A 113,490-nucleotide genomic window follows, 5' to 3' on the forward strand; every position below is an offset into this window, starting at 1 on the left:
TAGGAATGATAGCATGAGTAAATCCATGTTTCATGGCCTCTTTTAGGCGTTCTTGACCGTTCGGTACGGGGCGAATCTCTCCCGACAAGCCCACCTCACCGAATACTGCCAATGATGACGGCAAAGGCTTTTCTCTAATACTAGAGGCACAAGCTAATAGCACTGCCAAATCCGAACCCGTCTCTATCACTTTAACCCCGCCAACCACGTTGACATAAACGTCTTGTCCGCTAGTGTGAATACCACCATGACGGTGCATAACCGCGAGCAGCATTGATAGACGCTGAAAATCAAGCCCCAAAGCCATACGTCTTGGCTGTCCTTGAGAGTCATCAACCAGTGCTTGCACCTCAACCAATAGTGGACGTGTGCCCTCACGGCTAACCATAACCACTGAGCCAGCAACTGGCTTATCATAGCGGCTCAAAAATATGGCCGATGGATTGGCGACTTCTTTGAGACCCATGTCAGTCATACCAAAGATACCCAGCTCATTAACGGCGCCAAAGCGGTTTTTGACGGCACGAATCATACGAAATCGTGAGTCAGACTGTCCTTCAAAGTATAAAACTGTGTCCACCATGTGCTCAAGTACTCTTGGACCTGCCAATGTACCTTCTTTGGTCACATGTCCAACTAAAAACAAAGCCGTCCCAGTCTGTTTGGCATAGCGAGTCAAAATAGCTGCCGACTCTCGAATTTGGCTGACACCGCCAGGAGCTGAATTAATCGCATCCGTATAAATGGTCTGAATCGAATCAATAATTGCAATAGCAGGCTGCTCTTGAGTTAGTGCGGCGCAAATGGTCTCTACATTGGTTTCAGCCAGAACTCGCAAACGATCAGCAGGTAAATCTAAACGTTTGGCTCGCATCGCCACCTGTGCCAATGACTCTTCACCAGTTACATAGAGCGCACTACCCGCTAACGAATCTGCACGTGCCATATTGGTCGCCGTTTGCAGCAAAATAGTAGATTTCCCAATACCAGGATCACCACCTATCAGTACCACCGAACCGGCAACCAACCCACCACCTAATACTCGGTCAAACTCGCTAATACCTGTTGGCAGACGTGTGTCTAACCCTACACTAACGGCATTAAGAGGCATGACAGCACTATGCGTTCCTGAATAATTTCCTGTTGGAGCACCACCATTTGCGCCACGCGGCGTTGCTCTATTGGCTGCGGGTTTAGAGGTATTTTTATTATGATGCGGCATACTAACATTTGGGGCTTCTATTAAACTGTTCCATTCGCCGCAATCAGAGCACTGTCCCGACCATTTACCAAAATGTGCACCGCAGTGCTGACAGACATAGCTACTTTTATTTTTTGCCATCGTGTATGCGCCCTGTTTAGGTTGCGAAATAAAGAGAGATTAAGATAGTTTTATTTATATAGGATAAGTCATCATAAATTATGATAAACCAATAACCGCTTCGATAAAAAAGAATGAAGGTTGGTAATGCAGACGTGAAAGTGCAGAGTTAGATGAATTAATTATAATAGTTAAATTGGGTTAGTAAATAAAAACTCAAGATGTATCGAATACTATAAAAATATTTTTAACCGCTCATCTATAGTTCTTATTTATGAGTTATAGATGAGCGGCTACGCACAGGATTACCTATACTTGAAAGTCTTTACCTAAATAGACTGATTTTACTAGCTCATTATCTAATACTTCACACGATGTGCCTTCAGCGATAATGGCACCTTCTGAAACAATATAAGCTTTATCACAAATGGCTAAGGTATCACGAACGTTATGATCGGTGATTAGTACGCCAATACCGCGATTTTTTAACGCCAAAATAACGTCTTTGATATCACCAACAGAGATAGGATCAACCCCAGCAAAAGGCTCATCTAATAAGATAAACTTAGGGTCAGCTGCTAAAGCGCGTGCAATCTCACAACGGCGACGCTCACCGCCTGAGACACTCATCCCTAGGGATTTACGTACATGCTCCAAATGGAACTCACCGATTAATTTTTCAAGCTCTTGTCGCTGTTCGGCGGCTGATAACTCTTTACGAGTTTGCAAAATAGCCAAGATATTATCTTCGATTGATAACTTACGAAAGATAGAAGCCTCTTGTGGCAGGTAACCAATACCAGCACGAGCACGCTCATGCATGGCATACTTAGACAAGTCCATTTTGCTTAAGGTAACGCGGCCTTTATCCATATTGACTAAACCGACTACCATATAAAAGCTGGTTGTCTTACCTGCACCGTTAGGTCCTAGCAAGCCAACGACTTGTCCTTGCTCGACAGAGAATGAGACATCTTTAACTACCCAGCGCTTGCCGTAACGCTTACCTAAATTTTGCATCGTCAGACGCTCGACTACAGGCGTAGTCGTACTGTTTTTTACAGACGTATTCTGACTGTCAAGACTGCTATTAAAACTGCTACTATCACTCATACGATACTCATACTAATGCAAAATTTAGACGCTTATAAAAACTGACAAAATCATTCTAGCGTATACCGCTTTGGTTGGTATTATTATTGGGTGGAAGTACCAGTTCAACACGCTGGCTATTACCAGCTGTGGCCTCAACATCTCCAGCTTTTAGGCTATAACGAATCACATTACCCGCAAAGCTAGCTCCATTTTGAACCAGTCTTGCATTACCCGTTAAGGTAATAATACCGCTCACTGCATTGTAATCAATCTTGTTTGCTTGGCCTTTTGCCAGTCCTTTTTCTTGAGTAATGACTTGTTGCATCGTCGCTGGACGTCCAGTTGCCACTGCCGAATTAATGCTGCGCTGCTGCGATAAATTTACGGTGATATCATCAGCAGTAAGCTTTAGTGTACCCTGAGTAATAATGACATTACCAGAGTAACTGGTGACACCAGTACGCTCGCTATAAGTCGCTTTATCTGCCAATAACTTGATGGATTGATTGGCATCTGATGGCAACGCATGACTATATAGCGGTAATGCTAATATCATGGTTATCGGTAAAATACGTAAAAATTGTGGCACTTGATTGCAACGAATGGCAGGCAAAAATTTAGGTTTCATAAGCAGTTACTCTTTTATAATTAGGAGGTAATGAGTAGTAGAAAAGCAAAAGCCGTTAGGTAACTAAACTAAATTAATAAAGTTGAATATCGAGTAGTAATAAGTGAGTCACTTGTTAGACAATTTATTGCGAGTACCTTTACCCTCTATTTTAAACTATCTGAGGCTATCATACGTACTATACAAGATATTAAAATAATGCTTTATCTTGACGCTCAGCTGGCGTAAAGGTCACAGCCACTTGCCCAAATTCATATTCACCAGTCTCAAGATTGGCTTTCATACTGGAAGCCTCAAAACGATTCATACCCTGCTCAACCTTGACTGACTCATCGCTATAGACTTGGCGTGATTTAGTATTACCTTTGAGCGTCTGACCTGTGACTTTAATCGGTTCAATATCTGATGCCACACCAGCTTTGTCTTCACTAACCAAGGTAAAGCCACCAGATAAACGCAGCTCTCCTGTTTGTTGATTAATAGTAGCACTGCCCGCTTGAATCTTATAACGCTGCTCATCAGATGGCTCCCAATTCATGGTAATACCTGACATCTCATCTTGATTGGTCACTGGATTATGTGTCAGTGAGTCAGCATTGAGCTCGTACTCCGTCTCGCCTTGTTCATTGGTTTGTACCGCTTTGATATCAGTCGCCTCATAATCAACTTCAGAAGCTTCTATATTTACTGGTGGCGTAATCTTACCTTGTTGCTGAAAAAACCAACCAGCGATACCAGCAATGATTAACGCTAAGATAATTAAAACACGAGTATTCACGACAAGTTATCCTGCGCCTGTACTTTATCAAGCGTATAGTGCGCGATAAAGTCTTGATAGTGTCCATGACCTTTTAAAATAAGATCACATACTTCACGTACTGCTCCTGTACCACCTGCGCGCGTAGTCACCATATCACTGCGGTTAATCACTTCGGCATGTGCATTAGGCACTGTCGCAGCAAAGCCAACCGTTTGCATAGCTTTAATATCAGGTAAATCATCACCCATATAAGCGCAATCGGCAGCGGTAATGTTTAATGCTGGATCTAATGTCGAAAGCAGCTCTGTTAAGGCGATAAGCTTATCGTCACGGCCTTGTACCACATAGTCAACACCCGTCTCAGCGGCGCGCTTATTGACCATAGGGCTACTACGACCAGTAATAATAGCGGTTAAAATACCATAACGTGCTAAAGACTTAATCCCAACGCCATCTTGCACTGAGAATGCTTTGGTCTCAATGCCATTAGCATCATAGATTATCTGACCATTAGATAAGATACCGTCAACATCCATTACAAGCATTTTAACTTGTCCGGCTTTTTTGATTAAGTCTTGCATAATTTATCTCTTATGAAGTATTTTATTCAATTGTAAAATCTATTCAGTTTAAGTTATTACTTTACACCTGCTTGTAGCAAGTCATGTACGGTAATAATAGCCTCTAAACGCTCTTGCTCATCTATCACCAATAACTGGCTAATCGCATTTTCGTTCATTACGCTTAACGCATCTGATGCGCGCATTGTTTTGCTCACTTGACGTGGATTAGTACTCATCACATCATGTATTGGGATAGCAAGATCGATACCTTTTTCTAAACCACGGCGCAAATCCCCATCTGTAAATACACCAACGACTTTTTTCTCATCATCAACTACCACTGTCATACCCAAACGACCAGCAGACATGATGAATAGCGCATCTTGCAATGGGGCTTTTTGATTGATGAGAGGCAGGTTTTCTACATTACTGTGCATCAAGTCCTCTACTCGCGTTAAGAGCTGACGACCAAGTGCGCCTGCTGGATGCGATAACGCAAAATCCTCTGAGGTAAAGTTGCGTGCATGCACTAAAGCGACAGCTAAGGCATCTCCCAACGCTAAAGTGGCGGTAGTACTAGAGGTAGGTGCTAGATTAAGCGGACAAGCTTCTTGTGATTTACCAAGCGTTAATACAATGTCAGCTGCGCGCGGTAGCATACCGCGTTTATCTCGGCTAATACTTATCAGCGGAATACCCAGCCTTTTGACGACTGGCAATAACGTCTTAATCTCGTCAGATTCACCAGAGTTAGAGATGGCCAGTAGCACATCGCCTTTTACAAGCATTCCTAAATCGCCATGACCTGCTTCGCCAGGATGCATAAAAAATGCTGGCGTTCCAGTCGAGGCGAAAGTCGCTGCTATTTTGCGCCCAATCAGTCCTGACTTACCCATACCAGTCACGACTACTCGACCCTTACAAGCCAAAATAATATCACAAGCTTGCGCAAACCTATCGTCTATTTGCTCCGTTAACAATGCCAGTGCTGCCATCTCAGTATTGATGGCATCAATAGCAGTGGTTATAAATTGGGCATGGGTAAGGTTTTTTGCGCAGTTGCTCATGGTTTGACTCGATACTTATAATGGATACCGTATTTTACTATATTGGGAGTAATATTAATAATACAGCCTAGAAAATTTTAATGGTGCGCCAGATTAATAACAGAATAGCGATAGTGGCAGTAATATCGCTATGGTTTGTATAATACTCATCTGGTTTATACAAAAAAGACCCACTCAATAGCAGGTCTTTTTTATTAATAAAGGCGATTACTAACGATATGATGCGCCTTCATATGTATCTTCGATTAATTGTTGTTATTGTTATCAATATCATCATTTGGCTTATCTTCAGGGTCAGTGCTTTCTGCTGGGTTTTCAAATCCACGATCTTGACCAAAACCACCACGCTCAAACCCGCGATCCTGACCTTGACCTAAACCGCCACGTTCAAACCCACGATCTTGACCTTGGCTGAAGCCACCACGATTAAAACCGCTACGATTAGAAGCAAAACCGCGTTCTTCAAAACCGCTAGCTGCACCTGCAGTGCTACCACGCTCAAACCCACTACTAGTACTACCACCTTGATATCCAGCGGCACCTTGAGTCTGCATGCTACTACCTGTAGTCGCCGTTGTACTCGTGCCTCGTGGATTACGCGCTGGCACTACAGTTGAGATAGCATGCTTATAAACCATTTGACTGACAGTATTCTTAAGTAAAACAACATATTGGTCAAATGATTCAATTTGGCCTTGCAATTTAATGCCGTTGACCAAAAAAATAGACACCGGAATGCGGTCTTTACGTAGTGAGTTTAAGAACGGATCTTGTAATGTTTGTCCTTTTGACATAAAAACTCTCCTAAATATTATATAATTATATTATAAGTGCTTGTTTAATTATAATGGTTAGAGGAAGATACAATAATAAGTTTTACTAATAAAACGTATCTAAATAAGCACTAATTTTTCTTGAGTAATTCTACTTTATCTTGAATGCCACATTATTGTAAATAATTAAGTAACCAGTTGTTTCTATGGTAGTTTTTATTAGAAAAAAACACTTTAATGTAACAACCAATTAGCAATAGTCAACATAACCTGCCTATAAATGGTAGGTTACCAAATTATAACAGCTATCTAGACTACACTTTGAAACTTATTGTGATTTATTTTTATTGTCGATATCAACTTATAAAGCATGTTGTTTACTACTAATAGCATATGTACTTAATGTCATGTACCGTTTTTCAGATAGTATCAACGATTAGTATTAATTAATAATCAACGTAGATATTCACCAGCTTGCGCCATGGTCGTAAATGATGGTATGACGATTTTGTTATTTTTATCATCACCTGTTGAATCAGTATTAATAATCGGTAATTGAGTTAACTTACGAAGCCAAGTGTATTGACGCTTTGCCAGTTGCCTTGTAGCATATAATGCCTTATTTTGCATTTGATAACAAGCAAGCGCCTCAGCCTGACTATTAAGCATTGATGACTGTGCTTGCGACTGAAACGCGATATTCTGTTTCATGTTTTGATTGGCTAATTCTTCGGGTTCACCAAAGGCATCATTGAACTGAGCTTTATCCAAATGCGGTTGCTCAAATATTGGATGATTAGTATGTACTAGGTATTCTAATACTTGACGATAGCCAACGCAGCGCATAGAAGGCAGATTTGGTGTCAGTGGATACTGCTCAAGCAAGCTAACTACTTCAGTTACTAGCCCCTCATTCCACATGATATCTAAACGCTGTGCGATGCGCTCATGTAACCATGGGCGATCAGGCATCACTGCTAATGCATGCCACTGCTGATTGGGATTGTGCGCCAATGCTTGCTTAGGCTTATGCTGCCACTCACTGATAGGAATGTCTGTTTGCAGATATACCTCAATAGCGCGAGTAATACGTTGAGTATCAGTGGCATTAAGACGCTGATAACTTATCGGATCAACCTCACCCAGATAGTCATATAGCTCACTAATGCCCTCTTCCTGTCGCCACTGCTCCACGCGTACGCGAACACTATCATCGCTATCAGGTACTGGAGATAGCCCATCCAGTAGCGCCATGTAATACATCATGGTGCCGCCGACTAGTAAGGGTATCTTGCCGTTCTCGTGACAGCTATCAATCAAACGGGCGACATCGCTGACGAACTCAGCGACACTATAGCTCTGCATAGGATCAATAATATCAACTAAATGATGTGGATAGCGCGCCAGCTCAGCAGTCGTTGGTTTGGCTGTACCGATATTCATATCACGATATATTAGAGCCGAATCTACTGAGATTAGCTCATAACGACCTGTATCGTACAACTCATAAGCCAGTGCAGTCTTACCGCTCGCGGTTGGTGCCATCAAGCAAACCACGCTATTATCCGCTAAATTGGGACTCAAGCTACGGGATGAGCTATCAAACGAATATCGCATAGGGATGCCTTTACTGGTTGTAGTTTGAATAGATAGAACAGAGGATAGCTATATAAAAGCTAGTATTTATTGTTCAGGCTCAGATTAACTGAATGTAGTTTGTTCGGAGGCAGATAATAGCATCAACGAAACTAATTGATTGCGATCTATGACTTTTATTGCATTGTTAGTTAGCAACTCTTCAACATCTACTATAAAAATCGTCAAATCTTGCGCAGTCATTTGCGCGCTTACAATAGCAAGTTGCTGATTGACACATGCTGCGCTATTTAGCATTTCATCTTTTTTAAATATATTACTGCTAAGTACATGTGACTCAAATAATAGACGAAGCTTTGAGTGCCAATCTGCTGCACTAATAAGTGAAAGCTGTCCTTGGTTGTAAAACAATAACCAAGGCAGCGATTTATCATCGATGTCTTTAGGGTTAGAAGATTCACTTACTAAACCATTTAAGCTATTAATAACATCCAAGCAAACTGGTAAATGCCCTGTCTTTATAAATGAGCTATTCAAAATATTAAGGCTATCAGCGGAAGTTGCACTTGAAGGTTTAACATTCTTATCAGACGATTCGTCAACATAAGATTTTGCTGAACAGAATTCCGCTACGTTTTTAGAGAACTGTTTGCTTGCTGACAGTTGATACGGATATTTAGGAGTATGTACTTGATTGTTTTGCGCTAAGTTACTAGTAGCAAATGTCTTAGGCAATGACGCATTAAAAGATGTGCTTGGAGAGGTATTTCTGTCTAGCGTCTGTTTATCGTAATCGGTAGTTGCTACCGTCTCCGTTGTACTAACCGTTTTAAGTTTCAAACGAACTGCATGGCTTAAATGTGCCATGATATTATTTAACGGGCTGATTTTGATCCGCTGTTTGGATGGATGCACATTGATATTGAGCCACTCGGTTGGTAGATCAAAATAAAGGGCGTAACCGATGCTACTAAGTCCAGCACTGTGAGCAAGTTGGCGCAACTGATTGCTAACGAGCGGCTCTTTTACCAAACGACCATTCACATATAGCAGCTTTGGCAAGGCGTCCTGTGAATCAGTGCTAGGCCATAACCAACCACTGATACTTACCTGATTACCTGAGTAATGATTATCAGCATACCCTATAGGCTGCTGCATTAGACTCGATAAATCAATTGCTACTTCTAGCGCGTTATCCGTCAATGGCCTACCCGTCGCTTGTTCAAGACGCGATAACGGCAGACGACTAGCGTTATTGTTTTTTCCGTTAACATTTATCGATAACGAACTTGAAGACAATGCACTTGACAGCGACAGCCGTTTTTTATTGTCGTGAAAGAGACTAAGCGCCACATCAGCGCGTGCCAAAGCTACTTCACGCACAATCGTTTCAATATGGTTAAACTCGGTCGAAATAGATTTCAAATTACCGCGGCGTGCTGGCACGTTAAAGTATAAGTCCTTTACCGTGATTGTCGTACCGCGATTGTGCACAACAGGTATCAGTTTCGGCAGATCATCTAAGATACCAGTGACCTGCAACTGACGTCCGATACCACTGTCATCATGACTACTGGTTAGCGTCAATCGTGAAACTGCCGCCGTTGCTGCCAATGCCTCCCCGCGAAAACCCAAAGTAGTAATACCATGTAAATTTGCGACATCAGCAACTTTACTGGTCGCGTGACGAGTAATCGCCATGACCATATCATCAGGATGAATACCAACACCATTGTCCACCACTTCAATCATACCCATGCCGCCTTGAGTAATATGCACTTCAATATTACTGGCACCAGCATCGATAGCATTTTCAAGCAACTCTTTAACCACAGCTGATGGACGCGTCACAACCTCACCTGCTGCTAATTGATTGATTAGTAGCGGTGATAGTTTTTTGATTCGTGTATTAGAGTGATTATCTAGCATTAGTGAGGGTCATATATTTTGGATTGCAGGCATTTTTTGAGCTAAATTTTCAAAACTGATAAGTCTAAGCCTTGCGCTTCCCCTATCTTTGATAATCGTATCTCCACCTGACGTGACTCATCAACGCTTTGAGTCATATCAATGAACAGTGTCGGCGGTGGTAGATAATTATCAGCACGGCTTGGCCATTCGATAATAACCAGCGCATCTTTATCATCAAGGTACTCATCAAAACCAATAAGAGACAACTCTTCAGGGTCTTGTATACGATATAAATCAGTATGATAAACCAGCTTAGTTACGCCATTGCCTTGCTCAATACTATAAGGCTCGACCAAAGTATAAGTCGGGCTTTTTACCGCACCTTTATGCCCAAGTGCTTGCAACCAATAGCGTGTCAGCGTGGTTTTACCTGCGCCCAAATCACCTGCCAGCCAAACGCTACCTGACACTAACAAGGCGGCAAGCTGCTCGGCTAAGCTTTCGGTATCTGCTTCTGAATATAGAGTTAATATTCGCAACTGTTTATCAGTAAAAGGCGTATCATTATGATTAGACATCAGACTGTACCTGCTTGTTGTTCGTGAACCTGCATCGTTACAGAAGGATTTACAAAATTCTCACCGCGTATCAGCTTGGCATATAATTCAGGATCATGCCACTCACTACAGACTTGCTCGCTAAATTCAAAATCCTCTAATACCAGCTTGCCCATTTGCTCATTAGCCACATCATCAGCAAAACACTGGGCATAACCAGTTGCGGTTTCGTGTGCAATTACCGAGTAGACGCTGACATCAGACTCACCATTTTGCATTTGGGTTTGTTTTAGGATTTCTTGTGCCCAAAAGAAGATAACTCGTGAGAACTGCTCTGCTGAAGGTGACACTGGCAAACTAATCCAGCGTGCACTGAACTTCTTACAGGCAGCGATATACTCAGGATCGTCTTTATTCCAAAAACAAATCGCATGATCAAAGCTATCGATGATGTCTTTGATCGAAGACTTTAATAAGCCAAAATCATAGACCATTTGCCCATGATCTAGACGAGTGGCCTCTAAGATAAGTTCAATCTGATAACTATGACCATGGATAGAGTGTTTGCAGCGTTCAGAGCTACAGTTACGAACAATATGAGCATTTTCAAATTTAAATAGTTTACGAATACGCATAATAATTTTGACCAAAACAGTAAGCACTATTGTGCTAGATATTAATAAGTAAGAGTTTGCCAAACCTAATCATTGGCTTAACGCTTATTATAGCAAATCGGCATGTATCCGTAAGTAAGCACTTATTAATACTATTATTGTTTTACACATCATTCGAGCGCGACTCTAGCCAAAAACTCAATTTGAATACGCTTAATTTCAATATAAAAGCAAAGTTGAATATAACCGAGCTCAAAAGGATGAATTGAGTGGAGCGTAGGGAAATTGTGCTATCGCTATCTATTGCGGAGGCTTAGGGCTATACTTAATTCAGAACGCAGCGTCTGCGGCAATTGTATCAATACCGCCCGATAGTCAGCCCCATTTGACTTAATCAGAAGGCAGTATAAGTTATCTTAAAAAGGAAAGAACCATGAGTAAAGGTCAAGATAGTAAGAAGAATGTAAAAAAGAAACCGCTGTTAACAGCAAAAGAGAAAAAAGCCGCCAAAAAATCTAAAAAAGAAGATAATGGTAGTATCTTAGGCAAACATTAATATTAAGTACATCAATATGCTAATTGAACCTATATTAATCTGAACTATAATATTAAAGCTGTGCCACTTGAATCTCACGGTTTGATTGGCATTTTTTATGCTAGGCGCTGCTTTTGTATTAGGTGCTGCGTGGCGCAAACATAATAATCGCCATTCCCAGCAGCGCGACCGCAGAACCTAATATATCCCATGTGGTTGGTCGAATGCCGTTGATAGTCCATAGCCAAATAATTGCCATTGCAACATACACCCCACCGTAAGCCGCATAAACTCGACCTACAGCGGTTGGATGTAAGGTCAGCAACCATACAAAGGCTGCCAGACTAAGCACACCGGGGATAAGTAGCCAAATTGACTTACCTTCTCGCAGCCATAGATAAGGCAGATAGCAACCCACAATTTCAGCCAATGCTGTCAGCACAAACAGCCCAACGGTTTTCAATTCAGTCAAAACCACTACTCCTAAACGGTGATAAATCCGGTCAAATACTGCACGGCATTGCCAGAAATAAACACTCTATCGCCCGTAACGACACAATCCAGAATCCCGCCTTTTATATTCTCATTTTTAGTCACATTTATAATACTTTTACGAGCATCATTAATCCACAATAAACAGCTTAGCGCCTATCTTCGTTGACGAGCAATGCGCGATTGTATCGTCCGCTACTTGATAAGTCATACCCGGTGTCAAGGTAAAAGTACGACCGTCCTTTAATTCCGTGTTTAATTCTCCTTCAACACAGAACAAAATGTGCCCTTTATAGCACCAGTGATCCGCAAGGTAGCCTGCAGAATACTCAACCATATGCACATTGATATTGTTAAATTCGCAAGTCTTCCAATACCCTGTGCCAGTCTCACCTTTGATTTCTACTGCTTCTACTTCCGTCCAGTCAGTAATCCCAAAAGGTATATTTTTCATTTCCATAACATTATCTCCCTGATTTAATCGTTAATTAATAATAAAACATTTTACCTACTATACCTCAAATCCAACGCCGCACCTTCTTTAGATACGTTTGATAACGCTTGCCAAATTTTTGTTCCATCATCCGCTCTTCTGGCTGAATCTGAAAACGAGTCATATAAAGCATAAAAACTGGCACTAACACAAACGCAAGAAAGTGAGACAAATATAATGCCCAGCATAATAAGATAAGTACCAATCCCACATACATAGGATTGCGAGTGTATTGATAAATACCGCGTGTCACTAGATTCGTAGATTTTTCGGGAGTATGTGGATTAACGGTAGTTTGTGCTTTTTTAAATTCAGCCACTCCCATAATACCACTGCCCAATCCTATAACACCCAAACAAATCGCTAGTGCAGTTGAGCCATTAAAAGAGAACTGCAAGCTTGGCATGATTTTAGCTACGCCATACATGGCAGCTGCGGTAATGGTGACCTGGGCTACAGGTGGTACTTTTAGCTCTAGAGCGTTCATTATTAGACCTTATGCATGATTAAATGATATATCTGAACAGTTGACTGTCTATTAGATGAGCTGACTGTTTTTAATTCTTATGCTTTCGTTCTTTTGGCGATTTCGGTGTGTGTGGACGGTTAACTGAGATTGTTATTTATCAAGACAACGCCATTTATGAAGAGCTATAATATATAAAAACATATATAAAGCAATAATATCTCAATTATGAGATTAGGTCTTAAAGTTGCATTTAAATTTTAATTGGGAAGTTAACGTAATGATGCGTATTGGATTGTTTTTATTGACCAACTTAGCGGTGATTGTGGTATTTAGCATCGTGTTTGGTATCTTATCCAGATTTTTTGGGATTGGTGGTGTACACACTGCAGGTGGATTAAATTACACCAGCCTTGCCATTATGTGCGGTATATATGGCATGGTTGGTTCGATGGTATCACTATTTATCTCAAAATGGATGGCGAAAAGATCGACAGGGACGGTTGTTATTGAGTCGCCAAGCAATGCTACTGAACAATGGCTGGTGGATACCGTCGCTAAACAAGCTCGAGCGGTAAATATTGGGATGCCAGAAGTAGGTATTTTTAATAATTCCCAGCCAAACGCCTTTGCAACGGGCTGGAATAAAAACAAAGCTTTAGTCGCTGTTTCATCTGGTCTATTGCAGAACATGAATCAAGATGAAGTAGAAGCGGTGCTCGCGCATGAGATTGGTCACGTGGCAAACGGTGATATGGTAACCCTTGCGCTCATTCAAGGCGTGATAAATGCCTTTGTGATGTTCTTCGCGCGTATTATTGGTAGCTTCGTTGACCGCACTGTCTTTAAAAACACCAGCGATAGACCCGGTATTGGTTACTTTGTCACTAGTATCGTAATGGATATTCTACTTGGATTCTTGGCGTCTGCCATCGTCATGTGGTTCTCACGTCTGCGTGAATTCCGTGCTGATGAGATGGGTGCAAAGCTTGCCAGCAAAGACAAAATGATTAGTGCGCTTGATGCCTTGCGCCCTTCTGCACAACGTCCAGATCAAATGCCAGAGAGTATGAAAGCGTTTGCTATCTCATCAGGACAATCTACGGGCTTTAGTATCGCTAACCTTTTCCGCTCACACCCAACGCTTGATGATCGTATTGCGGCATTGAGGAAGTATAATCCTAGTAAGTAGTAAAAACCTTGATGGATTGATTAGAGCGTAGGATGCGCCCAGCGCACAGATAAAAATTGCTCAAACCACGATAGATAGTAGCAAGAACGCGATGTCACCGCTAGCCCTGACTGTAGCGGCTATCCTGTCATAACTGCTAGGTTGCAAAGGCTCGGTGGGTCAGGGTGTCGCGGTAGCAGCAACCTGTCCCGCCAGTAGCCGCTGCCCTAGCAGAAATGGCAGATAATAGCGGATGGCAGGATTGGCTTCCCTACTTCTCCGTAAAGTCACACTACAATCAAACATAAAAAAAGCTTATCTATAAAAGATAAGCTTTTTTATTAAATCAAAATCTCTAACTAGATATCAAACTCTAACGCTCTATCACCTTTACTGTCTTGAATACGAGTTGGTAAGCCAATCTTGTTTAACAGATTAATGTATGGCTTGGCATCAAGTTCTTCGACGTTGACCATCTTGCCAGCATCCCATTCACCAGTAGCGACTAGCATAGCAGCAGCAACAGGTGGCACGCCTGCGGTATAAGAGATACCTTGACTGCCCATGGCCTCATAAGCTTCTTTGTGATCTGAGACGTTATAGATAAACACCTCAGTATCGACGCCGTCAACTTTGCCCTTAACCTTATCGCCGATACAAGTTTTACCCGTATAATTGGGTGCTAGTGAGCTTGGATCTGGTAGCACAGCTTTAACGACTTTTAGCGGAATAACTTCTTGTCCTTCAGCAGTCATCACTGGCTGCTCCGACAATAGACCTAGATTTTGTAGCACGGTGAAAACATTAATATAGTGCTCACCAAAACCCATCCAAAAACGAATATTCGGCACATCTAAATTGGCTGATAAAGAGTGAATCTCATCATGACCACTTAAATAGCTATTTTGCACGCCAACGACTGGCAGATCATCGGTGCGCTTCACTTCGAACATCTTGTTAGATTGCCATTTGCTATCTTGCCAAGAATAAACCGTACCTGTGAATTCACGGAAATTAATCTCAGGATCAAAGTTGGTCGCAAAGTATTTGCCGTGGCTACCTGCGTTGATATCGATGATATCGATGTCAGTGACCGAACCTGCGTCCATCATGTCATAGCCAAGACGCGCGTAGGCGTTAACCATGCCAGGATCAAATCCTGCACCTAAAATAGCAGTGATGTTATTGTCTTCACAACGCTGACGACGTTTCCATTCATAGTTTTCATACCATGGTGGCGTCTCACAAATCTTGCGTGGATCTTCGTGAATAGCAGTATCAATGTAAGCGACACCTGTCTCGATACAGGCTTCAAGCACGCTCATATTAAGAAAAGGCGACCCGACATTAATGACGATCTGGATGCCCGTATCATGTATCAGCTTTACAAGCACTTGACCATCCATCGCATCGATTTGATGGGTATGTAAAACGGCAGCTTGCTTAAAGCTACCTTTATCTTTCACACTCTGAGCAATCGCATCACATTTATCCTGAGTACGCGAGGCAATGTGAATGTCGCCGAGTACGTCATTATGCATTGCACATTTATGAGCAACTACTTGAGCGACGCCGCCTGCTCCGATGATGAGTACATCTTTTTTGTTGGACTTAGCTTGTTGATTTGTGTTCAATGAACAATCCTCCTTTGTGTCCCTGTCGATACCATTGATATTGGCTATGCAAAACAGAAACGAGTGAATGATATGCGTGAATTAAAAAGGAAGACCGAGGAAAACCCACGCACCCGTTAGACAAATATTGCTGCCTTTGCCAGCGGCAATTATAACAATTTTTATTCGCTTTTCGGCAAAAATTACAACATAACTTAAAAACTTCAGGATGCATAATGATTCTTGAACCATTGTTTAAAGGTTATGCCAATCATTAGCTCAATGAAGTTAGGACAAACTCGCTTTATAGTCCTGATAGTCAAATTCACGCTGTACGTCAATACTGCCATCCAAACGACGAATAACAATCGCTGGCATGTTGACCCCATTAAACCAGTTTTTCTTCACCATGGTATAACCTGCGGCATTACCAAATGCAATCTTATCACCTACTTTTAAATGGTTAGGTAATGCATACTCGCCAAAGATATCGCCTGCTAAGCAAGAACGACCATAGATAATCGTATTGTCAGGCGCGTCATATTTTTGATCAGTGCTAGCGGGCACAACATCAACCGACTCATCATTAATAGAGGCAATAGACGCTGACTCCTGATAGATCAGCAAATCAAGCATGTGTGCTTCGATAGAAGCATCGACGACGGCTAAGTTTTTTTCATTATGCATGGTATCTAATACCGTCGTAACCAATGACCCTGCGCCATGGATACTTGCCTCGCCAGGTTCTAGATAGACTTGTACGTCATACTTTTCGCTAAAGCCTTTTAACCTTTCAGCGAGTTTTTCTAGTGGATAATCAGGGGCGATAAAATGAATGCCACCGCCCAAGCTGACCCATTCGAGCTGTGCTAAAACGTCACCAAACCTATCTTCGATATCAGCCAAGCTAGCACTAAAGGCTTCAAAGCTGTCGTTCTCACAGTTGTTATGAATCATCACCCCAGTTATATCACTGAGTACCGCTGCAATCTTATCTTTATCATGCTCACCAAGACGACTAAAAGGCCGTGCGGGATCTGCAATGATAAATGATGAATTGCTGGTCTTTGGATTCAAGCGCAGCCCTACTGGAATATTTTGTGCACGGGCTTGGTCTTTAAAAGCATTCAATTGCGAGATAGAGTTAAAGATAATCTTATCCGCATAGCTAAGCACTTCAGATATCTCATCGCTACTATAGGCCACGCTATAGGCATGAGTCTCTTTTTTATCTTCGCTATTGCCATTGCTATTATTGCCGAAGGTTTCATAGCCTAAACGCACTTCATTTAGTGAAGACGAGGTTGTGCCATGTAAATAAGGCTGCATGACGTCAAAGACACCCCATGTGGCAAAGCATTTGAGTGCCAGTAATGCCTTAGCACCAGACAGCTCGCACAGACGTGCAATAATCTGCATATTAGCGACTATTGCAGCTTCATCAAGCAAATAATAAGGTGTTGGTACGGCAACTGGTTTTAAAGTTTTTATCGAGTTCATAAGAGATAACCTAATGGCTTTTGATAGGGTTATGACAGATATAAATATTTGCGCTATAGTAGACTAAATTCATCATAATTAGAATATCTTATGTCGCTTTCGACCGATTATTCCACTTCTACCAGCCAAGCTAACTTATCTCAACTCGATCCAAAGAATATCGATATGACCCATCTTAATCCTGATGCGCGTGCAGTGTTAGATTTTTGGTTCGACAAAGATAATGAGCAATACTGGTTTGACCAAAACGATGGTTTTGATAAGCAAATAAATGATAAGTTTGGCAAAATTTGGCAAGCCGCAAAACAAGGTGAATGCGTGATTTGGCGAACCGCAGAAACATCAACAGATAGTAACAGCTCAACCACGGCTTTGGCGGGACGCTTAGCAGAAATTATTGTTTTAGATCAGTTTTCACGCAATCTATGTCGCGGACAGGCTTGTGCTTTTGCGCAGGATGGCATGGCACTGGTATTGGCTCAAGAAGCTATTGGGCAGCCACATTTTAATAGTTTGCCGATGGAATGGCGCAAATTTATTATCATGCCATTTATGCACTCTGAGTCAGCGATGATCCATGAGCGCTATTTACCACTGTTTGAGCAATTAGATCATGCGAACACCTTGGACTTTGAACATCGCCACAAAGACATCATTGGTCAGTTTGGCCGTTATCCGCATCGTAATGAGGTTTTAGATAGAGAGTCGACTGCTGAAGAAAAAACATTTCTAAAGCAGCCGGACTCGTCGTTTTGATTAACTGTGTGCACGTTAGCGCAAGACTTATACGCTAACGTGCACACTGGTTTAATAGTTAACTTCACCTGTTGTAAAGGTAAACTGCTTAGTTTCTAGCGTCTTATTATCTACTAGAACATCAAAGCTGACTTGGTATTTACTATTGCCATAAAGACCACAGTTTTTACCTACTCTACGACCAGTTTCACAGCTTTGCAAACTATCAGTAATCGGCAGAATAAAAGCTTCGTTTTGCGGTAATTCGTAGGCGGTTCTCTTATGAGGGTCATTGCTATAATCTAGCAGGTCTACAGGCACGTCTATATTACGCTGGATATCACGAAACTTAATATTACTAATTTTAATGTTTTTAGCCGATGGCATGTTGATATAGATAGGCTGGCCGATAGGATCAGTACCTAGGTCACGTCCTGTCCCTGCCACTGGGCTTGGAAACTCATTGTAAAGCGCAGTATTTGTATCTGCTACATCAGTACAAGGATAAGTAAACAGTCCCTCAACCGAACGATTTTCTGTATTTCGATCAGCTGATGATGCGTTGACAAAAACATAGCCCTGACTTTTATCAGTAGCCTTACCATAAGGCTTGTAAGCTATCATACCTGAGCCTGTTTGACTAAGGTTAGGAGTTACTAATAGACGCATATGATAAGGTGCAGCTAGTAGAGACTTAGTCATTGAATGCGCAGCATACTCTGGTGACGCGACTCTACCAGCTGAGCTGTAATACGTTATTCTCGATATGTTTTCTACAACACCATGAGCCAAGTTTGAATATCCAGCTTTAAGTAGACGATCTTTGAAGCTAATACCTGTAAAGAATGGATTGTTCTTTCCTGTCCATGTCTTTATATCTTCGATCTCTCTTTCATCGTGCGCATTAAACATCGTTGGGCTACTATTTGCGAAAACATGCTGGATGTACTGCGCGTGCTGGGTTGCTATTTTGGTTAGCTCGTTATTCTGTGCTAACCCACCAAGCGCACAGGCTTGTCTTTGTGAGTTTAATAGCTTTGAGCCAACCTGCGCAGCCCCATCATAGCTCTTACTCTCCACATCTTTCATATCGACTTCAACTTTTAATACTGGTGATGTAGCCTCAGGCGCTGATGTTTCAGGAGAAGTAGTCGGTTTTAACGGTTCAGGAGAAGTGTTAGGCTCTGATGGCTTAGAAGTATCAATAGGGCTTGACGGACTAATCGCTTCAGGTGAGTTCGAGTTGCTTGAATTAGTACTAGTACTATTATCGGAACTCTCACTGCCACCACCGCCACAAGCAGTTAAAAGCAGAGCTGAAGAAAGAGCAATGACGAGACTTTTTTCTGAGGTAATAAAATTCATCGTTTATCCTATAAAAGCATGAAGTGAGCATATTGAGTGACCATAGTCAAAATGAGCAATAAGCATGCCAATTCATAGTAAATAGAACCGTCTATGACAATAAAAAAACCGTCTGTAGGAGACGGTTTGATATAACGTGAATTTTAGGAGTTGATTTGAAAGGTAATTTGGAGAGGAGTTTGAATAATAAATTTAGGATTAATGTGAAAGCTGTAAGATTATTTGCTTAGGCTATTTAGTCTTCAATCACCTTGTAGAATAAGTAGTTCTTCTAGATTTAATTCGTCATTTATTCTCAAGTACTCGCCTTACTGGCGCAAAACTACGACGATGTTCAGGCAATACGCCATACATCTCAATGGCTTCCATATGAACACGAGTGGGATAACCTTTGTGCTTAGCGATACTATACTGTGGATGCAACGAATCTAAATGATACATAGTCTGGTCGCGGCTGACTTTTGCTAAGATACTAGCAGCTGCAATACTAGTGTGACGTGCATCACCCTTTACCCAAGCTTGGCAATCAATGCTTGACTCAGATATACCAAAAGATGAGAGTTTCAGATAATCTAACTCTGGACAGCGATTTCCATCGAACAATACCTGAGCCTGCAGATTGTATGACGTGCTACTTGTATAATTTGCAATTTGCTCTGCTACCGCAACTAATAGCGCCTCTGTACATAAGCGCATACCAAGCATCGTTGCTTGCAGAATATTTATCTGATCAATGACCGCTGCTGGAATCTCTGCAACCACATAACCTAAAGCGTTTTGTTGCACCAATGGATAAAGCTTATCGCGTTTTTTTTCGCTTAATTGCTTGGAGTCCGTCAGTATAAATAACGGCGTATTCACTAATGTCTGCATCTCAATCAAACCTGACCACGCGCTTGGTAGTATTGCGGCAGCCACGTTCACACTGCCTAGCAAGGGGCCGCGCCCTGCTTCATCAACCCCAATCTGTAGCGTTAATTTTTCTACTTCATTGTCTATACACGCAAGTATCTGACGTAAATCGTCAGTAAGCCGTAATTGACCAGTTAAGCGAATCGGAGCAGCTAAACTAATAAAATGTCCTTTAACATCTATGAGCTCAATATCGCTTTTAATATGAATAATACGACTATCTAAACAGGTTTCAATATCCATAATTATCAGACTTTTTATTTATTTTTTAACAATGTTTTAATTAATAATATTTCAATCAATAATGCTTCGATCAATAACAATTAAACCAATCAATTAATAATTTAACGATTACCTTGAGCAAACCACTGTGCAATCACACTATTAGCGGGCTCATGATTGCTTTGCTGCTGTAATGTCTGTTTGGTCTCGAGCAAGGCCTGTAACTGTTCAGCATAGGCACGAGGCTGCAATAATTTTGTGACCGTTCGGCAGATATTTTCCCCACTCGCCTGCTCTTGTATAAGCTCAGTTACGATAGTTCTTCCTGCTAATATATTAGGTAATGCGACATAGGGTACTTTTACCAGACGCTTGGCAATCTGATAAGTAAGCTGATTTAATTGATAAATAACGACCATCGGGCGTTCAAGGAGCATGGCTTCAAGCGTTGCCGTACCCGATGCCAGCATAATAATATCAGAGGCTGCCATGGCCTGTTGGCTAAAGGCTGGTTGGCTTTCGTCATAGACTACAACAATAGCAGCACGCAATTGCTCTGAGCGTTGATCAATCACATCTTGTACGATGTATTGATGGTTTTGATCAACAGTTGGGATGATAAAGCACAGTTTAGGATCTACTAATAATAGCTTCTGAATACCGTCTAGCATGAGTGGCAAGATAGCGGTTATCTCACCACGCCTTGATCCCGGCATTACACAAATCAACTGACTAACATCATCGAAACGCTCAATAAAAAACTGTTGCAAGCCGTCATTATGCCAGACCAGCTCACTACGTAGCTGATTGGTCGGGGTATCTACCAAGTCTTGATTTAGGGTTCGTAGTAGCGGGTGGCCGACACATATCGCAGGATGGTTATGACGCTCATATACTGGCAGCTCAAATGGAAATAAGCATAGTACTAAATCGGTCGCTGCCTTGATGCCGTGAATACGCGATTCACGCCAAGCCCAAATTGACGGGCTAACATACTGCACACAAAACACCCCTTTTGGTTTGAGCTTCTTTGCAACCCGTAGATTAAAATCAGGCGCATCAATACCGACAAACCAGTCTATATGAGCAACCTGAAAAGCTGCTAATAGCTCACGTCGTGCTTTGAGCAAATCAGGCAACTGCGATAACACTTCCACCAAACCCATCACTGCTAGGCGTGCTAATGGGAAAATACTGTGTAACCCTTGCGCCTGCATTTTTGACCCGCCAACCCCTACCCAAATGATATCATCACGCAGGTTATTCATTTGCTGCATAAAATCTGCACCCAAACTATCACCAGATACTTCACCTGCAACAATACCAATCACCAGCGGTTTGTTTGGCAACTGGTGATTATCATTCGTCATACCAAATGAATCGGCAGATTCTTCAGTAGTTTGAAAGGGCGTGGCAGAATCAGTCATGACAGGTCTCAACATTAACAATGCAATAATGAACAATTAAAAAATACAGCAAAGCGTATGCCATAAGAATCAGATGGGGAAGCGCCTAAAATCAGACGTCTAAAACAATTAGTACAAACAAAATAATCAGGGCTTGTCTATGTAGTAAAGTATGAAACTATGTGCCTTAACCTATGATTTTGATTTTTTATTAAACATATTAAGTACATTAATGCGTAAAACTGTAGACCATAAATGAGCTACATATAGTAAAAATGCACCCTGCGCATCCCGATAATGGGCAAGTATAACAAAATTTTGGTTTTAACATTCCAGTTATCAGTCAATTAACTGAACGACTGCCCTTGTCAACATGCAATTTTGACCGCATAATGAATATCCCTATAAATTAGCTAGACGAAGTGTAATCATGACAACACCAGCTACCCATAATGCAGATATTGATGACGTGAACATTGAAAAATTCATTCCTTTGATCACTCCCGCTGAGCTAAAAGCTGAGCTGCCCCTTTCGAACGAAGCTTATAAAACCGTTCTAAAAGGTCGCCATACTATTCAAGATATTTTGGATGGTAAAGATAAGCGCCTGTTTATAGTCATCGGTCCTTGCTCTATCCATGATATCAAGGCGGCGCACGAATATGCTGACCGCTTAGCCGTATTGGCAAAAGAAGTCGAAGACACTATCTTTGTCGTTATGCGTGTCTATTTTGAAAAGCCACGTACTACTGTTGGTTGGAAGGGCATGATTAACGACCCTGATATGAATGACAGCTTCGATATCGAAAAAGGTCTACGTACCGCTCGTAAGCTACTGCTTGATTTAAATGAGAAGGGTTTGCCTTGTGCGACTGAAGCTTTAGATCCAAATACCCCGCAGTACATGCAGGACTTGATCAGCTGGTCAGCGATTGGCGCACGTACCACTGAGAGCCAAACACACCGTGAGATGAGTTCAGGCTTATCGTGCCCAGTAGGCTTCAAAAATGGTACTGACGGTGGCATGACTGTCGCAGTCAACGCTATGCAAGCAGTAAAAGCTGGTCATAGCTTCTTAGGTCTATCAGAAGATGGCAAAGTATCTATCATCAAGTCTAAAGGCAACCCTTACGCACACGTCGTACTGCGCGGTGGTAATGGCAAACCTAACTATGACGAAACCGCTGTCGCCCAAGTTGAAAACGAGCTGGCTAAAGGAAAAACCAGTAGTAAGATTATGATTGACTCAAGTCATGCAAACTCAGGTAAAGATCCTTACTTACAACCGATGGTCATCCAAAACGTCGCTGAGCAGATTCAAAACGGTAATAAATCAATTATCGGCATGATGATTGAAAGCCATTTAAAAGGTGGCAGCCAAAAGCTTACTGAAGATTTGAGCCAGCTCGAGTATGGTAAATCTATCACCGATGGTTGTCTCGATTGGGATAGTACCGTGACTGCTATACATAATCTACGTGATACGGTGAAAGACATTTTACCTAATCGCTAATAGCTAATAGCTAACTACCTAAATATTAATTGAGAAAAAGCCCATCTATGCGTAGGTGGGCTTTTTATTGCCTAATCAAATTAAAACAATAAGCTTTTAGTTTATTATGGGATGAATGATCTTTATATGAAAAGGTAAAACCATGAATACCATTAAACTCTCGGATAAACTAAGCATGTTTTCAAGCTACTGGGATCCACATGTCGTTGCTGATTATAATCAAAACGAAGTGATGGTAGTAAAATTTCAAGGAGAGTACCCCTTTCATAAACATGAAGAAACGGACGACTTTTTCTATGTGTTAGAGGGCGAGATGTTTATGGATATAGAAGGTGAACATTCTCGTCTTGTCAAAGCTGGGGAATTGTTTATCGTACCCAAAGGTGTGAGCCATCGACCACGCGCAGAGCATGAAGTGAAGGTTTTACTAATCGAACCAAAAGGCGAGCCAAATTCTGGTGATTCAGATAGAGAACCTGCGCCCAAGCCGAGAATTTAGATCTTCAAATAGCCTAACTCATAACGTCAAAAGGCTAAACTGATATTTTAGTTTAGCCTTTTATTTTACTTGTTAAAGCAAATTATTAATCCGCTGCCGCGCCTAGCACACTATCTAAGCTCTCAAGTACATGCTTAGAAGATGCTTTTTCCTGCAAACTGATAAGCTGCTCATGCGCCATTTGACGACGTGGTTCAACCAATGTGTACCAGCGTGCCAGCACTTGCAGTAAGCGCGAGGCCAAGACAGGATTGGCATCATCCAACCTTTGAATCACATCGGTATAGATGTCCAATCCTTCTGTCGTCCAAAGTATAGTCGGCTGCGAGGTAAAAGCGCTGATTACTGAGCGTACACGATTGGGCGTGTTCCAATCGAAATCTGCATGATTCAGCAGATCTTTAATTTTATTAGTACTCACATTGTCAGCAGCGGCTTGCACACTAAACCATAAGTCAATTACTAAGTCATCGGCTTGAAAGCGATTATAAAAATCTGCCAAATACTCATCAGCATTTGCGACCTGATGGTTGACCATCGCCTTTAATGCACCAAAGCGTTCGGTCATACAGCTAGCATTATCGTACTGCTGCTGTGCCAATTCAGCCGTGCCTGCAACTTTGGCAGTCAATGCCATATCCAATACTACGTTACGCAAGGCACGCTTCCCGCGAGCCTCAGAGCTATCCTCATAAGCCTGTAACGGCAGTTGTTCATAGAGCGTTGTCCACTGCCCCGATAGTGACTCTGCCACTTGACGATACAAGCCTTCACGCTGCTCTTTAATCAATATCGGATCGTAGTTTTTGTGAATGGCAGAGGCCAACTCTTGCGCTGATGGAATATCAAGCAAGCGTGCAGCCAACATAGCATCGTCAGTAGCCAAGGTTGGTAAGGTCTGTGCCAATGCTTGCAGATATACCTCAGGACTGCTTTTAGAGCCCTGACCTTGCAGTAAAATACGATTTACTAGCATCTGCGTCACTTGCCAGCGGTTAAAACCATTGGTCTCATGTTTGAGTAAAAATGCCAAGTCTTCATCTTGATAGTCATAGTTGAGCTGTACTGGCGCACTGAAATCACGGAGTAATGAAACCACAGGCTCACTGTCAATATTATTAAAGCTAAAGGTTTGCTCAGCCTGATCTAACAACAACATACGCTCGCCGACTATATCACCAGACGCTTTATCGAATAGCGCTGTTGCTACTGGAATTGGTAAAGGCTTAGGCGCTTCAAATCCGCTTACGTGGCGCGTTTGCTGACTTAAAGTAATGGTCAACGTTTGCGTCTCGCTATCATAGTCTTGATGACCAGATAGTATTGGCGTACCTGGTTGACGGTACCAATCGATGAAGTCCTCGATTTTATCGTCAGTAATGCTTAGTGCTGATAAAAAGTCCTCAACTGTGACTGCTTGACCATCGTAACGACGAAAATATTCGTCAGTGCCTTTACGGAAATTATCCGGCCCCAATGTATTGGCCAGCATGCGCACGATTTCAGCGCCTTTTTCATAAATAGTGGTGGTATAAAAATTATTGATCTCAACGAAGCTTTCAGGACGTACTGGATGCGCAAGTGGTCCTGCATCTTCCGCAAACTGATGCGCACGTAATGTCGCTACATCATCGATACGCTGCACCGCACTCGACTGCTGATCCGCTGAAAAGGATTGATCACGATAAACCGTCAACCCTTCTTTTAGGCACAATTGGAACCAGTCACGGCAGGTAATACGGTTACCCGTCCAGTTATGGAAGTATTCATGAGCGATGACTGCTTTGACATTAAAGCTACGCGCATCGGTCGTGGTCTCAGGACTAGACAATACGCAGGCGGTATTAAAGATGTTTAGGCCTTTATTTTCCATTGCGCCCATATTAAATTGACTGACCGCGACTATCATGTAGCGATCCAAATCATACGCACGGCCGTAATTAACTTCATCCCACTCCATCGCGTCTTTCAATGCTTGCATACCGACATGGCATTTATCAATATCCGTAGATTTAGCATACACTTCAAGCGTGACTTCGCGACCTTCACTGGTTGTATAATGATCGGTAAGCACATCTAAATCAGCAGCAACACAGGCAAACAGATAACTTGGCTTATTGGTCGGATCATGCCAAATAGCATAATGACGGTCTGGCACATCTGCAACTTCACCTTGCTCCACCAAATTACCATTGGCGAGCAGTGTCGGATAACGCTTATCTGCTTCAACGCGCGTGGTAAATATCGCCAGTACATCGGGACGGTCTGGATAAAAAGTAATCTTGCGAAAGCCTTCTGGCTCACACTGGGTGACAAACATGGTATCGCTACCAGTGCCTGCCATATACAAACCTTCTAGCGCAGTGTTGGTCTGCGGATGAATGCGAACCTGCAACTCTAACGTTAAATTATCAGGAGCATCAGCAATCGTGAGTTTGCCATCTGCTTGGCTATACTGCTCAGAGCTGAGAGGCTCACCATCAATTTTAATAGTAACTAGCTCAACATCTTCACCGTATAGCACCAAATCACCTACCGCTTGGCGGTTCATGACTAGCTTGCTATCAACCGTTGCATAATCATCGAAAATCTTGATATCTAAATCTACGGTATCCACATCAAAACTTGGCAGCTGATAATCGGTCAGATGAATTTTTCTAGGTGCATGTGGTGGCACGTCAGGCATATCAGGGTTAATGATTTGAGCATCAGTTTCAGAGATAGACATAGAAATTCCTATTATTTAAGATGAATATGCTTGAGCCAATAATTATCATTATAATGAGCAAATGAGCATAGTTGTGAGGTAAAACAGAGCTATATATTTTTCTACAGTATTTTTGCATATAAGCGATAGGCTATATGATACTCAATTCTATTGCTACATTGGCTCAATTTGCTAAATTTCAAGGGCGAGCAAGTTTTGTGCTCAGCCACCAAACTTCTTATTTATCCTCTATAATAAAATACGACTCATTTATTAATCAGCTGGCAATACTCTATGACTGACCCATCAGTAAGCGCAACGAATAGTACGATTACCCTAAATATATTGGATGATTATATAGAGGCACTACTACCCACCCTTGACGATTCAATATCGCTATCTAATGTTGAGAATAATGCAGCGATTTCAGATAATAAAAATACCGTCAATAAAACCTCGAATAATATAAAATCGAATCAGCTCCCTCAGCTGTTATGGATAGTTGAAAATCAAAAAATGCTTGCCGAGTTAAGATCGCAGTTGGGTCTCAAAAACGAAGGGGCTAATGATGAAAAAACTGTCAACACTCCTGCTAGTATAAATGCCGCTACGAAAAAAATAGCAGACTTCTCCACATTATCAGAGCTTACGACGCAATCCATACCGCAGCGCTACCAACTTGCATGCTTTTGGCTGCCTAACTTATCATCAGACATGCTGCAACCCTACATTCCATTGCTAATGCGCTACCGTGACCTCTATGCTGCACACTTAGTTATTGCTCTTGATAGTACTTTAGATCTGCGAGCTTATGGCTTTACACCTCTTGATCTTTTAGGTAAAACTCCATTGCCTCAATCATCATCAAACTTGTCAGCATCATTAACGTTATGGCAATTTAATTTGTATGATTATAAAAAGCTACCAAATTGGCTAAATGCTGATTATTGGGCCAACCCTGAAAACTGGAACAAACATCGCTGGTAATAGCTTTATGACTTATCAGACCACTGATTCTCACTAAAAGTTGCCAAATGTATATTGTAATAGCTGACAAATTTTGACATGATTTACAGTAATGTTATTTACATAACGTAACATTGATTCTACTATGGGCAGTAATTGCCTAGGTTTTACTATAAGCAGTTCAAAAAAAACAAATTTTATTAAAAATTTAGGAGCTCATCATGTCAATTAACTCTACGTTGTCTAACCCTATATCCAATAGCCGTTTTGCTAAAATCGCTGCGCTTGCCCTATTATCAGGTGCTGTCGCAATCACAACTGGTTGTGCTACTAAGCGCGCTACTTCTGAAGTCGTCGTTGCTCCTCTAGGTATCCCAGGTGGTCAAGTCGGTTACACTGGTGCTGTGGTTGTAGACAATTCAAATGCTATTCTTACTGGTGCTGAAAATCTTCAAGCCGTTGTATATTTCGCCTTTGACAGTAGTGAAATTACTTCACAATCTGCTAGCATCTTGAACCAACATGCTAACCTATTAAGCTCAAATCCAGCAGCTGGTGTCGTGATTGCAGGTCACACTGATGAACGCGGTAGCCGTGAATACAACGTTGCTCTAGGCGAGCGCCGTGCACAGGCAGCACGTGATTATCTTGCTGCTCAAGGTGTTTCTGTAAATAACATCCGAGTCATCAGTTATGGCGAAGAGCGTCCTGCTGCGGCTGGTACTACTGAAGAAGCTTATGCACAGAACCGTCGTGCCGAGCTTTCTTACTAAGAGCTATTGTATATAGTTGAGAGATTTTATTTAGCATCAAAAAAAGCCCAGCAATATTAATATTGCTGGGCTTTTTAGTTCAGCCAAGATGATGTTGGATTAAAATAGTGGTTACCTTCTCAAGGTTTATATATAGTTGCTATTTATTAATTAACTTTTTATATTTCTTTATAATCGTTTTTAACTTTTGATATAAACAAATTATGCCAATCCCACATCTTTTTAACATCGAATATACTCAACTTGATCCTATGACATGGTGCGCAGTTGCCGATGTGGGCGCACCTTTACATCTAAGATTATGGAATAAGCCACCTCTATCATTAGTGTCTAATACTTTACGCGCCTATCCTATTAATTTTTCTGATTTTAACTGGCAATACTATACTGCTCAAATATATTTATCAGCACGCAAAAACGCTCTGAATCAACGTCAACAACAACGTCTAGGCGTTCGGTTATTGCTACAAGAGTTACTGACCAAGTTAGAAATAGAGGATACGTTAGACGAAACTCAATACCCTTATCGACTCATTAATAGCAAATACTACGTGTGCTTTAGTCATTCAAGTGATAGTTATGCAAATAATAAGGTTGCTGTAATTATCAGTCGTCAGCGCACTGTGGGTATTGATATAGAAACCAATAAAGTTGATTGGCATGTGGCACAGCGTTTTTATCACTCTAACGAGATTGCTCTGCTACAAACATTGCCCACTACTCAACGTGAAACCACTGCTAAGTTACTTTGGCAGATAAAAGAGAGCTTTATTAAGATTCACCATTATAAGTTGGCGCAAGGATTAGGAATGAACTATGAACATCTCATTCCGAATATTGTTGTCAACTTTGAACAAAATGACTCGCTCCTGACTATTATTGAAGATACTGAGTCAGGCTATCAGATTACATTGTTACTTTCTCACCAGACAGTAGTTATTTTTTAGCATAATTTTGTCAACTTATCTCTTTACGACTATTTAGTACTTTGGAGCAGACATAAAAAAACGACCCTTTTTAGGGTCGTTTTTTATGCTTTTACTCTTCTTCTAATGACAGTACTTAAACTGTGATTAGATTAGAAGCGGTAAGTTGCACCAACTTTAACAATTGGCATCCACTCTAACCAATCTTTATCTTCTAGCTCACGTTCTGCGTCTTGAGCAACAGTTTGAGCAGTTTCGTTTGGTGATATAACATTATCACCACTTGCGTTTTGTATGAAAACTGGGTCGCCACTTACGTTACTTGCAGTGACAGTTGCATCAGTTTTACCCATGTATGCTGCACCAATTTCACCGAACACACCCCAGTTGTTACCGATGTTTGGACGGAAACCGATAGTACCATAAGGCGCTAACTTGTTACGATGTTCCATAGTACCTTGTAGAGTACCTACAGAATCTGCATCATATTTCGTGTCATTGATTTCAAAATAACCGCCTTCAGAATTAGCAGTTACGTCAAAATCGTTGTCAGGTACAATGATACCAGCACCAACAGTGAACCAGTTAGACATAGGACGTAATTGCACACCTAGGTACGGGTTGCTAAAATCAGCATCGACTTCGTAGTTAACATCGTTTGCATCAAAGTCACCGCCAAAAAGGTCAGCTACATCACCACCAGCCCAACCGGCTTGTAATTCAGTTTTCTCATTTAGTGACCAACCGATGTTAGCACCATAACCTAAAGTACCAACTTCAGCACTAACAGATGCTGGGTTAATAGCTGTGTTAAATAAAGTCTTAGTACCACCGAAAATAGCACCAGTAGTGTTACGAATAACACCTGCATCATTATTATAAGCAGCAGGAGCTACTTCAGCTTCATATGCAACGGCTACAGGCTCAGCTTCATACGCAACAGCTACAGGCTCAGCTTCGTATACTACTGCATCATTGTTATCAACAACGATTACAGGCTCAGCTGCTAAAGCAGCAGTTGATGCTAAAACAGCAGCAGAGATTGCAGTTAATTTAATAAGTTTCATGGTTGTTCTCCTAAAGTATGAAATAACTAGCCCAAAAAAACGATTATTTCTGTTCTATTTTAAACAATCGTTTTGTTGAGCAGATTAAAACAATTTTGGCTTCAAAAGTCACCCCTACAAAGGAGCTTTTTATTTGCCATTATGTAAAGATTGCATAGAAATTGTAATAATTACTACACGAACCTGTAAAAAATCGCCCTGCCGTTACACGATACTCTCAAAGTAACTAATCAGTATAAATATATATACCTTAAATAGTAAAAGCTTGCGCAACAGTACTGCAAAGTATGTAACTATGATGTCGTATCCTCTAAAATAACTCAATAAGGGTTATATAGTTTATTACTACTGTTTGTTGTGATTTGTCAGATGATGTATCAATAGTTGCTCTCAAAAAAAGTTTATGATACTGCTCACCTTTCAGTCTTATTTTATTTTATAATCTATATATAGTGTTTATCTGGCTATAGTCTCTTTAACTTTAGTCTCTTTAATTTGTCGATGTGACTAATACTATAACGCCCGACGTTACTTATCATTCATCATTACTGAGCTATCTATATGCCGAAAGTTTCTTCGATTACCCGTGTATTAGAGATTATCGAAACGATATCCTATGCGCCTAAACCTATCTCTCCGCTTGAGCTTTCACAAGAGCTTGATATCCCAAAACCAACCATTCATCGTTTGATTCAAAATTTAGTCGATGAAGGGTTTGTAGCGATTGATATTGGTGGTGGTATTATCCCTGGTAAGCGCGTACGCAATCTAAGTGTGGCTTTATGGCAACAGCGGCAGTTCTTTAATGAACGCCAAGTTATTTTGCAAAAGCTAGTAGATGATATTCAAGAAACTTGCGGTATTGGTATTCCTTATCATATGGATATGATCTATACCAATCGCGTCACAACATCATTGCCACTACAGATATACTTACCTGTTGGGGCTAAATCTCCTATGTGGTGTACGGCAACTGGCAAACTGTATCTAAGTCAGCTCTCACCCGCAAGTCGCCGTAAGATGCTAAGTAACTTGCCTTTAAATAAATTTACTAAAAACACCATTGTAGACATTGATGCCCTAAATGCTGAACTTGATCATATTGCTAAGACAGGGGTTGGCGTAGATAATGAAGAATTCATCTCTGAAATGGTCGCGGTATCGGTGCCAATATTGGACAAGAAATCGCGCTATCTAGCATCTTTGTATTTGCATGCACCTACCATACGCGTATCTTTAGATGATCTACTGACACATGTACCAAGATTGCAAGCAGCAGCGCAAGACATTCAAGCGTTGGTGTATGAGCTACAAAACTAGAGTCTGTATCATTAAGAAAAAATATGACCGAACACAAAAAAGGTCTGCGTTATTTTTATAGCGCAGACCTTTTTTATACTTTATTTTTGCTAGTGCTATGACAACTAGCAAAAGTACTCTATTTAAAACTGATTAAGAACCTTAAGTGTTAAGAACTTTGAGCATCATGAATTTTAAGCACTTGGAGCCTTAAGACAATACCGAACTATCATGACGCGCCATAATACTAGAAAAGTCTTTATCGCCATTTTCTACTGTATGTGCTTCATAAAGCTCTGTCGCTTTGGCTCCCATTGGAGTTTCAACATCCGTATCTTTAGCGGTTTGCATCGCAAGATTTAAATCTTTTTGCATCAGCTTACTCATAAAGCCGCCTTTATAGCCATTACTAGATGGGACGTTCTCCATCACTTGCGGATAAGGGTTATAGACTTCTAATGTCCAATTACGACCTGAGCTTTGTAGCATAATATCTGATAGCACTTTAGGGTCGAGACCATTTTTGACACCCAAGTTAATCGCCTCTGCCGTTCCCGCCATTAGAATACCTAACAGCATGTTATTACAGATTTTCGCGACTTGTCCGGCACCATGGTCGCCTGCATGAAAGATGTTTTTGCCCATAACGGCTAGTATTGGCTCGGCTTTAGCGAACGCATCAGCGCTGCCACCGACGATAAAGGTTAAACTACCAGCGATAGCACCGCCCGTACCGCCAGAGACTGGCGCATCTAAGAAGTCTATACCAAGCTTACTTGCAGCCTCTGCCACCGTCCTAGCATCAGCTGCCGCGATGGTACTGCTATCAATGACCAATGTACCTTTGGGTAATTCTGCTAGTAAGCCATCAGCCTCATTTTCACCTAGATAGACAGAATGAACGTGCTTGCCCGCAGGCAACATGCTAATAATGACTTGTGCATTGCTCGCAGCATCTTTAGGGCTATTAGCTACACTAGCACCTGCTTGCTGCAAGCGCTGGGTCGCCTCCTCAGACAAGTCATAGACAGAGAGCGTATAACCTGCCTTTAATAAGTTCTCTGCCATCGGTGCGCCCATATTGCCAAGCCCAATGAAGGCTATATTTGGCTTAGCAGTATTATTATCGGTCGTAGCTGTATTGCTTAAACCTGAATCCTTTGTTCCCATCTCATCGCTCCTTGATGATTGCTTATGCAGACAGTGCTACATATGGTATTGCATTATTTAATTTAGATTGTTTATAGTGCTTTATATATAGTTAAAGATACTTAGCGCACAAGCTGGCTGCCTAACGCTTCATCACCCAACCAATCGCCTAAGGGATGCTCGCCTTTAGCATAAGGGTTTACAAAGTGCTGATGTATATATTCCTGCCCTTCGGTGCTGAGACACTCTGCTAATGAACGTGACCATTGTGGGTTGCGATCTTTGTCAATCAGTAGCGCACGTACGCCTTCTTTAAAGTCAGGATTGGCCGCACAATGCACCGCTACGTTGGCCTCTAAATACAGAACCTGCTCTAGCGATAAGTCCGTGACTTTATGATAAAGCGCGTAGGTCAGAGCGACAGTAACTGGGCAACCTTGACGATAAGTGTCTACTACCCGCTGCGTCCAGCTATCTTTAGCAAATTCTGTATCTAGCTTTGCCAGCGCTTCGTCACTTTGTAAAAGTGCATCAATATCTCCCAGTCCGCCGCTGTTCATCAACTGTTGGATAGGTTTCCAATATGTCGCTAACTTGCTAGCAGGCAATTCGGCTACTGGTTGTGCTGCCAGTGCGCGGCTAACGATACTATGGGCGCTATTGTTGTGACATTTATCGGTGCTACTTGCTGCCACTTGCCAATCGCTCTGTTTTAAACTTTGTATGATGGCCTCGTAATCACTACTGGCAACGGCATACTCTGCAAGATTAGATAATAAAGCGTCATTGCCGTTACACATCGCACCTGTTAGCCCTAAAAATAAACCTGTTTTAGCTGGCATGCGCTGCAAGAACCAACTGCCAGAGGCATCAGGGAACAGTCCAATAGTCACTTCTGGCATGGCAAAGCGGGTGCGCTCAGTGACCAAACGATGACTACAGCCAACCATCAAACCCATGCCGCCACCCATAATAATGCCATCGCCCCAGAGGATTAACGGCTTTGGATAAAAATGCATCTGCCGATAAAGACGATACTCATGACCGAAAAACTCTGTCGCATAAGGGTTCGGTAGCGGCGCACTGGTAGACATACTGTCATACAGCTTACGAATATCGCCGCCGGCACAAAACGCCTTATCACCTGCCCCTTTTAACACCAATGCCACTATCTGATCGTCATTTTGCCACTGCTCTAGCTGCTGAGCTAATAACTGACACATCTCAACACTGAGTGCATTGAGAGATTTGGGCGTATTTAACGTCATTATTCCGATAAGATGGCCACACTCTGTCGGCTCGGTATCGAACAATACTGGCGCTTCTTGTGTGATATTTTCTACGGAATTTTGATTATTAGTATCGTCCGTCGCTGTCGTAGCTGCTGTCATAAAAGTAACCTAAAAATTAAAAGGAAAAATATTAGCGCTAAGTCTGATTTAATTTGGCCTATTTATTTTGCCAATTGGGTTTACGCTTTTCTAAGAATGCTTGTACGCCTTCGCGCTGATCTTTGGTATCGAACAACTTAACAAAAGCTTCGCGCTCATGGATAAGGTTTTGTGCAGGCGGGGTATTTCTTGCGGCTTGGATAAGCTGTTTAGAATAAGTGACGGCAACAGGAGATTGCTTAGCGACTTTTTGCGCTAATGCTTGCGCTGCTAATAAACCTCCACCTTTTGCCGTGACTTCTTCGACTAAGCCAATGCGTAATGCTGTCTCGGCATCGACGCGCTCACCGCACAATATCATACGTTTCGCCCAGCCTTCACCAACCAGTAAAGGTAGATTCTGCGTACCGCCTGCACACGGCAACAAGCCCACGCCGGTCTCTGGTAAAGCCATCTGTGCATGCGCTTCTGCGATACGGATATCACAGGCCAGCGCACACTCAAGTCCACCGCCCATCGCATAGCCGTTGATGACAGCGATACTGACACCGCGATACGCTGATAGCGCTTCAAACGCTTCACCAAAAGCAATAGCCATGCTGATTGCTTGGCCTTTGTCACCATCAGAGAAATTATTTAAATCCGCACCTGCTGAAAAGAACTTCTCGCCATCGCCATGGATAATTAAGGCATAAACATCATCATTCGCATTCAGGTCAGTGACCAGCTGTTTGAGCGCAGGCAGACTGTCCATCGTCCACGTGTGAGCTGGTGGGTTATTCAGTGTTACGGTAGCAATATGACCGTCAATTGATAACTTGAGATTGGTATAATCCGTCATAAATAATCCTTTATTTTATCGGAATTTGGTACGATTTATTGGTGAGACGCTAGGTAAAATAGCCATAGAAAACCATAGCGAACTTAAAATATTGCCATAAAATAGTTGCGTACTTCGATTAACGCAATTGACTCAATGCATTATCCTGCATGAGCTGACGCGAGACAATCACTCGCATGATCTCGTTGGTGCCTTCCAAAATCTGATGGACACGCAAGTCTCGTACATGTCGCTCTAGCGGATACTCATTTAGATAACCATAGCCACCATGTAGCTGTAAGGCCTCATTGGCAACATCGAAACAAAGATCAGTGGAAAGACGCTTCGCCATCGCACAGTAGGTAGAAGCTTGCCCATCATTGTTATCGACTTTATTAGCCGCTAGATACAGCATTTGCCGCGCGGTAACTGTTTGAGTGAGCATATCCGCAAGTTTAAACTGTACTGACTGTAAGCTGGCAATCGGGCTACCAAATTGACTGCGCTCTTGGACGTAATTAGTCGCTGTCTCTAGCGCTGACTGCGCCGTACCTACCGCACAGATACCGATATTGATACGACCGCCATCTAAGCCTTTCATCGCAATACGAAAGCCTTGGCCTTCCTCGCCGATTAAATTTTCTGTTGGCACTTTAACGTCTTTAAAGCTAATAGCACGCGTTGGTTGCGCTTTCCAACCCATTTTATGCTCGTTTTTACCATACTCAATACCATCGCTGTCAGCGTCTACTACAAATGCTGAAACCCCTTTTGGGCCTGCACCGCCTGTACGCGCCATAACCACTAAGACATCGGTCGAGCCTGCGCCTGAGATAAAGGTTTTCTCTCCATTGAGCACATAATAGTCGCCTTGTTTGTCGGCTTTGGTACGTAATGAAGCCGCATCAGAACCAGCATTCGGCTCAGTTAAGCAGTAGCTGCCAAGCCATTCACCGCTGACCATATTTGGCAAATACTTTTTACATAAGGCATCACTACCATACTCACCAATCATCCAGCTCGCCATATTATGGATACTCATATAAGCAGCGACTGCCGTATCACCCCATGCCAGCTCTTCAAACACCATCGCAGAGTCTAAACGTGGCAGTCCTAAACCATCATATTCTGGATTGGTATATAACCCTAAAAACCCAAGCTCGCCTGATTTTTTGATGACATCGATTGGGAAATGTGAGGTACGATCCCACTCAGCCGCGTTCGGCTTTAGCTCTTTTTGGGCAAATTGCCGAGCGGTTTGGCGAAAAGCAATTTGGTCTTCCGTTAATGAGAAATCCATAAGATCATCCTTGTGCTTGCAAAGCAAATATGGTGAAGAAAGTTTGGTAAGCCATCAATCCAACATCGTTTATACAGTATAGCAGCGACATAACGACATTCACAAAATTATGCTCTACTAGTAAAGCACATATTAAGTAAGATTGACGCTATATCGCAAACATAGTGAATGAACGATTAAATTGAAATAGTGGTGTTGACTCCGCGACTTGCTTCATCATCAAACCAGCGTGCAGTCACCGTTTTAGTCTGAGTATAGAACTGTACTGCCTGCTTACCATAAGGACCGAGATCGCCAAGCTTACTAGCACGTGAACCTGAGAATGAGAACATCGGTAGTGGCACAGGAATTGGCAAGTTAATACCGATTTGACCGACCTGAATATCTTGTTGGAATTTATGCGCGGCCGCTCCCGACTGAGTAAAAATAGCCGTGCCATTACCATGTGGATTGGCATTAAGCATCTCAATTGCCTCATCAAGGCTGGCTGCACGCATAATACAAAGTACTGGGCCAAAGATTTCTTGCTGATAAATTTGCATATCACTTGTGACATTATCAAAGATAGTCGGTCCTACGAAGTTGCCTTTCTCATAGCCTTCGACAGTGATACCGCGACCATCAAGAATCAAGCTAGCGCCTTCTTCTACACCAGTATCAATCAAATGCTCAACACGGGCTTTTGCAGCCGGAGAAATCAGTGGGCCTAAGTCTTTATCATGCTTACCTGCTGATACGACTAATCCTGTTGCTTTAGCTTTAATATCATCAATCCATTCCCCTGCTGCACCGACTAGCACCACGACTGACAGCGCCATACAACGTTGACCGGCAGCACCAAATGCAGCACCTGCTAGCTGATTGAGCGTTTGTTCTTTGTTGGCATCAGGCAAGATAACGCCATGGTTTTTTGCACCCATCATGCACTGGGCACGTTTGCCAGATTTACTAGCGCGCTCGTAGACATGCTTACCAACGGCGGTAGAGCCGACAAATGAAACCGCTTTGATATCTGGGTGATCACAAATGGCATCAACCGTCGCCTTGCCGCCATGAACCACGTTGAGTACACCTTCAGGCACGCCAGCTTCGACTGCCAACTCAACCAAACGCATGGTAACCATTGGGTCTTGTTCAGAAGGCTTTAAGATAAAAGTGTTACCCGTAGCAATCGCCATTGGGAACATCCATAGCGGAATCATCGCTGGGAAGTTAAACGGGGTAATACCTGCGCACACACCTAGTGGCTGCCAGATACTGTAAGTATCAACGCCTGAGGCGACGTTTTCAACGAAATCACCAATCTGTAAGTTAGCGATACCCGCTGCATGCTCGACCACTTCTAAACCACGGAATACATCCCCGCGAGCATCAGCAATGGTTTTGCCTTGTTCAGCAGTTAAGATTCCTGCTAGCTCATCCATATGCTCACGTATGAGCGCTTGATATCTTAAAAAGATTCGCGCACGCGTGGTAATTGGGGTCTTGCGCCATGTTTGAAAAGCCGTCTGGGCGGCAGCGACGGCTTGATTGATCTCATCGTCAGTGGTTTGCGGGACTTTAGCGATGACTTCTTGCGTGGCTGGATCAGTGATATCGAGCCATTCGCTAGTCGTTGATTTGGTAAATTGACCATTGATGAGCTGCTGGACGTGGTGCATAAGATATCCTTATCTTGTTTGCGAGACTGCCGTTAAGCAGCGTCTGTATTTATTAAGAGTGTCAAAATCGATGTTTTAATATTAATGAAACTTTATTTTAAAATGATTTATTTCGTATCGTTATTGACTATAACAATAAATCAATTTTAGGGTCAAGTGCTTTGTTGAAATTTTGGTAACGTTAACTAACAGCGTTGATATATAGACCAGTTGAGTAAATAAAAAAGCCCATGACGATTCATGAGCTTTTGTACAATATTAAGTTTGTGCAATATTAAGATAGCTATTCACAACTAGCGAGTACGGATTAACCTTTCATATTAATCAATAATCTTTCATAGACTGCTTAATGGCATCAATCGCAGTTGGATTGTCAAGCGTTGACATATCACCGGTAGGCTTGTTCTCTGCTAATGCGCGAATAGCACGGCGTAGAATTTTGCCAGAGCGAGTCTTTGGTAGTGCTTGCGGAAAATAAATCGCTGCTGGTCTGGCGATACCACCAAGGGACTTCACAACGGCACCTATTACTTGCTGCTCAAGACGGAAGCGGTTTTCGGTCGTCGCTACTTGCTCATGATCTTTTAGCACACAAAAAGCGATGGGCAATTCGCCTTTTAACTCATCCTGAATACCTACGACTGCACACTCTGCCATCTCTGGATGGGTGCTAATAGCTTCTTCGATCTCTTGAGTACCAAGTCTGTGCCCAGCCACGTTAATCACATCATCGGTACGACCAAGAATATAGAAATACCCATCTTCATCGGTCACAGCATAGTCTGAAGTTGAATATTGCTTACCATCAAACAGCCCAAAATAGCTGCTAATAAAGCGCTCATCATTACGCCATACCGTCGTGAGACAACCCGGTGGTAATGGCGCACTAATGGCTAATAGCCCTTTTTCACCAGCAGCGCAAGGCTCTCCTGTTTCTTCATTGATGACGCGTGCATCATAGCCATACATTGGATAACCGGGCGAGCCTTGCTTATGTGGTTTATGATCAAACTTTGGCGTATTGCTTAGGATGGGCCAGCCGGATTCTGTTTGCCAATAATGATCTAAAATTGGCACACCTAAATGCTGAGTAAGCCAGTTGGCCGTTGATTCATCAAGTGGTTCGCCTGCTAAAAAGAACGACTTCACGCTTGATACATCGTAGCGGGTCATCCAAGTCTCATCTTGCTTTTTGAGCATACGCACACCGGTCGGCGCAGTAAATAAAATATTAACTTTGTTGGCTTCTACGATACGCCACCAGATACCTGGGTTTGGTCGATGTGGTAAGCCTTCATACATCACGCTCGTCATGCCAGCCAGTAATGGCGCATAAATAGTATAAGAGTGTCCGACCGCCCAGCCAATATCCGATATCGCCCAAAAGGTCTCGCCTGCCTTGCCATCGTAGATATAATCCATCGAGGTAGTGAGTGCTACTGCATGACCGCCCGTATCACGTTGCACGCCTTTTGGCGTACCCGTAGTACCAGAAGTATAGAGCAGATACGATGGCGTGTTTGACTCAAGCCAAACTGGCTCTACCACAGCATTGGCCTCGCAGCTGATGCGGCGCTGAGTCGCATAATCCACATCAATAGCTTGCGGCTCAAACGGCAACACGCCGCGATTGACTACTAGCACATGTTCAGGTTTTACGCTCGCCTGCTCGACCCCTTGATTCACAAGGTTTTTATAATTAACCACCTTGCCACCGCGCAGGCCAGCATCGACTGTGATGATCATTTTTGCCTCGGCATCATCCATGCGAATAGCTAAGTTGTGCGCGGCAAAACCACCAAATACGACCGAATGTACCGCACCGATACGAGCGCAGGCCAGCATGGCATAAGCGGCCTCTAAAATCATCGGCATATAAATGATAACGCGATCGCCCTTCTCGATACCATGACGCTGCAGCACATCTGCAAAGTAATTAACTTCTTTATATAAGTCGTTATAGGTTAGGCGACGTTTGGTATAGTCAGTATAAAACTCAACGTTATTACCCAAGTCTTTAAACGAGTCAATCACTGCTGGATAAGTCTCTGTTAACTCTTGATTGATCTCTGATGAGAGCCAAATAAAAGCATCTTGCTCAGCACGTTCGGGAAGATGACGATCTACACAGTTATAACAAAGGTTAGTTTCACCACCAACGAACCATCTAGCAAAAGGCAGATTACTATCGTCAAGGATTTGCTCAGGCTCTTTATGCCAGTAGATACGCTTTGCTTGCTCTGCCCAAAACTGCTCCCGATCATTGATTGAAGCGTTATAGATATCAGCAAAGGTGGCATTCTGCGTAGAGGTGACGGTGTCTTTGGAGGCTTGGTTAGAAGCTAAATTGTTGGCTTGCTCGCTCATAATGGCTATCCTTAGCGTAAACGAAATGTGATGCAATACGACTATATATACTATATGGAATAGCAAATGAAGTTTGAATAGTCGCTTTATATATTATAAGTACAATATAGCAAATTTATATAATAGCTTAAGTATTGTTGCTCTGGCTTTCCCTGCTAGAACCAAAAAACCGATACTTATAAAAACAATACATAGTGTATCGGTTTGATAGGTATCGGTTTAAAATGTAGCAGAGCTAGTAATAAAGGTCAACTGTTTAGCACATAAACTGCGATGTGATTACAGTTAATATCAATTACACTTGAGTCTGATTGGCATACATCTCTCGCATTACCTTTTTATCATGCTTACCAACAGAGGTTTTAGGCAGCTCATCAACAAACTTAAAATCACTTGGTACACCATATTTGGGGATAATACCTTTACTGACTGCCTGCTCTGCAATGGCAATAATATCTTCAGCGCTGGTGTCTTGTTTATTTGGCTTTAGTACCACTAGTGCTAATGGGCGCTCACCCCACTGTTTATCATGGACACCAATTACTGACACGTCCGCTACCGCTGGATGCAACGATAAAATAGTCTCAATCTCTAATGATGAGATCCATTCGCCGCCAGACTTGATAACGTCTTTGAGACGATCGGTAATTTTGATATAACCGTCAGGTCTAATATAGGCAATATCTTGAGTATGCATATAGCCGTTTTCCCATAGCTCTTTACCCGCATCATCATTTTTTAGATAGCTTTGGGTCAACCATGGGGCACGCAGTACCAACTCACCAGTGTTCTCTTTACCGACGCCTACCGACTCATTATCTGTGCTCCAGACTTGCGCATCGACCATCAATACTGGCTTACCTGTCATACAGCGACGGCTAATATCTTCATCTTCAGTCATCTCAGGCTCATCGACACTAAAGTCAGTTAAGCTAATCAATGGCGCGGTTTCCGACATTCCGTAACCTGTATACACCTCAATATCTTGTGCCAATGCCGATTTAGCCAAGCCTTCCGTCAATCTTGAACCACCAATGATCATTTTTAAACCATTAAAGCTGACATCACGATCTTGTGCTTCTTTAAGTACCATTTGCAATATCGTTGGCACGCAGTGGGTGATACTTACCTTTTCATTAATAATTAAATCCAGCAAAGTATCAGGGGCGTAGCGACCTGGGTAGACTTGTTTTAAGCCAATCATAGTAGCCGTAAACGGAAAGCCCCATGCATGAACATGAAACATCGGGGTCATCGGCATATAGACATCACCGTAGCTGACGCCTTGTTTGTTAGGTAGCATACCTAGTGACGCTGCTTCTGCTAAGCTATGTAACACCAATTGGCGATGGCTAAAGAACACGCCTTTTGGATCACCTGTCGTTCCTGAGGTATAGAAGGTTGTGGCAATAGTGTTTTCATCAAAATCCGGAAAATCAAAGTTCGTGTTAGCTGCTTCTAATAACGCTTCATACTCACCGATAACGCGACCTTGGTTACCACCAAAAACGCCTTCAACCGTCATGCCATTATCATCAAGCCAAATAATATGCTCAATACTTGAGTTCTCAAACTGATAATCTTTAACCAAAGCTGCGAACTCAGAGTTCAGCATTAATACTTTTGGCTTAGCATGATTAATAGTGTAAAGCACCTTTTCAGGCGACAGGCGAATATTGACCGTCTGCAAAATATACTGCGACATAGGCACAGCAAAGTACGATTCAAGGTAACGATGACTATCCCAATCCATCACTGCTACCACATCCCCAGCATCGAGATTTAAGCCCGCTAAGACATTGGCTAAACGGTTAATGCGGGTAAATAAATCTTTATAAGTTAAGCGTTTTTTGTCCGCATAAATAATTTCTTGATCTAATGATACTGTTTTGGCGCGGTTTAATAGTTGTTTGATCAGTAGTGGAAACTCGTAGGCTGACGGGGCGCTGTTATAAATATTTGACATGTATCGGACTTCCTTGTTTGTCGTTTTTGTGAATTCTCATTTTTGTAAATTATGAATAAATATAAATAAGGCATAGGCAATTAAATTTTTAATAATTTTGTTTTTACTTAGAAGCAGGCCATTATTTTAATAAGCGAGGTTAACGCCGCAACTCTTTTATAGTAGATTGACTATAAGTTGCCTTTTAACAGGGTGCTTATTGATAGTAAGAAAAAACCAGTCCTATGTAAAGCGCGCGCACGTAAGCGTGACAACACTCAGCATTCGAGGATAATGATTCCACTACTTACCACATTGTGTTAGCTGATATTTATCTTGAATAGTACGAGACTTAACTTAAGCAGTACGAGCTTTGGTTTTAATCATGCCAAAACTTGCTACCAATAACGCTAAAACCTGCACAATTAACAACAGCCATACTGTCAGCGTCCACGCCCCACGTGCATAGGCAATTCCGCATAGCCATGCACCCATTGTCCCGCCTGCGTAATAGCCCATATAGTATAAACCAGAGGCCAATGAGCGCCCCTTTTTGACGTTGACTGCAATATAACTAATGGTCGCAGCTTGGGTGATAAAGACGCCAGATGACATGATCGCTAGCCCAACAATCACACCCCATAACGGCGTCACTAAGGTCAATAGCACCCCTACCATCGATACCATTACTGCCACTCGTACCGTACGCGCTGCGCCAAATCGGCGCAATAGTGTCGTCGATAATGGGGTAATGACTACGCCTATTAAATACACAGCAAAGATATTGGCAAGTTGTCCAGTACCTAGCTCATATGGAGTCTTGGCCAGATGTAAATTGATAAAGGTAAAGCAGCCCACCAAAGAAAACAGTACGCAAGCACCGAGCAAGCAAGCCGTAACCACATAACGGTTCGTCAGATGTTCGCCCAACGTCTGCATAGCGGATCGAAAGTTTGGATTGGCTTCAAAACAACGTGAGGTTGGTAGCATTTTACCTACCCATACTGCACCTATCAGCGTCATCGCAGCCATCACATAATAACCATAACGCCAGCCGATAAGCTCATGCAAATGCCCAAGCAGAAAGCGTCCTAAAAAGCCACCAAGTACTGAACCTGAAACGTAAAATGACATCAGTTCAGTAACTGCCCGTCCCTCAAACTCTTCACCAATATAAGCAATCGTCACTACGGTAATACCGGGCACGGACAAGCCCTGCATAAAGCGCCACAGACCCATCCAGCCAATACTCGGACTTTGCGCAATGAGCGCTGTCGGTATCGCTAAAAATAATAACGCTCCGACGATAAATGATTTGCGCCCTACTGCATCGGACAACATTCCTAAAAATGGTGACATGATAGCAATCGCCATCACTGTCGCGCCAACGACCATGCCTGCTTGGACCTCAGTCGCAGCAAAGTCTACCATCAGTACAGGTAACACTGCTTGGATTGAATACACCTGCAAAAAAGCAAACATGCCAATCAAGCCAATGGTTAGTTTTAAAACCCATGAAGGTGAATTAGATTGAGGAGCATAGGTAGTCAATGATTTTGCAGAGACAGTTGAATTCGCGCTATCTTGCGGTGTGTTATTAATTGAGGCGTTATCTGGTGTGTGATTCACAAAGTTACTGACTATGTTATACGCGATTGATATCGGCGTGGGTGGTAGGAACAGGCTGTAAATATATAAATATAAAGGCCTAAATTTATAGTCATAATGACAAGCGCATCATGGTAGCACACTAAAAGTTGGGCTTAAGATGCAAAATGTTATGTAAGTTTGGTATTGGTTATCAAGCTTAAACGTTAAGAATAATTATGAGAGCTGAATCATAGAGTAATCATAATACTTTTAATCAAAGCTGCAACTTTTTGACCAACACGATTTATAATCTTGAGACACAAAAAAAGCCGCTTAAGGCGGCTTATATTGATTAGAACTATAATTTTAGTACCCAGGAACATCGATAACTTTTACATTACTTTTCTTATCTAAAAGCAAATTTACGGGCTTATTCAATGAGGTGCGGAAACTCGTGGCTTTAGATTTAGCCGCCGTTTTATCTGCGGTTGTTCTCACATTCGATACAACAGTCCCAGTCGATAACCTAATAGCAAAGGTTAAGCTTTGCTCATCGATAACGACGTCGTTAAAAGTGGAGTTTTTGAGTAATATCTCGCGACCGCTAGCAATTGCCATTGCTCTAAATTGATGACGAGTTCTCTTAAAGTGAATATTACTGAACTCTTTTAATTTTGTATTAGCTTTTAGGCGTACATAGGCAGATCCAGTAGCTGTACCGGACTTAATAAATTCACAGTCTTCAAAGTAAACGCCTAAATCATTTGAATTACCTATGTTGGTATCTTGAAATATAACTTGATTATTGCCGTAACGTTTACCAGCATTTTCAAAAACCACATCTTTAAACTTAATGTCGCGATATTTATCGTTGATATTATTTGGCTCACAATCAAATAAATATATACCGCTTCTTAATTTACCTTGTCCCGCAGTAAAGTTATTATCTAAACGTACTCTACCACGTGTAAATTTAAAACCTTGTCCTGCAATAATAGATACCGGATTACGGGCAGTAGAATCGCATAAGAAGTCCTCTGCCTCAAAATCTATCTGTCCATTATATTTAAGATAGATTCCATCGTAACGTGCCCCTCTTGTTTTAAAATTGCGTAGACGAGCACCACGTTCTTGAATACGAATGCAGTGCAAGGCATCAGTATTGCTTTTGTTACCATTAACGTTAGATTTAGATTCATTACGTGATGTTTGACCACGTACGTCAAATCCGTCCAACACAAAGTTGATTCCACCTGCCTTTACATCAACGACAGTAGAGGAGCCTGCGGCACGTAGTATGGTATTACCGTCACTAAACAGCTCGATATTGGGACTATTAATCACCAAACTACATGGATAATCTCCATTTGGGAATATAATCCGAGCGCCGCCGATAGACTTAGCATAGTCTACAGCAGCTTGAGGTGACTTATAATCTCTAATATATATCTTTCTAAGATTTGAATCTGATGATATAGGCATTTGTTTAACTATATTCGTTTAGGTAGATGCTTTATAACAATTACAGATGCATACTGTCAAGCATTGCCTATTAAATGTTTTGATACATTATTGCCCTTTCATTGAAATCACTTATCCATTGTTAGAACCGTATTATGTTCTGTTTTAGTTGCCCAATCAGCATCAGTCTAAATTATCTATACATTCCACATCGCTTTTATAACAGACTTTAATAAATTCGCAGTTCATAATTTTCAAAAACAACTGTGACAGCAGCTATAGTCTCCAGTTTTAAACAACTATTTGATCAAGTATTAATCAACAGGAAATAACAACTATGGAAGATAAGATTTATGACTTAGGGTCAGGATTTTGGAGTATCAGAGGCTCATTTATTAAAAATGGCATACTAGACATAGGTGTTCAATGTGCCTTGGTAAAACTGTCATCTGGTCGTTTTATTTTCTTAGACAGCTACACTCTGACGGATGACGTGCGCGAGCAAGTAATGGCACTAACCAATGACGGTCAAGATGTCGAAGCGGTGTTGAACGTTCATCCCTTTCATACTGTTCATTGTGAGCAGATGGCAAAAGACTTTCCGCAAGCGACCTTTTACGGTAGCCGTCGCCATCCCAAGCAGGCTCCTAACGTGCAATGGAATAACGATTTGGTTGAAAGTGACGCTGTCGCTGAACGTTCTCCCGAGCTTGAACTTTCTTTACCCAAAGGTATTTATTACATCGCACCTGATGAGAGTGTTCATGCCAGCTCACTTCTGGTATTCCATCCAGCCAGTCTGAGTATCTATGTTGATGATACTTTTGAGATTCCACCTTCAAAGTTAATTAATACTGTACAAGCTGACTTAGGCTTACACCCAACAACTTTAAAAGCACTTAAAGATGAGCCTAATGCGGGTAAAGAGTATTGCGATTGGGCAACTCAGCTGGCGCATAAGTGGCGTGAGGTACGCAATTTTTGTGGCGCGCCTTCAGGTTTGGTCGAGTTTGAAGAAGACAGATTTGAGGCAGCTCTACTCTCTGCCATCGATAAAGCGCGTCCTGAGCTTGAAGCATAGTATGCTTTAACTCCTCAACCTTTCAATTTACTATTTTTACAAATTATCCATTATTAAGGAATATTGCTAATGGCAGATAAAATTTATGATTTAGGGGCAGGATTTTGGAATATACGCGGGTCATTCCGATTGGGAGGGGTGCTTGATATAGGCACTCAATGCTCGCTCGTGCAATTAGAGTCAGGCAAGTTTATTTTTTTAGATAGCTATAAGCTGACGGATGATGTCCGAGATAAAGTCATGGCATTGACCAATGACGGTCAAGATGTAGAGGCAGTGTTAAATCTTCATCCTTTCCATACGGTGCATTGCGTCCAAATGGCAAAAGACTTTCCGCAAGCCGAATTTTACGGCAGTAGCCGTCATCATGAACAAATACCTGAGATACCATGGGCAGATGATTTGGTCGAAAGCGATGCAGTCGCCAAGCGTTATCCGGAGCTTGAATTCTCCTTATCTCAGGGGGTCTACTATATCTCGCCTAATGAAAAAATTCATGCAGGTTCGCTATTGGCTTATCATCCTGCTAGTAGAAGCTTGCATGTTGACGATACTTTTATGAGTCCACCGGCAAAGCTTCTTGAAGCAGTCTTACCTGAGCTACTATTACATCCTACTACCAAGCAAGCGCTTAAAGATGAGCCAGATGCAGGTAAACAGTATTGCAACTGGGCAACCGAGCTTGCGCATCAATGGCGCGAAACTCATAACTTCTGTGCTGCCCATTCAAGCTTGATTAAGTTTGAAATTGGTGGATTTAAAAAAGCACTATTAAAAGCTATTGAAAAAGCGCGCCCTAAGCTTGAAAAAGCATAATTCTTTAAAAGTTAAAAGATAAAGCTAGAAAAGAAGCTGCCATCTTGGTGGCTTCTTTGATTTTACTACTCTGAGAAATAACTGCGTAAGTTCATCTTTTAAAGAGAAAATCTCTTAAAATTTTCCAAAAACTGTTTATTACACATTAATATTTTTCTGTAATCGTAATTTGCTAAATAAATACCGTTCTGTTATAAACCCTTCTTACAAATATATTCTTATTAACGAATAGTGTTAAATTTATTAATTATTCATTTAACCATATTTTAATAAATCTGTTTTATAGCCAATTGATAATAATATTGATATAAATAAACTAAGTGCAAGCTATAGCCCATATCAAATAAAAGTGTGATGTGTTTTATCTGCGCGCGAGGCTGACAGAAGCCGTATCGATTTTATTTTGAACGAACTATAACACTATCGTTTTAACCATATTAAGGACTGTAATATGAATCGTCATTATTTAGCGACTGCTATCTTGGCAGTAAGCACACTAGGTTTTTCTGCCTGTACCTCTAATCAGCAAGCTTTGAAAGATCAGCCTACTGATGCCAATGCGACCGTAGTGGCAGCGCAAGATAATAATAGCGTCCATCATCCTAAATGGTCATATGTAGGCAATACAGGCCCCGAATATTGGGGTGACGTCGAAGGTGCTAACGCTTGCAAAATTGGCAAACAGCAATCGCCTATCAATATTACAAACGTTACCGCCAGTAGTGCAGCCGCTCCTGTCATTAACTATAACCAATCTACCGATGTCCGCATTCATGATAATGGTCATACTGTCGTCTACACACCAACGACCGAAGACAATACAATTCAGTTAGACAATGAGCGCTATGTGCTCAAGCAATTCCATTACCATACCCCAAGCGAGCATCAATTCGGTAGTCAGAACTATCCAGGCGAAATTCATTTTGTTCATGCCAATAGTGAAGGCAATCTTGCTGTAATGGGTATTATGCTGCAAATTGGTGAAGCCAATGATGTGCTACGCGTATTGCTAAACGGCACTAAAATCACTACCTTAAACGATGATGAATTCACAGCCAATAAAGTTGATTTGTCTGCTTTAGCACCTGTAATGCCTACTTTCTATCATTATAGTGGCTCGCTAACGACACCACCTTGTTCAGAACAAGTCCAATGGTATGTCAGTAAGCAACCTCTGACCCTTGCTAGCGATCAGTTTGTGATTATGTCTGATCTGTACGAAGGTAATAACCGCCCTATTCAGCCACAAGGCTCGCGTAAGGTAGAGCAGCTTAGCAACTAATAGCCAATAACAAGTATTAGTAGTATTCAGAAAGTCTATTGTTTGAGTACTACTAAACTTGAATGATAAAAATCTAGGCTCAACACCAGCAATATAGTGGATTTACTATATCGCTGATGTTGAGCCTTTTTACATCTTTTGGGAGAACAAAAACTGACTCAACTCGTCTTCATTTTTAATAATATCTGCCAAGGTATATTTTTCAAGGACGGTAATAAACGCCGTTAACGCTTCAAAAAACACGCCTTTAAGTTGACATACTGGCGTAATTACACAGCCTACAGTTTTATCAACTTCTTCATTGATAAGCGTGATTGGCAAACCTGTCGAGCGTGGCTTTCTATCATCACTGCTGACTGGCGTGGCAAAGCACTCGACCAAGTCAAAATCAGGCTCTATCTGTTTAATCAATACACCCAAATTAATGTCTTTAGGCGCATAAGCTAGCCGAATACCACCATTCTTACCGCGCACACTTTCTATATAACCAAGCTGACCTAATTGATGAATAATCTTGGTCAAATGGCTTTTAGATATATTGTAGCTGTCTGCAATATCACTTATATTGGCAAGTGTTTCTGGCTCTGGCTTCACTGCTAGATAAATTAATGAGCGCAGTGCATAATCACTATAATTGGTCAGTCGCATAAATTTGCGCTCCTATTTAATTCAAATTACTTAAAAATTTATCCATTCAAACCTAATTACCAAAAATCTATAAACTATAAACTATAAGTCATTACCCAAATAAACCATCGGGTCTAGGACGTGCGAGCATCGGCAGATAACTCATGCAAAATAGCACAAAGCAGGCAATCCATGCGCTTTGAGCAATCATAATCCATAATAGATAATGACTCATATCAACGAGTGGTAATAATACCCGACTAACAAATACCAGCACCATCAAAATATACATTACATTCACGCTCTTGGGTGGCTGATGAATACTGCGTCCCGTATGCCCAAGTGATACACGCGTCATCATCGCCACCGTCATCATCCCAACACCTGCAATCGCTAACCCATGCATAGCAATACTATGCGCGTACCCTAACCATGGCTGTAGCGCATACAACAAGAAGCTCAAACACATACCTAAAAACGCGATATATAGTGACCATAACAATGGTTTTTGCCAAATACCGCGGTGATACCAACCTTTTAGGCGCACGATATTGACCACTGCCACGCCAAGCGCGGTAACGGTAAGTAAGTACTTATTAGGGTAAAACAAATCCACGATAAAAAATGCTAAAAAGAACACTAGGCTGGCGATATCTTGTACTTTGCTATTACGTAAGGTGACGGTTTCTTTGACGCCTTCAGCATTGGTCACGCTAAGACCCCGTTCAATAAAGAATGGCACCACGCGCCTGCCAATGGTCAATACCAAGCCGATAATTAAGTAAAAACCCAAGTAGATACCTACTCTGGTCGTACTCATGTCTGCGTTGATAATCCCCCAGTAACACAATCCGTTGCCCAACGTTAATAGCGCCAGCTTCGCTAAAATACCCATCTGCTTATACTGCTTTACTTGCAATACTGCTCGAAATATTACAAAAGCCATTAAGCCGATGAACAATAAATCAAATACTGCGGCAGCATATAACAACGATATACTACTACCCGCAATCGTCATGCCAAGCCCAAAAGCGAACCAGCTAATACGTGCCAGCAACCAGCAGCTAAAGATACCCAGCAACTTATAGCCATGCGGCATCATTACTCCTGTCCAGGTTTTTACCGCTGTCAGCAAGAATCCTGCGACCACTGCCAAGGCATACCCATAAATCATCTCATGGCCGTGCCAGTACAACGGATTTAAAACCTGTGCATCGATATCAGTATGTTCAGTAAATACAAATGACCACAGCACCATCATCACCACCGCAAATACTGCCGCTGCACTAAAAAATATGCGAAAGCTCAAATTAAGAATAGGATGCGGAGAGCTTGGTGGCTTGCTAGGTAAGTTGATAGATTGCATGACCGTCTTCTTAGGGTAATTTTAGAAAATAGATATTAAAATTCATTTTAAATGAATGTTATAAGCTATACAATGGATAACCGTAAACATTATCGCTCCTTCATCTTTTACATTACACTCGCCTCATTGACTGTTAAGACCTTCGCTGCTTAAATGGTTCACTTCTAGGAGAATACTATGACTGAAGAAAATGCACCGGAAGAAAAACGCAAAATCGTCAATAAATTTTTGATGACGCTTACCAAAGAACAGCCACAAATGTATTATGCAACGACATCTGAGATCTCTCGTAGCATCCATACGATGATAAAAGAACATACCAATCGTTTGTCAGTAGAAGAGCAAGCGCTTGTTAGAAATATGACTATTGAAGAAATTGAAGCCTTGCTAGGTTTTCATTCTCGATAGCACAACCTTAGATAGAAAATTCTTAGATAGAACGACCAATACTCACACAAAAAAAGACCGCTATAAAAGCGGTCTTTTTCATATGTGTTAATTAAGTTTAGTATTATTAAAACGGCTAAATTAGAACGGATATTGACGCGGTTCGTTTTGCATTGATATCCAATGCGTTCTGGTAAACTCTTCCAGTATCCACTCACCATTAAAGCGACCAATACCTGAGTTTTTCTCGCCGCCAAATGGCATATTGCTCTCATCGTTGACTGAGATATCATTAATATGGGTCATGCCAGCTCTGATACCGCGAGCAAAGCGCAGACCTTTTTGCATATCTGCTGTAAATACCGCACTAGATAGACCATACATTGAGTCATTGGCTATCGATAACGCATCATCCTCATCTTTGGCACGGATGATACCGACCAATGGTCCGAACACCTCATTACGTGACAAATCCATCTCACGAGTGACTTCAGTAAAGATATGCGGTGGTACTACCTGACCTTTTATCTCACCACTCAAAATCATTTTGGCACCTTCTTCCTGTGCTTTAGCGATTTTTTCTTTCAGCGATTTGACTTGTTTTTCATTAATGATTGGACCGACTGCCGTATCTTGCTTGTTCGGATCACCGACATTTAAAGTCTTAACGTGCGCTAAGAATCGCTCTACAAAGTCATCATAAATCTCGTCTTCAACGATAATACGGTTGATAGCGAGACAGATTTGACCTTGATGCAGGAACTTACCAAAGGCTGCGGCTTTTACCGCTTGCTCAATATCCGCGTCTTTTAATACCACAAATGGGCTATTACCGCCGAGCTCAAGCGCAACTTGCTTGATGTAGTCGCCACCATTGGCCAATTCGCCAATATGTTTACCCACTGAGGTTGAACCAGTAAATGATACAAAGCTTGGAATATCATGAGTGACGATGGCATCACCAATCTCACTACCAGCACCGACGACGACGTTGAGTAATCCTTTTGGCAGACCCGCTTCTTCGAATACTTTTGCTAACAGTAAACCACCCGTAATAGGTGTGTCACTTGCAGGCTTGAGTACGACCGCGTTACCAAGTGCTAATGCAGGCGCGATAGAACGCTGGGTAAGATGTAGCGGAAAGTTCCATGGGCTAATAACGGCTACCACACCGATTGGCTCACGGTAAACAAAGTTTTCTTTACCAGGTGTGTTTGATGCACGAATCTCACCATGGACACGGTTAGGAAAGCTTGCGGCCTCAAGTGTAATCGCACGCGCACTACCGAACTCTACCATTGCTTTGATACGCGTACTGCCCGATTCCTTAATGAGCCAATCGACAATTTCGTCTTGACGCTGATCTAAGACATTGACGACGTTATACATTAAACTGGCACGTTCAGCTGGCGTCTTTTGCGCCCATTCTTTTTGTGCCGCATTTGCCGCTTGATAGGCTTCATCAAGCTGCTTACTGGTAGCCTGTTTAATCTCGACCAGCGTGTCGCCATTATATGGATTGACATTAGTATTAATGCTGTCATCTTGTCCGCTCTGCCACTCACCTGCAATATACTGCAAATGAAAGTCGCTATAGGCGTTGTTATTGCTATCAGTATTATTGGTTGTCATAACTACTATCCTTAATTAGTTGTGATAATTATTAGTGTGAGGTTAATTAAAATTATTCTTTATAAAATATTCTGCGAAAATCATAAAAAAGCGCTAGCAAGATTGTAGACTATATATCTTATATAGACGATAAAGCTATTAAGTCAGAAACCAAGCTTGCTAGACGACTGGTCTAATGGTAACATAGACGGTAGATAAAACAAGACTGCTTCGGCTTTAAACATTGTTGATAAAACGTAACTTCTATAAAATTATACTTATGTAATATAGCACTACACAGCACTACGCAATGTTTTTAAGCGTTATAACCTGATGCCTTAGTTTGAAACTCTTACACTAATATAATTATAAAACTAAAAAACATTGTTCTAAGGAGAACAGAGCTCTTATGTCTATTATTAAAACTGCTACAACATCAAATATTGCACCTTCAGATATTGCTCCATCGAATATCACCCCATCAGATACAAGGGCCCACCTACTAGCGATAGGTTACCAACTGATTGCGCAGAAGGGCTTCACTGCTGTCGGTATCAAGCAGATACTAGACACGGCAGGCGTCCCTAAAGGTTCTTTCTATCATTACTTTGCTTCGAAAGAAGCGTTTGGTGAAGCTATTATCAATCATTACTTTACCAAGTATAAGAATCGCCTTGAGACTATTGGCGCCCAAGATATTAGCGCGCAGCAAAAGCTTTATGACTATTTTCAAAGCTGGTATGACACTCAGCAAAACGGCTGTGATCACGAAAAATGCTTGGTCGTTAAGCTTAGCGCCGAGGTTGCCGATATGTCAGAGCCCATGCGTAAAGTACTTTACGCCGGTTACCAGCAAACCATCAGTTGGCTTGCCGAACAAATCAAAGCCGGCTGGGCAGATAACTCTGTACCACAACTCGATAATATCGCTGCAGAAAGTGTGGCGAAGCGTTGGTACTTTGCATGGCTTGGTGCTAGCTTGATTGCTAAAATTAGTCAAACCAATACGCCACTTGCCGAAGTATGGCAGATGACCACTACAGAGATGGGCCGCTAATAGCGGCTCTTTGCTCTATACCTAGCTCTTTTCTATACTTAACCTCAATTTTGAAAAAGTATTTTTAAGATTTACTATCTTTTTATAGGTTTCTTTATTTGTCTCCGGTCACCTAACTCTAGTTCTAACTAAACCACTCTCAAAATAATCTAAGTAGCGCTTAACAGCATATGTGCTATTAGACTTTCACCCTAAGTTCTGCACGAAGATTTTCGCCTTCTCGTTTTTATACTCGGTTTCGCATAAACTATAGATATACGAGAGTTTTGTAACTATTAATAATTATCTCTAGACGACCGGTCTAATTACTGTACAATGCCCACATACGCAAAAACGAACTGGATAATTTTCCAATTCGCTTTTGCAAACTATACGAACAATCCATACCCAATGAATTTCAGGAATCTTATGAATAACTTTCAATATTACAACCCAGTACGTATCGTCTTCGGCGAAGGCCAAATCGAACAACTATCAGATCTAGTGCCTAATGATGCGAAAGTACTTATCACTTATGGTGGCGGCTCGGCTGAACGCACAGGTACTCTAGACGAAGTCAGAAAAGCACTATCAGCGAGCGGAAATCGCGAAGTCTTTGAGTTTGGCGGCATCGAGCCAAACCCAGAATTCAATACTCTGCTTAAAGCAGCTGATACGGTTAATGAACATAACATTGACTTTCTATTAGCAGTTGGCGGTGGTTCAGTCATTGATGGTAGTAAGTTTGTCGCGCTCGTGTCTTCACTTAACGAAGATGACAGCACTGTCTCACGTGAAAAAGCATGGGATGCACTTCTTAATGGTTGTGCAAACATAGATACTGCTATCGATTTGGGTGCAGTATTGACTATTCCAGCGACTGGTTCTGAGATGAATAACGGCGGTGTGGTTAACCATAGTGAACGTCAAGCAAAACTACCTTTCCGTAGTCCACTTGTCTTCCCTAAATTCTCAATTCTAGACCCAACCAAGACGCTAACATTACCTGAACGTCAAGTAATGAACGGTGTTGCTGATGCCTTTGTCCATGTGATGGAACAATACCTGACTTATCCAGTCAATGCGAAAGTGCAAGATGCCTTTGCTGAGAGCTTACTTAAGATTTTGATTGAAGAAGGCGCAGCGGTTAAAGCAGATCCAGAAAACTTAGAGACACGTAAGAATATTATGTGGACGGCAACTATGGCGCTTAACGGCTTGATTGGCACTGGTGTACCACAAGATTGGACGACACACATGGTTGGTCATGAATTAACATCATTACATAGCATTGACCATGCTCGTACTCTTACCATCTTGTTGCCATCGGTAATGCGTGAGCTAAAAGAAAGTAAAAAAGACAAGTTACTTCAATATGCCCGTAACGTTTGGGCTATCGATAGCAATACTGATACAAAACAAGACGACGACAGCATCATCGAGACTGCTATCGTATATACCGAGAACTTCTTCCGTAGCCTTGGCCTACCAGTTAGCTTAGCAGATGCTGAATTAGATGAGTCAGCGATTGACCCGATTATCAAGCAGCTTGAAGCGCATAACATGGTAAAACTGGGCGAACACGGTAACAATGACTTAGAAGTATCACGTCGTATCTTAGAACGTTCGTTAACCAGTGTGGCTTAATAGTAGTAGAGTCTTTTAGAAGCTGTAATCTGAGAATATAAGCCAATAAAAATAATAACTTTATATAAAACAGCAGCTTTGCGTATTGTTTTTATTATTAGTAGCCATTCACTGTTGAGTGGCTGCTAACTTTAAAACCTAACACCATACTTTAAAACTATAAACCAATAAATAAAATAAGGATTATTAAAATGAGCTTTGATAAACAACAAAATCAAAAAATAAACCGTCAAATTAAATTGGCCAGTCGCCCTCATGGCGCGCCAAAAGCTGAAAACTTTGACATGACAACCAGCGATATCCCAACGCCAAATGAAAATGAGATGCTGCTACGTACCGTCTATTTATCATTAGACCCGTATATGCGCGGACGTATGAGCGATGCTAAAAGCTATGCTGATCCACTAGAAGTTGGCGATGTAATGATGGGCGCAACGGTTGCTCAAGTCGTTGAATCTAACCTTGATAAATTTGCCGTCGGCGATTTGGTTGTTTCAAATTCAGGCTGGCAGGATTATAGCGTCAGTGATGGCGAAGGCGTACTGAAACTTGATAAAGATATGCCAAATCCTTCTTATGGTTTAGGCGTATTGGGTATGCCCGGCTTTACCGGTTACATGGGTTTGACTGATATCGGTAAACCACAAAAAGGTGAGACGCTGGTCGTCGCTGCCGCAACAGGTCCCGTTGGCGCAACGGTTGGTCAAGTTGGCAATCAATATGGCGTACGCACCGTTGGTATTGCAGGCGGTAAAGAAAAATGCGACTTCGCTGTTAATGAGCTAGGCTTTGATGTTTGTATTGACCATAAAGCGGACGACTTCGCTGAGCAGTTACAAGCTGCTTGCCCAGATGGTATTGATATCTATTATGAAAACGTCGGCGGTAAAGTGTTTGACGCGGTCATGCCATTATTAAATGCTCATGCACGTATCCCAGTATGTGGTCTGGTCTCTCAATACAACGCGACTGAACTACCTGATGGTAAGGATCGTTTGGGTGTATTAATGGGCAATATTCTAAGCCGTCGTCTCACTATTAAAGGCTTCATCATCTTTGAAGAGTATGGCGATCATTTCCCAGAATTCCTAAAAACCATGAGCAAATGGGTAGAGTCAGGTGATGTGAAAACTAAAGAATCCATCGCTGAAGGTTTAGACGATGCACCAAATGCCTTTGTTCGTATGCTAAATGGCGATAACTTCGGTAAAACAGTCGTTAAAGTAGCTGACGTTAAATAATTCTTGTTAAATAACCGATGCTCACTGGACAGTTAAATAACGACTTAACAACATAATTTGTTAAGACAACTACTGAAAATGACATCTTTACCATGAATACTGTTACATGAATACGGCTAGCAGTCATCGTTAATGCCAATATTTACTAGGTATTATGAATTAAGCATGACTGCTAACAATCAATAATTTAAAAATCACTTTAATAAAAAAGGACAAATATGAATATTTTAATGGTACTAACTTCACACGACAAATTAGGCGATACTGGTAAAAAAACTGGCTTTTGGCTAGAAGAATTTGCAGCCCCTTACTATGCTTTTCTTGATGCTGGCGTCAATGTGACCCTCGCCTCTCCTGCTGGTGGTCAGCCACCACTTGATCCTAGTAGCGATACTGAAGATGCACAAACGAAAGACACCAAGCGTTTTAAAGAAGACAGCGATGCGCAAAAGCATCTTGCCAACACCAAGAAACTTGCTGATATGAAAGCGGAAGATTTTGATTCAGTATTCTATCCTGGTGGTCATGGTCCATTATGGGATTTGGCAGTCGATGAAAACTCTATCAATTTGATTGAGACTTTTGTGAAGCAAGACAAGCCTGTTGCCTTTGTTTGTCATTCTCCTGCAGCACTCAAAAACGTTAAGATTGACGGTAAATACTTAGTAAAAGGTAAGACCGTTACTGGCTTTACTAACACAGAAGAAGAAGCAGTTGGCCTTACCGATGTGGTGCCATTCTTGGTAGAAGATGCGCTGATAGCTAATGGCGGTAACTATGAAAAAGCCGCTGATTGGGAGTCGTTTGTGGTCGAAGACGGTTTGTTGATTACTGGTCAGAATCCAGCCTCATCAGAAGAAGCTGCTAAACGTTTGATTGCTAAGCTTAAAGGCTAATAGCATTCGATCGATGACTAACACAACAGACTAATCAAAAAAGGCCAATACTATGATTCGCTTACATCATCTTAATCAATCGCGCTCGCTACGTACGCTTTGGCTATTAGAAGAGCTGGGTGTGCCTTATGAAGTTGTCAGTCATCAACGCGATGCCAAGACTCATTTAGCACCAGATTCACTAAAGGCGGTACATCCACTCGGTAAGTCTCCGGTTATCGAGATGGATGGACAAATCTATGCTGAGTCAGGTGCTATTACTGAGTTGTTGATTGAACGATTTGCGCCAGATCGTCTGCGTCCTGCAACAGATAGCTCAGATTATGGCTATTATCTGCAATGGATTGATTTTGCAGAAAGCTCACTCATGTTGCCATTAATGCTTGAACTGTTTACTAGTAAAGCAGGCATTGATGACAATGCGTTTTTAAACGGTTATATCGAGACAGAAAAAACCAGATTGTTCAAATATCTGGATAAATCAGTCGAAAATAAGTCGTTTATTGTAGGTGATAAACTGAGTGGTGCCGACTTTATGCTATCGTTTGATTTAATTATTCTTGCTAAGCGTCAAAAGCTTGAAGATTATCCTAACATTAAGCAATATGCATTGCAGCTTGCTGGCATTGAGAGCTATCAAAACGCTATGCGCCTTGAAGCCGAGTATGATGAATCTAGACAAACATAAATGTCTTGTTTGTCATTTTAGCCACTATAAATAATGATAACTAAAAAAAGGAGTCCAATTAAATTGGGCTCCTTTTTATTTGCAATAAAGAATGAGAAGCTTATGGCAATAAGCGCTTGGTAGACCAGCTAGCATCATCTTTATTCACATTACTGCTATCACGAGTATAGACAATACGATCATGCATGCGACTAGCGCGCCCTTGCCAAAACTCAATCTCATTAATGGTAATCTCATAACCACCCCAAAACTCCGGCGTTGGTACTTGTGAATTCTCTGGGTAATCCGCTTGCAGCTCGGTAAAGGTTTGCTCCATTACTTCGCGATTAGCCACTTCACCGCTTTGTGGTTGACTGACCCACGCGCCTACTTGACTATCATGTGGACGCTTTTGAAAATAAGCTGCAGATTTATCAGCATTTATTTTAGCAATGCTGCCACTAATGCGAATTTGACGCTCAAGCTCATGCCAAAAGAACAGTACCTCAGCATTTGGATTTTCTGCGATATCCTGACCTTTAGCGCTTTCGTAGTTAGTATAAAATACTACGCCATTCTCAGTGATTTCGCGCATAAGAACGATACGGACACTAGGCTTATTGTCCGCGCCGCAAGTCGCTAAGCTCATAGCATACGGCTCTTGCACTTGCTGCTCTATCGCCTCACTCATCCAGCCTTTTAACAGCTCAAACGGTGATGCTGGTACCGACTGCTGATCAAGACTACCTTTTTCATATGATAAACGCTGATCAGTAAAGTCCATGCTCATTGTGCTTCCTTATTTTAATATTATTATCATATCAAACACCATTAGCCCAATACGGTTTTAATGTGGTTGGCTAAATCATTGGCCATTACATCACATTCAATTTCGTCATCTGATTCGACCATAACTCGAATCATCGGTTCTGTGCCTGATTGACGGATAAGCAAACGACCACGACCTTCTAAAGTAGTCTGTGCTTTATCAAAAGCTGTCACCAATTCCTCATACTCGTAAGGGTCCTGCATTTGATTCAAACGGACATTGACAAGCTTTTGCGGTAAGATCTCAAAGCCTTCCGTCAACTCACTTAACGCTTTACCTTGTGATTGCATAACTGCAAGTACTTGCAAGCTTGCAATGATAGCATCCCCAGTACGGCTCTTATCTAAACATAAAATATGTCCCGATGGCTCTCCGCCTAGTATCCAGTCATTGGCTTCAAGCTCTTGCATCACATAACGATCGCCAACTTTTGCACGGGTAAATTCAATGCCTTCGTTTTGTAGTGCCAGCTCTAAACCCATATTACTCATGAGCGTACCAACCACCCCTTCAGCACGCGTCTGACCTTGGGTAGCAAGTACATATAAGATGCCATCACCATCGACCAGCTCGCCTTTCTCATCAACCATCACGATACGGTCGCCATCACCATCTAAAGCAATACCAACATCTGCATTGTGCTCTAATACAGCCTTTTGCAGACCTTCGGGATGCGTCGAACCACAGTTAGCATTAATATTAATACCATCAGGTTTATTATTGATAGCAATTACCGTAGCACCAAGCTCACGCATGACTCTTGGCGCTACACTATAGCCTGCACCATTCGCGCAATCTACTACTACCGTCAGATGGCCTAAATCATACTGATAAGGAAAGCTACCTTTACAGAATTCAATGTAGCGACCTATAGCATCATCAATTCTAGTATGCTTACCCAACTGCGCTGGATCTACAATAGGCATGAGTAAATCATTATCACTATGAGATGCATTCATCATTGCTTGTAACTTATCATTAATGGCATTTTGCATCTCATCGGTCAGCTTTTTGCCATTACCTGAGAATAATTTGATACCGTTATCATAATAAGGGTTATGCGAAGCTGAAATAACAACGCCAGCATCTGCATGGAAACTACGAGTAATATGTGCAATAGCTGGTGTCGGTAATGGGCCAAGCATATGAACATCTACCCCTGCGGCATTAAAACCTGCCTGCAACGCTCCTTCAATTACATAGCCTGATAGGCGTGTATCTTTACCAATTACGACACTCGGTTTGCGATTAGGATTATCATTATTTTCTATGAGCACTCGCCCCGTTACATAACCTAGTTTTAAAATAAAATCGGGGGTAATAGGTAGTTGACCAAATTTTCCACGTATACCATCGGTGCCAAAATAGCTCATTATGATTATATCCTTATGCTAGGTGCTAAAAGTAAAAGACTAGATAATGCCATCAGACATCACAGTCTATCTACTGCATCGTTTATAAAAAAAGCCAACAACACACGAGCATTGTTGACTGTTTGTATCTTAAAGACATTATATATCAAAGAATGAATATTTAAAGCGATAATTTAGTTAACGCTTTCGTTTAGTCCACACGATAGTTCGGTGCTTCTTTGGTAATTTGCACATCATGGACATGAGATTCTTTCATGCCTGCTGATGTGACTTTGATAAACTGTGGTTTGCTACGCATATCTTCGATAGTAGCACAACCGGTATAGCCCATTGATGAGCGCAAACCGCCAACCAATTGGTTAACAATACCAGCAACTGGTCCTTTATAAGGAACGCGACCTTCGATACCTTCTGGTACGAGTTTTTCTACACCATCTTTGGCATCTTGGAAGTAGCGGTCTGATGAACCGTTCGAACCTGACATCGCGCCTAAGCTACCCATACCGCGGTAGGCTTTATAGTAACGACCTTGGAACAACTCAACTTCGCCCGGTGCTTCTTCAGTACCAGCCATGAGCGAACCTACCATGATGCACGACGCACCAGCAGCGATTGCTTTTGCTATATCGCCTGAATAGCGAATACCGCCATCTGCAATCAATGGAATGCTGTCTTGCAATGCACTGGCAACATTATCGATAGCGGAGATTTGGGGTACACCAATACCAGCGACAATACGCGTGGTACAAATAGACCCAGGACCAATACCGACTTTTACCGCATCAGCACCCGCATCGCGTAAGGCTTTAGCAGCGTCGCCTGTCGCAATATTACCACCGATAACTTGCACATTTGGGTAGTTTTTCTTAATCCAAGAGACTTTATCAATGACACCCTTTGAGTGACCATGAGCTGTATCGACTACAATAATATCCACGTCAGCCTCAATCAAAGCCTCAACGCGCGCTTGTGTATCTGCACCCGTACCAACAGCAGCGCCAACACGCAGACGACCATGCTCATCTTTACAAGCATTAGGGTTGTTTTCAGCTTTGGCAAAGTCATTAACTGTAATCAGGCCGCGCAGACGGAAATCATCATCAATGACGATGACTTTTTCAATACGGTGCTCATGCAGCAATTTTTTGATATTTTCGTTACTTTCGCCTTCATGAACGGTGACTAACTGCTCTTTTGGCGTCATGATATGGCTAACTGGTAACGATAAATTGGTCTCAAAGCGCCAATCACGATGGGTAACGATACCAACGACTTTATCTGTACCCTTCTCTACTACAGGCACACCTGAAATATTATTATCTTGAGTTAGCTGTAATAAGTTACCGATCGTCATCTCTGGATGTACCGTAATAGGATCAACGACCGTACCTGCTTCGAACTTTTTGACGCGGCGTACTTGCATGGCTTGTTTAACGATATCCATACTCTTATGCAAAATACCCATGCCGCCCAGCTGTGCCATAGTAATAGCCATCTCTGACTCAGTCACAGTATCCATAGCAGCAGAAATTAGCGGCAGATTCAGAGTGATATTTTTGGTCAAACGAGTAGACAGATTGGCAGTTTTTGGCAGGACTTCAGAATAGGCTGGTAACAACAAGACGTCATCAAAGGTTAAGGCTTCATCGACAATTCGTAACATACAGACCCCTAGTGGTGGTTATTTTGATGGGTGGGATTTTCATATTAAGACAATGAACCAAGATACCGGTATGACCTTACGATATTTAAGTCTTATGTGGCAAAGACTTACAATCATAGAGCTTTAGATAATTAGCAATAAACCAGTAGTTATTTGTCATTAAACAAATGGAGACACTCGAAAATTGCAATTGATTTATCAGTTGTAAGTTAGCGCAAATATAGCGCAGTCTTACTCTTAATAGCTCAGTTATCCCTTAAAAATAACGCCATATTATAACAAATAAGCGTGCAAATCGCATGCTATATTTATCAGATTATTTTACTGATATCTGTCTAATTATGTTCATCACTTTTTTATGGGTAAAAAACTTAACCTATGACTACTTATTCATCTCTATCCTTGAATATCAAGCGTTCAGCTGGTAGATGTTCTTTTTGTTCATGGTACAGATAATTGAGCATCTGTTCACGTACCTGACATTCCAAGTCGAAAGCACTCATAGGACCGTCAGAAGCCAAACTTCCACGTAATTTAATCGTGTTTTCGCTTAGTGATACAGTGAGCAGCTCAGGTTCAGTTTCGCCGTCCCACAACTCATTCGCTTTCACTAGTTCCACAAATTTCTCTCTAATAGCTTTAATATCTGCGCCGTAGTCAACATATAGGTAAACCACACAAGTTTGATGAACTTCCGTATGTGACCAGTTTTCTACAATTTCAGTAATCAGTCTACGCATCGGTACAATCAATCGGCGTTCATCCCATGTTTTTAGCACTGCATAGGTATAACGTAAATCCTCAATCGTTGTCCAATCACCTTCCATCATCACCGTATCGCCGATACGTACTGGCTGAGTCACGGCCACCTGTACACCAGCAATAATATTACCTAGTATAGGCTGTGCAGCAATACCAATGACCACGCCAGCAATACCAGCCGATGTTAATAACGTTGTGCCAAGGCCTTCCATATTGGTGAATTCACTAAGACCAATCCAAATACTGCCGAGAATCATGGCAAAGATAAAAACGCGACGAAATACCGACACATAAGTGCGGCGGCGACGCTCCTTATCAAAGTGCTCTTCAGCCAAATTCTCAATTTGCATGTCTTGATAGCGATTGGCAAAAAAGTTAATAACGCGTATACCCAACCACATGGTACTAAACACTAACCCAATCCAAATGATTGGACGAGTCGATGATGCTACTGCATCCAAATAAGGAAAACCACCTGACACTAAAGTAAAGACTAATAAAAAGCTAATGCTAAAGGTTAGCGGTACGGTTAGCTTGCTAACCAAGTCTGCCATACCGTTAGTACTGCCGACGTAAGAGCTGTATTTCTGATCATCATCAATATAATGGCTGATAATTTTTTCAGTACCCTTACTAAGTAGCCAACCTACTCCCATAGTCACTAAGAAAAATGAAAATAATGCTAAAAACTCCCATAAGGCAATGTTAAAAAACTGTATTTTCATCCATGTAGGTAGATAGCGTTCAAACTCTGCTGGATGATATTGCTCATAAAGATTGTCAATATTGCCAACCGTTTGCGCTGAGAACACCCAAATTGGGGCCTTGTCATCAACTTGTACTCGCTCCAGATAGACAGGTACACGGCGTTCACGGTACTCGATGTAACCGAGTTGAATAGAGCGTCGCGGAATACCCATTATACTACTGGTATTACCAAGTGGAGGCTCGATTAAACCATCAGGACGATCTGGCAGGTCATCAAATAAGTAGAGCTCTCTTTCAGATAACAAAAAATCAAGACGCTTGGCCAATTCAAGTGAACGACTACGCTGAACCTCACTATCAATCAGGTTCATATTAAGCGCATAGGCTGCCAAGTCAAATTGCTGCTTCATCACTGCTGATTGGAAAAACTCTAAAGTAGCCAACGGTGTTGATAGGTTTGGTGGCTCAGACAATGGGGGTAGACCAGTATTGATTTTGTCTAAAAGATAGTAGCCTTCGTTATACTCTCCCTTAAGTCCCGTATCGCCTTGTAAGTTTCCAGCTTGTTGTACTGCATTGCGTTCAGTAGGATCAAAAATCTCTTCTGCTACACCGGAGACGCTGACACCTTCCTTCTTGATTGTTTCAATCTTTTGGGCAGCATAATCGACCAAGTTCTCTGCTTTGGTCGCCACCTGTGATTTTGAATTATCTTGAATACCAGCGTTCTGTTCACTAGTGCTAGCTTCATTATCACTGGTTGCAGCATAAACAGGAGTGTAAATAGTACTCAGTGCAATGACTAGAAAACCAAATATCGATTGAAGCACAGTGCACCGCGTAGCTTCATAAGAGTGAGAGCCCTTAAGACGATTTGCAGTTTTATTACCTTTAACATCATCACTTCTAAGAGTATTCATATTTTTAAAAAATCGTTGGTTATAAGGAGTTTGCATACAAAACAATCTTGGCTTTAGATTGATAATAAGCTAATGCAGTCAGCAAAAAAAAGCCAGCGTAAAGCTGACTTAATTTGTTAGTATACGTATATACGAAAGCTAGATTTTACGTTAAGCACGACGCCATGTCGTACCAGCACGGCTATCTTCAAGCTCAATACCTGCCTCTTTTAGTTGTTCACGTATCTTATCAGCACGTGCAAAGTTTTTATTGGTTTTGGCATCTGCACGCTCAATGATTAAGCCATCAATAGCAGTATCGGTCAATCCGTCATCTGCTTGATCACCAATCACTGCTTGCAGAAACTGTTGGACTGGCTGCTGTAGAATGTTCAGCACCTGTGCCAACGCTTTTAGCTGCTGCGCCAACTGCCATGCAGTATCTACCTCTTCAGCCTTGACAGCTTTATTAATATCACGTGCCAGCCCAAATAATACACTAATCGCCGTTGAGCTATTAAAGTCATCATTCATCGCTTTAATGAAATCTTGCCCAGCAGTGCTCCTGTAAGCATCATTTATCAATTCGTCAGTGACTGTCAAAGCCTGCCCTTTTTGCTGCTCGGCTAGCTTTAACGCATTGTATAATCTGCTTAGGCTATTGTGCGACTCATCTAAGGCACTATCAGAGAAGTTCACTTGGCTACGATAATGGCTCGATAATAAAAAGAAGCGCACCGTTTCAGGCAAATATTTCGCAGTTACATCGCGAATGGTAAAGAAGTTGCCTAATGACTTAGACATTTTTTCGCCATCGACATTGATAAAACCAACGTGCATCCAGTTACGCGCGTACTCACAGCCAGTCGCTGCTTCAGATTGGGCTATCTCGTTTTCGTGATGCGGAAACTGTAAGTCATGACCACCGCCATGAATATCAAAGGTATTGCCTAGGCATTTGGTCGACATCGCCGAGCACTCAATGTGCCAACCTGGACGCCCTTGGCCCCATGGTGATGCCCACTGCGGCTCATCAGGTTTTGCCGATTTCCAGAGTACAAAGTCAAACGGATTACGCTTATCATTTTCGACATCGACTCGCGAGCCTGCCTGCATATCATCAAGATTACGCTTCGATAATTTGCCATAATCTGCGAAGCTATCTACTGCATAATAAACGTCACCATTGTCGCCTGCATACGCATAGTCGCCCGTGACCAGCGTCTCAATCATTTGCTGCATCTCATCGATATGGTCAGTGGCACGCGGCTCAGCATCTGGCATCTCACAGCCAAGAGCAGTCGCGTCTTCGTGCATCGCTTCGATAAAGCGCTGAGTCAGTACACTAATATCTTCACCGTTCTCGTTAGCTCGAGTGATGATTTTGTCATCAATATCGGTAATATTGCGTACATAATTAACGTCATAACCCAATTGCTTAAGCCAGCGTACCGCCATATCAAACCCAACCATCACGCGGGCGTGACCAATATGACAATAATCATAGACAGTCATACCGCACACATACATGCCTACCTGCCCGGCTTTAAGCGGTTCAAACTGACGTTTACCGCCAGTCAGTGAATCATAAATGGCAAGCTGAGACATAGCGTCGGCAAGTGGTGTGTTCATGGTATAAAAGCCTTTTAATTAAAACAAGATAGATAAATTGAGATAAAAGGAACATATTGGCAGTATTAAGCTTATTAGCAAGCCTGAAATTCCGCTTATCATTCCAAAAATTACTACAATATAAAACTTAACCCATTATCTTAGCGAAAACGACTGTAAAATACTACAATGAGCGCATAACTAACCGTATTCAACGATAAAAACATCTAAGGATTTAAACATGGGTAATCGCTTAAGCAAAATATATACACGTACTGGAGATGACGGCAGTACTGGCATGGCAGATGGTAGTCGCGCTAGTAAAGCTGATAACCTATTTAGCGTAATGGGCGATATCGATGAGCTTAACTCACATATCGGCCTAGTACGGGCACATCTCACACAAGCGATAACTGATAACGAGACGCCAAATAAACAACAGTTACCTGAGCGTTTGCAACAAAAAGAGTTGGGCTTTGTACAAGCCTTAATCATTATTCAACATTTATTATTCAATATCGGTGGCGAGCTTGCCATGCCAGAATATGAAGGTGTGAGTGCAACCCATATTGAATGGTTAGAACAACAGATTGATGCGATGAATACCACCCTGCCACCGTTAAAAGATTTTATTTTACCGACAGGTTCGGTTTTGGTCAGCCAACTGCATGTAGCGCGTACGGTTTGTCGCCGTGCTGAGCGTCAAGCAGTGCTATTACAGCAAGAGCGTTCACAAGCAATTCGTGGTACTGCGGTGAGCTTTATCAATCGCTTATCTGATTGGCTGTTTGTCGCCGCACGCTTCTGCACTGACCCCGAACAAGTCTCTGAGGTACTATGGAATAGTAAGGTACTAGAGGCTTTTACAACTAACAATAAGTAAACTAATGGATAGAACGATAACTAGAAACAAAACAGCTAGAATAATGATGGCTAGCATATAATTTGTTTAATCATCTAACTTCATTTCGTTTCATCACTACTCTTCAATACGTAAAACGCCCGCAACTTATCATGGTTGCGGGCGTTTTCTTATCTAAGCTTTTAAATAACTAACTTTGAAATAATTATCATCTAGCTCAAAAGTAGTGCTAACTGTTAATAAGTAGCGTTTTCATCTTCAACGATAACCATATCAATGCTTTCATCTTTAGGAACGATCTTTGGTACTTCTGGCGTTACTGGTGCTTTAGCGTCAACACTAGGTAGCTCTACTGCTTGAGCACTACTTTGGCTATTACCTTGATTAATAGTAGGCGGCGTAGCAGGTTTAGGTGGCGTAGCAGGTTTAGCTGGACGCACTGGCTCAACTGGGGTTACAGCTTTAGGCTGGCGATTTACTTGGTTTTCACTGTTTTTGCGCGCAGCTTCACGGCGACGAGCAGCTTCTTGTGCTTGACGCTTAGCTATTTGCTCATCCACAACTGATTTTAAGACAGAGCCTGCCATCACATCAGATACTACGGTAATTAAGGCTGGCTGTCCGGCGATACGTACTTGTATCTGACCACTTTGAGCACCAACGACATAAGTAAACGTATCATCGACTAGCATATTATTATTAATGCGAATATTGTCTTGCGCGAGACTAGTCTGCAAACTTGGCTGGTTATTAGCAGCACGCATTTGGCTAGCTTGATATAAATCCTCACTTGGCAACGTCATGCTGACACTTGCTTGACAGGTCGTCATACCATTAGCATTGGCTTCTTGTAAAATTGCAGCATTTTGTACATCAATTAAAATACTGTTAACCTTATCACTGATAGCACCAGTGTTTACACTTACTTCTGCATCGTTTGCATAATTAGCAGCCAATGTCTGTGCCTGCTGATTGAGCATATTTTTTAGGGAGATTTTCAAACGATCTTGTACCATTGGGTTATCACAGCTAATAGCAGGAACAACTGTGCCATCATTGGCTGCCGGTTGCTCAGTTGTCACCTCTGCTGTCTCGGCAGTATCGTCTTCTTTATCCGAACGATCACACCCAGCAATAGCTAAACCACATATCACACTAATACCAGCAGCTTTCTGCCATTTCATCCATTTTTTATTCGCTACGCTCATATCTATTTTGCTCCCGATTTACTCATTTGCACCGTCAACGATGGACAGTATTGCTATCTAGATTGTCATACAGCCATGATAGCTATGTAAGACCAATATTAAAATCAGGCCATTATACGAGGTTTACAGCGGTTGGTCAGTAATGTAGACCATTGATATACAAATAAAATCTATCAAGGACCATAAAAGCCGTTTTTAGTTGCAAAAACGCAACAAACATTCATTAAGATATTCATAGCTTAACTGGCTTATTATTTTAACTGAGTTGATGATAATTGCTATTTTTGCTAAGCCTTCTAAAATGAAACTGTTTAAATTCGTACCACACAGTTTTTATATTTTTTGGCAAAATTTTACGAGGCATCATATTATTGATCTAAGAAATAATTGATAACAGGCATTTATGATAAAACTTGATAATACGCTGCTTTTAGGTCATCGAGGCGCACGTAGTGAAGCATTAGAAAATACACTATATGGTTTTGAGCATGCGTATGGTTTACAGCCACGTGGCTTGGCAGGGGTAGAGTTTGACGTACAGCTGACTGCAGATGGTCATTTGATAATATTTCATGATGAAACGTTACAACGATTATGTGGCTTGCAGTCACGAGTAGATCAGCTCAGTTTGGTTGAGATTCAACGCCAACTACAATCAGGGCATAAAATCATTACTTTAGATATGTTAGCTCAATCAATGATTTATCCCTCTAAAGCTGTTCTTTTTCAATCAAGTTTATCTAAGTATTTAATACCTGTTACTCAAAAGCCCAAAATCCTCATCTCTACTTTGACTCAATTTACTCATATTGAGCTAGAGATTAAAACCCATGACCGTACAAATTATTCCAAATTAATACAGGCACTGACACGTTATCTAGTAGATACGCCACTTGCCAGTTTACCTATCGTTCTAACCACCTTTGATGTCCAACTTCTCGCTCAGCTTCAACGTAATAAATCACTCGCACATATCCCGCGGGGCTTATTAATACGTATGCCACAATTACTTGCATCAGCACCTAATACTGCCTTGCAATTAGGCTGTACCCAGCTTGGTATATATTATCCGCTCATCACGCAGTCGGTTATCCAAAACTCTCATCGGCACGGTTTACCAGTGAGTGCATGGACAGTAAATGACATTGAAGTAGCGAAGCAACTTGTAAAATGGCAGGTTGATGTGATTATCACAGATATTCCAACACAATTGCTATGAACAGTTGCTATGACATGCCAACATAATTGATATAAAGCTATCAAAAACCACTCTTCACACTTACTGATATAACTCTAGGTCATATAGCGACTTAACATAATCTTAGCAGAACTTACACTTTCACCTAATTCCTGATAGTTAGCAGGGTATTTACAATATAATATCTAATAACTCATACAAGTTATTGTTATTTATTAAGATTTTTCTAGTGCATAACCGTTCACTTTCGTCTCTTTTTAGGTTAATATAGGGGCTGAAACTAATACCGCTAGGAATATTATATGATTGCAAAAAAAGCAATGGGCTTACCGCTTAAAGGCTTACGTTTCGCTATCAAATCTGGTGACAGCATTTTGGATAACGCAACCACACAGGTGACGCGTTTTAAGACTTGGTTTGATAATGCTAAAGCAAAAGCTGCGCTCGATGAGCAGCCTACCGCTAAACGCAACTATTCAAACGTTGCTGAGCAAAGCGATGTCTCCATGAATGACCAAACCATCGATTTACGTGAACTTGAGTTTAAAAAGGCGCCAATCAACTGGATACCGGCGACCATACTAGTAGCAACGCCTATTGCTGCTGCTATCATTACTCCATGGTACTTGTTCACTCATCAAGTCAGTGCACCTGTTTGGGGTGTGTTTGGTGCCTTTATGGTATGGACAGGTATCAGCATCACCGCAGGCTACCATCGTCTACTCTCGCATCGTGCCTATAAAGCACATCCAGTAGTCAAAAACTTCTTATTGCTTGGTTCAACATTAGCAGTACAGGGTTCTGCATTTGATTGGGTTTCTGGTCACCGTAGCCATCATCGCCATGTTGATGATCGTATGGAAGATCCGTACTCACCAAAGCGTGGTTTTTGGTTTAGTCATATCGGTTGGATGCTACGTAACTATCCAAGTGGTAAGTTTGACTACAAAAACATTCCAGATTTGACCAAAGATAAAGTACTTCAAATTCAGCATAAATATTATGGTCTTTGGGTGCTAGCGACGAACGTCGGTTTAGTAGCAGCTGTTGGTTGGTTATTGGGTGATGTTTGGGGGACTTTAGTACTAGCAGGTTTGCTACGCTTAGTATTGACTCATCACTTTACTTTCTTTATCAACTCGTTATGCCATATGTTTGGTTCGCGTCCTTATACTGATACCAACACTGCTCGTGATAACTTCATTTTAGCTATCTTTACGTGGGGTGAGGGTTATCATAACTATCATCACTTCTTCCAATACGATTATCGTAACGGTGTGAAATGGTGGCAGTATGACCCTACTAAATGGTTGATTGCTGGCTTATCTAAATTTGGTCTGACGACTGAGCTTCGTACAGTTGATGATACGACGATTAAGCACGCTGAAGTTCAAATGCAGTTTAAACAAGCTCAACAGCAGATCGATACAGTAAGTGCAAGCGGCATTGATATTCCGCATGTCATGCAAAGCTTCCAAGATCGCATCAAGTTTGAATACGATGCCTTTACGCAAACTGTAGAAGAATGGCAGGCACTAAAGGCCAAAGCCGTTGAGATGAAAAAGACTGAATTTGCAGATCGCTTGCATGAAGTCGATGACAAGCTCAAACTTGAGTATGCTAAGATTGAACAGAAAATCCATGAGCATAATGACAACTTGAAGATTGCCTTTCGCTCGATTGGATATAATAAAAAAGCCGCCTAAAACGGGCTAGCTAATTATTAATTAGCGTATTCATGATAATGCTACCTCATCCCCCTCTCTGCAAAAGATAGGGGGATTTTTTTGTGAATTTTTATCAATATTTGATATAAGCTCAGCCAATATAGACTTATTCAATATGAGTACAGCGAGTCAAATATTGTATTGGAAATTGGATTTTAAGCAAAAGCTACAATTGCAAATCATCAAAGTAATTTGCCATTCTATAACAGTGATTAATTCAAGATAAATTACAAGACATGGACAGAGTGCACAGGTGTAGCACTAGGGCTATGTTATAGTAGATTTATTGTTTTTTATATCGTCGTTATTATTCATATTTAGTCAGTATCAATAGGAAAAGCACGTATGCGCTATCAAAATACCTATGTCAATTTAGACCCACGTTTATATCATAAGCAGCCACCAACAGCGCTAGAAAATCCGCGTGCTGGGCATTTTAATACCCAAGTGGCAGAGCAGCTTGGTTGGATAGATGACAAAGATCTAATGGCACGCTGGGTTGAGATTCTCGGGGGTCGGTATGTACCTGCTCAGTTTCAGCCTTTGGCAATGGCCTACGCAGGTCATCAGTTTGGACAATGGGCAGGTCAATTGGGTGATGGACGCGGCTTGCTCGTGGCACAAGTACTAGACAATGATAACCAATTGCAAGACTTGCACCTTAAAGGCTCTGGTCTGACACCTTATTCGCGGATGGGTGATGGACGTGCAGTCTTACGCAGTACTATTCGTGAGTATTTATGTGGTCATGCCCTCAACCAGCTCAGTATCCCCTCCTCTAATGCGCTGGGCTTTGTCGTATCCGATACGCCTGTACGCCGCGAACGTATGGAAGCAGGTGCTGCCTTGATGCGGGTAGCGGATAGTCATATTCGCTTAGGTCACATAGAATGGATTGCAAGCTTTGCCCCTGATTTGCTCGGTGAATTTACCGATTATATGATTGATACTTATTATCCAAAATGCCGTGATAGCGAAACGCCAGTGCTAGCATTTTTGCAAGCCGTCGTTGAGCATACCGCACGTATGATAGCTGACTGGCAGCTGATTGGTTTTGCTCACGGGGTGATGAATACTGATAACTTATCCATCACTGGTAGTACCTTAGACTTTGGTCCATTTGGCTTTATGGAACGTTTTGATCCTGCTTGGATTAACAATCACTCTGACCATACCGGACGCTACGCCTATCAAAACCAGCCCGCTATTGGACATTGGAACCTCAACATCTGGTTGCCACACTTTATGCGATTAGAAGGAGTGACGCGTGAGGCCTTATCAGATTGCTTAGCACCTTATGAAGCCACCTTTATGCAGCACTATCAACAAGGATTATGCCGCAAGTTAGGCTTAGCGCATCAAAAAGAAAGCTTAACTTTGGCTTTCGAATGGCTAACCTTGTTAGAGGACAACTTACTTGATTATACCAACAGCTTCCGTGCGCTCTTAGGTTTAGTATCTCCAGAAGATTGCCCTTATGAAAAGCAATTATTAGCTACCTTGACTCATGAATTGCAAGGTGAGGCATTAAAAGTTTGGCAAGACTGGTCAGCGCGCTACTTAGAGCATGTGCAAGCGCTACCTATTGCGCAAGTTATCAACGAGATGCAAACGACTAATCCAGTTTATGTATTACGTAATAGTATGGCTCAGCGGGCTATTACTGCTGCTGAACAAGGCCAGTTTGAGGAGGTAGCGCGGTTATATGACCTGCTCGCCAGCCCTTATACTGTACAGGATATCGCGACAGCACTTGATAGCAGTCCCCCTGCGCCTCATGCGCCGCAAATGCCAATTAGCTGTTCGTCATAAATAATCATATTTTTTTGATAAATTTAAAGCCAATAATCATAGCCAGTTTGGTTAATAATCAACAACCAAACTGGTTTTGAAAAACAATAGTCACAATCTTGCATATATATTGTAAATTTTACTTTATTTATCACTATCAACTGGCTAAATGTTCGTTATCAATTTATTATATAAGTTATGCATTTCGCTATGGTTGACTAGGGCGTGTCCTCATTTTGATAATGGTGATAAAAATGAGATAGATTTTTGTCAATCAAAGGAAGTTTTGCAGAGAATATGAACATATTGTCTAGAAACTTTCAAAGATTGACGAAAATATAGCCATTTTTGGCCCATTAAAAGTTCGTTCGTTCAGATTGAGGGCACGCCCTAGGCAGCTAATTGTCAATAATGCTAGAATAGCTATGTTTACTAGCTTTCTATTTTACGATGCCATCTAATCACAGATTAACGCTCTTTCGACTGTGCATCGCCTTTTAATAATTTGTTAGTAGTTCCTCAATCTAGTAATTGCTGGAGCTCATATTCAACGATTTTTTTAGGGTCAAGCGTTAACTTATTTTGTTTATCACACTTTGTTTTATTTCAATTTATTCCAACAATGGCCATTATTATGAATGACGATACCAATTTGAATATGGATAATCCCAATACAGATCAAGAGCAGTTCGAACAAGCTGCTTTGCATTATCATGAATTTCCAAGACCTGGTAAAATTTCGGTAACTCCTATCAAGCAGCTCGCTAATCAGCGCGACTTAGCTTTGGCCTATTCGCCAGGCGTAGCAGTTCCTTGCCTTGAAATTCAAAAAGACCCAACAGCAGCCGCTAGATATACTGCACGTAGTAACTTAGTTGGTGTTATTACCAACGGTACTGCCGTACTGGGTTTGGGTAATATCGGTCCATTGGCTTCAAAACCAGTGATGGAAGGTAAAGGGGTATTATTCAAAAAATTCGCTGGTATTGATGTTTTCGATCTTGAGATTGATCAAAATGATCCTGACAAATTTATCGAAGCAGTTGCCTCTCTTGAGCCAACGTTTGGTGGTATCAACTTAGAAGACATTAAAGCGCCTGAATGTTTCAAAATCGAGCGCGAATTGCGTAAACGTATGAACATTCCAGTCTTTCATGATGACCAACATGGCACTTCAATCATTGTTGCTGCTGCCATGCTTAACGCATTGATTCTAACTGGCAAAAAGATTGAAGAGATTAAAATTGTCTGTTCAGGCGCTGGTGCTGCTGCCATCTCTTGCTTAGACATTATCTGTGCACTTGGTGTGGATCAGAATAATATCTTTGTCTCTGACTCACGTGGAATTATCACTACTAGTCGCGAAAACCTTGACGAGTCAAAACAACGTTATGCTCGTGACACTGATGCCAGTAGCATTGATGATGTGATGGACAATGTGGACATGTTCATAGGCTTGTCAATGCCTGGCATCTTGAGCACCGATATGGTTCGCCGTATGGCAAAAGACCCTATCATCTTTGCCCTAGCCAACCCAACACCTGAAATTATGCCAGAATTGGCGCATTCAGTACGTCCAGATGTCATCATGGCAACCGGACGCTCAGACTACCCAAACCAAGTTAACAACGCATTATGCTTTCCTTATATCTTCCGCGGTGCACTAGATGTAGGTGCAACGACCGTCAACGAAGAGATGAAAATCGCTTGCGTACGTGCGATTGCAGCGATGGCACATGTCGAAGCGACACCAACTAAAAACGTCAGAGACATCGAAAGCATGAGAAGCTTCGGTCGTGAATACCTCATTCCAGGACCGCTAGAGCCAAACTTAATCATTGAGATTGCCTCTGCAGTAGCCAAAGCTGCTATGGACTCAGGTGTTGCGACTCTACCGATTGATGATCTTGATGCTTACCGTCAGCGCTTATCTGAGTTTGTTTATAACTCAGCGTTTGTGATGAAGCCTATCTTCTCTCGCGCCAAATCAGATCCAAAACGTATCGTTTACTGTGAAGGTGAAGACAATAATGTCCTTCTTGCCGTACAGGTCGTCGTCGATGAGAAGCTGGCAAAACCTATCTTGGTCGGACGTCCTTCAGTGATCGAAGCCAATATCAAAAGGCTTGGCTTACGTCTACAAGATGGCGTAAACATGACTATTATTAACCAAGATGATGATCCGCGCTATAAAGACTACTGGCAGGGCTATTACGAGAAAAACAAACGCCGCGGTGTTAGTATCGAGCTTGCACGTCGCGATGTCCGTCGCAAAACCACTTTAATTGGCTCATTGTTAGTTGAAAATGGTGATGCTGAAGGTATGATTTGTGGTACGTTTAGCCACTATCAACTGCATTTAGAGTATGTTCAAAACGTTATCGGTAAAAAAGAAGGCGTTAAAGACTTTTATGCGATGAATGCTGTCTTAATGCAAGACCGCAATATCTTTATTGCTGATACTTATATCCATGAAGATCCTACTGCCGATCAATTAGCTGAAATGACAGTGTTGGCTGCTGATCAATTACGCCGTTTCGGTATTACACCTCGTGTTGCTTTAGTTTCACATTCAAACTTCGGTACCTCTAATCGTGCCAGTGCTGTTAAAATGCGCAAAGTTTATGAGCTACTGAGTGAGATGAATGTAGACTTTGACTTTGATGGTGAAATGCAAGGTGATGCCGCTCTTAACGAGCATATCCGCTTAGAAGATATGCCATCAAGCCCTCTAAAAGGCGCTGCCAACTTGCTCATCTTGCCAACGCTTGATGCAGCAAATATTGCCTTTAACTTGCTCAAAACAGCAACAAGCAGTGCTTCTATTGGTCCTATCTTGTTAGGTGCTAACAAGCCTGTACATATCCTGACTCCATCAGTGACTGCTCGCCGTGTGGTAAATATGACAGCCCTTGCTGTAACCGAAGCTCAAGACTTAGAAAACGGTCGATAACTGTAATGATATCGCTAAAGCCGGCTTACTACTATTAATCATCATTAGTAGCAGTCTGCTATACTAAAACCAGTCAATGCCGTTGTAATAAATGGTATTGACTGGTTTTTTTTGATCCAATAAAAACATTGTCAAAATTTATGTTATTAAAATTTATCTAGCAAATAAAAGAGGCTCCAATGCAAGTCTATCTCGTCGGTGGTGCAGTTCGTGATCAGCTGTTAGGTCGTCCTATTATAGATAAAGACTTTGTGGTGGTTGGTACAACTGTCAACGAGATGCTAACAGCGGGCTTTCAGCAAGTAGGTGCAGACTTTCCGGTATTTCTGCATCCAACTACTCAGGAAGAGTATGCACTAGCACGTACTGAGCGCAAACTTGGTCATGGCTATCAAGGTTTTAGTGTGCATGCCAGCCCTGATGTCAGCTTAGAGGAAGACTTGCAGCGCCGCGACTTAACTATCAATGCGATGGCAATTGAAGTCACCAGTTTAACCGACGACACGCCTCTCACAGGTGCAGTGATCGATTATCACGGAGGACTCGATGATATCCAAAGCAAGACCTTACGACATATATCGGAGGCTTTTAGCGAAGATCCACTACGGGTGCTGCGAGTCGCGCGCTTTTATGGACGTTATTACAGCTTAGGTTTTCAGGTTGCTGAGGAAACCATCACACTCATGCGCCAATTGGTCGATTCAGGTGAGCTTGCGCATTTAAGTGCTGAACGCATTTGGCAAGAATCAAGCCGTGCAACGATGCAGAGCTCTCCTCAGGTTTATTGGGAGCAGCTGTATGCAATCGGTGCTTTAGCTGAGTACTTTGCGCCATTACATCATGCTTGGAGCAATGTACATATACGAGAAACAGTGCAGACGGCGCTGTACTTTGCTGGTCAAATGCAATTGAACTTATCCCAGCGTTGGGCGCTATTGATGGCTAGCCTTAATCTATCGTTATTCGATTCCAAACCTGACCCTAAAACTCCATCATCTCATCTAAATATTAGTGTTACGGATGATGAGAAAAAAGCTGCTCTAACAGCCATGACTTCTATAGGTAACAGCGCCAAAGTACCTAAAGCACCCACTCAGTTTGCAACCCTATTCATTCAACAAGCCAGCAAACTGAACACCATAGATGGCTTGACTGCAGCTGAGAAAATCGACCTTATCCAAGCCTGTAGCGCCCACAAAGAACCTAATAAGCTCTCACAGCTATTGGTAACCAGTCACGTATTGCAGTTAGCCTGTCAGCACCGCCAAATGATGCTCGCATTAAACAGCTTTCATGCCATCGGTATGGAAGCCATTGCTCCAGATATTAAAGGCGCTGCAATTGGCAGAGCGTTAAATGAGGCACGTGTTGCGCATTTGGTTACTATGGAGCAATCTAATAATCATAGCTCACAACCGTTTTGATTAAACGAAATACGATTAGATGATGGAAACCTTATTTTATGACAGTTGAATTTACAGTAAGACCTAATAATGGTAGCCCTGTAATGCTCGTTACTGGTAGCGCCAAGCGTATTGGCGCAGCTATTATTCGGGCAGCGCATCATCAAGGCTATCGTGTCATTATCCATTGTCATCGTAGTAAACAAGAAGCAAAGACCCTAGCAGCTCAGCTTAATGAAATCCGTAATAATAGCGCTACGGTTATCGTTGCAGATTTAGCAGTTGTCAACGATAGCCATTTACTGACTCAGTTCGTCCAATCCGTTATAGATAATTTTGGACAGCTTGATGTGCTAGTACATAACGCATCAAGGTTTTATCCTACTCCGCTCAGTGATATTAACAATGACCAATGGGATGAGCTATTTTTGAGCAATGCCAAAGCACCCTTATTACTTAGCCAAGCGTTTTTACCTTACTTACAAAAGCAGCATGGATGCATCATTAGCCTACTTGATATTCACGCTCATAATAAGCCGTTTAAGCACTACACTGTCTATAATATGGCAAAGGCAGCACACCGGATGATGGTACAGTCTCTTGCGCTAGATATGGCGCCTTATGTTCGCGTTAATGGCGTTGCACCTGGGGTAAACGTATTGCCTGATGCCGATAGCGACCAAGCACTTGATGACACACAGCAGCACAGTATCATCGACTCTATTCCTATGCAGCGAATTGGTACGCCAGATGACATTGCCCATAGCGTATTGTATTTAGCAAAGGCCAGCTATGTCACAGGAGAGATTATTAGCGTAGATGGTGGTCGTAGTTTGACCCTAGCTGGTGGTAATATTTAGTAAGCAAGTGACAATAGCTGAATAATATCGTTTAGTTGTTATCTTTTACTTGAAAAATTAAAAAAATCAGGTATCATTGTGCGTCTAACGTTAGGGCCCATAGCTCAGTTGGTTAGAGCAGAGGACTCATAATCCTTTGGTCGTAGGTTCAAGTCCTACTGGGCCCACCAAATTCAAACCCTTACAGTCATTGGCTTGTAAGGGTTTTTTATTATCTAAAGATTAATACTAATATAAGTACTAAAAAACCGAATGCTATTTTCAATAACATTCGGCTTTTTTATAGGTACTTCTTTTATGTGCTTTCTAGCAGTTACTTTTTAACCGCTAGAAAGAGGTACGACGATAGTTACGGTATTTAGGTAACCAAAAATTAGCTTTTAATCGACGCTCTAGGTTTTCTGCCGTGACAGGTAATGCTAACTTATCTTCAATCGCTTGTCGTGCGACTGCATAGGCTATTTTTTCACTGATCTCTCTAATGACTTTAATTGGAGGTAATACTGCACCTGGTGCTTTTTCATATTCCATCGATATATCTGCAAGTGCTTGGCTTGCAGCCATTAACATATTATCGCTGATGCCCGTCGCACGCGATGCCAAAACACCTAGGCCAATACCGGGGAAAATATAGCTGTTATTACACTGTGAGACCTCGAAAGTCTGACCTTCAAAAGTTGTATGAGGAAAAGGACTACCGGTTGCAACAATTGCCTTACCTTTGCTCCAATTAGTGACTTCTTGCGGTGTTGCTTCAACACGAGACGTTGGGTTTGAAAGCGGTAATACAATTGGATGTTCAGTATTAGCACATAACGTTTCGATCACCTCTTGGGTAAACAAACCTTTTTGTCCACTTACGCCGAATAATACCGTTATTTTTGCTTGTTTAACCACTTGCGCTAAACCGAGTTTCTTACTTTTATCCCAACTTTCAATATCTGATTCTTTTTGTACCAACGGTTCTTGGAATTTTTGTAGCTCTGTCATGCTATCAGTGAGCAGGCCATAACGGTCAACCATAAATACTTGGCTGCGGGCTTGTTCTTCCGTTAATCCTTCACGCTGCATTTGGCGAATAATGTGTTCGGCGATACCGCAACCTGCCGATCCTGCACCTAAGAATGCTATTTTTTGTTGACTAAGTTTCTGACCTTTATTCAAGCACGCTGCAATCAATGTACCGACTGAAACAGCAGCGGTCCCTTGAATATCATCATTGAAGCAACATAGCTGATCACGATATTTATTCAATAATGGTGTCGCATTTTCCTGAGCAAAATCTTCAAATTGTAATAATACCTCTGGCCAACGACGTTTAACCGCTTGAATAAATAAGTCTACAAATTCATTATATTCATCACCAGAGATGCGTGGATTTCTCCAACCCATGTACATAGGGTCGTCAAGTAACTGTTGATTATTAGTACCTACGTCTAACAAAATTGGTAGACAATATGCCGGGCTAATACCACCACAGGCCGTATATAATGACAGTTTGCCAATTGGAATGCCCATTCCTCCAATGCCTTGATCTCCTAAGCCCAAGATACGTTCACCATCAGTGACAACAATCACTTTTACTTTTTGTTTGGTGGCATTTTGCAGCATGTCATCGATTTTATGGCGCTCAGGATAAGAGATAAACAAACCACGTTTACGGCGATAAATTTGTGAGAATTTTTCGCAAGCTTGCCCAACCGTTGGTGTATATATGAGCGGCATAACTTCCTCAATATGCTGCTCAATCAAATGATGAAATAAGGTTTCATTGGTATCTTGTATATTACGCAAGTAAATATGCTTATCCATATCACTAGTAAATGAGCGAAGTTGATGATAAGCACGTAATGATTGTTCTTCAATCGTCTCAATGTTGTGAGGTAATAAACCTGTTAAATTAAAGCTGTCACGTTCTTCTGATGAAAAAGCGCTACCCTTATTTAGTAAAGGGGTTTCTAACAGTGCAGGACCTGCAAAGGGAATATACAACGGACGTTGGTTTGGCATAATAAACTCTTCTTATTAAAGGCGTATGGTAGTACAAAGTTAATGAAATGGCTGCTTTATTGTGTTTGCTTAATTAAATAAGTAATTTTTAGTCACTTAGAGATTGAGCCATGCTGAAAAAATCGTAAAGATGAACCTGGTAAACTGACCACTCGACGAGTAGTTTACCATGACTAAGAAAATCCAGAGATATAGTATAGAACCACATTATACTGAAGTTATGGCAGCTCTTGAAGGAATCAAGTAACTTAAACCGCAATTAAAAATAGCTGAAGAGGAACGAGAGATATTAAATGAGGAGGGATAAAGCGAGGCATTGCTTTGCCCCAACGCAAAATGAGGGCTATGCTCGCAGTGGTACTAGGGTCCAAAAGGTTCTAAGCTATAAAGTGCCAAGACAAATGTGGTTTGACTCTTATCGTCAGGCTGCTTAATCAAAATCTCCTAAGTTAATATTTACGGATTTGACAGCATAGCTCATCAATTTACATGTGATATTTTTGAAAGATCAATCCTTCAGTAATTTCTACTTATCAACTTGTTAAGATCTAATAAAAGAACAATACCTATTATTCCATACTGTTATTAATCTACTAAACGGTTAATGATAGTACCTGTGTACATCCTTACCGCTTTCAATCAAAACTGAGAACAAATTGATGATAAATTTGCGCTTATCATCGGTTTAATTTTTCATGTTATATAATAATAATTGAATAAAATTCACTTTAAACAACAATATAGAAGATGCTAAACGTTTCATTAATAACGAATTATTTATATTGGACTTATTATTAAAATTAAAGTATTGATTAAACTCTACTATCTGTAAAAATCTACCATCCCCTAATTTTTATAGGATCAGAAAATTTTTTATTATTAACTTCTGAGAAATCTATAGATCGTAAAGAGCATATATTTTTGGATTATGATGAACAAATTACAATGTAACGAGTGTTTTTTCGGCTGTTATTCTTAATTATCTTGTACACACCCTCCTAACTAAAATCTTGCTTATACGTATAGTTTAGTTTAATTTGTCGTAAGAATAGTTTAGTTTAAGTTACTTATAAATTATACGTAATACTAAGTTATTTTAGCATCCAGTACCCCTCAAGTTTCTCTACAAGGATTTCGTATGAAACATACTACTAAGGCTCTAATAGCAGCGATGGCATTGTGCATTAGCGCAAGCGCTGTGGCATCTAGCCACCGTGAAGCCCCTTCTATCACTAAAACTCCTAAAGTCGATGCCACTGACTTTTATATGTTTAATAGTTATGAGAATAATCGTGCAGATTATGTCACGATTATTGCTAACTACTTACCACTTCAAGACGCTTACGGCGGACCCAATTACTTCGCCCTAGACGCCGATGCACTGTATGAGATTCATATCGACAACAATGGCGATGCGGTCGAAGATCTCACATTCCAGTTTGACTTTAACCAAAAGTTAAATAGCATTGAAATTGACTCAGACGGTAACCCATCAACGCCAAACGTTGCGATTCCTTTGTCTAATGCTGGTGATGCTTCAAACCCCGCTAATGTACAAACTAGCGAGAGTTACGAAGTGACGATGGTTAAAGGCGATCGCCGCAGCGGCTCGCGTACTTCGCTGGGGAATTTTAACAAGCCGTTTGACTATATCGGTACTAAATCTTTTGCAGACTACCCAACGTATGCAAAAGGCTTTATCAAAACTTTGAACATGGGTAGCTGTGGGCAAGGTAAAGTGTTCGTCGGTCAACGTGCTGAAAGCTTTGCTATCGATTTAGGTAAGGTGTTTGATCTGATTAACCTAAACCCATTGGGTGCACGTAATGCCGGTACGAACGTGTTGGCAGGTAAAAACATTACCTCAATTGCGTTGGAAGTTCCTAAAGCGTGCTTAGTCAACTCAGCTGGTAACGATCCAGTAATTGGAGCTTGGACGACCGCTAGTGTCCGTCAGGCGACTTTAGTAAATCCTTCTCCTGAATCTGGTATTAGTACCACAGCAAAAAAAGGCGGTGCATGGACTCAGGTTTCAAGACTCGGTATGCCACTGGTCAACGAAGTTGTAATCGGTCTTAAGGACAAAGACAAATTTAATGCCTCAGAACCAAAAGATGATGTGGCTAAATTTGCGCCTTATGTCTTTTATCCTACGCTTCCTGCGTTGATTCAGACTTTGTACCCACAAGCACCAGCGCCAACTAATTTTCCACGTCAAGATTTAGTCACTGCCTTTTTGACAGGTGTTCCGACTATCAATAAACCTGCCAAAGTTGTACCAGCGGATATGTTGCGTTTGAATACCAGCACACCTGCAGTAGCAGCTGCTAATCAAAACGACTTAGGTGTCATTAGTATCATTCCTGGTCAAAACGATGGTCGACCTAGTGCCAATAGCAAAGATGTTGCAGGGTTTCCGAATGGCAGAAGACCTGGAGATGATGTAACCGATATTGCCTTAAGAGTATCTATGGGTGCATTATGTCACGCGGGCTTACCAGCAGATGTTACCTGTGTCCCTGCTGATGCCAAGGCCGGAAAAGCTCTATTTACTGATGGTGCACTTAAACCCGCTACCGAGTTTGACTCAGTCTTTCCTTATCTAACCACCCCTAATCCAGGTAGCCGATAAGTTGAATCTAACTCAAGGAGAAATACGATGCGCTATGTACTTTTAGCAGTATTAGTCACCGGATCGGCCGCTCTTTCTGGTTGCTTTAACGATAATAACAACTCTAACTCACAGGATCGGACTGATAGCAAAGTAGCGATAGATCAAGCTAAGGCAAAATTGGCGGTTAGCAGGACATCTACCGTAATTGACGTCAGTAGAGATGTAAACACCGATGAGCCGCAAGACATCGATCGGATTATACTTCCCGAAGCCAACTTGGCAGAACCTGTCGCTGTGACGGGCGCCAACGCCTCATTGTAGTCTGATATGAGGTAAATCGAGCACCTGATCAGGCTACTGTTCAGGTGTTTCTTTATGTTTTGAACGGACAGAATTTATGCAATGGATTAAGCAACTTATCGGATTACTATGTTTATTAATCATAAGCAGCCAATTACTTTATGCCACCCCTTTTATTCCTAAAGATGACCAACAGATTCTTGAAACCTTACCTTCAGATTCACCGCCTGCACGCTATCTCAGCTCAGACGATTTTTCGTCTAGCAAAAATACAAATGATCCTGAACAGACTAGCCAGCTATTAGAACGTGCTTACTTGCAAGGCGACCCACGTGCACTAGGCCAAGCAAGAGCGCAACTTGATCAAACAACAGATCAAAGCATAGAGACACTCATGCTACGAGCGCGGGCTTTACAATCAGATCATAAGTTCTCTGAAGCAAAAGAATTGTTAAAACAGATACTAAGTAAAGATACTGCTAATCCAGATGCCCTTTTGACTCTCTCCTCTCTGTTAGTTGTTCAAGGTCAGTTTGAGGAAGCCATGGGTTACTGCAAAAAGCTTAATGATTCATCACTCAGTGTCTACCGTGCAGCATGCGAGGCTCAAATACAGAGCATGACTGGTCAGATCACACAGGCAAAACAAACTCTAAATAATCTAGCTTCTATTGCACCTCAACTTGATGCATCTACAGCACGCTGGATATATCTCATTCAAGCGGACGCGGCATTAAGAAGCCAAGATACCTCTCTTGCTGATGAAGTTTTTAGCGTTATGGATGCTCAAACTGTACCTGCACTCATGGCTCGCGCTGACTGGTTATTGAGTAACGGAGAGTATCAAGAAGTAATTCAACTGCTTAAAACTCATACTGATAAAGATGCGTTGTTGTTGCGACTCATCACGGCTCAAATCAAACTGCGTGACCCTAAATCTAAACAAAACTTAGCGCTCATGGAAGAACGTATTGAGGTATGGCAAATACGCAAAGAAAATGCACATATGCGTGAACAAGCTACTTATGCCATGCTTGCTAATCAAGTCGACTCGGCACTACAGTTGGCTCGAAACAACTGGCAACAGCAACGCGAAACAGCTGATATTGAGATTTATACAAAAGCAGCTATCCAAGCTGGCAGCCAAAAAGACATTGAAGTTATACGCCAATTCATAAAAGACACTCAGTTTGAATATCTAGCACTTGAGCGCGATCTACGTTTGGGTAAAATTAGTGACTGTTTGAACTGCCCACCCTCAGGCATGCAAACTTCAAGCAAGGATAAGCCTTTATGAGCGCACTTAGCAGACGCATTTGGAGTCATAGCTATCGTTACTTGACGCTGCTTTTACTAGCGATGACTTGCACGGCACTACAGGCGCACGAATCTAGTACAGCTTACTTGAACCTTCAAACGAGCAATTCCAAAGCCGCAGCAAATATTAATTATAATGCTAAATATGAGTTGTCACTACGCGACCTTGCTTTGCTAATAGATATAGATTCAAACCAAGATCATAAAGTAAGTTGGCTAGAGGTAAAATCGCAAACGCCACTCATAAAGCAGCTAATCGAATCCCAAGTAAAGTTAGAAGCTGGTACTCAAACCTGTGATATAACAAGCTTTGCACCATTGGCGATTAATACACGCGGCGGGTTTAACTACCTATACACAAACTTTGAGATAAACTGTGCGACCCCAATCGATAATCTTAACTATCAGATCTTAGCAGGTATCGATGCCAATCATCGCTTGATCCTAACGGGGGCTAGTGATGAAACACCTCTTCAAGTGCTGGCTGTAGGAGAAACCCCTTTAGGTTCGGGGACTGAATCTGGCTGGCTATTCACGGCAACGAATTTTTTGAAAAGTGGCATACATCACTTGTTGATTGGTTGGGATCATCTATTATTCTTATTTGTACTGCTGATCCCTGCAGTATACTTACGTAAGCAAAAAGCCTTGATTGCCGTCACTAAACCGCAAGCGGCATTACTTGAAGTCTTTTGGATTGCAACCTCATTCACGTTAGCGCATTCAATTACCTTAAGTTTAGCGGCGCTTCATATCGTCAGTATACCTGCCCGCTTTATTGAATCCTTAATCGCTCTATCCATAGCGTTCGCAGCATTAAACAATTTAGTGCCCCTGCTACGCGTACGCGCCGTCTATCTGGCATTCGTTTTTGGACTGATTCACGGTTTTGGCTTTGCTAATGTACTTGTAGATTTGCCACTAGCCACTAGCGAGCGCGTACTAGCATTGCTGAGTTTCAATATAGGAATAGAGCTAGGGCAACTCGTATTTATCGCTTTAGTATTTCCGATAGCGCTATTACTACGGCATACGCGTTTTTATAAAACGATCATATTTTATGCAGGTTCAGTGGTCAGTATCTTGATTGCATTATGGTGGTTCTTTCAGAGGGCATTTTAATCTTGTTCTAAAACTTATAGGCTCTACTAATTATTAAGCCTACAAACTCATCCATGTAGAGCTTAAGTTTTAGAATTCCATTAACTCAACTATGACTACGAAATTAAAAAATTCATTTATGGAAATGGCAGAAGCAGAATATTCTTTATTACTAGGGCGCGTCATCAATTAATGCATTAATTCAATTTATGGTCTTAAAATGGTTAAATTCTACTAACCCACATCATACTTCTTATTAATATATTCATATTTACTGCAAAGTAATTCTTTATCCATGTTTTTTACTCATATGCAGACATTTAGATATCATTGTCTATATTAAGGCATCTCATAACTTAATTGCATAGGTACAGTAGCATTTACTGGCACACCGTTTTTTTGAAATGGATTGAACTGTCCTTCTCTTATTTGGATCATTGCTACCGCATCGATGATTACATTACCGGATGACTGGAGCAGTTGCACCTCAGTAATGTGACCATTTTTATCGACATATAGCTCCAATAATACATTAAAGATATCACCCGATCGGGCAGTAGTATTGCGCCATACTAGCAGCGGAAGGCTTGTATTAGTTTGGTATTCGTCAAGCCAATTGGCTTGCTCTTCCAAAAACGGTACTACTTCACTACTCTCATCAATCTTATCCTCTAGAGCTGGTTGTTCAGGTTTTTTTTCGTTCGCTTGGTCTGCTGCTAACACTTTGGCGACGGCATCATTAACAGCTTGCAGCTGTAATTTATCTTGTTCGATACGTTTCCTATTAGACTGACTCTGAACGGCTTGCTGCTGCATAGCTTGTTCGCGATTGAACTGTTTTGTCACGGCCAGAATCATCGCGGATAGATCTGACTCTATCTCATCTGTGGCATTCGATATTTTTCTTGATTCTGTTATTACTAGTTTTTGCTCTGATGAAGAATCCTTGGTCTCTTGATTTAACTGAGGTTCTTCTGTAGCTATTACAGAGTCTTCTACTGAATTTGATAGTTCTGCTTTTGGTTTAGGTTCTATAGGTTTTGCTTTTGGTTCAGATTCTAATATTGGTGCTAGCTTGGCAGATTTGGTAAGTTTGATGTTTTCAGTTTGCTCAGTTACTTCTTGTACTGGTGGCAATGATTTTTGAGGTTGAGAAACGGACTTGAGTTTTGGTCTTACGTCAGGTTTTTCGTTGGATAGTGCTGATAATGTTATTAACTCTAATTGAATTGTCTTAGGCTCGGGAGCATTTATCATAGGACGTTCAGGACTATCCATAGATACCATAGCCCATACAGTGACACCATGTAATACTATAACAAAAATAGCAATCCAAACATTGATAAGGCGAGTAAATGGATTCGATATCATAATAATTTATAAGATAACCCATTAGAAGTAACTATGTTTATAGTTTGATTAGAGTGATAAATCGAGTGATAGCTGAAAAATATAAATAATGCCTTGTCGCCCTGATTGACATTAAAAACAGAGGTGGGGTCTATAGCCCATACCTTACTGAGCAATGAATAATGAATAATGAATAATGAATAATGATACAAGTCAAATTGTATATTGCGCCAAATCAACATGCATAACAAGCCTAATCTGAGCCAATCTATTGAAGACTATTATTGTTTTTATTGCTTAAATTCTAGAAAATATACTATAAAAAATATCCAATATTATCTTTATGATTTGACGCCATTATACCTCTCTTCAAAACCTAGTCTTACATACCATCTCATTATATTCTGCACCCTTTTTTTATATAACTCTTTAGCTAATATGCTCTCTAAATTGTAGATACGCAGCAGTAATAGCATTAGCATCCTCAATCTGTGGATAGTGGCCTAGATCTGGCATTTCAGTCACATTGGCATTGGGAATTAATTCACGATAACGATCGATCATATGCTGACCTGAGATGGGATCTTTAGCGCCGTCGATTAATTTTACCGGAACATCACTATTGATAATAGCTCCTACCCAGCGTTCACGATGCTGCTTGCGCTGAGGAATATAATCTATCAATTTATGCATCACTGCTAGACCATTATTATGGTTTAATAGCTGCCATAGCATATCAACCACCTCTTGAGTTGGCGGGGTTGCTGGCCCAAAGATTCGCTGTAAATTGTCCGCGAACTTCTGCTTATTAATGAGTTTGGCTACTAAAGACCCTAGTGGTGATAGTAATAATTTTTGGATTAATATGGGTTTATGAGTTTCAGGAAATAAGCCACCATTTAGAAAACAGACACTAGCAATACGCGGCTCGTGACTACCACTACCGTCATTGCTGTTGACCTGTCTTGCCAGCAGCTCTTGAGCGACTGTATCACCATAATCATGAGCCAAAATATGATAGTCGCTGACCTTTAGCTTATTTAAATAACTCTGAAAAATATCTGCTTGCTCAGTAATAAGATAGCGTGCATTTTTGGGCTTAGCCGATAAACCAAAGCCCAACATATCGAGGGTGATAACATAATAACAATCAGTCAGAGCCTCCCACACCCCTTCCCAATCCCAGCTCGCACTAGGATAGCCGTGAATCAATAATAATACCGGCGCACTTTTATCCCCACCCTGTCGAGTAAAGATTTGCTGACCATTGATAGATTCAAGCTGTCCCTGCTGCTGCCATTCATTCAGAGTGATCATCCATCATTACTCCTCAAATGATGGATCGGTACGGCGTAGTTTCCTTAATAACGCGGGCCAAGCGATATCACCATTAGCCTCTTTAGTGACTGCTTTTGATGCCGCTTGAATACCAGCTAGTATTTGCGGTGGTATATGTGTCAACTCGCTGCCGCCGCTTTGGGCTTTGATTTGTACTTCGCACGCTCTTTGCATGATGTACATGAATAAAAACGCATTGGCAATGGTGGTCGCACAAGTTAGCAGGCCATGATTACGCAAAATCATAAAGTTGGCATTGCCAAGGTCATCGACTAGTCGTACTTTTTCTGCAGGGTTTAGTGCTACCCCTTCATAATCATGGTAGGCCAAGTTAGATAACGGAAATAATGATTGCTGAGAAATAGGCAGTAAGCCCTGCACTTGAGTAGAGACGGCAACCCCGTCACTGGTATGTAGATGAATGACACAGTGAGCATCGGCGCGGGCTTCATGTACCGCACTATGAATGGTGAATCCTGCTGGATTGATATCGTAGGCTGATGATAATATCTTTTCGCCAGCTTGATTCACTTTGACAAGGTTTGAGGCAGTAATCTCTTCAAATAATAAACCATAAGGGTTGATTAAAAACTCATCCTCGGTATCTGGCACTCGCGCTGAGATGTGTGTGAAGACCAAATCATCCCAACCATATAAGGCAATCAGTCGATAGCAAGCGGCAAGGTTGACTCGCATATCCCATTCTTGTTGGGTTACCACTCCTTTTACATCTGATATCGTTTCGTTTTCCATGATGTCATACATCCCTGTTTTAGATACTATTGATAAATCCGCCATCCACCTTATAAAACTAACAGGGTAAAAACTATGACACTTATGTATATCAACTATACATAATACTACCTGCCTCCGTGATGGATCCTTACTGTCAAATCCACACATTTAAACTTAAGAGATTTTAATCACCTAGCTCAAAATGTACTACATAACTTAGAATACTTCCTATCAAGCAGCCTAACAAAAAGAGTTAAACCAAATATAAAAAATAGCCTTAATAAGGACTATTCTCTCACTTTAATTTTTTTATATTTTTAGATTAAAAATAGGCTGCCCGTATTCAACACTTTGCCCATCCTCAACCAATATATCGCTCACAACCCCTTCTTTGTCACTGACCACAGGTAGCAATCGAGTCAATTCTTCAATATAGCAAATCGTTTGACCTTTTTTAATATGGTCACCCTTGCTCACTAAATGATCTGTTGCCCCATCTTCACTTAAATAAACCCGTCCAACATGCGTCGCGCGCACCTGTGATAGAGCACTATCAAGGTTTGCAGCATTTTGATCTGCACTGTTTTTATACGTACTATCTTGAACAGCCTTTGTCTTTACGGGGCTAACAGTCTCCTTCTGGTTTACGTTATTAACTACCGTAACTGACCGACCATTATCTTCAATCGTTACTTTATACAATCGGCTGCTTTCAACGAGTTTAACCACCCGCGCCACTTGTTCTATATCCATCATAAACTCCTTAACTGATACCAAGATATTGAGCGATAGTCATCACGCTTAGAATACTCATCGCAATGGCTATTAACCAACCAAAGACAGCGATCCAAATAGGATGCTTATAATTGCCGACGATATTTTTTCTATAGGCGGCGATAAGGATAATCACCATAGCGATAGGTAGTACTAAGCCATTTAACGTCCCGACTAGTACGAGTACTTGAGCTGGCTTGCCGATAGTGGCAAAGACGAATGTCGAGATGACAATAAAACCAATAATAAAATAGCGCTTGTGTCTCTCAATGAAGGGATGAAAATTCGTCATAAAGGATACCGACGTATAAGCGGCACCAATCACTGAAGTGACAGAGGCCGCCCAAATCACCATACCAAAAACAACTTTACCAGTATTGCCTAGGATATACTGAAAAGGCGACATTGCTGGATTTGATGGGTCTAACGCAATACCTTTGGAGACCACGCCCAAGACGGCAAGGAATAAAAAGACGCGAATAACAGAGGCAATCAAAATACCAGAGACCGAGCTTCTGGTCACAGAGTCTAGGTTTTCTTCCCCGCTTACCCCTGCTTCTAACAATCGATGAGCACCGGAGAAAGTAATATAACCACCAACCGTACCGCCCACTAAAGTCACAATAGCTACCGCATCAATCTTATCTGGCATAATGGTTTTGGTAACTGCTTCGGCTAATGGTGGATCAGACTTAAACATTACATAGATAATTAACACAATTAAAATAAAGCCCATTAGCTGAGTGAACTTATCCATGATAGGCCCGGTTTCGCGGCCTAGAAATATAGCAACAGCGATTACCCCACTGATCAGTGCGCCAGTAATGGGCGAGATATTGAACATCGACTGCATACCAAGACCAGCGCCGCCAATATTACCGATATTAAATGCTAAGCCTCCAGCAATAATCAGGAAAGCGAGCAAATAACCCACTCCAGGAAACACCAAGTTGGCAATTTCCTGCGCGCGCTTTTTGGATACGGCTACTACTCGCCAAACGTTAAGCTGGACGCCAATATCCATGACAATAGAGATTAAAATAACAAAACCAAAGCTTGCCATCAGGCTTTCGGTAAAAGTAGCGGTTTGTGTCAAAAACCCGGGCCCTACTGCTGAGGTTGCCATCAAAAAAGCGGCACCTAAAATAGCTGTATTGTGTTTTTTTAAGGTACTCATAAACATCCTTGTTTTATACAGAGTAGGTCGTTCAAACTATTACTAATCTAATATTAAGCTGATATCTCAATACCTTTAAGTTCTAACTGTTTTTTTATTTCACGAGCAAAAAGAATGGCATGTTCGCCGTCGCCATGTAAGCAGACGCTTTGGGCATCTACCGGCACCTTTTCACCGCATACGCTGGTAACAGAGCCTTCAGTAATCATTTGCATGACATGATTGGTCGCTTCATCCGTGTCCGTTATTAGGGCATTGTCTTTGCTACGCGAGACCAGAGAACCATCTTTCTCATAGTTTCTATCAGCGAATACTTCAGATATCGCCTCTAGACCATGATTTTTTGCTGACTTGACCAGATAGCCACCTGATAAACCCATTACTTTTAGATTCGAATCAAAATTCTTAATTTCACTGACCAGAATATCTGCTAATGATTCATTGGCAGCGGCTTGGTTGTATAAAGCGCCATGCGGTTTTACATACTCTAACGGCACACCAACCAAGTCACAAAGCGCTTTGGTCGCTCCCAACTGATACCGCATTAAGGCACGATAGCCTTCTTCGTCTAAAACTTGATCGGTACGACCAAAGTTCTCTCTATCGTCTAGACTGGGATGAGCCCCTACCCTGACGTTATTTTTCTTTGCCAACTGTAAGGTGGTTAGCATCTCGGCATAAGAACCGGCGTGTAAACCACAGCACACGTTAGCCGAGCTTACTATGGTCAATAGTTTATCGTCTTGTCCGCAGCCTTCAGCAACGTCGGCATTTAAATCAACTTTCATGGGCGTACTCCTTAATTTGCTCGATATAGTGTTGTCTTTTTTGCTGCTCACGCAATGCTTGCTCTACCTCTACGACGATAAATTGACAAGTTTTACCAAACCGAATTTGCGCCATTAACCCTATATCAGCGTTAATCACTGTCGCAATCTTAGGATAGCCACCTGTCGTTTGGGCATCAGCCATCAGAACAATCGGCTGCCCTTGCGGCGGTACTTGAATCATGCCGATATCGACACCGTGCGAGCTCATTTGTGTGGATTCATTAAACTCAAGTGGAGTACCATCCAAGCGATAGCCCATACGGTTGCTACTGCTTTGCAGTTGCCATTGCTGTGATTCAAACGCTGCTTTTGAAGCAGAGGTAAAATACTCGTACTCACTGTTTTTTATTACTCTAATCATATTTGTGGGCTCGAGGCGTGCCACCCCTATAACAGGTAAGCTTGAAGCTATTCTAACCTTCAAGACATCATCTGCTTTAAGATATCTACCTTTAAAACCGCCAAAACTGGCTTTTAGATTGGTGCTCGACGATTGCAGTACCGGCTCTATATCAAAGCCGCCATGCACACACAGATAGCTATACATACCTTGTAATGGACGCAGCAGTTTAAGCGTTTGCCCTGCCTGCGCATTAATACGCCAATAGCAAGGAATGCGCTTATCATCTATATATGCCTCGTATAGCGCACCCGTTAAACAAAAACTGACGTCCTCTTCAAACTGTATCGTGAGACTACCGACAGCTATTTCAATAGCAGGCTCGTTAAGATCGTTTTTCAACAACGCATTTCCCGCTTGCAAGGCCCAGCTGTCCATCACCCCGCTTCTATCCACGCCCATGCTTCGATAGCCAAATCGTCCCGAGTCTTGGATGCTAGCAAGCGCACTAGTGGTTAAAATCTTCATTGATAGCCCCTATTTATTGGTATTAGCAGATACCTGATTTAAAGGTGTTTTATTCATAAATATCAATAGCTGTAAATTTCAGGGTATCGCCTGCGTTAAGCAAAGTAGGAGACACTTTTGTTAAATCAAATAAGGGTATATCAGTTTGGCCTAACAACTGCCAACCACCTGGAGATTCAAAGGGATAGACACCGGTTTGTTCACCACCGATGCCGACCGAACCTGCAGGCACTTTCGTTCTTGGGGTCGCATGTCTTGGAAAGTATAAGGATTCAGATAAGCCGCCAAGATAAGGAAATCCGGGCTGAAAACCAATGAAATAAACCGTATAAGTCGCCTCGGTGTGTAAATTAACAACCGTTTCAACAGAGAGACCCAATTCAGTGGCCAGTGTTTTTAAATCAGGGCCATATTTGCCGCCATAATGTACGGGGATTTCAACATGCTTACCGTTTATGGTTTTTGAAGGAATGTCATCAAGCAGAGCTGATAGGTTATCTTTAAGCGTTTCAAGCTCGACCCATGTTAAGGAGACGGTAAAGACACTTAGCGTGTTCATGCCGATGACGACTTCTAAGACTTCTGGCATTTGCTGTATGCTGTCGGCGAGCGCCCAGCACTGTTGCTGCTTCTCTAACGTTATAGGTTTAGGGAAAAACAAAGTTAGATTGGTCTCACTGCATAGCTGCCATTGTAATTCCATTACCACACGCTCCGTTATCTTTGTCTTTCATGTCGGCTTCAGATCTATTTTTAAATATTAAAACTTAACTTAGATATTCTCTTTTATCCATTCGGTTAAATAATGAATACTCACTTGACCCTGACAAAATGCTTCATCTTTAAACAGTCGCTCGTGAAGGCTGATATTGGTATCAATGCCTGTAATTTGCGCTTCTGATAATGCCGCTTGCATCTTCTTAATCGCCGCTTCCCTTGAATGGTCATGCACGCATATTTTCGCTATCAAACTGTCATAAGAGGGCGGAACGGTATAGTTTGATTCAATGTGACTATCCACTCGAATGCCAAGCCCTGCCGGCATATGACAGTAGTCTATACGGCCAGCGTTAGGCAAAAAGGTATCCGGATTTTCAGCATTAATACGGCACTCAAAAGCGTGTCCAGTGATAACAATATCACTTTGTTTATGCGCAAGCTTGAGCCCTGCGGCTACTCGTATTTGTTCTTGAACGATATCGACCCCAGTGACCATCTCGGTAATAGGATGCTCAACCTGAATGCGAGTATTCATCTCGATAAAAAAGAACTCACCGTTTTCATATAAAAACTCAAACGTGCCCGCCCCTCTATATTTCATTTGCTGGCAGGCAGTCGCGCAAGCTTGACCTATCCGCTGTCTTTGTTCATCCGTAATACCTGGTGCTGGCGCTTCCTCTATTACTTTTTGGTGGCGGCGCTGCATAGAGCAATCGCGCTCACCTAGATAAATAGCATTGCCGTGGGTATCAGACAGTACTTGGATTTCGATATGGCGCGGGGCTTGTAAGTATTTCTCAAGATAAACGATAGCACTACCAAAATTGGCTTTAGCTTCTGTCTGCGTCATAGAAATAGCGGATAATAAATCGGCCTCTTTTTCCACGACTCGCATACCGCGGCCACCGCCGCCGCTCGCCGCTTTAATAATGACGGGATAGCCGACATCACTTGCAGTCTTGATTATCTGATCGCTATCTGCGGGCAAAGCACCTTCGGAACCAGGTACACAAGGCACACTCGCGGCAATCATCTGTTTTTTGGCAGCGACCTTGTCTCCCATTTGTCTGATATTATCTGCGGTCGGCCCGATAAAAACGAGACCAGACTTTTCAATTAAATCCGCAAATTCTGCATTTTCGGATAAAAACCCATAGCCTGGATGGATGGCGTCGGCGTTGGTCATTTTTGCCGCGGAAAAAATCGCTCTTTGGTTAAGATAGCTGTGTGTCGCATTAGCAGGGCCAATACATATTCTCTCATCAGCTAAACGTACGGGTAGCGAGTCTCTATCCGACTCCGAATGGGCTATGACTGATTGTATACCCAACTGTTTACAAGCTCGAACAATGCGTAGGGCAATCTCGCCACGGTTAGCAATTAAGATTTTTGAGAACATGTCGGTTTTCCTAAGCTGGTCTTCTTAAAATTACAATAAGTGAGCAATCTAAGCTAATCTTAGCTGGCAGGTTCAATGACAAACAAGGGTTGTCCATATTCTACGACCTCACCTTCATCCACTAATGTCTCTTTGATAGTGCATGGAAACTCAGCTTTGACCTCGTGCATCATTTTCATAGCCTCAATAATACATAGCGTCTGTCCCTTATCCACTTTATCCCCTACTTTAACAAACTCGTCAGCAGTAGGATCTGAGCGTCGATAAAAAGTGCCTAGCATGGGTGCTGTTACTTGTTTTTGGGTATCTTCACTTGCCTCTTTTTCATTGAGAATTGCATCGTTATTATCAACATCGTTTTGATTGCTCTCAGCGCTTATATTCGCTCGCTGTTTTGAGCCGGAGGTGCTAGCAAGATCGCGCTTGTTGTTATTGTTGTTATCACTGATACCCTCATTGCCATCAGATCGGCATATTATAGAGATACGCGCGTCACCATCCGTTACTTCTAAGGAATTTATGTTAGAGCGTTCAGCTATCTTTATCAGCTTTTCGAGGTCAGGGAAATTAATATTCATATTATTATCTAGTCCATTAGAGTGAAAAGAACACCATTACTTTATTTGAATATATTGAATGATTACGTTTAACCGTAGCACAACCGCTGTACTCAATCGTAGCAGTTATGTGTTATAAGATCTTGAGAAAACATATGGGTTTTTAAATAACAAAAAGGCCTTTAATACTATAATAAACATAGCATTAAAGGCCTTTTCGTTTTAATTATAATTCAGTATTTATCTACTATTCCAATGCCTCACATGGCAAGCCCACATAATTCTCCGCAATGGTCGTCTTGCCAGCTTCTGAGTTAATAAAGTAGTCAAACTCAGCCTGCTGTACACGGAAATCAAAACGGCCTGCACTTTGAAAGCGATGCAATAACATAGTCATCCACCATGAGAAACGCACTGCTTTCCAGACCCGTGCCAAGCATATCTCTTGATAGCGTGGAATCAGATCAGTACGCCCCTCTTCGTAGATTTTTACAAACAGACGGAACGCGGTTTCTACATCACTGGCAGCAAGGTTCAAGCCTTTCGCACCGGTCGGAGGTACGATGTGCGCGGCATCTCCCAACAGAAACACTTTGCCATATTGCATGGTTTCACATACGTAAGAGCGCAATGGAGCGATACTCATCTCTAATGCTGGGCCAGTAACTAAGCGCTCAGCCATTTCTGGTGGAATACGGCGCTTTAACTCATCCCAGAATTTTTCTTCATTCCAGTTCTCTATTTTATCCGTATCAGGTACTTGAATATAATAACGACTTCTGGTTGGGGAGCGCATTGAACACAGTGCAAAGCCGCGCTCATGGGCGCAATAAACCAATTCGTCATTGACTGGCGGCGTATCACTCATCAAACCCAACCAACCAAATGGATAAGTTTTTTCGTATTCCTCTAATTTATTAGCAGGAATAGATTTGCGTGAAACCCCGTGAAAGCCATCACACCCAGCAATATAATCGCAATCTATACGAAATATTTCATCTTTATGCTGGTAAGTCACATAAGGGCTGTCTGATTCAATATCGTGTAGCTTGACGTTATCCGCTTGATACACTGTAATAGCGCCCGCTTTTTCACGTTCAGCCATCAAATCGCGAGTAACTTCTGTTTGACCATACACAATCACATGTTTGCCACCGCTGTATTTTTCGAGGTCTAACTGATAATGCTCACCTTGAAAACTAAAGTCTGTGTGAGTATGAATTAAGCCCTCTTCATCCATACGCGTGCCAGCACCCGCCTCACGAATTAAGTTTGCCGTGCCTTGCTCTAACACACCAGCACGAATCCGACCTAACACATACTCCCCTGTCTGGCGTTCTAAAATAATATTATCGATGCCAGCTTTGGTCAATAACTGTCCAAGTAATAAGCCCGATGGACCTGCACCAATGATGGCAACTTGAGTTTTGGTCGTTACTTGTGCATTTGAAGTTGCCTGAGTCTTAGTCATGAAATCCCTCTCTATATTTAATAAAGTCCGTTTAGAGTCCTATGCCACCCCAATATTAAAAATCAAATTAAAAGTCAAAAAAGACCGTTTCATCGTCACCTTGTAAGCGTATATCAAACCGATATCGCGGTTTTCCAGCACCTGCTTCTTTGACTGCTATCAATGTTTTACGGCGCACGGGTGACGGAACTTTATTTAAGACTGGGCAATTTTCATTGGCGTCCTGCTCATCATCAAAGTACGCTCTAGTTTGCAAATGAAGATTGATACCACGTGCAAAGATGGCAATATTGATATGAGGCGCCATTGATTTACCATCAAAATCTACTTGCCCAGGTTTAATCGTCTTAAAATAAAAGTCACCATCCATTGCGCAGGCACTACGACCAAAACCGCTAAAGGGTTTTTTATTATCAAAATCAGCAATATAGTTACCGTGACTATCGGCTTGCCAAATCTCAATTAAAGCGTCGTGTACTAAGTCGCCATTGCCATCATATACAGAGCCGACCAGTTCAATGTGCTCACCTTCGGCATTTTCTTTTGCCAAATCCTGCCATATTTCATCTGAGCGTGATTCAAAGCCTGCGATCTCTAACGCTAACCCGATATGGACGAAAGGCCCTGCCGTTTGTGAAGCTGTTTCGCGTAATAGACCCGTCTCGTCTTGTAATTTGTATTGGCTATACATGTTTTACTCCTCAAAATAGGTTTGTAATGCGCCGCGAACGACCACATCGAAACGATACGCTAAATAGTCCATCGGTTTACTCATAGCCATATCTAAGCGTGCAATCATTGTTTCAACCGCTTCTGGATCTTTTAATACTTGTACGATTGGGCACAATGGAACCAATGGATCACCTTCAAAGTACATTTGGGTGATTAAACGTGTGGAGATCGAGGGGCCCATGACTGAGACGTGAATATGCGCAGGACGCCACGTATTAATACCATTTGGCCAAGGATAAGGACCTGGGCGCACGGTGCGAAAACGATAACGACCATCAGCATCCGTCATACAACGACCGACCCCGCCGAAGTTTGGATCTAGAGGCGCAAGATAGCTGTCTTTTTTATGACGATAACGGCCCCCAGCATTGGCTTGCCACATCTCAACTAGTGTATTGGGGACTGGTTTGCCAAACTGATCAATCACACGGCCATGCACCACAATGCGCTCACCAATAGGTAAACCTACCTGCGAGCCTTCTGTGCGGAAGTTCATCAATAAATCATTATCATGTTGACCCATGTCTAAATTATTAAAGACAGGGCCACTGCGCTCTGAAGGGCTAGCATTTTGAATACTGACTAATGCTTGACGCGGTGAACGAGAAACTGAGGTTTTATAACCCGGTGTATATTGGGCAGGTTGCCACGCACGATCACGAGCGACAAAATAAGGATAATTTTGACTCATTTTGCTGATGTTCTGATTCATTAGGAGTATCTCCATTTTTATAAAAGGCTTAGAGCATTCAATACTTTAATATTAAGAAATTGCATTACCCCAGCCGTTCTCCTTGGCTAAAGAAAATGCATGATTGGCCGCTGGCACACCAGCATAGATAGACACATGCATCAGTACTTGACGCAGTTGAGCTTCATTAATACCCAAACGCTGCGCAGTGCGCAAATGCAATCCTAACTCACCATCACGCCCAAGTGCTGCCAATATAGCGGTCGTAATCATACTGCGCTGCTGGAAGGTCAAACTGGGATCTCCCCATAGCTCGCCCCAAGCATTACGAGTAATAAACTTCTGGAACGGACTGTCTAACGTCGTCGCGTTTTTAGACGCTCTTTCGACATGCGCGTCACCAAGAATCCGTTTACGCTGTACAAGCCCTTGCTCATAGCTGATACCTGTTTGACCGACAGTCGCACGAGCAGCATTCGTTTGAATATAATCGACTAGCTGATTCGGTGTTTCAATCGATGGGACATGACCTACTCCTGCAAATACGGTCAAGTGTGCATCAGAAAAAGCTGACTGCAATGCTTCTAAAGTAGCAGGAGGTGTAGACACATCGTCCGATCCAGCAAGTAAGGCAACGTTTCTAGCATAGCTTGCTAGTTTGTCGCGGTTATCGACTTGTGCTAAAGCTTCACAAAGCTTGGCATAGCTCTCATCATCGCTGCGTGACAATTGTACTTGCCAGCCTTGTAATGTCTCAGGGTACTGTTTAGCATAGCTTGGAGCGAACCAACGTTGCACAATGCCTTCAGCCATCTCAGCCAAGCCTAAGTTACGGACATTTTTGGCACGTTCTACCCATGCTTCTTTGGTGCCAATGACAGCACCGGTGTTGGTTAGCCACACTTGCTCTAAGCGCTCAGGCGCTATCTGGCATAAGCTTTGACCGATGACGCCGCCAATCGACGTACCGATAAAATTAAAGCTCTCAATCTCTAGAGTATCGGCTAAGGCAAGTACATCGTGAGCCAGCATTTCTGTTGAGACACCATCTGCTGCGACCCCACTACTACCGTGCCCCGGTAAGTCCCAGCGGATACAACGATAATACCCATGTAATTGGTCACAGATCTTATCCCAAACGTCACGACTCATCCCTAGTGGATGCGCCATGAATAATGCTGGTAGATAAGCCTCACCACTATCTTGATAAGCAATAAGATGTACGTCGGTTGCAAAAAATGCCATGCTTGTTCTCCTGCGAGTGATACTTTCAAAGAGCGATTACTTATCCCAGTTTGGATCCAATCTATTCATTAAGCGATAGTAAGCGGGCCATTCAGGCAGTCTCACTGCAGCACCAGCTTGAGCATCACCACCTTCAAATTGCTCTCTTGTTTTTCTCATCGCATCATCACTTACTTTAATCAACTCTCCTCCTGACGCCATAGCCTTGAGCTGCACTTGACAGCCTTGGATGATTTGATACATCCTCATAAAAGCCCAAGATACGTCAGGGCCAGTCGTGATAACCCCATGATTATTCAGCATTAAAGTATGATTGGTCGGTCCAAGTGAAGCTATCAATCGTTGCTGTTCGCTCTCATCTAATACAATACCTTCAAAATTATGATATCCAATTCGATCGTAGAACATAAACGCTTCTTGGTATAAAGGAATAAATCCGCACTTTAAAGCGCTGACCGCTTGGATATCAGTATTATGAGTATGCATGACGCAGTGTACATCTGGCCTACCCTTATGAAGAGCAGTATGAATCACATTGCCTGCTTGATTGATAGGATAAGGCGAGTCGTCGACCTTATTACCATCAAAGTCGATTTTTACTAAATTTGAAGGTTTTATTTCACTATATAAGAGTCCAAAAGCATTGATGAGTAAATGCTCGGTGCCGGGTATCCTATAGGAGATATGATTATAGACTTGAGTCGTCCAGCCGTAGTAATCAACCATTCTATAACACAGCGCCAAGTCGACTCGAGCTTGCCACTCAACGTCACTATAGCCTGGCGGGGTTACTGTAGATGCAAAAATATCTTCCATAATACAATCCTATTACTATAATTCTATTATATTGGTCTCTCGCCCATGACTATCGCACGATACATCTCGCGTCTATAACCATCGTAGTCGTTAAAAGCTTGATGCAAGCAAATCCTGTTATCCCACATAATAACCGTGTTGTTTTCCCATCTTAATCGGCAAGTAAAAGACTCTTGAGTGGCAAAGCTCGATAAAAAATCAAGCAAAGGTCGCGCCTCATCGTCCGTCATGCCTTCTATCCCGCAAGCATAAATCTTGTCGACATACAGTGACTTCTCACCTGAGACAGGATGGGTTCTGACCATTGGATGATAAAAGCCTTCTAGCATCTGCTGGGTATTCAAATCAAGCTCGATATTGCCGATAGTCCCTACTTTTCCTGATTCTTGAGATTGCTTTTCTGCTTGCATATTGGCAAGGACGTTTTTACCACTCATCCATACTTTTAGCGGCGCTATCATCTCCTGCATCGCTGGGCTTAAAGAGTTATAAGCCAATACAGCATTGGCGAACATCGTATCGCCACCATATGGCGGTATATCTACACCATAATTAATAGCAATAGAAGGTGGGCATTCTAAAAAAGCTGAATCCACGTGCCAGCCACTGCCAAACACGCTTTTGGTGGCGACACTCGCTTCTTTAATGAGTGGTTGAATATTTGGATGACCAGGAACTCCAGTCGTATAAGCATCCGTTCCGAACTCGCCAAGCTGAAGGATTAAGTTTTCATGATCAGTAAAAGATATTTCCTGATCTCTAAAAAAAATCATTTTATGTCGATAGAGAGCATCTTCGATTTCAGCCATAGTATCATTACTGACATTGCTTAAATCTACGCCTCTGATTTCTGCTCCCATAGCTGACGCTAAAGGATGGGCAGTAATATGCTGATAATCTTTTGCACTATTATCAAAAAGTCCTGTGGGGTGAACGCTATTAACCATTTTTAATCCCTTAAAAATTATTAAGATTGAGTTTTACTACATCAACTGAAAACTGAAAACGTTAATTTAATAAATTTACCAATTCTAAAATTAACATAGTTGATTCGCGATAAACAAATACAACGCTAATGAGATAAATTTTGCGCAGCCTCTGTCTGCGTAGGCACAGCAAGCAAGGAAAATTTATGCCAGTTTCGCGTTATTAAATAACGTATCCAATTTATTTAGTATCGACTATATATCTTTAGAGCAGGTTTTTCTAAATGACCTACGCATTTGTAAAACCTATGCATTTATAAAAACCTATTCTTTATAAAAACTACACTTTACAGGCAGCACTGGCGACTTTGACCTTTTCATAGACACTATCAGCATCTAAACCTAAAGCTCTAACGTCACTAAGATACTTCTGTGTACCCTCTGTCAAAGGGCCTTTCCAATCAGGATCGTTAAGTGGGTCAGGTATATCGACCATCACATCTCCTTTTGCACGAGCCTCTTCCATAAATTTAGAGTCTTCTCTATCGGTCATCTCGCCTGCAATGTCCGCCATGACTCTACCTGAGTTGTCATCGATTACTTTCTTCAAATCATCAGACAAAGCTTCATACCTATCTTTATTCATCGTGACTAATAATGCTGAGTTGTAAAATGGGATATTAGTATGGGCATTGGTTAGTTCTGTAATTCTAAAATCACCAGTAGGCTGCCAAGGGAAGCTTAGCCCATCAATCACTCCTCGCTGCAACGATGTATAAATATCAGGAGCAGGCAAGCCTACTGGAGAGCCGCCGGAAGCTTCAATAATATCCCCTGCAATTGCTGAAGGACGGCGTATACGCATCCCTTTCATATCTTCTGGCACGCGAATAACTTTATCAACGGTATGTAGAGCCGAAGGGCCTGCACCCATCAAAAACAATAGATGAGTATCTTCGTATTCGCTAGCAATAGTGCCATTATCATACAGAGTTTGTAGCATACAGCTCATTTGCACAGCTGAATTGGATAAGCCTGGTAATTCTGCGATTTGAGTTAATGGAAAACGTCCAGCAGTATATCCGTGAGCTTGTGCTCCGATATCAATAGTACCTTTAGCAGCAGAATCGTAAGTCACATCGGGCTTACTTAAGGTGGCTGAAGGATAAATCTCAACTTTTAGCAGACCATTTGACTCTGTCTCAAGCTTTTTAGCCCATGGCTCAAACACTTCAGTCTGCATGGCAGAAGTTGCTGGCCAAAAATGTGAGAATCGTAAAATCGTAGCATCCGCTGCTGAAGATTTCGTATTCGTAACTTGTTCAGGTTGCTCAGTTTGTCCAGACTGGGAACAAGCTGACATGCCCATTGCTACTGTTATTAATAATGGCAGAACACTCGCTTTAACTCTGATAGACATATTTATCTCTTCCTTGTAGATAAATTAAAAGTATGATTACTTAGCACTTATTATCTAATATGCACAGTTTACTCTGGTGCAACATCTATCTATAAGCTAAGATTTACAAGCAACGCCAGCTTCTTGGGCTTTTTTATAAACGCCTTGTGCATCTAATCCAAGCGCTTCCACATCATTAAGATATTTTTCAATTTCTGTCTTAAGTATACCGCTCCAAGCAGGGTCATTTAATGGGTCAGGAATCTCTATCATCGTATCGCCGCGAGCTTTGGACTCAGCTTTAACTCTAACATCTTCACTATCGAATAAACCGCCAGCAATCTTTGCCATATCCATACCTGAGTTGTCATCGATGACTTTTTTGAGATCATCAGGCAAGCTCTCATACTTATCTTTATTCATGGTCACTAATAATGCTGAGCTGTATAAAGGCATGGTCGTATGCGTATTAGTCAATTCCGCTAACTTAAAGGCGCCTGCCGCATCCCAAGGCGTGCTCACTCCATCTATTACACCGCGTTGCAAGGAAGTATATTGATCAGATGCTGGCATACCAACAGGGGTACCTCCTGCCGCTTCGATAATATTAGCCGCTATCTCTAACGGGCGGCGAATACGCATGCCTTTGAGATCTTCTGGCTTGCTAATAGGCTTATCGATAGTATGAAAAACGCCAGGTCCTGAAGCCATCATAAATAGCGGATGGGTATCCTCATACTCACTTGCTATCACATCATCGTTATACAAGGTTTGTAGCATACAGCTTAATTGAGCACCTGAGCTTGAAAGACCGGGTAGCTGGGTAATCTCAGTCAATGGAAAACGGCCACTGATATAGCCCTGAACTTGCGCCCCTATATCAACAGTACCCTTAGCAGTCGAATCATAAGTGATATCAGGTTTACTTAGAGTGGCTGAGGGGTAAATCTCAACTTTAATTCTGCCGTCTGAGTCGGCTTCAATCTTTTTTGCCCAAGGCTCAAACACATCGGTATGCAAAGCTGCTGTAGATGGCCAAAAGTGTGAGAACCTTAGTGTCGTAACTTCCTGCGTCGTTACATCTTTTGCGGCTGAATTAGTATCGACATCCTGCTCAGATTGATTGGAGCAACCTGACATACTCAATGCCATTACTACAGATAAAGGGATGGCGCTTCTTTTAATTTTAATAAACATCTTTATCTCTTCCTTGTAGATAAATTAGAAATCATTACCATTAACTATATAATTAGCATAGTTCAAAATTGAAATCACAATATTTATAAATCACAAAACATATCATCTGTAAGAGGCAATGTTAGCGTACAAATTAAGACTGACAAGCCGCACTGGCTTCTTTTGCTTTTTGATAGACTGTTTGAGCATCCAATCCCAGCGCTTCAGTGTCTTTTAAGTACTTTTGCGTCCCTGCTTCTAACGGTGCTTTCCATGCAGGATCATTCAATGGATCAGGAATGTCTATCATAATGTCGCCTTTGGCTTTTGCCTCAGCCATAAATTTGGCGTCCTCACCGTCAAACACTTCACCGGCAATAGCAGCCATTTCCTTACCAGAATTGTCATCGATGATTTTTTTGAGATCATCAGGCAGGCTTTCATACTTGTCTTTATTCATAGTAACCATAATAGCGGAACTATAAAAAGGCATATTGGTATGGGTGTTTACAAGCTCGATAAGTTTAAATGAGCCAGTCGCATCCCATGGCAGACTTAAGCCGTCCAGTACACCGCGTTGCAGCGAAGTATAAAGATCAGGAGCTGGTAAGCCGACAGGCGTTCCTCCTGCCGCTTCAATAATGTCACCCGCGATGGCTGAAGGACGACGAATACGTAAACCTTTTAAATCCTCTGGTTTACGAATAGGCTTATCAATAGTATGAATGCCTCCAGGACCAGTACCCATCATAAATAGCAAATGCGTATCTTCATATTCGCTCGAAATCACCCCATCATCATACAATGTCTGGAGCATGCAGTTCATTTGAGTGGCTGAATTGGAGAGACCGGGAAGCTCTGTGATTTGAGTTAATGGGAAGCGGCCGTTGGTATAACCTTGAAGTTGAGATCCGATATCGACAGTGCCTTTAGCAGCTGCGTCATAGGCAGCATCAGCCTTGGTGAGTGTTGCAGAAGGAAAGATTTCAACTTTCAATCGTCCATTTGACTCTTCTTCAACCTTTTTTGCCCAAGGCTCAAAAACATCGGTATGCGTCGCTGAAGTTGCTGGCCAAAAATGCGCGAAACGTAATGTCGTCGTCTCTTTAGAACTTGCAGCATCGCCGTTAGCCGCATCATTAGCGGTATCGTTTGATTGTGAGCAGCCAGTAAAACCAATTAAGGCTGCCAATGCCATACTAAACGCCATACTAGTAGGGAGGGTTTTCTTCATCATAAATTCCTTTTTTTGATGGTCAAAAATAATCCTAATAAAATCCTTATAATTTGTTCTATATAAGAATTCTTGTTCGTATAGTGAATTAACGTAACCCTTTTCTAGGCTTCTGTCAATCTGGTTATCTGTTTATGCTTAATGAATTTGAAATTATTGTTTCGATTGCTCGTAGTGTGAGCTGACATTGTCTATCTGCTGCACCGCAATAAGTCAAAGGAGATAGAAGTATTGCAAGCTCATTTGAGTCATTATCGCTATCATCTACCAATAACTCTGTTGTGAACTCAAACTCTGTTGTTATCTCAAAGAAAGTTTGCACAAAGCCTTTATGCTCTCTATGTGCTTGCTGGCTAGCTTGTTCTATTAAAGGATAGATTCGCTCTTGACGGTCTAGAAAATGACGTTTTAAAGGTTCAACGAGATACGCATCACTATTTAAATCAAGATTGGCCGCCATGCGCTCGGGATACACTTGCAACCCTTGTAATAAAGTCTTTAGATAATCTGCGGCACCAGCGACCAAAGCGACGCCTTCCATTAAAGGCATCCAGCTCGCATGCCACTGGCCCAACGCACGCTCAAAAGGCTGAGCGGTTGTGTTGCTAATCACACTTAGATGCCCGTGCATTCTTAACGTAGCGGTCTTAATTAAAGCACACAACACAGGGTTACGTTTATGCGGCATCGATGATGAGCCGCCCATCCCTTCAATAGTAGGTTCAGCCAACTCTCCCAATTCAGACTGACACATCAAGGCTATATCTTCAACGATATTTTCCATAGCGCCAGCACAAGCATCCAATCCAGAAGCGAGCGCGTGAATAGGTTGTCTATTCGTATGCCAAGGCAGCAATGGCAACGATAGTCCGAGTAATGTCGCCACCTGCTGAGACAACTCATAACGTTCATTCTCTTCATTACTAACTCCAACAGGACCACCCCATTGTAAATAAAAGCGAGAATGCTCTAATTGCGTTAAATTTTGCATAACAGCGATTAGCGATGCTGCCCATTGCGAGGCCTTTACTCCAAAAGTAATCGGTAAAGCTTGTTGCAACAATGTTCTACCTGCCATCGGTGTTGTACGATGACTCTCAATTAATATAGCGCAAGCTTGTAGCACATCCAGCAAATCGTCATTGATACGTTTTAGAGCTGGCTTAAGCATCATCATCATCGCTGTATCAATAACATCTTGACTAGTCACAGTCTGATGGAAATACGGTTTTATTTCTTGAGGTAATAAGGCTTTGGCTTGGGCGATAAAAGGAATAGCCGCGTTGCCACCAAGGTAGGTTTGTGCCTCAATATCATCAATATCAAACAAATCTATCGCTAACGCTTCTTTAGTTTGCTGTAGAATGCCTGCTGGAATGAGGCTATGATATTCTCTGACCTCTATGATGGCCAGTTCAAAATCCAACATGGCCTGCACAAACAAACGATCAGAAAAGCGTTTTGCAATATCAGAATGCATAAATGGCTGATTGATTAATTGAGTAATTTTCATTTAGAATCTCTAATTTTGGTAATCATTGAATAGCATGTATAAAGAACAAGATGAGAAAATACCTGTAGATAGTCCAGATTTTGTTGCATCGCTTGCGGCAGGGATGAGCGTATTACTGACTTTTGATGAAAACCACTCTAGTATGACGTTGAGCGAAGTAGCCGAGCGCGCCAAGATAGATAGAGCAAAGGCTAGACGTTATTTATTAACCTTGCATGCCCTCGGTTACGTTCATAAAAGTAAGCGTCAGTTTAGTTTGACCCCGAAAACGCTAAGCCTTGGCGCCAGTTATTTAAGTGGCGTCCACCATCACGATATTATTCAGTTTTATTTAGAACGCGTCACTGAAAAAACAGGTGAATCTTGCTCGTTTGCAGTATTAGATGATGATGAAGTGGTATATATCGCCCGCTCTGCGGCTGAACATCGCTTGATGTCTATTACCTTAGCGATTGGCACGAGACTACCTGCAGCTTATACCTCTATGGGTCGTGCGATTCTTGCCAGCCTTCCTGACGAACCGCTTAAAGATTATATTAATAACGTTGAACTATGCGCTCATACGCCATACAGTATTACTGATCGTAATCAGCTTAGTCAGGCGCTCAAAGAAGCTAAAGATCAGCAGTACGTCGTTGTAAATCAAGAGTTGGATACAGGTCTGCTATCGCTGGCACTGCCAGTCTATAAAGCAAATAATGAACTTATTGGCGCTATTAATATTAGTACCAATGCACTTCGTATCTCTCATGACGTATTAATCGAACAGTTTTTACCAATACTACGTGATTGTGCAGCAAAAATCCAAGCCTACTATATCTAGATGCTGTATTTAACTGCTATATTTAGACGAGAGATTTAACTGCAATATCTGAATGAAAGCTGACTAAGAATTATTGAAGCTTATCATTGGTATATAACCAGTTGATTTTAGAATATGCCTAACTACTATGTGTATGTAAATGAAATATAGTCGATAGTAAAACTGCACTCTTTAAGGCATAAAAGGCTTACATTAAATTGTAAGCCTTTTTTTATATCCAACTTTTAGTAGTCAGTTTTCAAAATAACTTAGAACAGACACAGAGTTCTTCACGTTTCGAACATTACAAATTATTGTTATACCACAAATCATGGTCAGATATATAAGCCCTGCAATAAAAAAGAGTCAGCCACCATTCCCACAGTAAGATGGCATTCATAAATACTTAACATCTTTAAAACTCTCTCGTTAATTCCTGAGTAATTAATACTACTTATTTTAATTTCTTTATAGTAATATAAATCCTGACCAAATGGTCAACTATGTTAAAAATTGTCTTTCCTTAGATATAACAGCGCGTTTGGACAGAATGTTAAAACCGGACTTTGCATGGTCCTATAATTGCGCTTTTAAGGGAAATTAACGACTGTACTTAAGGGAGTAATACTGTGCGTTTAAACTTAATAGCAACAACTCATATCCATTCAGCTAAAAACAGGCTCTACTATCTAAAACCATTGTTTATAGCAGCAGCTACTATCGGTGCTTTAGGCAGTCTAACCTCTGCTCAAGCTAAGACTTTTTTTACTGATACGAGCGTTTCTGTACTTTACGGTACTGATTATGAACTAGCAGAAGATGGAGAGCTGACGACAGTTACCTTAGAGCATGCGTCCGCTCATAGTTGGGGTGGCATATTCTTCTTCGTTGATCGTTTGCAAGGCGTCAGTAATGCTGAAGGTAGTCGAGCCAAAGATATCTATGGCGAGCTGTCTCCAAAGTTCAAGATTTCAGACTACAATAATGGCTTTATTAAGCAGATAAACTTAGCTGGTACTTATGAGTTCGGCTCGAATAGTAGCGGTTTTGAGCAAGATAACTTCTTAGTTGGTATTGGTACTGATTTAAATATACCGATTGATGGTATGAAGTATGCTTCAGCTACGTTATATCATGCTTTTAACGATGACACTTTCAGTGACGCTGATGATCAACAGATTACTTTGACTTATGGTTGGGAGAAGAATAACTTCGTCGTTGACGGCTATGTTGATTATTCTTTTAATAACGATGATAAGGCAAACCAGTTGCATATTAATCCGCAGATTAAGTACAACTTGCAAAAAGTGCTTGGTATTGATAATCGCATCGAAGTCGGTATGGAATACAGCTATTGGAAAAACAAATTTGGTGTTGATGGAGTGAATCAGAGCGTACCTAGTGCTCTAGTGAAATTTCATTTTTAAGTAAATAGTTGTGAGTTTGCATAATAATTGATCAAAAGTTAACAAGCCCCCTTCAACATTAGTATATGAAAGGAGCTTATTCATGAATAATGGTTATTTAGTATTTTTAAATTACTGAGTTGTCCATAGTTATCTATTCAATAGTAGCAGTAACTTCAATCTCAATCAGTAAATCCGGTTGTGCAAGAGATTGAACGCCAATTAATGTATTGGCTGCAGGTAATACATCTCCATAAAATTCAGCAATGGCATGACCGATAACTTCTAAATCTTGCGGCTTCAAGTTCACTACATACGTTCTCATTCTCACCACATCCGCTGGTCTCGCCCCGGCTTCACGCAGTACCGTTGTCAGATTCTTAAATACTTGCTGTGTCTGTTTGGCCAAGTCGTCAGCGCCGACTAAGTTTCCGCTTTCATCCCATGCCAATTGCCCTGCACAGTGGATATCTGTTTTCCCCTGTGATTTAACGGCGTGAGAAAAGCCATATTGCAAACTGTCATACATAGAGCTTGGATTAATCACTTCACGTGTCATATTAAAATCTCCTTTGAATGTAATTACTATCTTCTATTTTTCTAAGATGGTATTGCGGTGTTTTAAAATAATGAAAAAGCTTAGCGGCTTAAAAAAACAATCCCATTTAGTAACCATACTAAACGGGATTGCTGACATCTATTAAGCCCAGTTGCTCAAAAGCTAATTAAACTTAGTCTGCCTTTGGCTTAAGCGCCGCGCTGATATCTGCTAACAAAGGCGGAATATCATGCTTGTCAGTCATCACCTCTAAAAATACCATTTTATCTGTCGTTGCTGCGGCTGTCTTGAGAGCAGATTTTAATTCTCCCATCGTTTCTGCTTTGAGTACCAAGCTATTATGCTCATCAGCACCAAAAGCCTGCGGCATTAAGTGCCAGTTGCACTTAGGAATATCATTGTAGCGTTGATTTTCACCATGAATTGCGCGCTCAACGGTATAGCCGTCATTGTTAACCAACACAATAACTGGATTGATACGCTCTTGAATCATCACTGCTATTTCTTGAATGGTCAATAATGCTGAGCCATCACCAATGAGTAAGACACTACGCTTATCAGGCGATGCAATGGCAGCACCTAAACTTGCTGGCAAGGTATAGCCGATTGAACCCCACATTGGCTGACCGTAGCAGGTCACGCCCTCTGGCAGACGCACATCACTGATACCAAAGTAAGCGGTTCCTTGGTCAGCAAACACTAGATTATTATGGTCTAAATGATCTGCGATGACATGCCACAAGTCATCCTGACGAATAGCTTCTTCATCAGTGCCATGCTGCTCATGCGGCTTGATCTCTTTACAAAAAGGCTTAGGTACAATATTGATACCCGAAGTCATTACTTCATGCAACGCCTTCAAGGCATCTTCTAATGCGATAGGAGCAAAGTTTTGACCGCTAATAGTCGCACGCTCATAATGCAAGTCAACAACGACTTTTTCATCGATATCTTGGCTGAATCCTGCCGTCGTCGTATCGGTATACTGCACTCCAATTTTAATTAGGCATTCACAGTTTTCTACTGCATCTTTCACTACTGGACGTGATGCCACACCTGCATAAGTGCCTGCCCAGCGCTCGCTTTGTTCATCTAGAAGGGTTTTACCCCATGATAAAGTCGTATAAGGAATTTCAGTATCAGCAATTAATGCTTTGAGCTGGTCTTGTAGTCCCAAGCGATGCACCATCAAATCTGCCATTAAAGTGGTAGTCTTATTCGGTAAAAACTCTATCAGCGCTTTCTTAAAATCGACCAATGCTGCTTGGCTGGTTATATTCTCTGCACTATCGACAAGCTTAGTAGAAGGTGGATAAATGGGCTGACGTGCGACATCTGGCGATAGCAACAAGTAGCCTGGGCGATGTTTTTTGAGGGTCACACGAATGACTCTATCAATCTCGGAAGCAGCATTTTCAGCGGTAAGCTGCGCACGTGCTACCGTTACTGGCTCTACCATCTTAATAAAGTGGTTAAACACGCCATCACCAAGCGTATGGTGGATGCGACGCTTAGAGTCTTGCAGAGCGGTACTAGGCGCGCCGACGACATGCAATACAGGCGCATACTCAGCATAGGAGCCTGCAGTGGCATTGATTGCCGATAGCTCCCCTACACCAAAAGTCGTCACCATGGCTGCAAACCCACGCTCACGTGCATAGCCGTCAGCTGCGTAGCCTGCATTAAGCTCGTTAGTATTGCCTACCCAACGCAATTTATCAGAATCGATAATATTGTCTAAAAAGGTTAAATTAAAATCACCTGGTACGCCAAATATCTCGGTCGCCCCTGCTTCAGCAATGCGATCAAACAAATAGTCAGCGATGGTGTATTGTTGGCTCATAGCTCTTATCCTTAAGAATTATCTGTGTAAGTCATAATGGTTATTCAAATGGTTGGAGACAATTATAAAGTTGTATATCTAGCTTATTTATAAAACATAAAGATTTTGGAATACATATTATAAAAATCTGTTATATCATACATTCATAGCATGATGACATGCCTATTTTGCTAAATTTTGATTTTTTTGATTATGGTTATTGACAGACCAAAAAAACTGCGTATAATACGCCTTCATCATCTGATGTTACTTAAACGATGATTCAGCGGGAATAGCTCAGTGGTAGAGCATAACCTTGCCAAGGTTGGGGTCGAGAGTTCGAATCTCTTTTCCCGCTCCAAATACCTAAAAAGCCTCACTTAACAGTGAGGCTTTTTTTTATGCGTAAGTTGTTGTTTGTAATGTAGTTTTCTTAAATACCATGCTATATGGTAGCCAGTTTGGTAGCCATTTCTATAGCTACCTATACTTGCTGGTAGCCCTAGGGCGGTTTAATTGTTCATGAATAAGTAAGCGGTGACCGCTGCCTAAGTAATTTTTATACGTCCGCATAATTAAAAGTTTAGCTATGGCTTTTTGCTTTCACTAACTTATCAATCATTTCTATTCTACTGATATAACTATCCTCTATTTCTATATATTCCATGAATAGCCGTTTATGGGTAGCTCTGTGCATACCTTTGGGTTTGGGTTGGTACATACTATAACGCCACCCTAAACGCTTTCTTATCGCTTGTATGCGTGCGTCTGGTCGTTGCCATGGCTGCATTAGCTGTGTCTGATAGTTAGCTCCTATACAATGCCTGCAGACGTAAAGCCCTGCACAATAAAGCATACCTACACGCCTGCTACACTCAGGACAAGCGAACCAATACCGATAACCGCCATAATTGCATTGTGTCTTTAGCAGCTCAACATTATAACTATATGACTTATCACGGTGGCTGTAGCTAAACGCTAAGCGATCAGGCTGGCTTGTGCGTATGTAGTCATGAAAACTGTTTATGCTGATTTGTTTGTAGTCACTCAGGCTATGAGTATTTGCAGTGGTAGGCATAATTATTTTTCGTGGGTTATCTAAATCATTAGGCAAGTTTGGTTTTTTCTATCATATCTTGTCTGTTTGCTGCTCTTAATCACATGGATAGTATTTTCATTAGTGGGTCGTTTCTGTCTTTTTGCCTACGTTCTAATCCTAACCCACCGCCTAGCAGTTTTGATTTGCTCATGGTGCATGATAACGCTGTTTTATAATCGTCATCATTCAACGCCATTTGCCGTACCTGCTCTATTTCATCAAGTATGCTATCTAGTGTAATAAAATCGCGTGTTCTATCGCTCATAGCTTGCCCTGCCTTTGTTGTTCTCAATCATCTGCATGGTTGCACCGCATATCTTTTGTACTAGGTTGTTATGCTCTGTCACTAGCTTATAGTAGGTCGTAAAGTGCATATGCTTGGGTCTGCCTTGGTTGCCATGTGCTATCCCTGCTTACCACCCTAAACGCTGCCTGATTGCCTCAGCACGACTGAATAGACGGTCAATAGGTTGCTGTAGCTGACTACCATAATTCGCCCCTATGCAATGTCTGCAGACGTAAGCACCAGCGCAATATAATACTGATACTCGCTTGCTGCAGTTTGGGCATAGCCACCAGTAACGGTAATTGCCATAATTGCATGCTGTCTTTGTTAGGTTAATAGAGTAGCTATAAGACTGATTGCGGTATTTATAATTAACGTCAATCTTGTTTGCTTTGTCTGTCTGCCTCAACTGGTCACGATAGCTAGTTATGCTAAGTCTAGGATAGTTATTTAAGCTGTGAGTTGTAGCAAGTGCTGGCATGTATAACCTCTAATTGCTATTGTTATAATATAACATAAATTATTTTTAATAAAAAAAGGCTGCACTTCAAGTGCAGCCCTATGTTATGGGTTAATAAGAAAAGTCTATTTATGCTACTGGTTCAAAATACAGCCATAAACCAAGTGCTTTAGATGCTATAACACCGTATTTTACATCACCTACTATCTCACTTTCTGATGCTTCACCAGTTTTTGCAAATTTATTAGCAGCACTAATCATTAAATCTCCAACTACTGCAGACGTTTGTTCTTTTGGCAAATCTGGATTAAGTACTCTAGCAGTAATTCCGCCTAGCAATATCATATCCATAGCAGCCTCATCACCTTTATCTGTTTTACCCATTATGTAGGTAAGGCTTCTTAATTCACCGTTTTTATCAACACCACCACTCAATACAAGTGCATCACTAATTTTAATGGTGAAAGTATCATTGACTGCACCTTCTTTAATATCCAATCTATCCCAAGTATAGTCACCTAAGCCTAGTTTTTTAGCTTGAGCCATAAAACGTTTGCCAAACTCATCAGGCGTTATACCAAGAGTTTTATTCTGTTCTTTTATTTGAGCTTTTTCTTTATTATTCTCTGCTTCTGCTTCTGCTTCTGCTTCTGCTTCTGCTTCTGCTTCTGCTTCTGCTTCTGCTTCTGCTTCTGCTTCTGCTTCTGCTTTCGCTTCTGCTTTCGCTTCTGCTTTCGCTTTGGTTACTATAGCTTCTTCAGCTTTATTATTTTCAGTAAAATTTTCAGCTGAGTCTGATGTGGCTCCAACAACTATCAGAACAACAGATGCAATAAACATCAATATAAAAAAGACAATAGACTGCTTACGGCTCCATTTACCGTCAGTACTTTTCTTAGTATGAATATTTAATTTTTGAGGTCTAAATATAGAATAAATAAATATGACTGGTGTTGCTAAAAATAAAAGTAAACCAATAAATAAAATCAACATTTCCACATCCATTTCAGTAAACTTATTCGAAATATAA

The 113,490-nt window shown here is 41.7% G+C and carries 96 protein-coding genes and 2 tRNA genes (1 of these 98 cut by a window edge); 33 read left to right on the forward strand and 65 right to left on the reverse strand.

What is annotated here, in order from left to right; translation table 11 throughout:
* From radA to ACTQ9S_RS08570, 11 genes are all read right to left on the reverse strand, one after another.
* Positions 1–1,342, reverse strand: partial view of a DNA repair protein RadA gene (gene radA / locus ACTQ9S_RS08520; protein WP_350656994.1) — the 5' portion only. The gene continues 101 nt to the left of window position 1, outside the view; only the first 1,342 of its 1,443 coding nucleotides appear in the window; it begins with the start codon at positions 1,340–1,342; its stop codon lies off the left edge, out of view.
* Positions 1,343–1,630: 288 nt separating this feature from the next.
* Positions 1,631–2,341, reverse strand: coding sequence for an LPS export ABC transporter ATP-binding protein (gene lptB / locus ACTQ9S_RS08525; protein WP_203226599.1), 711 nt, complete (start codon positions 2,339–2,341; stop codon positions 1,631–1,633).
* Between the two features lie 148 nt (positions 2,342–2,489).
* Entirely contained in the window at positions 2,490–3,044 is a 555-nt protein-coding gene (lptA, locus tag ACTQ9S_RS08530) for a lipopolysaccharide transport periplasmic protein LptA (protein WP_350656993.1), read from the reverse strand.
* 190 nt (positions 3,045–3,234) lie between these two features.
* A complete protein-coding gene (gene lptC, locus ACTQ9S_RS08535) occupies positions 3,235–3,822 on the reverse strand; it encodes an LPS export ABC transporter periplasmic protein LptC (RefSeq protein WP_350656992.1) in 588 nt (195 codons plus the stop codon).
* Positions 3,819–4,385, reverse strand: a complete 567-nt coding sequence (locus ACTQ9S_RS08540) for a KdsC family phosphatase (RefSeq protein WP_350656991.1) — start codon at positions 4,383–4,385, stop codon at positions 3,819–3,821. The genes lptC and ACTQ9S_RS08540 overlap by 4 nt, the downstream gene beginning before the upstream one ends.
* 56 nt (positions 4,386–4,441) lie before the next feature.
* Entirely contained in the window at positions 4,442–5,434 is a 993-nt protein-coding gene (locus tag ACTQ9S_RS08545; protein WP_068327229.1) for a KpsF/GutQ family sugar-phosphate isomerase, read from the reverse strand.
* A gap of 245 nt (positions 5,435–5,679) precedes the next feature.
* Positions 5,680–6,228: an RNA chaperone Hfq gene (gene hfq, locus ACTQ9S_RS08550; protein WP_068327226.1), complete on the reverse strand. Its 549-nt coding sequence runs from the start codon at positions 6,226–6,228 to the stop codon at positions 5,680–5,682.
* Positions 6,229–6,660: 432 nt separating this feature from the next.
* Complete coding sequence (gene miaA, locus ACTQ9S_RS08555; RefSeq protein ID WP_351118804.1) at positions 6,661–7,824, reverse strand: tRNA (adenosine(37)-N6)-dimethylallyltransferase MiaA; 1,164 nt, start codon at positions 7,822–7,824, stop codon at positions 6,661–6,663.
* Positions 7,825–7,908: 84 nt separating this feature from the next.
* Positions 7,909–9,732 (reverse strand): DNA mismatch repair endonuclease MutL, encoded by a 1,824-nt coding sequence (gene mutL, locus ACTQ9S_RS08560; protein ID WP_068035387.1) that lies wholly within the window; start codon positions 9,730–9,732, stop codon positions 7,909–7,911.
* Positions 9,733–9,773: 41 nt separating this feature from the next.
* Complete coding sequence (gene tsaE / locus ACTQ9S_RS08565; RefSeq protein ID WP_068035385.1) at positions 9,774–10,292, reverse strand: tRNA (adenosine(37)-N6)-threonylcarbamoyltransferase complex ATPase subunit type 1 TsaE; 519 nt, start codon at positions 10,290–10,292, stop codon at positions 9,774–9,776.
* The gene (locus ACTQ9S_RS08570) at positions 10,292–10,906 is read right to left on the reverse strand and encodes a 6-pyruvoyl trahydropterin synthase family protein (RefSeq protein WP_068035383.1); all 615 of its coding nucleotides are present in this window, start codon (positions 10,904–10,906) and stop codon (positions 10,292–10,294) included. The genes tsaE and ACTQ9S_RS08570 overlap by 1 nt, the downstream gene beginning before the upstream one ends.
* Positions 10,907–11,318: 412 nt before the next feature.
* Between ACTQ9S_RS08570 and ACTQ9S_RS08575 the strand changes: the two genes are divergently transcribed.
* Positions 11,319–11,441 (forward strand): hypothetical protein, encoded by a 123-nt coding sequence (locus tag ACTQ9S_RS08575; RefSeq protein ID WP_264753646.1) that lies wholly within the window; start codon positions 11,319–11,321, stop codon positions 11,439–11,441.
* A gap of 118 nt (positions 11,442–11,559) precedes the next feature.
* On the opposite strand, the gene ACTQ9S_RS08580 is transcribed toward ACTQ9S_RS08575, so the two are convergent.
* From ACTQ9S_RS08580 to ACTQ9S_RS08590, 3 genes are all read right to left on the reverse strand, one after another.
* On the reverse strand, positions 11,560–11,892 hold the full coding sequence (locus ACTQ9S_RS08580) for a YnfA family protein (RefSeq protein ID WP_068035381.1): 333 nt from the start codon (positions 11,890–11,892) through the stop codon (positions 11,560–11,562).
* Positions 11,893–12,042: 150 nt separating this feature from the next.
* Complete coding sequence (locus ACTQ9S_RS08585) at positions 12,043–12,372, reverse strand: DHCW motif cupin fold protein (protein WP_068035379.1); 330 nt, start codon at positions 12,370–12,372, stop codon at positions 12,043–12,045.
* Between the two features lie 58 nt (positions 12,373–12,430).
* On the reverse strand, positions 12,431–12,892 hold the full coding sequence (locus ACTQ9S_RS08590) for a methyltransferase family protein (protein WP_068327213.1): 462 nt from the start codon (positions 12,890–12,892) through the stop codon (positions 12,431–12,433).
* Positions 12,893–13,151: 259 nt separating this feature from the next.
* On the opposite strand from ACTQ9S_RS08590, the gene htpX reads away from it, so the two are divergent.
* A complete protein-coding gene (htpX, locus tag ACTQ9S_RS08595; protein ID WP_351118806.1) occupies positions 13,152–14,063 on the forward strand; it encodes a protease HtpX in 912 nt (303 codons plus the stop codon).
* Between the two features lie 159 nt (positions 14,064–14,222).
* Here the strand turns inward: htpX and ACTQ9S_RS08600 are convergent, their stop codons facing one another.
* The 3 genes from ACTQ9S_RS08600 to nspC form a co-directional block, all read right to left on the reverse strand.
* A complete protein-coding gene (locus tag ACTQ9S_RS08600) occupies positions 14,223–14,348 on the reverse strand; it encodes a hypothetical protein (protein ID WP_351118807.1) in 126 nt (41 codons plus the stop codon).
* A 53-nt stretch (positions 14,349–14,401) separates the two neighbouring features.
* A complete protein-coding gene (locus ACTQ9S_RS08605) occupies positions 14,402–15,676 on the reverse strand; it encodes a saccharopine dehydrogenase family protein (RefSeq protein ID WP_351118808.1) in 1,275 nt (424 codons plus the stop codon).
* A 267-nt stretch (positions 15,677–15,943) separates the two neighbouring features.
* Entirely contained in the window at positions 15,944–17,155 is a 1,212-nt protein-coding gene (nspC, locus tag ACTQ9S_RS08610; protein ID WP_068035368.1) for a carboxynorspermidine decarboxylase, read from the reverse strand.
* Between the two features lie 165 nt (positions 17,156–17,320).
* Here nspC and ACTQ9S_RS08615 point away from each other — a divergent pair, with 165 nt between their 5' ends.
* The gene (locus tag ACTQ9S_RS08615) at positions 17,321–17,911 is read left to right on the forward strand and encodes a DUF924 family protein (RefSeq protein ID WP_264753653.1); all 591 of its coding nucleotides are present in this window, start codon (positions 17,321–17,323) and stop codon (positions 17,909–17,911) included.
* Between the two features lie 51 nt (positions 17,912–17,962).
* On the opposite strand, the gene ACTQ9S_RS08620 is transcribed toward ACTQ9S_RS08615, so the two are convergent.
* The 3 genes from ACTQ9S_RS08620 to lpxB form a co-directional block, all read right to left on the reverse strand.
* Complete coding sequence (locus tag ACTQ9S_RS08620; protein WP_440454703.1) at positions 17,963–19,255, reverse strand: CAP domain-containing protein; 1,293 nt, start codon at positions 19,253–19,255, stop codon at positions 17,963–17,965.
* A 285-nt stretch (positions 19,256–19,540) separates the two neighbouring features.
* Positions 19,541–20,410, reverse strand: a complete 870-nt coding sequence (locus ACTQ9S_RS08625; RefSeq protein WP_440454704.1) for a ribonuclease HII — start codon at positions 20,408–20,410, stop codon at positions 19,541–19,543.
* Between the two features lie 101 nt (positions 20,411–20,511).
* Positions 20,512–21,759, reverse strand: coding sequence for a lipid-A-disaccharide synthase (lpxB, locus tag ACTQ9S_RS08630; protein WP_440454741.1), 1,248 nt, complete (start codon positions 21,757–21,759; stop codon positions 20,512–20,514).
* Positions 21,760–22,225: 466 nt separating this feature from the next.
* On the opposite strand from lpxB, the gene ACTQ9S_RS08635 reads away from it, so the two are divergent.
* Positions 22,226–23,308 carry a 3-deoxy-7-phosphoheptulonate synthase gene (locus ACTQ9S_RS08635; protein WP_068035360.1) on the forward strand — a complete coding sequence of 361 codons (1,083 nt, stop codon included), beginning with the start codon at positions 22,226–22,228 and terminating at the stop codon, positions 23,306–23,308.
* Positions 23,309–23,450: 142 nt separating this feature from the next.
* Positions 23,451–23,807 (forward strand): cupin domain-containing protein, encoded by a 357-nt coding sequence (locus ACTQ9S_RS08640; protein WP_068327191.1) that lies wholly within the window; start codon positions 23,451–23,453, stop codon positions 23,805–23,807.
* A gap of 85 nt (positions 23,808–23,892) precedes the next feature.
* Here the strand turns inward: ACTQ9S_RS08640 and pepN are convergent, their stop codons facing one another.
* Positions 23,893–26,493, reverse strand: coding sequence for an aminopeptidase N (gene pepN / locus ACTQ9S_RS08645; RefSeq protein WP_351118844.1), 2,601 nt, complete (start codon positions 26,491–26,493; stop codon positions 23,893–23,895).
* Positions 26,494–26,808: 315 nt separating this feature from the next.
* Between pepN and ACTQ9S_RS08650 the strand changes: the two genes are divergently transcribed.
* The 3 genes from ACTQ9S_RS08650 (at position 26,809) to ACTQ9S_RS08660 (ending at position 29,200) form a co-directional block, all read left to right on the forward strand.
* Complete coding sequence (locus ACTQ9S_RS08650) at positions 26,809–27,501, forward strand: DUF6231 family protein (protein ID WP_351118810.1); 693 nt, start codon at positions 26,809–26,811, stop codon at positions 27,499–27,501.
* A 200-nt stretch (positions 27,502–27,701) separates the two neighbouring features.
* Positions 27,702–28,253, forward strand: coding sequence for a peptidoglycan-associated lipoprotein Pal (gene pal / locus ACTQ9S_RS08655; RefSeq protein ID WP_068035354.1), 552 nt, complete (start codon positions 27,702–27,704; stop codon positions 28,251–28,253).
* A 203-nt stretch (positions 28,254–28,456) separates the two neighbouring features.
* Positions 28,457–29,200, forward strand: a complete 744-nt coding sequence (locus tag ACTQ9S_RS08660; RefSeq protein ID WP_440454705.1) for a 4'-phosphopantetheinyl transferase family protein — start codon at positions 28,457–28,459, stop codon at positions 29,198–29,200.
* 131 nt (positions 29,201–29,331) lie between these two features.
* Here the strand turns inward: ACTQ9S_RS08660 and ACTQ9S_RS08665 are convergent, their stop codons facing one another.
* Complete coding sequence (locus tag ACTQ9S_RS08665; protein WP_351118812.1) at positions 29,332–30,246, reverse strand: hypothetical protein; 915 nt, start codon at positions 30,244–30,246, stop codon at positions 29,332–29,334.
* 561 nt (positions 30,247–30,807) lie between these two features.
* Here ACTQ9S_RS08665 and ACTQ9S_RS08670 point away from each other — a divergent pair.
* Positions 30,808–31,566: an IclR family transcriptional regulator gene (locus ACTQ9S_RS08670; RefSeq protein WP_068035348.1), complete on the forward strand. Its 759-nt coding sequence runs from the start codon at positions 30,808–30,810 to the stop codon at positions 31,564–31,566.
* Positions 31,567–31,755: 189 nt separating this feature from the next.
* Here the strand turns inward: ACTQ9S_RS08670 and mmsB are convergent, their stop codons facing one another.
* The 9 genes from mmsB to ACTQ9S_RS08715 all read right to left on the reverse strand — a co-directional run bounded on the left by mmsB (position 31,756) and on the right by ACTQ9S_RS08715 (position 45,250).
* Entirely contained in the window at positions 31,756–32,715 is a 960-nt protein-coding gene (mmsB, locus tag ACTQ9S_RS08675) for a 3-hydroxyisobutyrate dehydrogenase (protein ID WP_351118813.1), read from the reverse strand.
* A gap of 101 nt (positions 32,716–32,816) precedes the next feature.
* Entirely contained in the window at positions 32,817–34,085 is a 1,269-nt protein-coding gene (locus ACTQ9S_RS08680) for an enoyl-CoA hydratase/isomerase family protein (RefSeq protein WP_440454706.1), read from the reverse strand.
* A 58-nt stretch (positions 34,086–34,143) separates the two neighbouring features.
* Complete coding sequence (locus ACTQ9S_RS08685; protein ID WP_351118815.1) at positions 34,144–34,926, reverse strand: enoyl-CoA hydratase; 783 nt, start codon at positions 34,924–34,926, stop codon at positions 34,144–34,146.
* A gap of 118 nt (positions 34,927–35,044) precedes the next feature.
* Positions 35,045–36,205 (reverse strand): acyl-CoA dehydrogenase family protein, encoded by a 1,161-nt coding sequence (locus ACTQ9S_RS08690; RefSeq protein ID WP_351118816.1) that lies wholly within the window; start codon positions 36,203–36,205, stop codon positions 35,045–35,047.
* A 176-nt stretch (positions 36,206–36,381) separates the two neighbouring features.
* Positions 36,382–37,866 (reverse strand): CoA-acylating methylmalonate-semialdehyde dehydrogenase, encoded by a 1,485-nt coding sequence (locus ACTQ9S_RS08695; protein ID WP_068035338.1) that lies wholly within the window; start codon positions 37,864–37,866, stop codon positions 36,382–36,384.
* Positions 37,867–38,190: 324 nt separating this feature from the next.
* On the reverse strand, positions 38,191–40,233 hold the full coding sequence (locus tag ACTQ9S_RS08700; protein WP_351118818.1) for a propionate--CoA ligase: 2,043 nt from the start codon (positions 40,231–40,233) through the stop codon (positions 38,191–38,193).
* A 295-nt stretch (positions 40,234–40,528) separates the two neighbouring features.
* Entirely contained in the window at positions 40,529–42,199 is a 1,671-nt protein-coding gene (locus ACTQ9S_RS08705; RefSeq protein WP_068035334.1) for a fatty acid--CoA ligase, read from the reverse strand.
* Positions 42,200–42,535: 336 nt separating this feature from the next.
* Positions 42,536–43,729: an MFS transporter gene (locus ACTQ9S_RS08710; RefSeq protein WP_351118845.1), complete on the reverse strand. Its 1,194-nt coding sequence runs from the start codon at positions 43,727–43,729 to the stop codon at positions 42,536–42,538.
* A gap of 405 nt (positions 43,730–44,134) precedes the next feature.
* Entirely contained in the window at positions 44,135–45,250 is a 1,116-nt protein-coding gene (locus ACTQ9S_RS08715; protein WP_350656961.1) for a hypothetical protein, read from the reverse strand.
* Between the two features lie 316 nt (positions 45,251–45,566).
* Between ACTQ9S_RS08715 and ACTQ9S_RS08720 the strand changes: the two genes are divergently transcribed.
* From ACTQ9S_RS08720 to ACTQ9S_RS08730, 3 genes are all read left to right on the forward strand, one after another.
* Positions 45,567–46,310: a hypothetical protein gene (locus tag ACTQ9S_RS08720; protein WP_440454707.1), complete on the forward strand. Its 744-nt coding sequence runs from the start codon at positions 45,567–45,569 to the stop codon at positions 46,308–46,310.
* A gap of 69 nt (positions 46,311–46,379) precedes the next feature.
* Positions 46,380–47,126 (forward strand): hypothetical protein, encoded by a 747-nt coding sequence (locus tag ACTQ9S_RS08725; protein ID WP_440454708.1) that lies wholly within the window; start codon positions 46,380–46,382, stop codon positions 47,124–47,126.
* Positions 47,127–47,577: 451 nt separating this feature from the next.
* On the forward strand, positions 47,578–48,408 hold the full coding sequence (locus ACTQ9S_RS08730; protein ID WP_351118821.1) for a carbonic anhydrase: 831 nt from the start codon (positions 47,578–47,580) through the stop codon (positions 48,406–48,408).
* 129 nt (positions 48,409–48,537) lie between these two features.
* On the opposite strand, the gene ACTQ9S_RS08735 is transcribed toward ACTQ9S_RS08730, so the two are convergent.
* Positions 48,538–49,056 carry an Rrf2 family transcriptional regulator gene (locus ACTQ9S_RS08735; RefSeq protein ID WP_351118822.1) on the reverse strand — a complete coding sequence of 173 codons (519 nt, stop codon included), beginning with the start codon at positions 49,054–49,056 and terminating at the stop codon, positions 48,538–48,540.
* 91 nt (positions 49,057–49,147) lie between these two features.
* Positions 49,148–50,401 (reverse strand): NnrS family protein, encoded by a 1,254-nt coding sequence (locus tag ACTQ9S_RS08740; protein WP_351118823.1) that lies wholly within the window; start codon positions 50,399–50,401, stop codon positions 49,148–49,150.
* A 177-nt stretch (positions 50,402–50,578) separates the two neighbouring features.
* Between ACTQ9S_RS08740 and ACTQ9S_RS08745 the strand changes: the two genes are divergently transcribed.
* Positions 50,579–50,809, forward strand: coding sequence for a hypothetical protein (locus tag ACTQ9S_RS08745; RefSeq protein ID WP_068327145.1), 231 nt, complete (start codon positions 50,579–50,581; stop codon positions 50,807–50,809).
* A 120-nt stretch (positions 50,810–50,929) separates the two neighbouring features.
* Here the strand turns inward: ACTQ9S_RS08745 and ACTQ9S_RS08750 are convergent, their stop codons facing one another.
* A complete protein-coding gene (locus ACTQ9S_RS08750) occupies positions 50,930–52,420 on the reverse strand; it encodes an aldehyde dehydrogenase family protein (RefSeq protein ID WP_068035317.1) in 1,491 nt (496 codons plus the stop codon).
* A 388-nt stretch (positions 52,421–52,808) separates the two neighbouring features.
* Between ACTQ9S_RS08750 and ACTQ9S_RS08755 the strand changes: the two genes are divergently transcribed.
* The 5 genes from ACTQ9S_RS08755 to ACTQ9S_RS08775 all read left to right on the forward strand — a co-directional run bounded on the left by ACTQ9S_RS08755 (position 52,809) and on the right by ACTQ9S_RS08775 (position 57,907).
* Positions 52,809–53,456 (forward strand): TetR/AcrR family transcriptional regulator, encoded by a 648-nt coding sequence (locus ACTQ9S_RS08755; protein ID WP_068035315.1) that lies wholly within the window; start codon positions 52,809–52,811, stop codon positions 53,454–53,456.
* 408 nt (positions 53,457–53,864) lie between these two features.
* A complete protein-coding gene (locus ACTQ9S_RS08760) occupies positions 53,865–55,082 on the forward strand; it encodes an iron-containing alcohol dehydrogenase (protein ID WP_351118825.1) in 1,218 nt (405 codons plus the stop codon).
* A 191-nt stretch (positions 55,083–55,273) separates the two neighbouring features.
* Positions 55,274–56,323, forward strand: coding sequence for an NADP-dependent oxidoreductase (locus ACTQ9S_RS08765; RefSeq protein WP_351118827.1), 1,050 nt, complete (start codon positions 55,274–55,276; stop codon positions 56,321–56,323).
* A 218-nt stretch (positions 56,324–56,541) separates the two neighbouring features.
* Positions 56,542–57,219 carry a type 1 glutamine amidotransferase domain-containing protein gene (locus tag ACTQ9S_RS08770; protein ID WP_351118829.1) on the forward strand — a complete coding sequence of 226 codons (678 nt, stop codon included), beginning with the start codon at positions 56,542–56,544 and terminating at the stop codon, positions 57,217–57,219.
* Between the two features lie 52 nt (positions 57,220–57,271).
* Positions 57,272–57,907, forward strand: a complete 636-nt coding sequence (locus ACTQ9S_RS08775) for a glutathione S-transferase family protein (protein WP_068035307.1) — start codon at positions 57,272–57,274, stop codon at positions 57,905–57,907.
* A 100-nt stretch (positions 57,908–58,007) separates the two neighbouring features.
* Here ACTQ9S_RS08775 and pdxH read toward each other — a convergent pair whose 3' ends face one another.
* The 5 genes from pdxH to cysS form a co-directional block, all read right to left on the reverse strand.
* Positions 58,008–58,670 carry a pyridoxamine 5'-phosphate oxidase gene (pdxH, locus tag ACTQ9S_RS08780; protein ID WP_068039093.1) on the reverse strand — a complete coding sequence of 221 codons (663 nt, stop codon included), beginning with the start codon at positions 58,668–58,670 and terminating at the stop codon, positions 58,008–58,010.
* A 47-nt stretch (positions 58,671–58,717) separates the two neighbouring features.
* Positions 58,718–60,088 (reverse strand): phosphoglucosamine mutase, encoded by a 1,371-nt coding sequence (gene glmM, locus ACTQ9S_RS08785; protein WP_068327134.1) that lies wholly within the window; start codon positions 60,086–60,088, stop codon positions 58,718–58,720.
* Positions 60,089–60,278: 190 nt separating this feature from the next.
* On the reverse strand, positions 60,279–61,751 hold the full coding sequence (guaB, locus tag ACTQ9S_RS08790) for an IMP dehydrogenase (protein WP_351118831.1): 1,473 nt from the start codon (positions 61,749–61,751) through the stop codon (positions 60,279–60,281).
* 386 nt (positions 61,752–62,137) lie between these two features.
* On the reverse strand, positions 62,138–64,051 hold the full coding sequence (locus ACTQ9S_RS08795) for a mechanosensitive ion channel family protein (protein WP_440454709.1): 1,914 nt from the start codon (positions 64,049–64,051) through the stop codon (positions 62,138–62,140).
* Positions 64,052–64,291: 240 nt separating this feature from the next.
* On the reverse strand, positions 64,292–65,752 hold the full coding sequence (gene cysS, locus ACTQ9S_RS08800; RefSeq protein ID WP_440454710.1) for a cysteine--tRNA ligase: 1,461 nt from the start codon (positions 65,750–65,752) through the stop codon (positions 64,292–64,294).
* 220 nt (positions 65,753–65,972) lie between these two features.
* Between cysS and ACTQ9S_RS08805 the strand changes: the two genes are divergently transcribed.
* Complete coding sequence (locus ACTQ9S_RS08805) at positions 65,973–66,614, forward strand: cob(I)yrinic acid a,c-diamide adenosyltransferase (protein WP_068035297.1); 642 nt, start codon at positions 65,973–65,975, stop codon at positions 66,612–66,614.
* Between the two features lie 215 nt (positions 66,615–66,829).
* On the opposite strand, the gene ACTQ9S_RS08810 is transcribed toward ACTQ9S_RS08805, so the two are convergent.
* Positions 66,830–67,801, reverse strand: a complete 972-nt coding sequence (locus tag ACTQ9S_RS08810) for a hypothetical protein (RefSeq protein ID WP_068035294.1) — start codon at positions 67,799–67,801, stop codon at positions 66,830–66,832.
* A gap of 403 nt (positions 67,802–68,204) precedes the next feature.
* Between ACTQ9S_RS08810 and ACTQ9S_RS08815 the strand changes: the two genes are divergently transcribed.
* From ACTQ9S_RS08815 to ACTQ9S_RS08845, 7 genes are all read left to right on the forward strand, one after another.
* Complete coding sequence (locus ACTQ9S_RS08815; RefSeq protein ID WP_351118834.1) at positions 68,205–69,020, forward strand: glycerophosphodiester phosphodiesterase; 816 nt, start codon at positions 68,205–68,207, stop codon at positions 69,018–69,020.
* A gap of 485 nt (positions 69,021–69,505) precedes the next feature.
* On the forward strand, positions 69,506–70,705 hold the full coding sequence (locus tag ACTQ9S_RS08820) for an acyl-CoA desaturase (RefSeq protein ID WP_203226524.1): 1,200 nt from the start codon (positions 69,506–69,508) through the stop codon (positions 70,703–70,705).
* Between the two features lie 366 nt (positions 70,706–71,071).
* Positions 71,072–72,538, forward strand: coding sequence for a protein adenylyltransferase SelO (locus tag ACTQ9S_RS08825; RefSeq protein ID WP_440454711.1), 1,467 nt, complete (start codon positions 71,072–71,074; stop codon positions 72,536–72,538).
* 613 nt (positions 72,539–73,151) lie between these two features.
* Complete coding sequence (locus ACTQ9S_RS08830) at positions 73,152–75,470, forward strand: NADP-dependent malic enzyme (RefSeq protein ID WP_068035286.1); 2,319 nt, start codon at positions 73,152–73,154, stop codon at positions 75,468–75,470.
* A 179-nt stretch (positions 75,471–75,649) separates the two neighbouring features.
* On the forward strand, positions 75,650–76,894 hold the full coding sequence (locus tag ACTQ9S_RS08835; RefSeq protein ID WP_440454712.1) for a tRNA nucleotidyltransferase: 1,245 nt from the start codon (positions 75,650–75,652) through the stop codon (positions 76,892–76,894).
* 38 nt (positions 76,895–76,932) lie between these two features.
* Positions 76,933–77,733, forward strand: a complete 801-nt coding sequence (locus ACTQ9S_RS08840; protein ID WP_440454713.1) for a pteridine reductase — start codon at positions 76,933–76,935, stop codon at positions 77,731–77,733.
* A 93-nt stretch (positions 77,734–77,826) separates the two neighbouring features.
* Positions 77,827–77,903: transfer RNA gene (locus ACTQ9S_RS08845), tRNA-Ile, on the forward strand.
* Between the two features lie 157 nt (positions 77,904–78,060).
* On the opposite strand, the gene ACTQ9S_RS08850 is transcribed toward ACTQ9S_RS08845, so the two are convergent.
* Positions 78,061–79,743 carry an NAD-dependent malic enzyme gene (locus ACTQ9S_RS08850; protein ID WP_068035282.1) on the reverse strand — a complete coding sequence of 561 codons (1,683 nt, stop codon included), beginning with the start codon at positions 79,741–79,743 and terminating at the stop codon, positions 78,061–78,063.
* A 1,138-nt stretch (positions 79,744–80,881) separates the two neighbouring features.
* Between ACTQ9S_RS08850 and ACTQ9S_RS08855 the strand changes: the two genes are divergently transcribed.
* The 4 genes from ACTQ9S_RS08855 to ACTQ9S_RS08870 all read left to right on the forward strand — a co-directional run bounded on the left by ACTQ9S_RS08855 (position 80,882) and on the right by ACTQ9S_RS08870 (position 85,096).
* The gene (locus ACTQ9S_RS08855) at positions 80,882–82,375 is read left to right on the forward strand and encodes a DUF4331 domain-containing protein (protein ID WP_350656924.1); all 1,494 of its coding nucleotides are present in this window, start codon (positions 80,882–80,884) and stop codon (positions 82,373–82,375) included.
* A gap of 27 nt (positions 82,376–82,402) precedes the next feature.
* Positions 82,403–82,678: a hypothetical protein gene (locus ACTQ9S_RS08860; RefSeq protein WP_068035280.1), complete on the forward strand. Its 276-nt coding sequence runs from the start codon at positions 82,403–82,405 to the stop codon at positions 82,676–82,678.
* A gap of 76 nt (positions 82,679–82,754) precedes the next feature.
* Positions 82,755–83,954 (forward strand): tetratricopeptide repeat protein, encoded by a 1,200-nt coding sequence (locus tag ACTQ9S_RS08865; RefSeq protein WP_440454714.1) that lies wholly within the window; start codon positions 82,755–82,757, stop codon positions 83,952–83,954.
* Positions 83,951–85,096: a HupE/UreJ family protein gene (locus tag ACTQ9S_RS08870; RefSeq protein ID WP_440454715.1), complete on the forward strand. Its 1,146-nt coding sequence runs from the start codon at positions 83,951–83,953 to the stop codon at positions 85,094–85,096. The genes ACTQ9S_RS08865 and ACTQ9S_RS08870 overlap by 4 nt, the downstream gene beginning before the upstream one ends.
* Positions 85,097–85,414: 318 nt before the next feature.
* Here ACTQ9S_RS08870 and ACTQ9S_RS08875 read toward each other — a convergent pair whose 3' ends face one another.
* The 20 genes from ACTQ9S_RS08875 to ACTQ9S_RS08970 form a co-directional block, all read right to left on the reverse strand.
* The gene (locus tag ACTQ9S_RS08875) at positions 85,415–86,353 is read right to left on the reverse strand and encodes an energy transducer TonB (protein ID WP_440454716.1); all 939 of its coding nucleotides are present in this window, start codon (positions 86,351–86,353) and stop codon (positions 85,415–85,417) included.
* Positions 86,354–86,854: 501 nt separating this feature from the next.
* Complete coding sequence (locus ACTQ9S_RS08880) at positions 86,855–87,742, reverse strand: alpha/beta fold hydrolase (protein WP_440454717.1); 888 nt, start codon at positions 87,740–87,742, stop codon at positions 86,855–86,857.
* 6 nt (positions 87,743–87,748) lie between these two features.
* Positions 87,749–88,516, reverse strand: a complete 768-nt coding sequence (locus tag ACTQ9S_RS08885; RefSeq protein ID WP_440454718.1) for a class II aldolase/adducin family protein — start codon at positions 88,514–88,516, stop codon at positions 87,749–87,751.
* A 291-nt stretch (positions 88,517–88,807) separates the two neighbouring features.
* Positions 88,808–89,254: an acetyl-CoA carboxylase biotin carboxyl carrier protein gene (locus tag ACTQ9S_RS08890; protein ID WP_440454719.1), complete on the reverse strand. Its 447-nt coding sequence runs from the start codon at positions 89,252–89,254 to the stop codon at positions 88,808–88,810.
* Between the two features lie 7 nt (positions 89,255–89,261).
* The gene (locus ACTQ9S_RS08895; RefSeq protein WP_440454720.1) at positions 89,262–90,449 is read right to left on the reverse strand and encodes an NRAMP family divalent metal transporter; all 1,188 of its coding nucleotides are present in this window, start codon (positions 90,447–90,449) and stop codon (positions 89,262–89,264) included.
* A gap of 53 nt (positions 90,450–90,502) precedes the next feature.
* Positions 90,503–91,237, reverse strand: a complete 735-nt coding sequence (pxpA, locus tag ACTQ9S_RS08900) for a 5-oxoprolinase subunit PxpA (protein WP_440454721.1) — start codon at positions 91,235–91,237, stop codon at positions 90,503–90,505.
* Entirely contained in the window at positions 91,227–92,147 is a 921-nt protein-coding gene (locus ACTQ9S_RS08905) for a biotin-dependent carboxyltransferase family protein (RefSeq protein ID WP_440454722.1), read from the reverse strand. The genes pxpA and ACTQ9S_RS08905 overlap by 11 nt, the downstream gene beginning before the upstream one ends.
* Before the next feature lie 49 nt (positions 92,148–92,196).
* Positions 92,197–92,850 carry a 5-oxoprolinase subunit PxpB gene (pxpB, locus tag ACTQ9S_RS08910; RefSeq protein WP_440454723.1) on the reverse strand — a complete coding sequence of 218 codons (654 nt, stop codon included), beginning with the start codon at positions 92,848–92,850 and terminating at the stop codon, positions 92,197–92,199.
* Between the two features lie 69 nt (positions 92,851–92,919).
* Entirely contained in the window at positions 92,920–94,266 is a 1,347-nt protein-coding gene (accC, locus tag ACTQ9S_RS08915; RefSeq protein WP_440454724.1) for an acetyl-CoA carboxylase biotin carboxylase subunit, read from the reverse strand.
* Between the two features lie 59 nt (positions 94,267–94,325).
* Positions 94,326–94,844 carry an acetyl-CoA carboxylase biotin carboxyl carrier protein gene (gene accB / locus ACTQ9S_RS08920; protein ID WP_440454725.1) on the reverse strand — a complete coding sequence of 173 codons (519 nt, stop codon included), beginning with the start codon at positions 94,842–94,844 and terminating at the stop codon, positions 94,326–94,328.
* A 226-nt stretch (positions 94,845–95,070) separates the two neighbouring features.
* Positions 95,071–96,294 carry a 4-hydroxybenzoate 3-monooxygenase gene (gene pobA, locus ACTQ9S_RS08925; protein WP_440454726.1) on the reverse strand — a complete coding sequence of 408 codons (1,224 nt, stop codon included), beginning with the start codon at positions 96,292–96,294 and terminating at the stop codon, positions 95,071–95,073.
* Between the two features lie 67 nt (positions 96,295–96,361).
* Positions 96,362–96,985, reverse strand: a complete 624-nt coding sequence (gene pcaG, locus ACTQ9S_RS08930; protein ID WP_440454727.1) for a protocatechuate 3,4-dioxygenase subunit alpha — start codon at positions 96,983–96,985, stop codon at positions 96,362–96,364.
* A gap of 3 nt (positions 96,986–96,988) precedes the next feature.
* A complete protein-coding gene (gene pcaH / locus ACTQ9S_RS08935) occupies positions 96,989–97,717 on the reverse strand; it encodes a protocatechuate 3,4-dioxygenase subunit beta (protein WP_440454742.1) in 729 nt (242 codons plus the stop codon).
* 72 nt (positions 97,718–97,789) lie between these two features.
* Complete coding sequence (gene pcaDC, locus ACTQ9S_RS08940) at positions 97,790–98,962, reverse strand: bifunctional 3-oxoadipate enol-lactonase/4-carboxymuconolactone decarboxylase PcaDC (protein ID WP_440454728.1); 1,173 nt, start codon at positions 98,960–98,962, stop codon at positions 97,790–97,792.
* A 36-nt stretch (positions 98,963–98,998) separates the two neighbouring features.
* A complete protein-coding gene (locus ACTQ9S_RS08945; RefSeq protein ID WP_350656899.1) occupies positions 98,999–99,778 on the reverse strand; it encodes a class II aldolase/adducin family protein in 780 nt (259 codons plus the stop codon).
* Between the two features lie 26 nt (positions 99,779–99,804).
* On the reverse strand, positions 99,805–100,725 hold the full coding sequence (locus tag ACTQ9S_RS08950) for a TauD/TfdA dioxygenase family protein (RefSeq protein WP_440454729.1): 921 nt from the start codon (positions 100,723–100,725) through the stop codon (positions 99,805–99,807).
* Positions 100,726–101,044: 319 nt separating this feature from the next.
* Complete coding sequence (locus tag ACTQ9S_RS08955) at positions 101,045–102,124, reverse strand: TRAP transporter substrate-binding protein (protein WP_440454730.1); 1,080 nt, start codon at positions 102,122–102,124, stop codon at positions 101,045–101,047.
* Positions 102,125–102,220: 96 nt separating this feature from the next.
* Entirely contained in the window at positions 102,221–103,300 is a 1,080-nt protein-coding gene (locus ACTQ9S_RS08960; protein WP_350656894.1) for a TRAP transporter substrate-binding protein, read from the reverse strand.
* Between the two features lie 133 nt (positions 103,301–103,433).
* A complete protein-coding gene (locus ACTQ9S_RS08965) occupies positions 103,434–104,516 on the reverse strand; it encodes a TRAP transporter substrate-binding protein (protein ID WP_440454731.1) in 1,083 nt (360 codons plus the stop codon).
* 121 nt (positions 104,517–104,637) lie between these two features.
* On the reverse strand, positions 104,638–106,026 hold the full coding sequence (locus ACTQ9S_RS08970; RefSeq protein ID WP_440454732.1) for a lyase family protein: 1,389 nt from the start codon (positions 106,024–106,026) through the stop codon (positions 104,638–104,640).
* Between the two features lie 34 nt (positions 106,027–106,060).
* Here ACTQ9S_RS08970 and ACTQ9S_RS08975 point away from each other — a divergent pair, with 34 nt between their 5' ends.
* Both ACTQ9S_RS08975 and ACTQ9S_RS08980 read left to right on the forward strand, forming a co-directional pair.
* Positions 106,061–106,849 carry an IclR family transcriptional regulator domain-containing protein gene (locus tag ACTQ9S_RS08975; protein WP_440454733.1) on the forward strand — a complete coding sequence of 263 codons (789 nt, stop codon included), beginning with the start codon at positions 106,061–106,063 and terminating at the stop codon, positions 106,847–106,849.
* Positions 106,850–107,457: 608 nt separating this feature from the next.
* On the forward strand, positions 107,458–108,255 hold the full coding sequence (locus ACTQ9S_RS08980; RefSeq protein ID WP_440454734.1) for a DUF5020 family protein: 798 nt from the start codon (positions 107,458–107,460) through the stop codon (positions 108,253–108,255).
* A 133-nt stretch (positions 108,256–108,388) separates the two neighbouring features.
* Here the strand turns inward: ACTQ9S_RS08980 and ACTQ9S_RS08985 are convergent, their stop codons facing one another.
* Complete coding sequence (locus ACTQ9S_RS08985) at positions 108,389–108,793, reverse strand: RidA family protein (RefSeq protein WP_440454735.1); 405 nt, start codon at positions 108,791–108,793, stop codon at positions 108,389–108,391.
* A gap of 172 nt (positions 108,794–108,965) precedes the next feature.
* Positions 108,966–110,636 carry an alpha-keto acid decarboxylase family protein gene (locus ACTQ9S_RS08990; RefSeq protein WP_440454736.1) on the reverse strand — a complete coding sequence of 557 codons (1,671 nt, stop codon included), beginning with the start codon at positions 110,634–110,636 and terminating at the stop codon, positions 108,966–108,968.
* 265 nt (positions 110,637–110,901) lie between these two features.
* Between ACTQ9S_RS08990 and ACTQ9S_RS08995 the strand changes: the two genes are divergently transcribed.
* Positions 110,902–110,976: transfer RNA gene (locus tag ACTQ9S_RS08995), tRNA-Gly, on the forward strand.
* Positions 110,977–111,772: 796 nt separating this feature from the next.
* On the opposite strand, the gene ACTQ9S_RS09000 is transcribed toward ACTQ9S_RS08995, so the two are convergent.
* Together ACTQ9S_RS09000 and ACTQ9S_RS09005 are read right to left on the reverse strand one after the other, a co-directional pair.
* Entirely contained in the window at positions 111,773–111,979 is a 207-nt protein-coding gene (locus ACTQ9S_RS09000; RefSeq protein WP_440454737.1) for a hypothetical protein, read from the reverse strand.
* Between the two features lie 610 nt (positions 111,980–112,589).
* Positions 112,590–113,490: hypothetical protein (locus ACTQ9S_RS09005; protein ID WP_440454738.1), on the reverse strand; the 901-nt coding region annotated here is incomplete at its 5' end.

The organism is Psychrobacter sp. ASPA161_9 (assembly GCF_051970275.1).
Taxonomy (GTDB): Bacteria; Pseudomonadota; Gammaproteobacteria; order Pseudomonadales; family Moraxellaceae; genus Psychrobacter.

Bases quoted from the DNA above. Each gene is read 5' to 3' on its own strand.
- lptB (WP_203226599.1), bottom strand. From the start codon at position 2,341: ATGCAAAATTTAGGTAAGCGTTACGGCAAGCGCTGGGTAGTTAAAGAT.
- lptA (WP_350656993.1), bottom strand. From the start codon at position 3,044: ATGAAACCTAAATTTTTGCCTGCCATTCGTTGCAATCAAGTGCCACAA.
- ACTQ9S_RS08540 (WP_350656991.1), bottom strand. From the start codon at position 4,385: ATGCAAGACTTAATCAAAAAAGCCGGACAAGTTAAAATGCTTGTAATG.
- ACTQ9S_RS08545 (WP_068327229.1), bottom strand. From the start codon at position 5,434: ATGAGCAACTGCGCAAAAAACCTTACCCATGCCCAATTTATAACCACT.
- hfq (WP_068327226.1), bottom strand. From the start codon at position 6,228: ATGTCAAAAGGACAAACATTACAAGATCCGTTCTTAAACTCACTACGT.
- miaA (WP_351118804.1), bottom strand. From the start codon at position 7,824: ATGCGATATTCGTTTGATAGCTCATCCCGTAGCTTGAGTCCCAATTTA.
- mutL (WP_068035387.1), bottom strand. From the start codon at position 9,732: ATGCTAGATAATCACTCTAATACACGAATCAAAAAACTATCACCGCTA.
- tsaE (WP_068035385.1), bottom strand. From the start codon at position 10,292: ATGTCTAATCATAATGATACGCCTTTTACTGATAAACAGTTGCGAATA.
- ACTQ9S_RS08570 (WP_068035383.1), bottom strand. From the start codon at position 10,906: ATGCGTATTCGTAAACTATTTAAATTTGAAAATGCTCATATTGTTCGT.
- ACTQ9S_RS08575 (WP_264753646.1), top strand. From the start codon at position 11,319: ATGAGTAAAGGTCAAGATAGTAAGAAGAATGTAAAAAAGAAACCGCTG.
- ACTQ9S_RS08585 (WP_068035379.1), bottom strand. From the start codon at position 12,372: ATGGAAATGAAAAATATACCTTTTGGGATTACTGACTGGACGGAAGTA.
- ACTQ9S_RS08590 (WP_068327213.1), bottom strand. From the start codon at position 12,892: ATGAACGCTCTAGAGCTAAAAGTACCACCTGTAGCCCAGGTCACCATT.
- htpX (WP_351118806.1), top strand. From the start codon at position 13,152: ATGATGCGTATTGGATTGTTTTTATTGACCAACTTAGCGGTGATTGTG.
- ACTQ9S_RS08600 (WP_351118807.1), bottom strand. From the start codon at position 14,348: ATGTTTGATTGTAGTGTGACTTTACGGAGAAGTAGGGAAGCCAATCCT.
- nspC (WP_068035368.1), bottom strand. From the start codon at position 17,155: ATGAACTCGATAAAAACTTTAAAACCAGTTGCCGTACCAACACCTTAT.
- ACTQ9S_RS08615 (WP_264753653.1), top strand. From the start codon at position 17,321: ATGACCCATCTTAATCCTGATGCGCGTGCAGTGTTAGATTTTTGGTTC.
- ACTQ9S_RS08620 (WP_440454703.1), bottom strand. From the start codon at position 19,255: ATGAATTTTATTACCTCAGAAAAAAGTCTCGTCATTGCTCTTTCTTCA.
- ACTQ9S_RS08625 (WP_440454704.1), bottom strand. From the start codon at position 20,410: ATGGATATTGAAACCTGTTTAGATAGTCGTATTATTCATATTAAAAGC.
- lpxB (WP_440454741.1), bottom strand. From the start codon at position 21,759: ATGACGAATGATAATCACCAGTTGCCAAACAAACCGCTGGTGATTGGT.
- ACTQ9S_RS08635 (WP_068035360.1), top strand. From the start codon at position 22,226: ATGACAACACCAGCTACCCATAATGCAGATATTGATGACGTGAACATT.
- ACTQ9S_RS08640 (WP_068327191.1), top strand. From the start codon at position 23,451: ATGAATACCATTAAACTCTCGGATAAACTAAGCATGTTTTCAAGCTAC.
- pepN (WP_351118844.1), bottom strand. From the start codon at position 26,493: ATGCCTGACGTGCCACCACATGCACCTAGAAAAATTCATCTGACCGAT.
- ACTQ9S_RS08650 (WP_351118810.1), top strand. From the start codon at position 26,809: ATGACTGACCCATCAGTAAGCGCAACGAATAGTACGATTACCCTAAAT.
- pal (WP_068035354.1), top strand. From the start codon at position 27,702: ATGTCAATTAACTCTACGTTGTCTAACCCTATATCCAATAGCCGTTTT.
- ACTQ9S_RS08660 (WP_440454705.1), top strand. From the start codon at position 28,457: ATGCCAATCCCACATCTTTTTAACATCGAATATACTCAACTTGATCCT.
- ACTQ9S_RS08665 (WP_351118812.1), bottom strand. From the start codon at position 30,246: ATGAAACTTATTAAATTAACTGCAATCTCTGCTGCTGTTTTAGCATCA.
- ACTQ9S_RS08670 (WP_068035348.1), top strand. From the start codon at position 30,808: ATGCCGAAAGTTTCTTCGATTACCCGTGTATTAGAGATTATCGAAACG.
- mmsB (WP_351118813.1), bottom strand. From the start codon at position 32,715: ATGGGAACAAAGGATTCAGGTTTAAGCAATACAGCTACGACCGATAAT.
- ACTQ9S_RS08680 (WP_440454706.1), bottom strand. From the start codon at position 34,085: ATGACAGCAGCTACGACAGCGACGGACGATACTAATAATCAAAATTCC.
- ACTQ9S_RS08685 (WP_351118815.1), bottom strand. From the start codon at position 34,926: ATGACGGATTATACCAATCTCAAGTTATCAATTGACGGTCATATTGCT.
- ACTQ9S_RS08690 (WP_351118816.1), bottom strand. From the start codon at position 36,205: ATGGATTTCTCATTAACGGAAGACCAAATTGCTTTTCGCCAAACCGCT.
- ACTQ9S_RS08695 (WP_068035338.1), bottom strand. From the start codon at position 37,866: ATGCACCACGTCCAGCAGCTCATCAATGGTCAATTTACCAAATCAACG.
- ACTQ9S_RS08700 (WP_351118818.1), bottom strand. From the start codon at position 40,233: ATGAGCGAGCAAGCCAACAATTTAGCTTCTAACCAAGCCTCCAAAGAC.
- ACTQ9S_RS08705 (WP_068035334.1), bottom strand. From the start codon at position 42,199: ATGTCAAATATTTATAACAGCGCCCCGTCAGCCTACGAGTTTCCACTA.
- ACTQ9S_RS08715 (WP_350656961.1), bottom strand. From the start codon at position 45,250: ATGCCTATATCATCAGATTCAAATCTTAGAAAGATATATATTAGAGAT.
- ACTQ9S_RS08720 (WP_440454707.1), top strand. From the start codon at position 45,567: ATGGAAGATAAGATTTATGACTTAGGGTCAGGATTTTGGAGTATCAGA.
- ACTQ9S_RS08725 (WP_440454708.1), top strand. From the start codon at position 46,380: ATGGCAGATAAAATTTATGATTTAGGGGCAGGATTTTGGAATATACGC.
- ACTQ9S_RS08730 (WP_351118821.1), top strand. From the start codon at position 47,578: ATGAATCGTCATTATTTAGCGACTGCTATCTTGGCAGTAAGCACACTA.
- ACTQ9S_RS08735 (WP_351118822.1), bottom strand. From the start codon at position 49,056: ATGCGACTGACCAATTATAGTGATTATGCACTGCGCTCATTAATTTAT.
- ACTQ9S_RS08740 (WP_351118823.1), bottom strand. From the start codon at position 50,401: ATGCAATCTATCAACTTACCTAGCAAGCCACCAAGCTCTCCGCATCCT.
- ACTQ9S_RS08745 (WP_068327145.1), top strand. From the start codon at position 50,579: ATGACTGAAGAAAATGCACCGGAAGAAAAACGCAAAATCGTCAATAAA.
- ACTQ9S_RS08750 (WP_068035317.1), bottom strand. From the start codon at position 52,420: ATGACAACCAATAATACTGATAGCAATAACAACGCCTATAGCGACTTT.
- ACTQ9S_RS08755 (WP_068035315.1), top strand. From the start codon at position 52,809: ATGTCTATTATTAAAACTGCTACAACATCAAATATTGCACCTTCAGAT.
- ACTQ9S_RS08760 (WP_351118825.1), top strand. From the start codon at position 53,865: ATGAATAACTTTCAATATTACAACCCAGTACGTATCGTCTTCGGCGAA.
- ACTQ9S_RS08765 (WP_351118827.1), top strand. From the start codon at position 55,274: ATGAGCTTTGATAAACAACAAAATCAAAAAATAAACCGTCAAATTAAA.
- ACTQ9S_RS08770 (WP_351118829.1), top strand. From the start codon at position 56,542: ATGAATATTTTAATGGTACTAACTTCACACGACAAATTAGGCGATACT.
- ACTQ9S_RS08775 (WP_068035307.1), top strand. From the start codon at position 57,272: ATGATTCGCTTACATCATCTTAATCAATCGCGCTCGCTACGTACGCTT.
- pdxH (WP_068039093.1), bottom strand. From the start codon at position 58,670: ATGGACTTTACTGATCAGCGTTTATCATATGAAAAAGGTAGTCTTGAT.
- glmM (WP_068327134.1), bottom strand. From the start codon at position 60,088: ATGAGCTATTTTGGCACCGATGGTATACGTGGAAAATTTGGTCAACTA.
- guaB (WP_351118831.1), bottom strand. From the start codon at position 61,751: ATGTTACGAATTGTCGATGAAGCCTTAACCTTTGATGACGTCTTGTTG.
- cysS (WP_440454710.1), bottom strand. From the start codon at position 65,752: ATGAACACACCACTTGCCGACGCTATGTCTCAGCTTGCCATTTATGAT.
- ACTQ9S_RS08805 (WP_068035297.1), top strand. From the start codon at position 65,973: ATGGGTAATCGCTTAAGCAAAATATATACACGTACTGGAGATGACGGC.
- ACTQ9S_RS08810 (WP_068035294.1), bottom strand. From the start codon at position 67,801: ATGAGCGTAGCGAATAAAAAATGGATGAAATGGCAGAAAGCTGCTGGT.
- ACTQ9S_RS08815 (WP_351118834.1), top strand. From the start codon at position 68,205: ATGATAAAACTTGATAATACGCTGCTTTTAGGTCATCGAGGCGCACGT.
- ACTQ9S_RS08820 (WP_203226524.1), top strand. From the start codon at position 69,506: ATGAATGACCAAACCATCGATTTACGTGAACTTGAGTTTAAAAAGGCG.
- ACTQ9S_RS08825 (WP_440454711.1), top strand. From the start codon at position 71,072: ATGCGCTATCAAAATACCTATGTCAATTTAGACCCACGTTTATATCAT.
- ACTQ9S_RS08830 (WP_068035286.1), top strand. From the start codon at position 73,152: ATGAATGACGATACCAATTTGAATATGGATAATCCCAATACAGATCAA.
- ACTQ9S_RS08835 (WP_440454712.1), top strand. From the start codon at position 75,650: ATGCAAGTCTATCTCGTCGGTGGTGCAGTTCGTGATCAGCTGTTAGGT.
- ACTQ9S_RS08840 (WP_440454713.1), top strand. From the start codon at position 76,933: ATGACAGTTGAATTTACAGTAAGACCTAATAATGGTAGCCCTGTAATG.
- ACTQ9S_RS08850 (WP_068035282.1), bottom strand. From the start codon at position 79,743: ATGCCAAACCAACGTCCGTTGTATATTCCCTTTGCAGGTCCTGCACTG.
- ACTQ9S_RS08855 (WP_350656924.1), top strand. From the start codon at position 80,882: ATGAAACATACTACTAAGGCTCTAATAGCAGCGATGGCATTGTGCATT.
- ACTQ9S_RS08860 (WP_068035280.1), top strand. From the start codon at position 82,403: ATGCGCTATGTACTTTTAGCAGTATTAGTCACCGGATCGGCCGCTCTT.
- ACTQ9S_RS08865 (WP_440454714.1), top strand. From the start codon at position 82,755: ATGCAATGGATTAAGCAACTTATCGGATTACTATGTTTATTAATCATA.
- ACTQ9S_RS08870 (WP_440454715.1), top strand. From the start codon at position 83,951: ATGAGCGCACTTAGCAGACGCATTTGGAGTCATAGCTATCGTTACTTG.
- ACTQ9S_RS08875 (WP_440454716.1), bottom strand. From the start codon at position 86,353: ATGGATAGTCCTGAACGTCCTATGATAAATGCTCCCGAGCCTAAGACA.
- ACTQ9S_RS08880 (WP_440454717.1), bottom strand. From the start codon at position 87,742: ATGATCACTCTGAATGAATGGCAGCAGCAGGGACAGCTTGAATCTATC.
- ACTQ9S_RS08885 (WP_440454718.1), bottom strand. From the start codon at position 88,516: ATGGAAAACGAAACGATATCAGATGTAAAAGGAGTGGTAACCCAACAA.
- ACTQ9S_RS08890 (WP_440454719.1), bottom strand. From the start codon at position 89,254: ATGATGGATATAGAACAAGTGGCGCGGGTGGTTAAACTCGTTGAAAGC.
- ACTQ9S_RS08895 (WP_440454720.1), bottom strand. From the start codon at position 90,449: ATGAGTACCTTAAAAAAACACAATACAGCTATTTTAGGTGCCGCTTTT.
- pxpA (WP_440454721.1), bottom strand. From the start codon at position 91,237: ATGAAAGTTGATTTAAATGCCGACGTTGCTGAAGGCTGCGGACAAGAC.
- ACTQ9S_RS08905 (WP_440454722.1), bottom strand. From the start codon at position 92,147: ATGAAGATTTTAACCACTAGTGCGCTTGCTAGCATCCAAGACTCGGGA.
- pxpB (WP_440454723.1), bottom strand. From the start codon at position 92,850: ATGGAATTACAATGGCAGCTATGCAGTGAGACCAATCTAACTTTGTTT.
- accC (WP_440454724.1), bottom strand. From the start codon at position 94,266: ATGTTCTCAAAAATCTTAATTGCTAACCGTGGCGAGATTGCCCTACGC.
- accB (WP_440454725.1), bottom strand. From the start codon at position 94,844: ATGAATATTAATTTCCCTGACCTCGAAAAGCTGATAAAGATAGCTGAA.
- pobA (WP_440454726.1), bottom strand. From the start codon at position 96,294: ATGACTAAGACTCAGGCAACTTCAAATGCACAAGTAACGACCAAAACT.
- pcaG (WP_440454727.1), bottom strand. From the start codon at position 96,985: ATGTATAGCCAATACAAATTACAAGACGAGACGGGTCTATTACGCGAA.
- pcaH (WP_440454742.1), bottom strand. From the start codon at position 97,717: ATGAGTCAAAATTATCCTTATTTTGTCGCTCGTGATCGTGCGTGGCAA.
- pcaDC (WP_440454728.1), bottom strand. From the start codon at position 98,962: ATGGCATTTTTTGCAACCGACGTACATCTTATTGCTTATCAAGATAGT.
- ACTQ9S_RS08945 (WP_350656899.1), bottom strand. From the start codon at position 99,778: ATGGAAGATATTTTTGCATCTACAGTAACCCCGCCAGGCTATAGTGAC.
- ACTQ9S_RS08950 (WP_440454729.1), bottom strand. From the start codon at position 100,725: ATGGTTAATAGCGTTCACCCCACAGGACTTTTTGATAATAGTGCAAAA.
- ACTQ9S_RS08955 (WP_440454730.1), bottom strand. From the start codon at position 102,124: ATGTCTATCAGAGTTAAAGCGAGTGTTCTGCCATTATTAATAACAGTA.
- ACTQ9S_RS08960 (WP_350656894.1), bottom strand. From the start codon at position 103,300: ATGTTTATTAAAATTAAAAGAAGCGCCATCCCTTTATCTGTAGTAATG.
- ACTQ9S_RS08965 (WP_440454731.1), bottom strand. From the start codon at position 104,516: ATGATGAAGAAAACCCTCCCTACTAGTATGGCGTTTAGTATGGCATTG.
- ACTQ9S_RS08970 (WP_440454732.1), bottom strand. From the start codon at position 106,026: ATGAAAATTACTCAATTAATCAATCAGCCATTTATGCATTCTGATATT.
- ACTQ9S_RS08975 (WP_440454733.1), top strand. From the start codon at position 106,061: ATGTATAAAGAACAAGATGAGAAAATACCTGTAGATAGTCCAGATTTT.
- ACTQ9S_RS08985 (WP_440454735.1), bottom strand. From the start codon at position 108,793: ATGACACGTGAAGTGATTAATCCAAGCTCTATGTATGACAGTTTGCAA.
- ACTQ9S_RS08990 (WP_440454736.1), bottom strand. From the start codon at position 110,636: ATGAGCCAACAATACACCATCGCTGACTATTTGTTTGATCGCATTGCT.
- ACTQ9S_RS09000 (WP_440454737.1), bottom strand. From the start codon at position 111,979: ATGAGCGATAGAACACGCGATTTTATTACACTAGATAGCATACTTGAT.